112 protein-coding genes and 2 riboswitches (2 of these 114 running past the window's edge) are annotated in these 113,033 nt (G+C 60.5%); of the genes, 58 read left to right on the top strand and 54 right to left on the bottom strand.

The annotated features are described in order from the left end of the window. From GBK02_RS02755 to GBK02_RS02745, 3 genes are all read right to left on the bottom strand, one after another. Positions 1 to 658, bottom strand: the 5' portion of a protein-coding gene (locus tag GBK02_RS02755) for a branched-chain amino acid ABC transporter permease (protein ID WP_203468255.1). The gene continues 275 nt to the left of window position 1, outside the view; only the first 658 of its 933 coding nucleotides appear in the window; the start codon lies at positions 656 to 658; its stop codon lies off the left edge, out of view. Between the two features lie 2 nt (positions 659 to 660). Beyond that, entirely contained in the window at positions 661 to 1,536 is an 876-nt protein-coding gene (locus tag GBK02_RS02750) for a branched-chain amino acid ABC transporter permease (protein ID WP_203468254.1), read from the bottom strand. A 310-nt stretch (positions 1,537 to 1,846) separates the two neighbouring features. Further along, the gene (locus GBK02_RS02745; RefSeq protein WP_239003132.1) at positions 1,847 to 2,659 is read right to left on the bottom strand and encodes an IclR family transcriptional regulator; all 813 of its coding nucleotides are present in this window, start codon (positions 2,657 to 2,659) and stop codon (positions 1,847 to 1,849) included. Between the two features lie 54 nt (positions 2,660 to 2,713). Here GBK02_RS02745 and paaY point away from each other — a divergent pair, with 54 nt between their 5' ends. The 3 genes from paaY to GBK02_RS02730 all read left to right on the top strand — a co-directional run bounded on the left by paaY (position 2,714) and on the right by GBK02_RS02730 (position 4,854). Continuing rightward, the gene (gene paaY, locus GBK02_RS02740) at positions 2,714 to 3,334 is read left to right on the top strand and encodes a phenylacetic acid degradation protein PaaY (RefSeq protein WP_203468253.1); all 621 of its coding nucleotides are present in this window, start codon (positions 2,714 to 2,716) and stop codon (positions 3,332 to 3,334) included. Between the two features lie 87 nt (positions 3,335 to 3,421). Then, on the top strand, positions 3,422 to 3,961 hold the full coding sequence (locus GBK02_RS02735; protein WP_203468252.1) for a glutathione peroxidase: 540 nt from the start codon (positions 3,422 to 3,424) through the stop codon (positions 3,959 to 3,961). A gap of 359 nt (positions 3,962 to 4,320) precedes the next feature. Then, positions 4,321 to 4,854 carry a hypothetical protein gene (locus GBK02_RS02730; protein WP_203468251.1) on the top strand — a complete coding sequence of 178 codons (534 nt, stop codon included), beginning with the start codon at positions 4,321 to 4,323 and terminating at the stop codon, positions 4,852 to 4,854. 636 nt (positions 4,855 to 5,490) lie between these two features. On the opposite strand, the gene GBK02_RS02725 is transcribed toward GBK02_RS02730, so the two are convergent. Further along, the gene (locus GBK02_RS02725; protein WP_203466774.1) at positions 5,491 to 6,519 is read right to left on the bottom strand and encodes an IS110 family transposase; all 1,029 of its coding nucleotides are present in this window, start codon (positions 6,517 to 6,519) and stop codon (positions 5,491 to 5,493) included. A 57-nt stretch (positions 6,520 to 6,576) separates the two neighbouring features. Here GBK02_RS02725 and GBK02_RS02720 point away from each other — a divergent pair, with 57 nt between their 5' ends. Beyond that, positions 6,577 to 7,554 (top strand): tetratricopeptide repeat protein, encoded by a 978-nt coding sequence (locus GBK02_RS02720; RefSeq protein ID WP_203468250.1) that lies wholly within the window; start codon positions 6,577 to 6,579, stop codon positions 7,552 to 7,554. Positions 7,555 to 7,700: 146 nt separating this feature from the next. Here GBK02_RS02720 and GBK02_RS02715 read toward each other — a convergent pair whose 3' ends face one another. After that, entirely contained in the window at positions 7,701 to 8,258 is a 558-nt protein-coding gene (locus GBK02_RS02715; RefSeq protein WP_203468249.1) for a winged helix DNA-binding protein, read from the bottom strand. Positions 8,259 to 8,448: 190 nt separating this feature from the next. On the opposite strand from GBK02_RS02715, the gene GBK02_RS02710 reads away from it, so the two are divergent. The 6 genes from GBK02_RS02710 to GBK02_RS02685 are packed head-to-tail and all read left to right on the top strand — an operon-like array spanning position 8,449 to position 13,922. Next, the gene (locus GBK02_RS02710; RefSeq protein WP_239003131.1) at positions 8,449 to 9,423 is read left to right on the top strand and encodes a TRAP transporter substrate-binding protein; all 975 of its coding nucleotides are present in this window, start codon (positions 8,449 to 8,451) and stop codon (positions 9,421 to 9,423) included. Between the two features lie 54 nt (positions 9,424 to 9,477). Continuing rightward, positions 9,478 to 9,996, top strand: a complete 519-nt coding sequence (locus GBK02_RS02705) for a TRAP transporter small permease (protein ID WP_203468247.1) — start codon at positions 9,478 to 9,480, stop codon at positions 9,994 to 9,996. A gap of 15 nt (positions 9,997 to 10,011) precedes the next feature. Further along, entirely contained in the window at positions 10,012 to 11,310 is a 1,299-nt protein-coding gene (locus GBK02_RS02700; RefSeq protein WP_203468246.1) for a TRAP transporter large permease, read from the top strand. A 10-nt stretch (positions 11,311 to 11,320) separates the two neighbouring features. Further along, positions 11,321 to 12,106, top strand: a complete 786-nt coding sequence (gene pxpB, locus GBK02_RS02695) for a 5-oxoprolinase subunit PxpB (protein WP_203468245.1) — start codon at positions 11,321 to 11,323, stop codon at positions 12,104 to 12,106. Beyond that, a complete protein-coding gene (locus tag GBK02_RS02690; protein WP_203468244.1) occupies positions 12,094 to 13,128 on the top strand; it encodes a biotin-dependent carboxyltransferase family protein in 1,035 nt (344 codons plus the stop codon). Before pxpB ends, GBK02_RS02690 begins: the two co-directional genes overlap by 13 nt. A 20-nt stretch (positions 13,129 to 13,148) precedes the next feature. Continuing rightward, positions 13,149 to 13,922 (top strand): LamB/YcsF family protein, encoded by a 774-nt coding sequence (locus tag GBK02_RS02685; protein WP_203468243.1) that lies wholly within the window; start codon positions 13,149 to 13,151, stop codon positions 13,920 to 13,922. Positions 13,923 to 13,933: 11 nt separating this feature from the next. Here GBK02_RS02685 and GBK02_RS02680 read toward each other — a convergent pair whose 3' ends face one another. The 8 genes from GBK02_RS02680 to GBK02_RS02645 all read right to left on the bottom strand — a co-directional run bounded on the left by GBK02_RS02680 (position 13,934) and on the right by GBK02_RS02645 (position 22,868). After that, positions 13,934 to 14,299, bottom strand: a complete 366-nt coding sequence (locus tag GBK02_RS02680) for a response regulator (RefSeq protein WP_203468242.1) — start codon at positions 14,297 to 14,299, stop codon at positions 13,934 to 13,936. Between the two features lie 30 nt (positions 14,300 to 14,329). Then, entirely contained in the window at positions 14,330 to 15,271 is a 942-nt protein-coding gene (locus tag GBK02_RS02675) for a chemotaxis protein CheX (RefSeq protein ID WP_203468241.1), read from the bottom strand. Between the two features lie 34 nt (positions 15,272 to 15,305). Continuing rightward, entirely contained in the window at positions 15,306 to 15,845 is a 540-nt protein-coding gene (locus GBK02_RS02670; protein WP_203468240.1) for a hypothetical protein, read from the bottom strand. After that, complete coding sequence (locus tag GBK02_RS17010; RefSeq protein WP_305852115.1) at positions 15,845 to 16,609, bottom strand: methyl-accepting chemotaxis protein; 765 nt, start codon at positions 16,607 to 16,609, stop codon at positions 15,845 to 15,847. The genes GBK02_RS02670 and GBK02_RS17010 overlap by 1 nt, the downstream gene beginning before the upstream one ends. Before the next feature lie 2 nt (positions 16,610 to 16,611). After that, on the bottom strand, positions 16,612 to 19,419 hold the full coding sequence (locus tag GBK02_RS02660; RefSeq protein ID WP_203468239.1) for a HAMP domain-containing protein: 2,808 nt from the start codon (positions 19,417 to 19,419) through the stop codon (positions 16,612 to 16,614). Positions 19,420 to 19,610: 191 nt separating this feature from the next. After that, a complete protein-coding gene (gene paaX, locus GBK02_RS02655) occupies positions 19,611 to 20,606 on the bottom strand; it encodes a phenylacetic acid degradation operon negative regulatory protein PaaX (protein WP_203468238.1) in 996 nt (331 codons plus the stop codon). 41 nt (positions 20,607 to 20,647) lie between these two features. After that, complete coding sequence (locus tag GBK02_RS02650) at positions 20,648 to 21,697, bottom strand: 2Fe-2S iron-sulfur cluster-binding protein (protein ID WP_203468237.1); 1,050 nt, start codon at positions 21,695 to 21,697, stop codon at positions 20,648 to 20,650. A gap of 145 nt (positions 21,698 to 21,842) precedes the next feature. After that, positions 21,843 to 22,868, bottom strand: coding sequence for a hypothetical protein (locus GBK02_RS02645; protein WP_203468236.1), 1,026 nt, complete (start codon positions 22,866 to 22,868; stop codon positions 21,843 to 21,845). Between the two features lie 372 nt (positions 22,869 to 23,240). On the opposite strand from GBK02_RS02645, the gene paaN reads away from it, so the two are divergent. The 11 genes from paaN to GBK02_RS02590 all read left to right on the top strand — a co-directional run bounded on the left by paaN (position 23,241) and on the right by GBK02_RS02590 (position 38,117). Further along, the gene (gene paaN, locus GBK02_RS02640; protein ID WP_203468235.1) at positions 23,241 to 24,920 is read left to right on the top strand and encodes a phenylacetic acid degradation protein PaaN; all 1,680 of its coding nucleotides are present in this window, start codon (positions 23,241 to 23,243) and stop codon (positions 24,918 to 24,920) included. Next, entirely contained in the window at positions 24,921 to 25,715 is a 795-nt protein-coding gene (gene paaG / locus GBK02_RS02635) for a 2-(1,2-epoxy-1,2-dihydrophenyl)acetyl-CoA isomerase PaaG (protein ID WP_203468234.1), read from the top strand. 4 nt (positions 25,716 to 25,719) lie between these two features. Further along, positions 25,720 to 27,249, top strand: coding sequence for a 3-hydroxyacyl-CoA dehydrogenase PaaH (paaH, locus tag GBK02_RS02630; protein WP_256435913.1), 1,530 nt, complete (start codon positions 25,720 to 25,722; stop codon positions 27,247 to 27,249). Further along, positions 27,242 to 27,709, top strand: a complete 468-nt coding sequence (gene paaI, locus GBK02_RS02625; RefSeq protein WP_203468232.1) for a hydroxyphenylacetyl-CoA thioesterase PaaI — start codon at positions 27,242 to 27,244, stop codon at positions 27,707 to 27,709. The genes paaH and paaI overlap by 8 nt, the downstream gene beginning before the upstream one ends. Before the next feature lie 23 nt (positions 27,710 to 27,732). Further along, positions 27,733 to 29,058 (top strand): phenylacetate--CoA ligase PaaK, encoded by a 1,326-nt coding sequence (gene paaK / locus GBK02_RS02620; RefSeq protein ID WP_203468231.1) that lies wholly within the window; start codon positions 27,733 to 27,735, stop codon positions 29,056 to 29,058. Positions 29,059 to 29,068: 10 nt separating this feature from the next. Further along, the gene (pcaF, locus tag GBK02_RS02615; RefSeq protein WP_203468230.1) at positions 29,069 to 30,274 is read left to right on the top strand and encodes a 3-oxoadipyl-CoA thiolase; all 1,206 of its coding nucleotides are present in this window, start codon (positions 29,069 to 29,071) and stop codon (positions 30,272 to 30,274) included. Between the two features lie 70 nt (positions 30,275 to 30,344). Beyond that, a complete protein-coding gene (locus GBK02_RS02610; protein WP_203468229.1) occupies positions 30,345 to 31,490 on the top strand; it encodes an ABC transporter substrate-binding protein in 1,146 nt (381 codons plus the stop codon). A 72-nt stretch (positions 31,491 to 31,562) separates the two neighbouring features. Continuing rightward, the gene (locus tag GBK02_RS02605) at positions 31,563 to 32,336 is read left to right on the top strand and encodes an enoyl-CoA hydratase (RefSeq protein WP_203468228.1); all 774 of its coding nucleotides are present in this window, start codon (positions 31,563 to 31,565) and stop codon (positions 32,334 to 32,336) included. Positions 32,337 to 32,424: 88 nt separating this feature from the next. After that, a complete protein-coding gene (locus GBK02_RS02600; protein ID WP_203468227.1) occupies positions 32,425 to 33,474 on the top strand; it encodes a hypothetical protein in 1,050 nt (349 codons plus the stop codon). Positions 33,475 to 33,536: 62 nt separating this feature from the next. After that, entirely contained in the window at positions 33,537 to 37,529 is a 3,993-nt protein-coding gene (locus GBK02_RS02595; RefSeq protein WP_203468226.1) for a Pls/PosA family non-ribosomal peptide synthetase, read from the top strand. A 9-nt stretch (positions 37,530 to 37,538) separates the two neighbouring features. After that, positions 37,539 to 38,117 (top strand): 4'-phosphopantetheinyl transferase superfamily protein, encoded by a 579-nt coding sequence (locus GBK02_RS02590; RefSeq protein WP_203468225.1) that lies wholly within the window; start codon positions 37,539 to 37,541, stop codon positions 38,115 to 38,117. Between the two features lie 33 nt (positions 38,118 to 38,150). Here GBK02_RS02590 and GBK02_RS02585 read toward each other — a convergent pair whose 3' ends face one another. The 9 genes from GBK02_RS02585 to GBK02_RS02545 are packed head-to-tail and all read right to left on the bottom strand — an operon-like array spanning position 38,151 to position 43,786. Beyond that, complete coding sequence (locus GBK02_RS02585; protein ID WP_203469273.1) at positions 38,151 to 38,756, bottom strand: nucleoside triphosphate pyrophosphatase; 606 nt, start codon at positions 38,754 to 38,756, stop codon at positions 38,151 to 38,153. Next, the gene (rlmH, locus tag GBK02_RS02580) at positions 38,756 to 39,226 is read right to left on the bottom strand and encodes a 23S rRNA (pseudouridine(1915)-N(3))-methyltransferase RlmH (protein WP_203468224.1); all 471 of its coding nucleotides are present in this window, start codon (positions 39,224 to 39,226) and stop codon (positions 38,756 to 38,758) included. The genes GBK02_RS02585 and rlmH overlap by 1 nt, the downstream gene beginning before the upstream one ends. Next, entirely contained in the window at positions 39,223 to 39,588 is a 366-nt protein-coding gene (rsfS, locus tag GBK02_RS02575; RefSeq protein ID WP_203468223.1) for a ribosome silencing factor, read from the bottom strand. Before rsfS ends, rlmH begins: the two co-directional genes overlap by 4 nt. Then, positions 39,588 to 40,241: a nicotinate-nucleotide adenylyltransferase gene (nadD, locus tag GBK02_RS02570; RefSeq protein ID WP_203468222.1), complete on the bottom strand. Its 654-nt coding sequence runs from the start codon at positions 40,239 to 40,241 to the stop codon at positions 39,588 to 39,590. Before nadD ends, rsfS begins: the two co-directional genes overlap by 1 nt. After that, entirely contained in the window at positions 40,234 to 41,007 is a 774-nt protein-coding gene (locus GBK02_RS02565; protein WP_203468221.1) for a BPSS1780 family membrane protein, read from the bottom strand. Before GBK02_RS02565 ends, nadD begins: the two co-directional genes overlap by 8 nt. 1 nt (position 41,008) lies before the next feature. Then, positions 41,009 to 41,755 carry a BPSS1780 family membrane protein gene (locus tag GBK02_RS02560; RefSeq protein WP_203468220.1) on the bottom strand — a complete coding sequence of 249 codons (747 nt, stop codon included), beginning with the start codon at positions 41,753 to 41,755 and terminating at the stop codon, positions 41,009 to 41,011. Between the two features lie 9 nt (positions 41,756 to 41,764). After that, positions 41,765 to 42,691 (bottom strand): homoserine kinase, encoded by a 927-nt coding sequence (locus GBK02_RS02555; protein ID WP_203468219.1) that lies wholly within the window; start codon positions 42,689 to 42,691, stop codon positions 41,765 to 41,767. Between the two features lie 3 nt (positions 42,692 to 42,694). Then, positions 42,695 to 43,024: a DUF2782 domain-containing protein gene (locus tag GBK02_RS02550; RefSeq protein WP_203468218.1), complete on the bottom strand. Its 330-nt coding sequence runs from the start codon at positions 43,022 to 43,024 to the stop codon at positions 42,695 to 42,697. A 33-nt stretch (positions 43,025 to 43,057) separates the two neighbouring features. Beyond that, positions 43,058 to 43,786: a TIGR00730 family Rossman fold protein gene (locus GBK02_RS02545; RefSeq protein ID WP_371810504.1), complete on the bottom strand. Its 729-nt coding sequence runs from the start codon at positions 43,784 to 43,786 to the stop codon at positions 43,058 to 43,060. Between the two features lie 5 nt (positions 43,787 to 43,791). On the opposite strand from GBK02_RS02545, the gene polA reads away from it, so the two are divergent. Beyond that, a complete protein-coding gene (gene polA / locus GBK02_RS02540; protein WP_203468217.1) occupies positions 43,792 to 46,518 on the top strand; it encodes a DNA polymerase I in 2,727 nt (908 codons plus the stop codon). Positions 46,519 to 46,554: 36 nt separating this feature from the next. On the opposite strand, the gene GBK02_RS02535 is transcribed toward polA, so the two are convergent. From GBK02_RS02535 to cobT, 16 genes are all read right to left on the bottom strand, one after another. Next, on the bottom strand, positions 46,555 to 47,268 hold the full coding sequence (locus GBK02_RS02535; protein ID WP_203468216.1) for a hypothetical protein: 714 nt from the start codon (positions 47,266 to 47,268) through the stop codon (positions 46,555 to 46,557). Positions 47,269 to 47,278: 10 nt separating this feature from the next. Beyond that, complete coding sequence (locus GBK02_RS02530; protein WP_203468215.1) at positions 47,279 to 48,340, bottom strand: glycosyltransferase family 9 protein; 1,062 nt, start codon at positions 48,338 to 48,340, stop codon at positions 47,279 to 47,281. Further along, a complete protein-coding gene (locus tag GBK02_RS02525; RefSeq protein WP_203468214.1) occupies positions 48,333 to 49,664 on the bottom strand; it encodes an O-antigen ligase in 1,332 nt (443 codons plus the stop codon). The genes GBK02_RS02530 and GBK02_RS02525 overlap by 8 nt, the downstream gene beginning before the upstream one ends. Beyond that, complete coding sequence (locus GBK02_RS02520; protein WP_203468213.1) at positions 49,661 to 50,419, bottom strand: hypothetical protein; 759 nt, start codon at positions 50,417 to 50,419, stop codon at positions 49,661 to 49,663. Before GBK02_RS02520 ends, GBK02_RS02525 begins: the two co-directional genes overlap by 4 nt. Before the next feature lie 8 nt (positions 50,420 to 50,427). After that, on the bottom strand, positions 50,428 to 51,543 hold the full coding sequence (locus GBK02_RS02515; protein ID WP_203468212.1) for a glycosyltransferase family 9 protein: 1,116 nt from the start codon (positions 51,541 to 51,543) through the stop codon (positions 50,428 to 50,430). Next, positions 51,540 to 52,736 carry a glycosyltransferase family 4 protein gene (locus GBK02_RS02510; protein WP_203468211.1) on the bottom strand — a complete coding sequence of 399 codons (1,197 nt, stop codon included), beginning with the start codon at positions 52,734 to 52,736 and terminating at the stop codon, positions 51,540 to 51,542. Before GBK02_RS02510 ends, GBK02_RS02515 begins: the two co-directional genes overlap by 4 nt. Beyond that, positions 52,733 to 53,881 (bottom strand): glycosyltransferase family 9 protein, encoded by a 1,149-nt coding sequence (locus GBK02_RS02505; protein ID WP_203468210.1) that lies wholly within the window; start codon positions 53,879 to 53,881, stop codon positions 52,733 to 52,735. Before GBK02_RS02505 ends, GBK02_RS02510 begins: the two co-directional genes overlap by 4 nt. Then, positions 53,881 to 54,711 (bottom strand): polysaccharide deacetylase family protein, encoded by an 831-nt coding sequence (locus tag GBK02_RS02500; protein ID WP_203468209.1) that lies wholly within the window; start codon positions 54,709 to 54,711, stop codon positions 53,881 to 53,883. The genes GBK02_RS02505 and GBK02_RS02500 overlap by 1 nt, the downstream gene beginning before the upstream one ends. Continuing rightward, on the bottom strand, positions 54,708 to 55,793 hold the full coding sequence (locus GBK02_RS02495) for a glycosyltransferase (RefSeq protein WP_203468208.1): 1,086 nt from the start codon (positions 55,791 to 55,793) through the stop codon (positions 54,708 to 54,710). The genes GBK02_RS02500 and GBK02_RS02495 overlap by 4 nt, the downstream gene beginning before the upstream one ends. Beyond that, positions 55,793 to 57,550, bottom strand: a complete 1,758-nt coding sequence (gene msbA, locus GBK02_RS02490) for a lipid A export permease/ATP-binding protein MsbA (protein ID WP_203468207.1) — start codon at positions 57,548 to 57,550, stop codon at positions 55,793 to 55,795. The genes GBK02_RS02495 and msbA overlap by 1 nt, the downstream gene beginning before the upstream one ends. A 33-nt stretch (positions 57,551 to 57,583) precedes the next feature. After that, a complete protein-coding gene (locus GBK02_RS02485; RefSeq protein WP_203468206.1) occupies positions 57,584 to 58,744 on the bottom strand; it encodes a glycosyltransferase family 4 protein in 1,161 nt (386 codons plus the stop codon). Next, complete coding sequence (gene rfaQ / locus GBK02_RS02480; RefSeq protein WP_203468205.1) at positions 58,741 to 59,838, bottom strand: putative lipopolysaccharide heptosyltransferase III; 1,098 nt, start codon at positions 59,836 to 59,838, stop codon at positions 58,741 to 58,743. Before rfaQ ends, GBK02_RS02485 begins: the two co-directional genes overlap by 4 nt. A gap of 9 nt (positions 59,839 to 59,847) precedes the next feature. After that, positions 59,848 to 60,360 (bottom strand): alpha-ribazole phosphatase family protein, encoded by a 513-nt coding sequence (cobC, locus tag GBK02_RS02475; RefSeq protein ID WP_203468204.1) that lies wholly within the window; start codon positions 60,358 to 60,360, stop codon positions 59,848 to 59,850. Between the two features lie 23 nt (positions 60,361 to 60,383). Continuing rightward, positions 60,384 to 60,776: a bacteriohemerythrin gene (locus tag GBK02_RS02470; protein ID WP_203468203.1), complete on the bottom strand. Its 393-nt coding sequence runs from the start codon at positions 60,774 to 60,776 to the stop codon at positions 60,384 to 60,386. Positions 60,777 to 60,928: 152 nt separating this feature from the next. Continuing rightward, a complete protein-coding gene (locus tag GBK02_RS02465) occupies positions 60,929 to 61,690 on the bottom strand; it encodes an adenosylcobinamide-GDP ribazoletransferase (RefSeq protein WP_203468202.1) in 762 nt (253 codons plus the stop codon). A gap of 6 nt (positions 61,691 to 61,696) precedes the next feature. Continuing rightward, positions 61,697 to 62,746, bottom strand: a complete 1,050-nt coding sequence (gene cobT, locus GBK02_RS02460; protein WP_203468201.1) for a nicotinate-nucleotide--dimethylbenzimidazole phosphoribosyltransferase — start codon at positions 62,744 to 62,746, stop codon at positions 61,697 to 61,699. Between the two features lie 82 nt (positions 62,747 to 62,828). Then, a riboswitch (cobalamin riboswitch) is annotated at positions 62,829 to 63,007 on the bottom strand. A 41-nt stretch (positions 63,008 to 63,048) separates the two neighbouring features. On the opposite strand from cobT, the gene cobU reads away from it, so the two are divergent. The 3 genes from cobU to GBK02_RS02445 are packed head-to-tail and all read left to right on the top strand — an operon-like array spanning position 63,049 to position 65,591. Continuing rightward, entirely contained in the window at positions 63,049 to 63,594 is a 546-nt protein-coding gene (gene cobU / locus GBK02_RS02455; RefSeq protein WP_203468200.1) for a bifunctional adenosylcobinamide kinase/adenosylcobinamide-phosphate guanylyltransferase, read from the top strand. Positions 63,595 to 63,629: 35 nt separating this feature from the next. After that, a complete protein-coding gene (locus GBK02_RS02450) occupies positions 63,630 to 64,238 on the top strand; it encodes a sensor histidine kinase (RefSeq protein WP_203468199.1) in 609 nt (202 codons plus the stop codon). After that, a complete protein-coding gene (locus tag GBK02_RS02445) occupies positions 64,239 to 65,591 on the top strand; it encodes a response regulator (RefSeq protein ID WP_203468198.1) in 1,353 nt (450 codons plus the stop codon). A 22-nt stretch (positions 65,592 to 65,613) separates the two neighbouring features. Here the strand turns inward: GBK02_RS02445 and GBK02_RS02440 are convergent, their stop codons facing one another. Further along, positions 65,614 to 67,077 (bottom strand): cobyric acid synthase, encoded by a 1,464-nt coding sequence (locus tag GBK02_RS02440; RefSeq protein ID WP_203468197.1) that lies wholly within the window; start codon positions 67,075 to 67,077, stop codon positions 65,614 to 65,616. A 56-nt stretch (positions 67,078 to 67,133) separates the two neighbouring features. Continuing rightward, positions 67,134 to 67,329: riboswitch (cobalamin riboswitch) on the top strand. Positions 67,330 to 67,370: 41 nt separating this feature from the next. On the opposite strand from GBK02_RS02440, the gene bluB reads away from it, so the two are divergent. Genes bluB through GBK02_RS02395 form a run of 9 tightly spaced genes read left to right on the top strand, consistent with a single transcriptional unit; the run spans position 67,371 to position 75,721 of the window. Next, positions 67,371 to 68,126, top strand: coding sequence for a 5,6-dimethylbenzimidazole synthase (gene bluB, locus GBK02_RS02435; protein WP_203468196.1), 756 nt, complete (start codon positions 67,371 to 67,373; stop codon positions 68,124 to 68,126). Then, positions 68,123 to 69,037 (top strand): adenosylcobinamide-phosphate synthase CbiB, encoded by a 915-nt coding sequence (gene cbiB, locus GBK02_RS02430; protein WP_203468195.1) that lies wholly within the window; start codon positions 68,123 to 68,125, stop codon positions 69,035 to 69,037. The genes bluB and cbiB overlap by 4 nt, the downstream gene beginning before the upstream one ends. After that, positions 69,030 to 70,022 carry a threonine-phosphate decarboxylase CobD gene (gene cobD / locus GBK02_RS02425; protein ID WP_203468194.1) on the top strand — a complete coding sequence of 331 codons (993 nt, stop codon included), beginning with the start codon at positions 69,030 to 69,032 and terminating at the stop codon, positions 70,020 to 70,022. Before cbiB ends, cobD begins: the two co-directional genes overlap by 8 nt. Beyond that, positions 70,019 to 70,909 carry a cobalamin-binding protein gene (locus GBK02_RS02420; protein WP_203468193.1) on the top strand — a complete coding sequence of 297 codons (891 nt, stop codon included), beginning with the start codon at positions 70,019 to 70,021 and terminating at the stop codon, positions 70,907 to 70,909. Before cobD ends, GBK02_RS02420 begins: the two co-directional genes overlap by 4 nt. A gap of 4 nt (positions 70,910 to 70,913) precedes the next feature. Further along, entirely contained in the window at positions 70,914 to 71,705 is a 792-nt protein-coding gene (locus tag GBK02_RS02415; protein ID WP_203469271.1) for a cobalamin-binding protein, read from the top strand. 56 nt (positions 71,706 to 71,761) lie between these two features. Further along, complete coding sequence (locus GBK02_RS02410) at positions 71,762 to 72,094, top strand: hypothetical protein (RefSeq protein WP_203468192.1); 333 nt, start codon at positions 71,762 to 71,764, stop codon at positions 72,092 to 72,094. Next, positions 72,091 to 72,678 carry an SCO family protein gene (locus GBK02_RS02405; RefSeq protein WP_203468191.1) on the top strand — a complete coding sequence of 196 codons (588 nt, stop codon included), beginning with the start codon at positions 72,091 to 72,093 and terminating at the stop codon, positions 72,676 to 72,678. Before GBK02_RS02410 ends, GBK02_RS02405 begins: the two co-directional genes overlap by 4 nt. A 53-nt stretch (positions 72,679 to 72,731) precedes the next feature. Continuing rightward, on the top strand, positions 72,732 to 73,637 hold the full coding sequence (locus tag GBK02_RS02400; RefSeq protein ID WP_203468190.1) for an ABC transporter substrate-binding protein: 906 nt from the start codon (positions 72,732 to 72,734) through the stop codon (positions 73,635 to 73,637). After that, positions 73,634 to 75,721 carry a diguanylate cyclase gene (locus GBK02_RS02395; RefSeq protein WP_203468189.1) on the top strand — a complete coding sequence of 696 codons (2,088 nt, stop codon included), beginning with the start codon at positions 73,634 to 73,636 and terminating at the stop codon, positions 75,719 to 75,721. Before GBK02_RS02400 ends, GBK02_RS02395 begins: the two co-directional genes overlap by 4 nt. Before the next feature lie 21 nt (positions 75,722 to 75,742). On the opposite strand, the gene GBK02_RS02390 is transcribed toward GBK02_RS02395, so the two are convergent. Together GBK02_RS02390 and GBK02_RS02385 are read right to left on the bottom strand one after the other, a co-directional pair. Beyond that, positions 75,743 to 77,791, bottom strand: a complete 2,049-nt coding sequence (locus GBK02_RS02390) for a TonB-dependent siderophore receptor (protein WP_203468188.1) — start codon at positions 77,789 to 77,791, stop codon at positions 75,743 to 75,745. After that, a complete protein-coding gene (locus GBK02_RS02385) occupies positions 77,788 to 78,408 on the bottom strand; it encodes a PilZ domain-containing protein (protein WP_239003233.1) in 621 nt (206 codons plus the stop codon). The genes GBK02_RS02390 and GBK02_RS02385 overlap by 4 nt, the downstream gene beginning before the upstream one ends. Before the next feature lie 254 nt (positions 78,409 to 78,662). Here GBK02_RS02385 and GBK02_RS02380 point away from each other — a divergent pair, with 254 nt between their 5' ends. From GBK02_RS02380 to GBK02_RS02370, 3 genes are read left to right on the top strand one after another with little or no spacing between them, the layout of a single operon-like run. Next, a complete protein-coding gene (locus GBK02_RS02380; protein ID WP_203468186.1) occupies positions 78,663 to 79,787 on the top strand; it encodes a homoserine O-acetyltransferase in 1,125 nt (374 codons plus the stop codon). Next, entirely contained in the window at positions 79,784 to 80,383 is a 600-nt protein-coding gene (gene metW, locus GBK02_RS02375; RefSeq protein ID WP_203468185.1) for a methionine biosynthesis protein MetW, read from the top strand. Before GBK02_RS02380 ends, metW begins: the two co-directional genes overlap by 4 nt. After that, positions 80,383 to 81,654, top strand: a complete 1,272-nt coding sequence (locus GBK02_RS02370) for an AmpG family muropeptide MFS transporter (RefSeq protein WP_203468184.1) — start codon at positions 80,383 to 80,385, stop codon at positions 81,652 to 81,654. Before metW ends, GBK02_RS02370 begins: the two co-directional genes overlap by 1 nt. Here GBK02_RS02370 and GBK02_RS02365 read toward each other — a convergent pair. From GBK02_RS02365 to GBK02_RS02345, 5 genes are all read right to left on the bottom strand, one after another. Then, the gene (locus tag GBK02_RS02365) at positions 81,635 to 81,946 is read right to left on the bottom strand and encodes a hypothetical protein (protein ID WP_226407152.1); all 312 of its coding nucleotides are present in this window, start codon (positions 81,944 to 81,946) and stop codon (positions 81,635 to 81,637) included. The genes GBK02_RS02370 and GBK02_RS02365 overlap by 20 nt on opposite strands. 2 nt (positions 81,947 to 81,948) lie before the next feature. After that, positions 81,949 to 82,242 carry a YqjK family protein gene (locus GBK02_RS02360; protein WP_203468183.1) on the bottom strand — a complete coding sequence of 98 codons (294 nt, stop codon included), beginning with the start codon at positions 82,240 to 82,242 and terminating at the stop codon, positions 81,949 to 81,951. Next, positions 82,242 to 82,649 carry a phage holin family protein gene (locus GBK02_RS02355; RefSeq protein WP_203468182.1) on the bottom strand — a complete coding sequence of 136 codons (408 nt, stop codon included), beginning with the start codon at positions 82,647 to 82,649 and terminating at the stop codon, positions 82,242 to 82,244. Before GBK02_RS02355 ends, GBK02_RS02360 begins: the two co-directional genes overlap by 1 nt. Positions 82,650 to 82,652: 3 nt before the next feature. Beyond that, positions 82,653 to 82,967 (bottom strand): YqjD family protein, encoded by a 315-nt coding sequence (locus GBK02_RS02350; RefSeq protein ID WP_203468181.1) that lies wholly within the window; start codon positions 82,965 to 82,967, stop codon positions 82,653 to 82,655. Positions 82,968 to 83,028: 61 nt separating this feature from the next. Further along, positions 83,029 to 83,826: an exodeoxyribonuclease III gene (locus GBK02_RS02345; RefSeq protein WP_203468180.1), complete on the bottom strand. Its 798-nt coding sequence runs from the start codon at positions 83,824 to 83,826 to the stop codon at positions 83,029 to 83,031. Positions 83,827 to 83,872: 46 nt separating this feature from the next. Here GBK02_RS02345 and pyrE point away from each other — a divergent pair, with 46 nt between their 5' ends. Beyond that, the gene (gene pyrE, locus GBK02_RS02340; RefSeq protein WP_203468179.1) at positions 83,873 to 84,514 is read left to right on the top strand and encodes an orotate phosphoribosyltransferase; all 642 of its coding nucleotides are present in this window, start codon (positions 83,873 to 83,875) and stop codon (positions 84,512 to 84,514) included. Further along, complete coding sequence (locus GBK02_RS02335) at positions 84,507 to 85,157, top strand: hypothetical protein (protein WP_203468178.1); 651 nt, start codon at positions 84,507 to 84,509, stop codon at positions 85,155 to 85,157. The genes pyrE and GBK02_RS02335 overlap by 8 nt, the downstream gene beginning before the upstream one ends. Here the strand turns inward: GBK02_RS02335 and gatB are convergent, their stop codons facing one another. From gatB to gatC, 4 genes are read right to left on the bottom strand one after another with little or no spacing between them, the layout of a single operon-like run. Next, positions 85,158 to 86,612, bottom strand: coding sequence for an Asp-tRNA(Asn)/Glu-tRNA(Gln) amidotransferase subunit GatB (gene gatB, locus GBK02_RS02330; protein ID WP_203468177.1), 1,455 nt, complete (start codon positions 86,610 to 86,612; stop codon positions 85,158 to 85,160). A gap of 12 nt (positions 86,613 to 86,624) precedes the next feature. Beyond that, the gene (locus GBK02_RS02325) at positions 86,625 to 87,161 is read right to left on the bottom strand and encodes a hypothetical protein (RefSeq protein ID WP_203468176.1); all 537 of its coding nucleotides are present in this window, start codon (positions 87,159 to 87,161) and stop codon (positions 86,625 to 86,627) included. 2 nt (positions 87,162 to 87,163) lie between these two features. After that, complete coding sequence (gene gatA, locus GBK02_RS02320) at positions 87,164 to 88,621, bottom strand: Asp-tRNA(Asn)/Glu-tRNA(Gln) amidotransferase subunit GatA (protein WP_203468175.1); 1,458 nt, start codon at positions 88,619 to 88,621, stop codon at positions 87,164 to 87,166. Further along, positions 88,618 to 88,905, bottom strand: coding sequence for an Asp-tRNA(Asn)/Glu-tRNA(Gln) amidotransferase subunit GatC (gatC, locus tag GBK02_RS02315; protein ID WP_203468174.1), 288 nt, complete (start codon positions 88,903 to 88,905; stop codon positions 88,618 to 88,620). The genes gatA and gatC overlap by 4 nt, the downstream gene beginning before the upstream one ends. Before the next feature lie 108 nt (positions 88,906 to 89,013). Between gatC and GBK02_RS02310 the strand changes: the two genes are divergently transcribed. Genes GBK02_RS02310 through GBK02_RS02285 form a run of 6 tightly spaced genes read left to right on the top strand, consistent with a single transcriptional unit; the run spans position 89,014 to position 95,532 of the window. Next, the gene (locus GBK02_RS02310) at positions 89,014 to 90,057 is read left to right on the top strand and encodes a rod shape-determining protein (RefSeq protein ID WP_203468173.1); all 1,044 of its coding nucleotides are present in this window, start codon (positions 89,014 to 89,016) and stop codon (positions 90,055 to 90,057) included. Between the two features lie 33 nt (positions 90,058 to 90,090). Next, positions 90,091 to 91,026: a rod shape-determining protein MreC gene (gene mreC / locus GBK02_RS02305; protein WP_203468172.1), complete on the top strand. Its 936-nt coding sequence runs from the start codon at positions 90,091 to 90,093 to the stop codon at positions 91,024 to 91,026. Beyond that, positions 91,026 to 91,547, top strand: coding sequence for a rod shape-determining protein MreD (mreD, locus tag GBK02_RS02300; RefSeq protein ID WP_203468171.1), 522 nt, complete (start codon positions 91,026 to 91,028; stop codon positions 91,545 to 91,547). Before mreC ends, mreD begins: the two co-directional genes overlap by 1 nt. Positions 91,548 to 91,559: 12 nt before the next feature. Next, positions 91,560 to 93,470: a penicillin-binding protein 2 gene (mrdA, locus tag GBK02_RS02295; protein WP_203468170.1), complete on the top strand. Its 1,911-nt coding sequence runs from the start codon at positions 91,560 to 91,562 to the stop codon at positions 93,468 to 93,470. Further along, positions 93,467 to 94,579, top strand: coding sequence for a rod shape-determining protein RodA (gene rodA, locus GBK02_RS02290; protein WP_203468169.1), 1,113 nt, complete (start codon positions 93,467 to 93,469; stop codon positions 94,577 to 94,579). Before mrdA ends, rodA begins: the two co-directional genes overlap by 4 nt. Further along, on the top strand, positions 94,576 to 95,532 hold the full coding sequence (locus GBK02_RS02285; RefSeq protein ID WP_203468168.1) for a septal ring lytic transglycosylase RlpA family protein: 957 nt from the start codon (positions 94,576 to 94,578) through the stop codon (positions 95,530 to 95,532). The genes rodA and GBK02_RS02285 overlap by 4 nt, the downstream gene beginning before the upstream one ends. Here the strand turns inward: GBK02_RS02285 and GBK02_RS02280 are convergent, their stop codons facing one another. Next, the gene (locus GBK02_RS02280) at positions 95,533 to 96,429 is read right to left on the bottom strand and encodes a response regulator (protein ID WP_203468167.1); all 897 of its coding nucleotides are present in this window, start codon (positions 96,427 to 96,429) and stop codon (positions 95,533 to 95,535) included. It lies immediately after the preceding gene. A 1-nt stretch (position 96,430) separates the two neighbouring features. Further along, a complete protein-coding gene (locus GBK02_RS02275) occupies positions 96,431 to 98,455 on the bottom strand; it encodes an ATP-binding protein (RefSeq protein WP_239003130.1) in 2,025 nt (674 codons plus the stop codon). Between GBK02_RS02275 and GBK02_RS02270 the strand changes: the two genes are divergently transcribed. From GBK02_RS02270 to GBK02_RS02260, 3 genes are read left to right on the top strand one after another with little or no spacing between them, the layout of a single operon-like run. Next, entirely contained in the window at positions 98,429 to 99,286 is an 858-nt protein-coding gene (locus tag GBK02_RS02270; RefSeq protein ID WP_239003129.1) for a peptidase U32 family protein, read from the top strand. The genes GBK02_RS02275 and GBK02_RS02270 overlap by 27 nt on opposite strands. Before the next feature lie 10 nt (positions 99,287 to 99,296). Next, positions 99,297 to 100,205, top strand: coding sequence for a U32 family peptidase (locus GBK02_RS02265; protein WP_203468164.1), 909 nt, complete (start codon positions 99,297 to 99,299; stop codon positions 100,203 to 100,205). Next, the gene (locus GBK02_RS02260) at positions 100,202 to 100,654 is read left to right on the top strand and encodes an SCP2 domain-containing protein (protein WP_203468163.1); all 453 of its coding nucleotides are present in this window, start codon (positions 100,202 to 100,204) and stop codon (positions 100,652 to 100,654) included. Before GBK02_RS02265 ends, GBK02_RS02260 begins: the two co-directional genes overlap by 4 nt. Positions 100,655 to 100,762: 108 nt before the next feature. Here GBK02_RS02260 and GBK02_RS02255 read toward each other — a convergent pair whose 3' ends face one another. Further along, on the bottom strand, positions 100,763 to 102,595 hold the full coding sequence (locus GBK02_RS02255) for an alpha/beta hydrolase (protein ID WP_203468162.1): 1,833 nt from the start codon (positions 102,593 to 102,595) through the stop codon (positions 100,763 to 100,765). A gap of 31 nt (positions 102,596 to 102,626) precedes the next feature. After that, on the bottom strand, positions 102,627 to 103,652 hold the full coding sequence (locus GBK02_RS02250; RefSeq protein ID WP_203468161.1) for an MBL fold metallo-hydrolase: 1,026 nt from the start codon (positions 103,650 to 103,652) through the stop codon (positions 102,627 to 102,629). Positions 103,653 to 103,754: 102 nt separating this feature from the next. Here GBK02_RS02250 and GBK02_RS02245 point away from each other — a divergent pair, with 102 nt between their 5' ends. The 10 genes from GBK02_RS02245 to GBK02_RS02200 form a co-directional block, all read left to right on the top strand. Then, entirely contained in the window at positions 103,755 to 104,150 is a 396-nt protein-coding gene (locus tag GBK02_RS02245; RefSeq protein ID WP_203468160.1) for a MerR family DNA-binding transcriptional regulator, read from the top strand. 63 nt (positions 104,151 to 104,213) lie between these two features. Further along, positions 104,214 to 104,663: a PaaI family thioesterase gene (locus GBK02_RS02240; protein ID WP_203468159.1), complete on the top strand. Its 450-nt coding sequence runs from the start codon at positions 104,214 to 104,216 to the stop codon at positions 104,661 to 104,663. A gap of 15 nt (positions 104,664 to 104,678) precedes the next feature. After that, positions 104,679 to 105,851 carry an isovaleryl-CoA dehydrogenase gene (locus GBK02_RS02235; protein ID WP_203468158.1) on the top strand — a complete coding sequence of 391 codons (1,173 nt, stop codon included), beginning with the start codon at positions 104,679 to 104,681 and terminating at the stop codon, positions 105,849 to 105,851. Positions 105,852 to 105,903: 52 nt separating this feature from the next. After that, positions 105,904 to 107,052, top strand: coding sequence for a carbonate dehydratase (gene can, locus GBK02_RS02230; RefSeq protein WP_203468157.1), 1,149 nt, complete (start codon positions 105,904 to 105,906; stop codon positions 107,050 to 107,052). 33 nt (positions 107,053 to 107,085) lie between these two features. After that, positions 107,086 to 108,276, top strand: a complete 1,191-nt coding sequence (locus GBK02_RS02225; protein WP_203468156.1) for an acetyl-CoA C-acyltransferase — start codon at positions 107,086 to 107,088, stop codon at positions 108,274 to 108,276. Then, on the top strand, positions 108,277 to 109,182 hold the full coding sequence (locus GBK02_RS02220) for a DMT family transporter (RefSeq protein WP_203468155.1): 906 nt from the start codon (positions 108,277 to 108,279) through the stop codon (positions 109,180 to 109,182). After that, a complete protein-coding gene (locus tag GBK02_RS02215) occupies positions 109,179 to 110,315 on the top strand; it encodes an acyl-CoA dehydrogenase (protein WP_203468154.1) in 1,137 nt (378 codons plus the stop codon). Before GBK02_RS02220 ends, GBK02_RS02215 begins: the two co-directional genes overlap by 4 nt. A gap of 72 nt (positions 110,316 to 110,387) precedes the next feature. Then, positions 110,388 to 111,005 carry a 2-hydroxychromene-2-carboxylate isomerase gene (locus tag GBK02_RS02210; protein WP_203468153.1) on the top strand — a complete coding sequence of 206 codons (618 nt, stop codon included), beginning with the start codon at positions 110,388 to 110,390 and terminating at the stop codon, positions 111,003 to 111,005. 8 nt (positions 111,006 to 111,013) lie between these two features. After that, entirely contained in the window at positions 111,014 to 111,613 is a 600-nt protein-coding gene (locus GBK02_RS02205; protein WP_203468152.1) for a TIGR00730 family Rossman fold protein, read from the top strand. 50 nt (positions 111,614 to 111,663) lie between these two features. Further along, positions 111,664 to 113,033, top strand: partial view of a carboxyl transferase domain-containing protein gene (locus GBK02_RS02200; protein ID WP_203468151.1) — the 5' portion only. The gene runs 238 nt beyond the window's last position; only the first 1,370 of its 1,608 coding nucleotides appear in the window; it begins with the start codon at positions 111,664 to 111,666; the stop codon falls past the right edge of the window.

Genomic DNA, 113,033 nt, shown 5'->3' with positions numbered 1-113,033 from the left:
CCATCAGGCTGGCGAACACCGCCGACATGACAAAAATCGCAACCTTGTAGCGCACCACATCGACACCGACCACCTGCGAGGCCACTTCGGAACCATGCAGGGCGCGCAGCGCACGGCCGAACGGTGAATCGATCAGGTTGAGCGAAGCCCAGACACTGACCGAGAGCAGCAGCGCAACCACCCAGTACCACTGCTTGTCGGAAGAAAGCTCGAAACCGAACAGGGCCATCGCCGGCACCGGCATGCCGTCCGGCCCACCCGTCCAGGCAGCCTCGTTGCGCAAGGCAATGCTCAGAATGATGCCGAGACCGAGCGTCGCCATTGCCAGATAGTGGCCTTTCAACTTAAAGATCGGCCGGGCGACCAGCGCGGCCAGAATGCCGGTTGCAACAGCTCCCGCCGCCATGGCGAGCACCGGATGCCAGCCGAAATGCGTCGGCAGCACGGCTGAGGCATAGGCGCCGATACCCAGAAAACCGGCATGACCGAGACTGATCTGGCCGGCAAAGCCGATCAGCAGATTCAGCCCGAGCACGATCACGGCATTGATCGCCATGCGGATCACCAGATCCATGTAGAAGCTGTTGGGCAGCACGAAAGGCAGCACGGCAAGGATGGCCATGACGATGTACAGGCCAAAATAGGCATTCTTTTTCATGCTTACACCCGATCCGTCGATTTGCCGCCAAACAGGCCGCGCGGCATGAAGAAGAGAATGAGCAGGATGAGCACGAAGGGAATGGCATCCTTGTAGGCCGACGAAATGTAGCCCGCCCCCATGGCTTCCAGAATACCGACCAGCAAGCCGCCGAGCACTGCGCCTAGACCATTGCCCAGACCGCCGACCACTGCAGCGACGAAGCCCTTGAGGCCGAGCATGATCCCGACATCGTAGGAAGTCAGCGTGATCGGCGTGACCAAGATACCGCCCAGCGCGCCGAGCGCGGCCGACATGGCAAAGCTCATGAACAGCACCCAGCTGGTGTTGATCCCGACCAGTTCAGCCGCCAGACGGTTGAACGAGGTGGCCAGCATGGCCTTGCCCTGCAGCGTGCGGTTGAAGAAGTACCACAGCGCGACGACGACCAGCGCCGTAACGCCGAGCACCCACAGGCTCTGCGGCATCAGCGTCGCACCGAGAATCTCGATCGGCGTGTCACCCGAGAAGGCCGGCAGGCTGTGCGTGCCTTTGCCGAGCCAGACCTGGACCAGACCGCGAATGACCAGCGAAGCGCCGATGGTGATGATGATCAGCGTGACCGTTTCGGCACCCTTGACCGGTTCGATCGCCAGTTTTTCAACGACCACGCCGACAATCGCCGGAATCAGGATAGCCAGCACCAGCGCAACCGGCAAAGGCAGGCCGGCCTGGGTAAAGAACACCGCCAGCATGCCGCCGAGCATGATGAACTCACCCTGGGCGAAGTTGATTACGTTGCTGGCGTTGTAGATCAGCGTGAAGCCGAGCGCGGCCAGCGCGTAAGTCGCACCGACCGTGACACCGGAAAATAGGAATTGCAGGAACTGGGCAAGCATCAGACACCCACCTTCCCTGTCGGCGCAGCCGCCGTGCGCACCGCTGCTCTCTCGTTCATCTCGCCTCCTGTTGTTATCGGCCGCAGCCGTATGGAAGTATTACTTCACATTAGTGGAATTGATTCTGAAATACAGAACAACTTCTGTCAATGGAAAATGATACAAATAATGAAATTTCCTGCGCCTTATGTATCAATAATTATCCAGCTGATTTATCGACATTTTTTGCCAAAAACCAGCGTCGACCGCGGCAAATGCAAAGACCCGCCAGGTGGCGGGTCTTGTCATGGCAAACGTGAGCCGATACTGGCTAGTTGCTGCCGGTGTATCCCAGGCGAACCGACAATTCGGCGGCGGCCTCCTTGAGCGGCCCGACCACCGGCCCGGCCGGGTCCATGTCGAACATACCCTTGACGCCAACCACCAGCATGGCGATGGTAATTTCATTCTTGAAATTGAAGACCGGCGCCGCCAGTGCCTCCACACCCGGCACCAGGTGGTAGCCGGAAACGCTGGCGTAACCATCGGCCCGCACCTGGGCCAGCATGGCTTCGACCTCGGCGCGCGTCTGCAACTCCGGCGGCAGGTCCGGCCCCTTGAGACGACGTTCGATCAGGCGGCCAACAGTTTCCTTGGGCAACCAGGCGGAAAAAACCCGACCGCTGGCCGAAGTCAGCGGATCAAGCGCCGTACCGGTCACGACATTGACGGTGATCGGGCGGCGCGGACGCTCCCAGCGCACGATGACCGGCCCGGTATCGCCCCACACGGCAAGCGCGGTCGTTTCGTTGATCTTGTCGCGCAACTCGGCAATGGCCGCCAGGCCGAGGCGCACCCGGTCAAGCCGGTCAATCGCCACCAGACCGATGTTCAAGGCGAACGGCCCAAGGTCGTAACGGGAAGTCAGCGGGTCCTGCCCAACCAACCCGGCACGAATCAGGCTGACCAGATAGCGATGCGCCTTGGAGGCCGGCATGTCCGCCGCCGCCGCAATGTCCTTGAGCATCATCGAGCGCTGCCCCTTGACCATGGCGCGCAGGATGCTCATCCCGATTTCCAGCGACTGGACGCCGTGTTTGCCTTCCATTTCGTCACTCATGACCGCCCCTTGAAGATTCTGCATTACGAAATCGCTTTTATTTTATAGAATTCCAGATCGTTTTGTCAGGAGCAAATCATGAATTCACTGCGCGTGTACGCCATCGACGGCATTGTACCGGTCGTCGATCCCACCGCCTTCGTCCATCCCAGCGCCGTGCTGATCGGCGACGTCATCGTCGGACCGGGCTGTTACGTCGGCCCCTGCGCCAGCCTGCGCGGCGATTTCGGCCGCCTGATCCTGGAACGTGGCGCCAACCTGCAGGACACCTGCGTGATGCACGGCTTTCCCGGCACCGACACCGTGGTCGAGGAAAACGGCCACATCGGCCATGGCGCGGTATTGCACGGCTGCCGCATCGGCAAGAACGCCCTGATCGGCATGAATGCCGTGATCATGGACAATGCCGTGATCGGCGAATCGGCCATTGTCGCCGCCAGTGCCTTCGTCAAGGCCGGCGCCGAGATTCCGGCCCGCAGCCTGGTCGCCGGCATGCCAGCCAAGGTCATCCGCACGCTCTCCGACGAAGAAATCGCCTGGAAAAGCGAAGGCACCAAAACCTATCAAGACCTGACCCGGCGCTGCCTGGCGACCATGGTTGAAACCAACCCGCTGAGCGAAGTCGAGGCCGACCGCAAACGCATCCATATTCCCGACGTGATTCCGCTCGTTGAACTGAAGAAATCCGGCAAAAGCTGAAACGCGGCTGCCTGAAAATGGTCTGATTGCTGCGGTCGACCGCAGCAGAGGCCCGAAAATCAACGCTCAACACGCCAAGGACAATTCATGAACGACGCACTCTACGACATCCCGCTCCAGCAGATCGACGGCACCGCCACCAACCTGCGCCCGCACCAGGGCAAGGTGATGCTGATCGTCAACGTCGCCTCGAAATGCGGCCTGACACCGCAATACGCCGGACTGGAAGCCCTGCACGAACGTTACGCCGAACGCGGCTTCACCGTCCTCGGCTTTCCGGCCAACGATTTCGCCGGGCAGGAACCGGGCAGCAACGCCGAAATCGCCAGCTTCTGCACAAGCAATTTCGGCATCCGCTTCCCGCTCTACAGCAAGATTGTCGTTACTGGTGAAGAGCGCCACCCGCTCTACAGCCACCTGATCGCCGCCCACCCGGACACCGAGGCACGCCCCGTCATGGAAGAACAACTACGCGGCTACGGCATCGAACCGACCCCGCGCCCGGAAGTGCTCTGGAATTTCGAAAAAATCCTCGTCGACCGCAACGGCCAGGTCGTCCGGCGCTTTGCGCCCGATACCAAGCCGGATGCGGAAGCACTGATTGCGACGATTGAGGGGCTGCTTTAACGCACCATGTTTTAGGGTGAATAAAGACACCGGCCGAGCCTGTGATTGTTGTTTCGCAGGTGGTAGAAGCTGGTTTATTGTTAGTTGGACTGCTTGTCGGCCTGATGTGGAGCTCCACATCAGGCCGAACATCTGCTGTGTAGTGATAACCCTCTTTATCGCTAGTCGCACGCATTCGGCATACGAATCCCTTCCTGCGCTACAAACGGCAACAGCTCAGTCAAACGGCGAGTATTAAATTATCATTCAAATGATTGCTGCGCCGTTTGTTACTGTCATCCGAAATGCCTTTGCACGCCCCAAGTTGTGGTGGAATTAAACGACAAAGAAGCCGTAAGCAACATAAACGAGACACCGCCATGACAAATACCCTTCCGTTGCATTCAAACAGTGAAATGCCTAATCTTGACTCGCTTACTAATGCTTGGCTCACAGATTTTTTGGCGGCCGCGACACTAGCCGGACTTCAGCTTACACACGCTGATTTTCATATTGAGAAACTGTGTGCGTCACACACGCCAACAAGGTTGCTAAAGGGGCATGCGGCTGTTTATGTATTTCTCTTTGGAGATCGATGCTTAAAGGTTGGGCGTGCCGGAGAAAATAGTAATGCGCGTTATAGGTCACAGCATTACACGGGATCCGCAAAAAGCACACTGGCCGGTTCGCTCCTCAAGCATGAGATCCCTTGGTTACCTACGGTACAGGCTAATCAAACGAGAGAATGGATATGCAAAAACACATCCCGGATTAACTTTCTGCTCAAGGCAAGCCATGGGCCTTTTCCGATTGGTTTGCTTGAAGCATTTTTGCATTGCAAGCTCCAGCCCGTATTCGAAGGGTTCGCAAGTCAGCGACTGGCCGGTGAATGTACAAAATACACCCATGTTTGAACGATAGGCTGCTCAACGCAGTAAAGCAGACATCTGAACTACTCCGATATCCCGGCACTGAGGTTGGCCCACCCAATGAGCCCATAAAGGTCTAAGCTTTGCTCGTGTCGTAATTCAGCCCTTGTTAGGCTTTACACAATATTGCAGCGACCATTTATGCGGTGACGCCAGAATAGCTATCGACCGCATCAGGACCAAGAAATGACCGCTTATTGTTCTCGAGTGATTGGTGATTCCGAGGCGCTAAATAGAGTTCGGATGGTGCTCTATTCAAGGCCTGACGCCTGCTCTACATAGATGGTCGCCCCCGGTTTGCCAAGCCCTCAATCGATGATGGTAAGTAAGGTGGAGATTGCAGCCATAGATCCGGACTTTGATCGAGGCCACAGCCTCCGTCCCTGATGGAATACGCTGGTTGGAGCCTTAACAGATGGTCGCGCTGTGAGGCGCCTTGTAAAGTTCAGGCTTGTCCAACCCCGGTCTGACCTATCTCGCCATCACGTCATGATTGCCTGTGCAATCGGTGGTTCTCCTTGAAGTGTGCTGCTGTCTTGCTCAGTGGCAGGGTTATCCACGGGGCCGTGGGCCGAAGGTCCCTTTAGACCGTAGGCCTGCGGCACGGGGGATAACCCGTGTTTATGCCGTCAATCCGTAATCCGCTTTGTAGTCCCGATCCTGGGCCAGGAGCGCCCAGACAATCCGGGCATTCTTGTTCGCCAGGGCCACAGCAGCCACATTCTTGTTGCGTCGCCCCATCACTCCTGCCAGCCAGCTCCCGGCGTGGGCTGCCTTGCGTTCGGCTACCCGAATGACGGCGCGCGCTCCGTGGATCAAGAGTGTCCGCATATAGGTATCGCCCCGTTTGCTGATCCCCAGCAGGGTCTGCTTGCCGCCGCTGGAGTTCTGCCGTGGCACCAACCCGAGCCAGGCTGCCAGTTGTCGGCCATTTTCGAAGTTCCGGGCATTGCCGATGGATGCCACCAGCGCACTGGCTGTAATCGGACCAATCCCTGGTATCTGCGCGAGCTTTCGACTGGCGGCATTCTCGCTATGCCAGACCTGGATTTGACCTTCCAGCTCCTGGGCCTGCCGATCCAGTTCCTTGAGGTGGTCTCCCAGACGGGCAATTAGCTGACGAAAGACGCCGGGCAAGCCATTCTCGCCGTCTTCGAGGATCTCCGGCAGACGCTTGCCGATGTGCGCAATGCCCTGGGGAATGATGATGCCGTACTCGGCCAGCAGGCCGCGAATCTGATTTGCCTGGGCTGTCCTCGCTTTGACGAAGCCTTGGCGAGCCCGATGCAGCGCCAGTACAGCCTGCTGCTCGGCCTGCTTGATCGGCACAAAACGCATGTTTGGCCGGCTCACCGCTTCACAGATCGCCTCCGCATCCGCTGCATCATTTTTGTTCGTCTTGACGTAGGGCTTCACAAATTGCGGCGCCATCAATTTGACGGTATGCCCCATCGCTTGCAGCTTGTTCGCCCAAAAATGTGCGCTGCCGCAGGCTTCCATGCCGATCAGGCACGGCGCCAGGTTGGCGAAGAACGCTGCCATCTGCTCCCGCTTCAGTTGTTTCTTCAGGACGGCTTTGCCCCGTTCATCCACGCCATGAACCTGGAATACGTTTTTTGCCAGATCGATGCCAATCGTCGTAAGCTTCATTTCGGTCGCCTCTCTTGCTGGGTGGGAATTTCCATTCGCCACACTTTGGCACTTCTGATGCCGTTTCAAGTAGGGGCGACCATCCCATTAGATGAGTTAGAAGGCGCCCTCACGGCGCTTCGTAGTATGGCGGAAAATAACGATCCGGCAGCCATGCACTTGTTAGGTCAGGTTTTGTGGGATGGCCTGTTGGTAGAAAGAGATGTGCTTGGGGCGCTCCTGCTGTTTGAAAGTGCGATTGCACTAAATCATCCTCCAGCACTTGTCTCTATAGGTGCGTATTACCACGCCAACGCTAAGTCGGAGGCTGACTTTGAGCGCGCAGCGAACTATTACAAAGCGTATTTTGACTGGCGGCAAGAAGAGGAGACTCGCTTAGGGGGCGAGGCTGTTATTTATGCGCAAAATCAAGTGCGTCTCGGGGAGGTCGGACTGACTGAGCGGGAATTTTTCCGTAGCTTTGCAATATCGATGAACGGGGTTTCCTACACTGCTACCACGACTGTTCTGAAACAAATCAACGACTGGCGCTTGGCGGCTAAGCGTAAGGTCATAGAAATCCAGAAAAAGCTATACAAACGAAATCCGGGAAAATCAAGCTTTAACCCAAGGACACTGCCGCTAGCCCCGATGAACGGATTCTGTGCCACTGGCGCATTGGTAGGCGATCAATGCATTACTCATCTGGAGCTTTCGCTGGGCTGGGAGGGGCAATTGCATCGGGCATGTATACCTCTGACCGATTTTGGTGTCCCTAAAAATGGGCTACCGAACCTTCGAACACTCAAAGAGTTTGCTTGCCCCATTGGTTGCGTACCGGCGAACTGCGCAGACGAGATACGAGTAGCGATCGATGCACCTCCCTCATTCTCGCTGAGGGATGCGGTCATCAATCGGTGGCATGGATTTTTTAATCGCCGGCCGGAGGTGACTGCTGACTACAAGCAGAAAATATCAATGTGCATAGCTGTCGAAGGGGCTGGTTGCAGGGCATTTATAGATGGCCGCGAGATATTTTCCGATTGGCGAGAGTAGGCCCAAAAGATGTGCTGATAATTTATGTCTATTTTCGTCTTGGAACCATGAAAATCTTGCTCAGTACATCGCATTAGTAGACAGCAGCCGGACTCTTACGTGAAGGTGAAAGTCAGCTAAGGCCGAAAAACCATCCTCCCCCCAACTCAATACGAAGTCGCAGCCCTCGCTGCCTGGTCGTAACGACCGGAAACGGTGCGCAACAGGCGGGCGACTTCGCCGAGGCGCTGGTTTTCCTCTTCTGCGCCGGAGAAGCCGGGCATCAGGCAGGCTTCGCGCACTTCACGGTATTGCATGCACAGTTCGGCGCCTTCTTCGGTCGTCGAGAAGAAGGCTTCCTTTCCACGCTTGGTGCTGCTGACCAGCCCCATACCGACCAGTTTCTTGACCGAGTAGGTAACGACGTGGGTGTCTTCGATATTCAGCACGAAGCAGATGTCGGCCAGGCGTTTTTCACTGCGTCGGTGGTTGATGTGATGCAGCACCAGCACGTCGACCGGCGCCATGTCCTTGACCCCGGCGGCGCCCATGCAGCGGATCAGCCAGCGGTTGAAGGCGTGCGCAGCGATGATCAGACCAAACTCGAATTCCGACAGCTCCGGGGATTTTTCCGAAACCAGGTGTGACGAGGAAACGATGCGCTGCCCCGGCTGGGCAAGCGCCGGACGGGGTTCGACAGCGGGTGTTTTTGCCTTGGACTTCATGACTTTTCCACTAAACGGAAGAATTTCATTATAGCAAAATCACGTTGACTTTTTATCGACGTTTTCTTAACGTTACATTGTCGTTACCGTTTCGATTCAAACTGGAGAAGTTCGGGCTTCAAGCCAGCCCCTGAAACGGAAGTCGATTCAAGCCGGCCCGCCGGACCCAGCTACCTACCAGGAGATGTACATGTTGAAGACTCTCGCCGCCATCGGCGCCACCTCGGCCCTGTGCTTCATCGGGTCCGCCGCTCAGGCCCAGCAGAAATGGGACATGCCGACCGGCTACCCGGCTTCGAACTTTCACACCGAAAACATCCAGCAGTTCGCTGGCGACATCGATAAAGCCACCGCCGGCAAACTGAAGATCACCGTGCATGACGGCGGTTCGCTGTTCAAGGCCAACGAAGTCAAACGTGCCGTGCAAGGCGGCCAGGCGCAGTTAGGCGAAATCATCATCTCCGGTTATTCCAATGAAGATCCGGTCTATGGCGTTGATTCGATTCCTTTCCTGGCGACCAGCTATCAGGAATCGCAAAAACTCTGGCAAGCCTCCCGCCCGGCGACCGAAGCGCGTCTCGCCAAGCAGGGCATGAAGGTGCTGTACTCGGTGCCATGGCCACCGCAAGGCATTTTCAGCAGCAAGCCGATCAATAGCGCGGCTGATCTGAAGGGTGCCAAGTGGCGCGCCTACAACCCGAACACCAGCCGCATCGCCCAACTGGTCGGTGCCCAGCCGGTCACCGTGCAGGCCGCCGAACTGACGCAGGCGCTGGCCACCGGCGCGGTCAACACCTTCATGACCTCCGGCGCCACCGGCTACGACAGCAAGGTCTGGGAACAGGTCAAGTATTACTACGACGTCAGCGCCTGGCTGCCGAAAAATCTGGTCATCGTTTCCCAGAAAGCTTTCGACGGCCTCGACAAGCCGAGCCAGGAAGCCGTGCTGAAGGCTGCCGCGGCTGCCGAAACACGCGGTTGGAAGGTCAGCCAGGAGAAAAACACCTGGTACATCGAGCAACTGAAGAAGAATGGCATGACGGTAGACGCTGGTTCGGCCCAGTTGCGCGCCGATCTCAAGAAAGTGGGCGAAACGATGGTCGCCGACTGGACCAAGCAGGCCGGCGCAGACGGCCAGGCCATTCTCGACGCCTACCGCAAGTAATTTCATCATCACGGGCTGCTGCGGCAGCCCGTTTTCTGACTAGAAGGAACGCCCATGCGCACCATGCTGGATCGTCTTTTTACCGGCGCAGGCTATCTCGCCGGCCTGTTCATGGTGGGCACCCTGCTCGCTGTATTAGCCAGCATCTTTGGCCGCCTGATCCCGGCCATCGACTTGCCCGGCGCCGATGCCTATGCCGGTTACTGCATGGCGACTGCCGCCTTCCTGGCGCTGGCCCCGACGCTGCGTCGCGGTGAACACATCCGCGTCACGCTGATCCTCAATCAACTACCCACCGCAGCCCACCGCTGGCTGGATATTTTCTGCCACCTCGTCGCCTTGATCATGTCCGGCGCGCTGGCCTGGTTCTCGATTCGACTGGTCATGCAATCGCGCGAGTTTGTCGATATTTCAACCGGCCTCGACGCGACGCCGCTGTGGATTCCCCAGCTCGGCATGGCCGTCGGTACCAGCCTGTTTGTCCTGGCTTTCGCCATGGATCTCGTCCTGCTTCTCGCCGGCAAGCAATTGCGCGAAGAGTCGCTCGACGGCGAACCCGCCCACATCGAATAAGCCGGAAGCGACATCATGGATATCTACATCACCCTGCTGCTCATCGTCACGCTGTTCATCATTCTCGGCAGCGGCGTCTGGATCGGCCTTTCACTGGCCGGCGTCGCCTGGATCGGGATGGAACTGTTCACCAGCCGCCCGGTTGGCGACAGCATGGCCGTCACCATCTGGGGATCGGCCTCTTCCTGGACGTTGACCGCGCTGCCGCTGTTTATCTGGATGGGCGAAATTCTCTTCCGCACCAAGCTCTCCGAAGACATGTTCAAGGGCCTCGCCCCATGGCTCGAAAAGCTGCCGGGTCGCCTGCTCCACACCAACATCATCGGCTGCACCATCTTCGCCGCCGTCTCCGGCTCCTCGGCAGCCACCTGCGCCACGATCGGCAAGATGACCTTGCCCGAACTGAAACGCCGCGGCTATCCGGAACACATCGCGATTGGCACGCTGGCCGGCGCCGGCACGCTCGGCCTGCTGATTCCACCGTCGATCATCATGATCGTCTACGGCGTCACGGCCAATGTCTCGATTGCCCAGCTGTTCATCGCCGGCGTCATTCCCGGCCTGCTGCTGGCCGGCTTGTTCATGGCTTACACCATCGTCTGGGCGCTGATTCATCCGGACCAGATTCCGCCGGCCGACCAGAACATGAGCTTCCTCGAAAAGCTCAACGCCTCGCGCAACCTGATTCCCGTTGTCTCGCTGATCGCCGCCGTGCTTGGCTCGATTTACACCGGGCTGGCCACCGCCACCGAGGCGGCCGGGCTGGGCGTTGTCGGATCGCTGATCATCGCCGCATTGCAGGGCGAGTTGTCGTGGAAGAATTTCAGCGACAGCCTGATCGGTGCCACCCGCCTGTACTGCATGATCGCGTTGATTCTGGCCGGCGCCGCTTTCCTGACGCTGGCCATGGGCTATATCGGCCTGCCGCGCCACCTGGCCGAGTGGATCAGCTCGCTGCACCTCTCGCCGTTCGCCCTGGTCCTGGCGTTGATGGTCTTCTTCATCGTGCTCGGCTGCTTCCTCGACGGCATTTCCATCGTCGTGCTGACCATGGGCGTCCTGCTGCCGACCATCGAAAAAGCCGGCATTGACCTGGTCTGGTTCGGTATTTTTGTCGTGCTCGTCGTCGAAATGGCACAAATCACACCGCCAGTCGGCTTCAACCTGTTCGTGCTGCAAGGCATGACCAAGAAAGAAATCACCTGGCTGGCCAAGCACTCGATGCCGATGTTCTTCCTGATGGTTGCCGCCGTGCTGCTGATTTACTTCTTCCCCGGCATCATCACCTGGCTGCCGCAGCAGATGGCCGGCTAAATCTCCACGCATGAACCACGACGCTCACCACCCATCGCCCCGGCTGCTGCCGCTGGGCGATGCGGCCTGGACAATCGAGTTCGGTACCAGCATCGACCCGGCCCTGCATGGCCGGGTGATGGGGCTGGCCGAACAACTGCGCCACGCCCGGACAGCCGGCAACAACCCGCTGCTGGCCAGCATTGTCGACGTCGTGCCGACTTTCCGCTCACTGACCGTGCACTACGACCCCTTGCAGGGCACCGGCGAAACACTCGGCAAGCAGTTACTCGAACTGGCCGAAAAAGCCGGACAAGCCGCCGCCAGCGGCCGGCGCTGGCAACTGCCGGTCTGTTTCGATGCCGACCTGGCGCCCGATCTCGACGCGCTGGCCGCCAGCAAAGGGCTGAGCCGGGAAACAGTCATCGAACGCCTGACCGGCACCACCTTCCACGTTTACATGATTGGTTTCATGCCCGGTTTTCCGTACATGGGCGGCTTGCCGGACGAACTCAACACGCCGCGCCTGGCCTCGCCGCGCAAGGCGGTGCCAGCCCGCTCGCTGGCCATCGCCGGCGAAATGTGCGCGGTCTACCCTTGGGAAAGTCCGGGCGGCTGGCATTTGCTCGGCCGCACGCCAATTTCACTGTTTGACACCGTCGACCGCGACAACCCTGCCCTGCTCGCCTCCGGCGACGAAGTCCGCTGGCTGGCCGTCGACCGCAACACGTACCAGGCGCAGGAAGCCGCCCTGGCCAGCCGGACACTGGCCCGCGACAGCTTCCTGCTCGCCCCGGAGGCCGCATGGACGGCCTGATCGAACTGATCGACGGTGGCCTGGGCAACAGCATCCAGGACCCCGGTCGCCGCGGTTATCGGCACATCGGCGTCGCCGTTTCCGGCACACTGGATCGCCCGATGGCCGCTTGCGCCAACCTGCTGGCCGGCAATCATCCCGATGCCGCCAGCCTCGAAATGCGCGGCATCGGCCCAACCCTCAAGGTGCAGCACGGGCCTGTGCGCATCGCGATTGCCGGGCAAACCCGCGCCACCTTGATCCGGGCCAATGGCAACACCCAGCCACTGACCGCATGGTGCAGCACGACGCTGGATGACGGCGATGTCGTCAAGATCGGCGCCATTGCCGATGGCGTGGCCTATCTGGCAGTTTCCGGCGGGATTCGCGTTGCGCCCGAGTTGGGCAGCCGCGCCACCTACCAACGGGCAGCCATCGGCGGCATCAACGGCCGGGCCGTGCAAACCGGCGACACATTGCCGTGCAGCCAGCCGATGCAACGCGATTTGCGTGAATGGCGGGCCGAACCATTACGCCATGACGAAGGGCCGATCCGCGTCATCCCCGGCCCGCAGGACCAGCATTTCAGCACGACAGCGTGGTTCGACTTCCTGAACGGCCGCTTCGTCGCCACCCCGGAAATGGACCGCATGGGCATGCGCCTGAGCGGCCCGAAACTCGGCCACATCACGCCGGAAGCCGCCGATATCGTTTCCGACGGCGTGACACCCGGCGCCATCCAGGTGCCGGCCAACGGCCAGCCGATCATCCTGCTGGCCGATTGCCAAACGGTTGGCGGCTACCCCAAGATCGCCACGGTGATCACCGCCGACCTGCCGCGCCTGGCGCACTGGCAGCCGGGGCAGGAAGTCCGCTTTGCTGCGGTCGACCTGCCGCAAGCCAGCAAATTGCTCGCCGCGCAAATGCAGCAACTGGCGGCCTGGCAAAATAGCCTGCAAGCCTTCCTGCCGCCGGGCAGCCTCGACGAATCCGCTTTGTACAACCTCAACCTGGTCAGCGGCATGGTCCGCGCCGAACCTTGATTGCCGACAGGAGCCGTGCCATGGCCAATTTGATCAACCTGAATGCCGATCTCGGCGAAAGCTTCGGCGCCTGGCAGATGGGGGCCGACGCCGCCTTGCTCGACATCGTCAGCAGCGCCAACATTGCCTGCGGCTTTCACGCTGGCGACCCGCTGGTCATGCGCCGAACCATCCGCGCTGCGCTGCAACGCGGCGTCAGCTTGGGCGCCCACCCGGCCTTTCCCGATCTGCAGGGTTTCGGTCGCCGGCGCATGGACATTCCGCCGGCCGAGCTCGAAGCCGGCATCATTTACCAGATCGGAGCGCTGCAGGCGCTGGCCGTGGCCGAAGGCGGCCACGTCAGCCACGTCAAGCCGCACGGTGCGCTCAACAACATCGCCTGCGCCAACCGCGAGGTGGCCGAAACGATAGTCCGCGCCATGCTGGCCGTCAATCCCGAGCTGATCCTGCTCGCCCCGGCCCATTCGGTACTCGCCGCCACCGGCCGACAGCACGGCCTGACCGTGATTCTCGAAGTCTTTGCCGACCGGGCTTATCAGGACGACGGCCAACTGGTCCCGCGCAGCCAGCCGGGTGCGCTGATCCACGGGGCCGACGCCTCACTGGAACACGTCCGACGCATGCTCGATGCCCAGGCGATCATCAGCCAGTCCGGCAAGCAGCTGCCAACCAAGATTGAAAGCATCTGCGTGCACGGCGACAATCCAGAAGCCGTCGCCACCGCCCGCCATATCCGGCAAGGCATCGAAGCCGCCGGCTACAGCGTCGTCAGCTTCGACCACTACCCTTACTGAGACGCCCAGACTCAGGCCGCCAGCTTCTTGAAAGTTTCGAGCACGGCGGCGCCGTTGAAGGGTTTGACGATCCAGCCCTTGATCCCGGCCGCCTTGCCGCGTTCCTTCATGCTTGGGCTGCTTTCGGTAGTCAGCATGATGATGTTCACGCTGGCGTTGCCCAGCTCGCCGCGGATCTTTTCAGCCATCGTCAGGCCGTCCATGTTCGGCATGTTGACGTCGGTGACAACCAGGCGGATGGCCGGATCGGCCTTCATCTTGGCCAGGCCGTCCTTGCCGTCTACCGCGGTCGACACGTCCAGGCCGGCCTTTTTCAGAAAACCGCCGACTTCGTCGCGCACGGTGCTTGAATCGTCTACCACGAGAATTTTTGCCATGTTGATGTCCTTCCAGAACAGGATGGTGAATCAGAAAAGTTCAAGCTCGCCGGATTCGACGAGTTCTGCCGTGTCATGGACGATTTCGCTGAAATCCTCGGGTGACCAGCTGAGATTGAAAATGAAGCGCTGGTAAAGGCGGATGGTCTTCTCACCGCTTTCATCGCTCAAGGTGTAGAGAAAGCACAACTGTGGGTTTTCCGTGCCGAACGAAATGAACTTGTGCTTGTGATTGATCACCAGCGGCACCTGGATGCTGCTGCCGGCGGCGGCATCGCCGATATAGCGATTCTTGAAGGCACCCCAGATCAGGTTGGTGATTTCGCTGAGCAGGTTATTGACCTGACGGAAATTACGCTCCGCCTCGGCGCCCCCCAGCAGATCGAGCAGCGGCCCCTCCTCGGTCTGCAACATCATGTAGCCGCGGCACCAGTTGCTTTCAAGCGGAATCAGGCTGAACACTTCGCCGAAAATCACCTTGTCGCGCACGATGCAGGGCGTATCCCAGCGCGTCGTCAATTCCTTGAACTGGGCCGACAGGATGTTCTCGGTGATCTCGGAAATGCCGCGTACCAGCGCACAGGGGAAATACAGGCTGAAAATGTATTCATCGACGATGTCCTTCAGTCGGCCGATCTCTTCGGCATTCCAGGCAGCGCAGAAAACATGGCGCAGCGCTTCGCCAATACCGTCCAGACTGGCCCCGGATTCGCGCCGCAGGATGATCGGCAGCTCCGGACGAATGGTGTGGATGCGCAGCGCGATTTCGGCATTCTCTTCCGGCGAAGTGCCGTAATTGTCGGCATAGAGAATGGCCCCGAGATCGATATTCGAGCGCAACACCGACATCAGGCGGTTTTTGCGCACCTTCAGGGCAACGAGACTGTTTTCGTCGCAAAACTGTTTGATGCGTTCGGAATGGGCCGGGCTGTTGTCGAGCACCAGCACCTTGCTGACCAGCTTTTGCGTCATGTTTGCTCCATGGATTTTGAGACCGGGCCGCCGTTCAGAACAGTTCGATCGTTCCCGTTTCCTCAACCGGCGCGCCGGCATCGATCCGGAAATCGATCGGCGCGTAAGCCTTGAGAAAAAGAGTGGCATCGATGGCGATGGCGTGATTGATGCTGATCCGCTGACGGGCGATGTAATTGGCCTTCAGCTCGTCGAAAAAGGGGACGCAGGCGCTGTCCAGCACATTCGGAGTCGACATGCCGAGATGCATGAAATGGTGGCCGAGTTCGCGATTCATCGCGCCGCAGCACATATTGGCCATTTCACCGAAAACCTCGGTCAGGCTGCCCGCTTCGCCCTGGCGGGTGAAATAGGCACTGACCGCCGGGTCTTGCGGCAGATGAAAGACCGTCGTCAGACGAAACAGGTAGGAAGCGATGGTCAGCACGTGCAGGCAGGTGCCGGGCCGGTCGGCGCTGGCCGAGTAATTGACCGAGACATCAATCACATCCGTCTCGCGGTCGACCGCGAGATTGGCCCGAACCGCCTTGCCGAACAGTGTCTCGATGCTGCGCCGGGCTTGCTCGCTGACCATCAGACTGCTGCCTGCAACAGGTTGATGCGCGACTCCAGGCTGCTGATCGCGGCTGAAATCATTTTCCCGTCGGCCTGGATTTCCTGGAAGGTCGCCGTCGTTGTCAGGTCGTTCTTGTGCAGGCTCTTGCTGAAATCCTTCGACAACATTTCGGAACGGGCCGCCAGATTGCGCACCTCGTCGGCCACGACAGCGAAGCCGCGGCCCGAATCGCCGGCCCGCGCCGCCTCGATCGCAGCGTTCAGCGACAGGATGATGACGTGCTTGACGATGTCGCCGAACTCGCGATTCTGCCGGTGCATTTCCTGGTTCTGCGCCATCAGCGCATCCATCTGCTCATGCCAGTGCTCGAAAGTCACCGCCACATTGCGCAGCTCGGCCACCTCACGGGCCAGCGCCGCTGCATCGCGCAACACATCGTCCTTGAAGCGGGCGTGCGCTGCATTCAACGCGGCCTGCATGTCGCGGTCGACCGCCTGGGCAGCCTCAAAATCGGCCGAGCATCGAGCCAGCTCGGCTTGCAAGACCTCACGGTCCGCATGGGCGGCAAGCAATCCGCCCTGGCTGACGGCCAGTTCGCCCTGGATCGATGCCAGTTGATCGGCAAGCCGCGCCTGCTCACTTTCGACGCTCTGAACCAGGCCCGCCTGGCGGACATGCTGGCTGAGCAGGACAGCCTGATAGTGACGGCGGACCCACCAGGCGGCCAGCAGCCCGCACGACAGCGCCAGGACCAATGCAACGACGATCTGATCGAGACTCAAGATCACGCCTCGGCCAGACGGACTGGCAACAATGGCGACAGCCCCTGTACGGCAGACGGTTTCGGGACCGATGTGTCGGGTGCCAGCGCACTGAGGACAGCAAACCTGGCCGGCAATTCGATCACCGTTTCAAACGCCCGGAAATCCTCGCCGATCCGCTGATCGACAAAGTGCAAGGCGATCTTGCCGCCTTCGCGCTTGATGAAGTCCTGCACCGCATCCATGCCGACCCCACGCCCGGAAACTTCGGTGACGGCTGCGGCGGTCGAGAAACCGGCGGCAAAAATCAGGTTGGCGACGGTTTCATCGGCCACCTCAACCCCTTCGGCAATCAGTCCCTGAGCGATTGCCTTGCGCCGAATGTGACCGAGCGCCAGGCCCTTGCCATCGTCGCCGAGATGGAATTTGAGTAATCCACCATTCATGCTCAGGCGCAAGCCGATCGTGCCGCTGGCCGTTTTGCCTTTGGCCAGCCGGTCGACCGCGACTTCGACACCGTGATCCATCGCATTGCGGTAGAGGTGCATGAAAACGTTGCGCAGCAGGTCGGACACCTGGTTGCGCAGGCGGATGCCATGATCGCTGACGACCAGCCGAGGCGCTTCCTTGCCCAGTTCGGCGGCCAGCGAAGGCAGCGAATCGAACACTGGGGCGAGAATCGTGTTGATCGACTCCGTCCCGATCAAATCGAGATCCAGCTTGATCTGGCGAACCAGCGCGACCAGCGTATCGTGGTGGCAAGCCGACAGATCGTAGGCATCGAGTGCCGCACGCATGCTGGCCAGATGGCCGTGTTCGACCATGGCGTACTTCTCGGCACTACCGCGCCGGCCCGGCCCCTTGCGGCCCAGCGTCACATCGTTGAGGTGGGCGTATTCCTCCAGGCTGCAGCGCACCGCATCCAGCTCGACGAGCAGGACATCCGGCACAAAGGCCGCGCGCCCCTGACGCAAGGCTTCGTAGGATTGTTCGGCCAGATGCACGACATTGGTCATGTGCAACAGCCCGTATGTGCGCGCGTTGCCCTTGATCGTATGCATGTTGCGGAACAACTGCGTCACCAGATCGGGCGACAGACTGACCGCCGACTGGAGCAAGGCTTCGTTATCAACAATGAAGCGGCGCGAACTGTCGATGAAGTCGTGGAATTTCTCGTGCGTCACCTTGAGAATCTGGCCGATCATGTCCAGCTCGCGCTTCTGATGCTCTGCCTCGGCGACCAGCTGACGCAGCTCGGTGACATCGCGGACGCAAACCATCAGTTTCTCGACCACATCATTTTCATCGCAAATCGGCGACCAGACCAGATCGAGATATTTCTCGCGGCCGTCCGGCCAGGTCTGGCGCACTTCGTTGACCAGCAGATGGGCGTTGAAATCGAAATTCATCCGTTCTTCGCCGATGCAGGAAGCCACCGTTGCCTCGATCTGCGACAGGGCATCCGCCCCGACATCGCTGCTGGAAAACAGGAAATCCAGTGCCGGACGCCGGGCGATCTCGCGGGTTTCGAAAATTGTTTCGAGATAAGCCGAGTACTCGTGGTGCACCTTGCCGTCGGCCATGATCGTCAGGATGCCCTGCGTCATGTTCTGCAGCATGCCGTGAATATCCTTGGTCTTTTCACGCAACTGCGAGGTCCGCTCGGCCAGGCTTTCCGCCATGTTGTTGAACTGCGTGCCGACCGCCCCGATTTCGTCGCGGCTGGTGACATCGACACGCGCTTCGAGATTGCCCTCGGCCATGGTGTTGACCGCGTCAGCCAGGCCGTTCAGGCCGCGCATGATCGAAATGTAGGCAGCGATGAAGCCGGCCGCGACAATCGCCAGGATGATCGCCATCACGGCAACCACGATATTGCGCTGGGTCTGCAGCACACTCAACCGCTCATTCAGCAGCACATCGGCCTGGGCAATCAGGATGCCGGCGACGGCCAGCGTTTCATCCATCGCCTTGGCCGTCAGATCAAGGTAGGCCGCCGGCGTCATGTCGTAATCGGTCGTATCCAGCATCTTGATCGTGATCGCTTCCTGGACGGCCAGGTACGCGGTGTTCATCTGCGCACCGGCCTGATTCAGTGCAGCCGAACGTTCCGGATGCTCGCTGGCCACCTTCTGCAGGCCATCCATGCTCCACAGCACCAGCGCGTCGAAATTGCCGCGCTGCAAGGTCAGATCGGTCCGCCGACTGCCGCGCACGCTTTTCTTGAGCAGCACATTCGTCCCCAGCCGTGCAGCCTGCCCATTGGTTTCGATCAGGCCCGGCAAATGGGCCGTGATGATATCGAGCAGACGGCTGCTCGCCGTATCGCCGTCGATCAGCAAACCGGCTTTTTCGTTCATCCGTTCAAGTTCGCTGCGCAGCAAGGGAATCAGCGCGGCAATATCGTCGGCACCGGCGTGTTCGATCTGTTCGGCCAGCGCGGCGCGACGCGACAACCATGCCGGATTGCCGTCGGCCCCGGCCACCGCTTGCAGCTTCGTTGCAGAAAACCCGGCATCCAGCGTATCCAGGGCATTCCTGGCTTGTTTCCGGCTATTGGCCAGCAGGGCCTCGCTTGATACGTCGCCCTCCTGCAAGGCCTGCCCGGCCGCGACGATCTGGTGCAGATGACCGAGCAAGGCCAGCGCCGGCACTTGCAGGCTCAGTTCTGCCCGCTCATTTTGCAAGGTGGCAACGCGGGCCTGCAATTCGTACACCAGCAAACCGGCGGCCAGCAGGAGCGGCAGGCCGAAGACGATGGCGGTGGCACGCAGCTTGTTGCGAAAGGAGAGATGTCCGACCAGGCGAACCGCAGGTTCGAAAAGTTTCATGGCAACCAGGAAGAGCACGAGTGGGCGCTCATCTTATGAAGCCATTGTTGCGGTTCAATGACAGAAAAACGGCAGCTTCGCTGGCTTCATGTCGCTTGGATCAAGGGCCGTATTTTTGCCGGATGCTGCGGTCGACCGCGAAAATCGGGGGAAATCGGGATGCGCCGAAACTGGCCGGCGCGGCCTTCGGCTTACAGCACCATCGAGTTGAGCGGGTCGTCGAGCGGGAAACGTTCGGCATAGGCCGGATCGCTGGCCGGTGCACTGCCATCCGCCAGCGTCAGGAACTTGTCGAGGTGCCGCTCGGAAGCCAGCGCCAGGCGACGATAGAGTTCCTTGCACAACAGCCGCGCCTTCTGGCCCGGCCAGTCGGCCGTCAGCAGCACGTCGGGCAGTTCCGGGTCGCGCAGCAGCAGGCGACGATAGTCGTGAATCAGCAAGGTGCGCAGCAGAAAGGCATCTTCCGGATCGACCTCGACCTGCCGGTCGCGGCGCAGTTCGGCCAGGATAGGCAGGTAGGTACTGACAAACCCGGCATAAGCCGTACCGAGTTCATCAAGATTCCAGGCCCGGCGCACCAGATCGGCGTCATTGGCCGACAGGCCGGAACGCGAATCCGCAGCAAGCAGCGGCATCAGCCGGTCGAGCAAATCGGACAGGCCTTCGGCCACCAGGGCGTCGAAAGCCGCCGTCAGATCGGCTGAGGGATGCACGAAGCAGTCGGCCCCGAGCACGCCGAAGCCTTGCCAGAACAGCGCTCGACGCAGGCGTTCGCGCTCTTTCGGGTCAAAATCGCCGACTGCCAGAATCAGGCGCCAGCGGCGATCCCAGAGCGGTGCGTGGGCCGCGTAGATGTGCCGCGAAGCCTCTTCGAAACGTCGCCGTCCGGAGTTGGTCAGGACATAGTCGGCACGCCGACCGACCGTTTCGGTGCGCAGCCACTCTTCCTTGGCCAGCCGAAAAACGGAGGTGCGAATCAAGCGTTCGTTGAGTTCGAGCGGTTCGAGCAGGCGGATCAGGCTGCCGAGCCAGATACGGCCGCCGCGTGGCAGGACGGCGTCGCCGAAGACGGAAATGATGAGCGAGCCGGCCTGCACCCGGCGTTGCTGCCGAAAGTCTTCGAGACGACTGTGGATCGGTTGAATCACGGAAATGACCTGAACGGGCGGGGCGGATAACTTGCGCATGTTAACGGCTCCGCACCCGCCTGAACAGGATAATCAGGTAATCACAGCGGCAGCAGGTGGTCGGCATCCGCCACGACGGGTTGCTGCTGGGCGAAGAAACCTTCGGTGTGGATCAGTTCTTCGCGGGCACCGAGCGCCTTGACGGTCGCGACGCAGGTCTCGACAAATTCAGGGCTGCCGGCGGCAAAGATGGTGTGTTTGGAGAGATCGGGGAAGAGTTTCGGCAACACGGCATCGACCCGGCCATTGAGATAACCCTCGGTTTCTTCGCGGGTCAGCGTCACCTTGTAGTCGAAATTGCGGTGCTTGGTGCGCCACCAGGCCATCATCCCCTGGCTGTAAACGTCTTCCTTGGTGCGGGCCGAGAAAACCATCGTCACCGGCTTCTTGAAGCCACGGCGCAGCGCCGCTTCGGCCAGTGCCAGCACCGGAGCCAGGCCGGTTCCTGCCGCCAGGCAGAGCACCGGCGTATCGACCGACGGATCGCCGATGAAAGTCCCGTAGGCACCGGAAATCTTCACGTTTTCGCCGATGTTCAGGCTGTCGTGAATCCAGTTGCTGGTCACGCCGCCTTCGGCCCGGGCAACCTGCAGCACCAGTTCGCCGTCCGGACGCGGAGCATTCGAGATCGAATAGGCACGCGACGGCACTTCGGCGCGGGGATTGCCGACGGTCACGTACTGGCCCGGCCAGTAGCGGATCGGCTGGCCGACCGGACGCAAGCGCAGTTCAACGACACGGGCGGCAATCGGCCGCTTGTCGGTGACCACGAACAGCGCATCTTCGCGCGGCGGGAAGAGTTTCGGCTTGGCATCTTCGGTACCCCACTCGATCACCAGTTCTTCGGAAATCGGCTTGGCCATACACATCAGGCCGTAGCCTTGCTTGCGCTCATCCTGCGACAGCGCCATGTCGAGCACCATGCCCTGATCGAACTGGCCGGTCGTGACCTTGACCTTGCATTCGCCGCAAGCACCGGCGCGGCAGTTGTTGGGCAGCGCGTAGCCAGCCTTTTCAAGGGCCATCAGCACGGTGTCGCCATAAGCGCATTCGACCGACTTGCCCGAGGGTTGCATGATGATGCGAGCCATTTTTCTTCCCCTAGTTTTATTGGTTTCTCTGTTGCGGCAAGGCCGGCACCCTTTTCAGGGCACCGGCCGGAGCAAATACTGCGGTCTACCGCCCGTTCCAGGTGAAATTCATCACCGGAACGAGTGATTGACTGAACGGCGTCGATCAGAAGACCGGAATGATGTCGTCCAGATCCACATCGCTGACTTCCTGGCCGGTGATGCCGACTTCCGGGATGGCCGGGAATGGAATGTTGTAGCGATCCAGAACACCCTTCAGGTTGATCATCGCATTCTTCCAGTTTTCCTTCTTGGCCTCGTAGGTCGGGATACCGAAGCCGGCGCCACGCGCCACTTCTTCACCTTCACGCTGGTTGGCGATGAAGTCGGCCGGCAGGTCCCAGAATTCCATCGGCGGCTCGAACAGCACGGCCGACAGGAACAGGTAACCGGCGCGGATCTGCTTGGTGACGACGGCCTTGGTCTCTTCCTTGAGGCCCGGGTAATCACGCTCCATCACCGCCATGCAGATCGCCATGTGACGGCCTTCGTCGCGACCGATGTTCTTGAAACCTTCCTTGAAGACGGCTTCGCGGGAGTTGTCGAACATCTGCTTGAAGATGGTGGCGGCAGCGATTTCGCCCATCAGGAAAGAGCTGAACAGCACGGCCAGGTCGTACTTCGGCACGGCTTGCTTGTAGCCGTTCCAGTAACGCGCACCGTTGAAGTACAGCCACTGCACGTTCTTCTGCAGGCGGCGGCCGAGGTCGGTCTTCGGCACGTAGGTGATCGGGTCCGGATGGCCGAGCAGCTTGGTGATCGCCAGGCCGCACATGATTTCGTGGTTCTGCTCGTCACGGGTGACCGAGAAGAAGCACTTGCGAACCGGATCTTCCTCGTGCACTTCGTAGGTCTTGATCAGGGCTTCGGCAAACACCGGCGGGGCCGATGCGTCGAACACGGAAAGCAGGCTCCACCAGTAGGCGATGGATTCGCGCTCTTCCCAAGTGTAGCTATCGACGTCCAGCGTATCCCAAGGCAGCTTTTCCGGATCCCAGTCTTCACGACGGGCGGCTTCCCAGACTTCCTGCAACTTCTTGGTCTTGCTGTTCCAGGACAGCGGATAGATGTTCGGCTGCTCGATTGCCGGCGGGAATTCCATTTTGTCCGCGAATTTTTCTTTACTTGCCATATCTCCTCCTAATTCATGTCTTCAGGTTGGGGGCCGGGCCAATCACTGGCTGCCGTGGAAACATCATGTTACACAGCAAACCATCTTGTCAACGCTTTTTGTATCACGTTCAGGAAATTATTTATAGAACCAATCCAAAAAGCCGCAATTCAACACCTAAAAATCCTTTCAAAAACAAGAAACATTTGTTGTTTTAATTATTATTTTTAGAATGCAGTGGAACCAATTACGTTATTCAAAACTGGTTTACATTGCCCTCCAATGTGATACATTGCATCAACAACAGATCGATACATTGGTAACGCAACAGCCATTTCAGCCATCGATAAAGTGCTGTGCCTGACCAGAAAACGCTCATCCCAGGAGAAAAAGATGTCCCATCCCATGTTCGAGAAGCACCGCGCCACCATCGACAGCGCCCTGAATGCCATCGCCACGCGCGGCTACTGGGCAGCCTTCAACGAAATGCCAAGCCCGCGCGCTTACGGCGAAACCGCCCCGGAAGACGGCAAGAAGGCTTTCGAAGCCCATCTCGGCCAGCAATTCGAACTGGGCCAGCCCGGCCAGAGCGGCTGGACCGGCGGCGAAAAGTCGCCCTACGGCGTCGAACTGAATGTGCAATACCCGGTGTGCGATCACGCCGCGTTGATTGCTGCCGGCGAAAAGGCCATGGACGGCTGGCAGAAGGTCGGTGCCGAAGGCCGCACCGGCATCTGCGTCGAAATCCTCGACCGCCTGAACAAGCAAAGTTTCGAACTGGCCCATGCCGTGATGCTGACCACCGGCCAGGGCTGGATGATGGCCTTCCAGGCCGGCGCCCCGCATGCTCAGGATCGCGGCCTCGAAGCCGTCGCCTACGCCTGGCGCGAACAGTCTTTCGTCCCGGCTGAAACCATCTGGGAAAAGCCGCAGGGCAAGAATCCCTCGCTGATTCTGAAGAAGCATTTTGAAATCGTCGGCCGCGGCGTCGGCGTCGTGGTCGGCTGCGGCACCTTCCCGACCTGGAATACCTACCCCGGCGTTTTCGCTGCGCTGGCCACCGGCAACGCCGTCATCGTCAAGCCGCACAGCCAGGCCATCCTGCCGGCCGCCATCACCGTGCGCACGATCCGCGCCGTGCTCGCCGAAAACGGTATCGATCCGAATCTCGTCACGCTATGCGTCACCGACCAGCGCGAAACGACGCAAAAGCTGGTGACCGATCCGGCCGTCAAGTCGATCGACTTCACCGGCGGCAACGTTTTCGGCCAGTGGCTGATCGACCACTGCCGCCAGGCTCAGGTCTATGCCGAGCTGGCTGGCGTGAACAACATCGTCATCGACTCGACCGACGCCTACAAGCCGATGCTGCGCAACCTGGCCTTCACGCTGTCGCTCTATTCCGGCCAGATGTGCACCACCTCGCAGGCGCTGTTCGTGCCGGCCGGCGGCATCGAAACCGAAGATGGCCACAAGTCCTACGACGACGTCTGCGCCGATCTGGCCAAGGCTGTCTCCGGCTTCCTGTCCAAGCCGGAAGTGGCGCACGCCGTGCTCGGCGCCATGCAATCGGCCGACACCATCAAGCGCGTTGCCGAAGCCGACAGCGGTTCGCTCGGCAAGGTCATCCTCGCCTCGCAGAAGCTGGAAAACCCGGAATTCCCGAAGGCCGAAGTCCGCACCCCGGTGCTGCTCGCCTGCGATGCCGCCGACGAAAAGGCTTATATGGAAGAGCGTTTCGGCCCGATCAGCTTCATTGTCAAGGTGGCCGACACGGCAGCCGCCATCGCCCTGTCCGAACGCATCGTCAGCACCCACGGCGCCCTGACCGCCGGCGTCTATTCGACCAAGGCGGAAGTCATCGACGCGATGACCGCCGCCACGATGCGTTCCAAGGTCGCCCTGTCGATCAACCTGACCGGCGGCGTCTTCGTCAATCAGTCGGCCGCTTTCTCCGACTACCATGGGACCGGCGGCAACCCGGCAGCCAATGCGTCCTACGCCGATTCGGCCTTCGTCGCCAATCGTTTCCGGGTCGTCCAGCGCCGCTATCACGTTGCCCAGGAGAACTAAATGAATTTCGAGAACATCAAGTTTGAAGTCCAGGACGGCATCGCCCGCCTGACCCTGAACCGTCCGGACAAGCTCAACAGCTTCACCGACGACATGCATGCCGAACTGCGCGTCGCGCTCGACCAGGTTCAGGCCGACACCTCGATCCGCGTGCTGGTGCTGACCGGCGCCGGTCGCGGCTTCTCGGCCGGGCAGGATCTCGGCGACCGTGCGATGCAGATCCAGGCCGGCAAGATGCCGGACATCGGCAACACCGTCGAACGCAATTACAAGCCGCTCGTGCTGCGCCTGCAGAACCTGCGCGTGCCGACCATTGCCGCGGTCAACGGCATCGCCGCCGGCGCCGGCGCTTCGGTGGCGCTGGCCTGCGATCTGGTGATCGCCACCAAGTCTGCCTCTTTCCTGCAGGCCTTCAGCAAGATCGGCCTGATTCCGGATACCGGCGGCACCTGGTTCCTGCCGCAGCGCGTTGGCATGGCCCGCGCCATGGGCCTCGCCCTGCTGGCTGAAAAGATGCCGGCTGAAAAGGCTGCCGAATGGGGCCTGATCTGGGAATGTGTCGAGGATGCCGAGTTTGCCGCACGCATCGATTCGCTGGCCAAACAACTGTCGACCGCGCCAACCAAGGCCCTGGTCCGCACCCGTCAGGCGATGCACGCCGCACCCGGCCACACGCTCGAACAACAGCTGTCCTTCGAAGGCGGCATGATGCGCGAACTCGGCTGGTCGCCGGACTACGCCGAGGGCGTCAAGGCCTTCACCGAAAAGCGTGCGCCGAATTTCACCGGAGAGTGAAAGCGTGAGCCACACACCCCTGCCCCAGCAGACCATCATTGCCGTTGTCGGCACCGGCGCGATGGGCGCCGGCATTGCCCAGGTGGCGGCCGCGGCCGGCCACCCGGTCAAGCTGCTCGACAACCGGCCGGATGCCGCCGCCCGTGCGGTTGAAGGCATTCGCGCCCAATTCGCCAAAATGGCCGAAAAAGGCAAGTTGACCGCGGAAGCCGCAGCCGCCGCCAGCGCCCGACTGAGTGCCGTGCATGAACTGGCCGACCTGGCCGATGCCGGCCTGATCGTCGAAGCGATTGTCGAAAGCCTTGAAGCCAAGCAGACGCTGTACCGCGATCTCGAAGCCATCGTCGGCCCTGACTGCATTTTCGGGACCAACACCTCGTCGATTTCGGTCACCGCCATCGGCGCGGCACTGAAACACCCGGAACGTCTGGCCGGCCTGCATTTCTTCAACCCGGCACCGCTGATGGCGCTGGTTGAGATCGTTTCCGGCCTGGCCACCGACAAGGCCGTCGCCGACACCTTGTTCGCCAGCGCCGCCGCCTGGGGAAAGACGCCGGTGCATGCCAAATCGACGCCCGGTTTCATCGTCAATCGCGTCGCCCGTCCCTACTACGCCGAGGCTCTGCGCCTGGCCCAGGAAGGCGCGGCCGATTACGCAACGATCGACGCCTGCTGCCGTGAGGCCGGCGGTTTCCGCATGGGACCGTTCGAGCTGATGGACATGATCGGCCACGACGTCAATTTCGCAGTGACCAACTCGGTCTGGCGCGCCTTCTACAACGACCAGCGTTTCCTGCCTTCACTGATCCAGCAGGAACTGGTCGACGCCGGCTTCTTCGGCAAGAAGACCGGCCGCGGTTTCTACGACTACCGCGACGGCGCCAGCCACCCGGCGGCACAAACCGAGGCAGCCCAGGTGCCAGCCGGGATGATCGTCATTTGTGGCGAATCGATCGCCGCCGAAGCGCTGGCCGATCGCCTGACCCACTCCGGCCTGTCGTTCAGCCGCGCCCCCGACAGTGACGGCCGGATCGCCGAAATCGGCCGCGCCGTGATCTACGTCACCGACGGCCGCAGCGCCACCCAGCGCGCCGCCGAATCCGGCGTAGACAACACCGTGCTGATCGATCTGGCGCTCGACTACGACAAGGCCACCCGACTGGCGATGGCCGCTGCCGAACAATGCGAGCCATCGGCAATCGCCGCCGCCACCGGGCTGCTGCAAGCTGCCGGTTTCGCCATCAGCCGCTTTCTCGACATTCCCGGCCTGGCTGTCATGCGCACCGTCGCCATGCTGGCCAACGAAGCGGCTGACGCGGTCAACCAGGGCGTTTGCTCGGAAACCGCCGCCGATGCCGCGATGCGACTCGGAGTCAATTATCCGCAAGGGCCGCTCGCCTGGGCCGATCAGGTCGGCGTTGAAACGATCCGCGACGTGCTGGCCTACCTCGGCACCAGCTACGGCGAGGACCGCTATCGCATTTCGCCGCTGATCCAGCGCGCCGTTTTTGCCGGAAGGAAGATTCATGGCTGATCCACACGACAACGCTGCCCAGGTGCTGGCCGAACAAGTCACGCAGGCCATGTGGTCGCGCGACCGCGCCAGCCAGGGCATGGGCATGGAAATCCGCGAAGTGCGACCGGGTTACGCCCGGATTGCGATGAAAGTCCGCGGCGACATGGTCAACGGGCACCACATCTGTCACGGCGGCTTCATCTTCACGCTGGCCGACAGCACCTTCGCCTTCGCTTGCAACAGCTACAACCGCAACACCGTCGCCTCGGCCTGCCACATCGACTTTCTCGCCCCCGGCAAGGAAGGCGAAACGCTGGAAGCCGAAGCCGTCGAACGTTCGCTGGCCGGCCGGACCGGTGTGTACGACATCACCGTGCGCGGTGAAAACGGCCAGACCATCGCCCTGTTCCGGGGCAAGAGCTACCGCATCGCCGGCGAAGTCATCGCCGGATTACAACAGGCCGACCAGGCCGCCTGACCAAAACAACGGAGAGAGACATCATGACTGCAAAAAAACCGCTGCCCGGCGAGCTTGAGCCGATTGAAACCGCCAGCCGCGAAGAAATCTCGGCGCTCCAGCTCGAACGCCTGAAATGGTCGGTGCGCCACACCTACGACAACGTCGAGGCTTATCGCAAGAAGTGCCTGGACAAGGGCGTGCATCCGGATGAACTGCAAACGTTGGCCGATATCGCCAAGTTCCCGTTCATGACCAAGACCGACCTGCGCGACAACTATCCCTTCGGCCTGTTCGCCGTACCGCGCGAAAAAGTCGCCCGTCTGCACGCCTCGAGCGGCACGACCGGCAAATCGGTCGTCGTCGGCTACACCAAGAACGACCTCGACAACTGGGCCAACCTGGTGGCGCGCTCTATCCGTGCGGCCGGTGGCCGGGCTGGCGACATGCTGCACAACGCCTACGGCTACGGCATGTTCACCGGCGGCCTGGGCGCCCACGCCGGCGCCGAGCGCCTCGGCTGTACCGTCGTCCCGATGTCGGGCGGCCAGACCGAGAAACAGGTTCAGCAGATCGTCGATTTCCAGCCAGACATCATCATGGTCACGCCGTCCTACTCGCTGGTCATCGCCGAGGAATTCGAGCGTCAGGGCATCAAGCCGGAAGACATTTCGCTCAAGGTCGGCATATTCGGCGCCGAGCCGTGGGGTGAAGGCATGCGCGCCGAAATCGAGCGCAAACTGGGCATCGACGCGATCGATATTTACGGCCTGACCGAAGTCATGGGCCCCGGCGTGGCCTGCGAATGTATTGAAACCAAGGATGGTCCGGTGATCTGGGAAGACCATTTCTATCCCGAAATCATCAACCCGGAAACCGGCGAGCCGGTGGCCGATGGCGAAGAAGGCGAACTCGTCTTCACCTCGCTGACCAAGGAAGCCTTCCCGGTCATCCGCTACCGCACCCGCGACCTGACCCGCCTGCTGCCGCCGACCGCCCGCTCCTTCCGCCGGATCGGCAAGATCACCGGCCGTTCGGACGACATGCTGATCATCCGCGGCGTCAATGTCTTCCCGACCCAGATCGAGGAACAGATCCTGCGCGACCAGCGCCTGTCCGGCAATTACCAGGTTGTGGTGACCCGCGACGGCCACCTCGACAATGTCGAAGTGCGCTGCGAAACCCAGCACGAACTGGCCGGCAAGCTGAGTACGGCCGACATCCAGACCATGACCAAGGAACTGCAGCACCGGATCAAGACCATCATCGGCATCTCGACCAAGGTCACGGTCATGGAATTCGACTCCATTCCACGCACCCAGGTCGGCAAGGCCCGCCGCGTGCTCGACGAACGCCCGAAGCAGAACTGAGGACATGACGATGAACGAAGCCTTTATCTGCGACGCCATCCGCACCCCGATCGGCCGCTACGGCGGCGCCCTCTCCGGCGTGCGCGCCGACGACCTCGGCGCCATCCCGCTCAAGGCGCTGATGGAACGCAATCCGCAAGTCGACTGGACAGCCGTCGAGGACATCATCTACGGCTGCGCCAACCAGGCCGGCGAAGACAACCGCAACGTCGCCCGCATGTCCGGCCTGCTCGCCGGCCTGCCGGTCGAGGTGCCGGGTACCACGGTCAACCGCCTGTGCGGCTCAGGCATGGATGCCATCGGCCTGGCGGCCCGTTCGATCAAGTCGGGTGAAACCGAGTTGATGATCGCCGGCGGCGTCGAAAGCATGTCGCGCGCCCCCTTCGTCATGGGCAAGGCCGAATCGGCTTTTTCACGCAACGCGGCGATCTACGATACGACCATCGGCTGGCGCTTCGCCAATCCGTTGATGAAGAAGCTGTACGACACGCATTCGATGCCACAGACGGCCGACAACGTCGCCGCCGACTTTGCCATCAACCGCGCCGACCAGGATGCCTTCGCCGTCCGTTCGCAGCAGCGCTGGGCCGCCGCCCAGGCAGCCGGACGCTTCGCCGACGAAATCGTCCCGGTCAGCATCCCGAAGAAAAAGGGCGACCCGGTGATTGTCGCGGTCGACGAACATCCACGGCCCGAAACAACGCTGGAAATGCTGGCCAAGCTGAAGGGCGTCAATGGTCCTGAGCTGTCGGTTACGGCCGGCAACGCTTCCGGCGTCAATGACGGTGCCTGCGCCCTGCTGCTCGCTTCCGGCGCTGCCGCCAGCCAGTACGGTCTGACGCCGCTGGTTCGCGTCGTCGGCATGGCGACGGCCGGCCTGCTGCCGCGCATCATGGGTTTCGGCCCGGCGCCGGCGGTGCGCAAGGTGCTCGCCAAGACCGGCCTGCGCCTCGACCAGATGGATGTCATCGAACTCAACGAAGCTTTCGCCGCCCAGGGGCTGGCCGTTCTGCGCGACCTCGGCCTGGCCGACGATGCGGCGCATGTCAATCCGAACGGCGGGGCAATTGCCCTCGGCCACCCGCTCGGCATGAGCGGCGCCCGGCTGGTCACCACCGCCGCCTATGAACTTAAACGCCGTGGCGGCCGCTACGCCCTGTGCACCATGTGTATCGGTGTCGGGCAAGGCATCGCGATGGTGATCGAGCGCGTCTGATCTTTGCTGTGTTTTCTTTTAGTAGAATGTATTCCATAATTCGTAACGATTAAAACAGAGGAGACAAACCATGAAACAAACCATCAAGAAGCTGGTTGCCGGTGCTGCGCTGGTCCTCGGTGCCTTTGGCGCCATCGCCGCCGAACCGATCAAGATCGGCTCGGTACTCTCGGTCACCGGCCCGGCCGCCTTCCTCGGCGATCCGGAACTGAAAACGATCCAGATGTACGTCGAAGACATCAACAAGAAGGGCGGCGTGCTCGGTCGTCCGCTCCAGCTGGTACATTACGACGACGGCAGCGATGCCAACAAGGCCAACGGCTTTGCCAAGCGCCTGATCGACGACGACAAGGTCGACATCCTGGTCGGCGGCACAACCACCGGCGCCACCATGTCGATGGCCCCACTGGTTGAAAAAGCCGGTATTCCTTTCATTTCGCTGGCCGGTGCCGTGGTCATTGTCGAGCCGGTCAAGAAATGGATTTTCAAAACCCCGCACACCGACCGCATGGCGGCTGAAAAGGTCTTCGAGGACATGAAGAAGCGCGGCCTGACCAAGGTTGCCCTGCTCTCCGAAACCAGCGGCTTCGGTAATTCCGGCAAGAAGGAAACCGAAGGCGTTGCCGCCAAATACGGCGTCACCCTGGTGGCCAACGAGACCTACGGTCCGAAAGACACCGACATGAGCCCGCAGCTGACCAAGATCAAGAACACCGCCGGCGTCCAGGCCGTGTTTGTCTTCGGTCTCGGCCAGGGTCCGGCCATCGTCACCAAGAACTACAAGCAACTGGGCATCAGCCTGCCGCTCTATCACGCTCACGGCGTCGCTTCCGAAGAGTTCATCAAGCTCGCCGGACCGGCGGCCGAAGGGGTTCGTTTGCCGGCAGCGGCACTGCTCGTTGCCGACAAGCTCGATGCCAAGGACCCGCAAAAGCCGGTGGTCACGGCCTACACCAAGGCTTACAACGACAAGTGGAAGAACGACGTTTCCTCCTTCGGCGGTCACGCCTATGACGGTCTGATGATTGCGGTCGACGCCATCAAACGGGCCAAATCGACCGACAAGGCCGCCGTACGCGATGCCATCGAAGCGACCAAGGGCTATGTCGGAACCGGCGGCGTGGTTAATATGTCTGCGACCGACCACATGGGCCTCGATCTCTCGGCTTTCCGCCTGCTTGAGATCAAGAACGGCGACTGGTCGCTCGTTCAATAACAAGATTCATTCGACTTGGGCCGCCCGGGGCATGCCCTTGGCGGCCATTTTTTTGCACTCTGGAGAGCAGCAATGACACAAGTAGTTCTGACCGAAATCCACGGCAAAGTGGGTCTGATCCGCATCAACCGCCCGGAGGCGATGAATGCGCTGAACAATGACGTGGTCGACGGCATCGGTGCCGCGGTCGACGCCTTCGAAGCCGACGAAAACATCGGCTGTATCGTCATCACCGGTAATGAGAAAGCCTTCGCCGCTGGAGCCGACATCGGCTTCATGAAGGACTTCGATTACATGCACGCCTACAAGACTGATTTCATCACCCGCAACTGGGAGCGCGTCAAAACCGCCCGCAAGCCGGTGATCGCCGCAGTGGCGGGCTTCGCGCTGGGCGGCGGCTGCGAAATGGCGATGATGTGCGACATGATCTATGCCGCCGACACCGCCAAGTTCGGCCAGCCGGAAATCAAGCTCGGCACCATGCCCGGCGCTGGCGGCACGCAGCGCCTGCCGCGCGCCATCGGCAAGGCCAAAGCCATGGACATGTGCCTGACCGGGCGCATGATGGACGCCGCCGAAGCCGAAAAGGCCGGTCTGGTCGCCCGCATCATCCCGGCCGAACAGTTGCTCGAAGAAACCCTGAAAGCCGCCCAGACCATCGCCGGCTTCTCGCTGCCGGTGGCGATGATGATCAAGGAAACGGTCAACCGCGCCTACGAAAGCTCGCTCAACGAAGGCCTGCTGTTCGAACGCCGCGTCTTCCACTCGGCCTTCGCGCTGGAAGACCAGAAGGAAGGCATGGCCGCCTTCGTCGAGAAACGCAAGCCGGTGTTCAAGAACCGCTAAGCCGCACGACAGGGTTGGATCAGAAAGGCAGCTTCGTGCTGCCTTTTTCAATGGCCGGTGCGGCAGCCGTCTCGCGCTAAAATGCGCCATGCATTTATTTGTCGACATTTCAAGCCACGGCTTCGGCCATCTGGCGATTACCGCACCGGTCCTCAACGCGCTGGGCAAAATGCAGCCCGATTTACAGTTGACCGTGCGCAGCGGCTTGCCGGCCCGCAAACTGGCGCAACGCATCCAGTCGCCTTACCGTCTGATCGAAGGAAGCAGCGATTTCGGCTACGTCATGCTCGACTCGACCCGCGTCGATCTGAAGGCCAGTGCCGCGGCCTATCGCCAGGCACATGCCGACTGGCCGGGACGCATCGCAGCCGAAAGCGAATTTCTGGCGAAGCTCAAACCCGATCTGGTCCTGACCAACGTCAGCTATCTGCCGCTAGCAGCGGCAGCCAATGCCGGAATTCCCTCAGCCAGCCTGTGTTCGCTCAACTGGGCCGATCTTTTTGCCCATTTTTTCAGCGATCAAAGTTGGGCTGGGCCGATACACCGCGAGATGCTGGCTGCCTACAACGCCGCACAGGTCTTTTTGCGCGTCACCCCCGGCATGCCGATGCCGACATTGAACAATCTTCAGCCCGTTGCGCCGATTGCCGCCCGCGGTCACGCCCATGATCTCGGCCTGGGGGCAGACAAAGGCGTACTCGTGGCCATGGGCGGCATTGCCCATCATCTGCCCGTCGAACAGTGGCCGCGCCTGCCCGGCGTGCGCTGGCTGGTACCGGGAAACTGGCAATGCCGGCACCCGGATGCGATCGTCATCGAACATTTCAAGCTGTCGTTTACCGATTTGCTCTGTTCCGTCGATGCGGTGATCACCAAGCCCGGCTATGGCACATTCACCGAGGCCGCCTGCAACGGCACGCCGGTGCTCTACCAGCGGCGCGATGACTGGCCCGAACAGGACTGCCTGATTGCCTGGCTGGCCAGCCATGGTCGCTGCCATGAAATCGACGCCCGGCAACTCGTTGACGGCGATCTGGCGGCCGCACTCGAACAAGTCGACCGCCAGGCGATGCCGGGCTTGCCTTTGCCCGATGGCATCGAGCAAGCTGCCCGGCAACTGGCCATGCTCATCCGATAATAATTTTTACCCGATCCACCCCCTTCGCCCCCGCTTGGGCGCAGGATTTGGCACAATCCGGCATGCTCGAAAATTGCTCCGTTCCCGACCAGCCCGGCCGTCTTGCCGGCCCCGATGCCCCAGACCTGATCCGCCATGAAGTACTGGCCGATCTTTTTGAAGCAACGGCAGCGCGTCTGGCGGACAAAACGGCCCTGATCTTTGCCGGTCGCCAACTCAGCTACGGCGAGTTGAATGCGGCGGCCGACCGGGTTGCCTCGCGCCTGATCGCCGATGGCGTTCGTCCTGGCCAGATTGTCGGGCTGTGGCTGCCGCGCGGCATCGACCTGCTTGTCATGCAACTGGGCATTGCCAAGACCGGTGCCGCCTGGCTGCCTTTTGATGCCGATACGCCGGTCGACCGCATCAATGTCTGTCTCGATGATGCCTGCGCTGCCGGCTTGGTCAGCCACACACCGGTCAGCCCGCTGGCTTGCCGCAGCTGGCTGAGCAGCGAACTGCAGGCAGCTCACCCGGGGCCGCTCAATCATCGCCATGATGCCCGGCCGGAAGATCCGGCTTACGTCATCTATACCTCCGGCTCGACCGGCAAACCGAAAGGCATCCTGATCAACCAGGGCGCCATCTGCCATTTCCTGCGCAGCGAGAATGCCATTCTCGGCATCCGGGAAAGCGACCGAGTCTATCAGGGCTTTTCGGTCGCCTTCGACATGTCTTTCGAGGAAATCTGGATCAGTTACCTGGTCGGTGCGACGCTCTGGCTCGCCCCGAAGGAAGTGGCGACCGATCCCGAAGCCCTGCCGCTGGCGCTGATCAAAAACCAGGTCAGCGTCCTGCATGCCGTCCCGACCTTGCTGGCGCTGTTCAATTGCGACGTACCCGGCCTGCGGCTGATCAACCTGGGCGGCGAAGCCTGTCCGCAAGCCATCGTCGAACGCTGGGCCAACGCCGGTCGCCAGGTATTCAACACCTACGGCCCGACCGAGGCGACCGTCTCGGCCAGTCTGGCCGAACTGCATCCCGGCCAGCCGGTGACCATCGGCCGGCCTTTGCCGAATTACGGCCTGCTGATCGTCGATGCCGCGGTCGACCAGCCTTTGCGCCTGCTTTCCCAAGGCGAAACCGGGGAACTATGTATCACCGGGCCGGGGGTCGCGGCAGGCTATCTCGGCCGCCCCGATCTGACCGCCGAGAAATTCCTCGCCAATCCGTGGGCCGGCACGCCGCACGAAAGCCGGCTCTACCGCACCGGCGATCTGGCACGCATTGATGAGAATGGCCAGATCCACTGCCTCGGGCGAACCGATGATCAGGTCAAGATTCGTGGTTTCCGTGTCGAACTTGGTGAAATCGAAGCCACCCTGACCCGCCAGGCCGGTGTCGGCACGGCGGCGGTCATCCTGCGCCAGGACGAGGAGATCGAGCGCCTGGTCGCCTACCTCGTGCTTGAGGAAAACAGTACGGCCAGCGCCGGCACGTTGCGCAGCGCACTGAGCGAGACCTTGCCGCCCTACATGGTGCCGGCCCATTTCGAAATGCTCGACAGCATGCCGCGCCTGACTTCCGGCAAGATCGACCGCAAGGCCCTGCGCGCCCGACCGCTCGACATGCCAGCCGGACTGACCGGCGAGTCGGATGAGCCACAAACGCCGACCGAGGAAATCCTGTTCGCCGCCCTCGCCCGTTTGTTTCCCGGCCAGCCGATCCAGCGGGCCGCCGATTTTTTCAGCGATCTCGGCGGCCATTCGCTGCTCGCCGCCCGTCTGGCCTCCAGTCTGCGGACAGAAACGCGCTTCGCCGGATTTTCGGTCCGCGACATTTACCTCAACCGACAAATCGGCAGGATTGTCGAAGCACTCGACGCCACCACGGAGCTGACCAGCGACAGCAGTGCGGCAAGCTGGGTCACCCCGTCACCGCTGAAACGCTGGCTATGCGGCATTGCCCAGGCCTGCATCCTGCCCTTGCTGGTCGGCCTGCGCATGGGCCAGTGGCTGGCCCCGTTCTTCACCTACCATTTCTTCACTGGCGACCCCGGCGACTCGATTGCCCGCGCTGTCGCAGTTTCGGTCGGGGTTTTCCTGTTCGCAACCCTGCTCGGTTTCGCCCTGGCCATTGCTGGCAAGTGGCTGATCGCCGGCCGTCTAAAAGCCGGCAGTTACCCACTCTGGGGAATGACCTATTTCCGCTGGTGGCTGGCCGACCGGATGATAGAAGGCGCACCGGCCTACATGCTCAGCGGCTCTCCCCTGATGGTCTGGTGGCTGCGCGCCCTGGGCGCCCGGATCGGCCGCGAGGCCGTGATCGGCAACATCACGCTGCGCGCCCACGACCTGCTTGAAATCGGCCACGGCGTGAGCATCGGCAATGCCGTGAATCTGGAAAATGCACGGGTCGAGCGCGGCCAGCTGCACCTTGGCCGCATCACTCTGGAAGATGATGCCAACATCGGCTCCTATTCCGTCCTGGAAGGCAATACCTGCATTCGTCAGGCAGGTCATCTCGAAGGACAATCTGCCCTGAGCGATGGCCAGGAAATACCGGCTCGCCGTATCTGGAGCGGCTCACCGGCTCGTGACATCGGCCCCTTCGAGGCAGATACGTTGCCTCCCCGGCCACAGGTTTCCGGCTGGCGAATTACCGGGGAAGCCATTTTTTATGTCTGCGGCGTGTTGACCACGGCAATCCTGTTTTTCATGCCGGTGTTCCCCAGCTTCATGTTGGTCGACTGGCTGGACAGCGACCCGGGACAGCCGGTGCCGGGCATCCCCTGGCAACTGATCAAATATTTCGGCTTCGCCTTTCCGGGCACCGCCGTCCTGATCATCGGCACCCTCCTCGGTTCGGCACTTTTCCGCTGGACGCTGCTCCCCCGCCTGAAAGCCGGGCGCTGGGCAATTCACAGCCGGGTCTATTGCAGCCGCTGGCTGGTCAACCAGATCCAGGAGTCCAGCCTGAATATCCTGCACGGCATCTATGCCACGGTCTACGCCCCATTCTGGTACAGATTGCTCGGCGCCAAGGTCGGGCGCGATGCCGAAATCTCGACCGCTCAAGGTCTGGTACCCGACCTGCTGACGCTCGGCGACGAAACCTTCATCGCCGATGCCGTCATGCTCGGCGATGAAGATATTGATGGCGGCTGGATGTCGATCCAGCCCACCGTGGTTTCCCGGCGCAGTTTCGTCGGCAACGGTGCCTTCATTCCGGACGGCACCATCCTGCCGGAAAACGTGCTGATCGGCGTTCATTCACGCGCACCAGACAACGCCCGGATGCAACCAGGCGATACCTGGCTCGGCTCACCACCGATCAACCTGCCGGCCCGCGAACAAACCGCCGGCTTCCCCGAAGCCCTGACTTTCCGCCCGTCACGCGCCCGCCGCCTGGGGCGCGCCCTGGTCGAAGCTTTCCGCATCATCTCGCCACACGCGCTGGTCATTGCCGTCGGCTACACCGTCGTACTCAACGTCATGCCGCTGGCCGAAACCGGTGAGTGGCGCGCGGCCTTTACGGCCCTGACCCTGGCCGGGCTACTGTTCGGGATCGGCGCATTTTTCTTTGTCGTCCTTTTCAAGTGGCTGTTCATCGGCAATTACCGCAAAGCTTCGGCCCCGATGTGGACGCCGTTTGTCTGGCTGTCGGAAGCCGTCACCAGCCTGTACGAAGGCATCGCTGTCCCCAACTTCATGCGCTACCTGCGCGGGACGCCGTGGTTGCCGATCGCACTCAACATGCTGGGTTGCCGTATCGGACGCGGGGTTTATATCGACACCACCGATGTCACCGAATTCGATTGCGTCCGCATTGGCGAACACAGCGAGATCAACGCCCTGGCCTGCCCGCAAACCCATTTGTTTGAAGATCGCGTCATGAAAATCGACGAAGTGGTCATCGGCAAACGGGTTTACATGGGGCCGCGCAGCACCGTGCTCTACGGTGCGGCGGTCGCCGACAATGTTCGCCTCGGACCGCTGACGCTGGTCATGAAGGGTGAAAGCCTGCCGGCCGGATCAAGCTGGCGCGGTTGTCCTGCGGCACCGGCCCGCAACTGATCGCCGCGGGTGCGCGCTCCGCCCATCCATCACTGGCCGGCATGCGCCGGGCAGGCAATTCGGCACGAGGGCCTGATCGTTATCGCGGTCGACACGCCCGAAACGCCGATTCGCGATACGGCTCGCCAACGGCTGCGACAGGCCCTGAGCGAAGTTCTGGCCGAACAAGGCATCGACCATCGTCTGATCGCGGAAGCAGGCCGCCCCCTGCGCCTCGAACGGCATCCTGAAATCGGCCTGTCGTGCACGCACGAGCCCGGACTTTCGCTGGTTGCCATTCATTTCAACGGACCGGTCGGCATCGATCTGATGCGGCTTGATGCCGGCTTGCCCGACACGACGGAAATCCGGCAATTGGCCAGCGACTATCTGGGTCCCGGCATGGCGCAACGGCTGCTGGCCGATCCGCAGGCTTTTGCAGCCACCTGGACGGCGCATGAGGCCAGCCTGAAATGCCTGGGTCTGGCGTTAGAAGAATGGACCCCGGCGCTGGCGGAAAGGCTCGCTCAATGTCACTGCATGCAGCTGGCGTTGCCGGCCAGCCACGTCGGTACGCTGTGCGTCAGGCCAGCCTGGATGCGGGCTTGAGTACTGCGCCGGATCGCGACGGGCGCAGACCGTTCAGTCAGGCTTGAGCCCGACTCGCTTGAGCAATTCGCCGGTCGCACAAAGCGGCAGGCCCATGACGCCGGTGTAGCTGCCGGAAAGATGCTCGACAAACATCCCGGCACGGCCCTGGATGCCGTAGGCACCGGCCTTGTCCATCGGCTCGCCGCTACGCACGTAATGCTGGATTTCAGCCTCTTCGATGACCCGGAAAGTCACTTCGCTGCGCGACAAAACATAGTCGACACGCCCGTCAAAAGCCACGGCGACACCGGTCAGCACGCGATGCGTCTGGCCGGACAAGCGACGCAGGATGGCCACTGCATCGTGTTCATCGAGCGGTTTGCCGATAATCTGCCCTTCGAACTCCAGCGTCGTATCGGCCGACAAAACCGGACGCAACGGCAACTTGCGCCAGGCAAGCAGACGGGCACCATGTTCGGCCTTGGCGCGTGCAACACGCTCGACATAGTCGAGCGCAGCCTCACCCGGCAAGGGGGTTTCATCGGTCTGCGGATCGCTGCGCTCGCCGGTGCGGAAAATCACGGTATCGAAATCGACGCCGATCTGGGTCAGCAATTCACGACGGCGTGGACTGCGCGAAGCGAGATAAATACGCATCATCCCTCCCGGTGGTAAGGGTGGTTTTTCAGGACGCTGACCGCGCGATAAAGCTGTTCGCAGAGCAGCAGCCGGGCCATGCCATGCGGTAAGGTCAGGCTGGAAAGGCGCAGACGATCGTCGGCCTGTTGCTTGAACTCTTCATCGAGACCATCGGCCCCGCCGATCAGCAGCACCACGTCGCGCCCGTCGAGCATCCAGGCTTCAAGGCGTTTGGCCAGCTTGAGCGTGGTCAGGTCGTCACCCTTTTCATCAAGCACGACAATGCGGCTGCCGCTGGCCAGGGCTTCGCGGATGCGGCCCTTTTCAGCTGACAGCAATTGCTCGCGGGTCTTGGAGCCGCGCGGTTCAGGCTTGATTTCGGTGACGCTGGCCGGCAGTTCGCGCGGCATGCGCTTGAGGTACTCGGCACAACCGGCGCTCACCCAGTCGGGCTGGCGATGGCCGACGGCGAGTACGCTCAGCTTCATTCGCCGGCAGCCGGCTCCGCTGCCTTGCGGCGCTGGGCAGGCGTGGCCTTCCACAGTTCCTCAAGGTTGTAATAGGTGCGGATGGTCGGTTGCATGACGTGCACGACGATGTCGCCGAGGTCGACCAGCACCCATTCACCGGTGTCTTCACCTTCCATCGAGAGCACTTCGCCACCGGCTTCACGCACTTTTTCGGAAACATTGCGAGCCAGTGCCTTGACTTGGCGATTCGAGTCACCGGTCGCGATGACCAGACGATCGAACATCGAGGTCAGCTTGCTGGTGTTGAGAACTTCGATATCCTTGCCTTTGATGTCTTCAAGGGCGGCGACGACGATTTTTTGCAGCTTTGGGATGTCCATTAGGCGTTTCTGTAGAGAGAATGGGTCCGAATATAGTCGAGAACGGTATCCGGCAGCAAATAGCGCGCCGATTTTCCGTTGCTCAGCAAGGTACGGATCTGGGTTGCCGAAATCGCCAGCTGGGTCATCGCAAAAGTCACGATTCCGCCGGCTGGTCTGGCTTTCAGTGCAGCAGCATCGAGCAATCGGCGAGTGCTGAATTCGGCCGCCAGTTCTTCCGGCAAACTGGCAACTTCGACCGGAAAACCAGGCCGGTGCGAGACGGCTACATGCGCCAGCGAAAATATGTCGCGCCAGCGATGCCAGGTGGCCAGACCGGCAAAAGCATCGGCCCCGACCAGCAGGACGAGCGACTGTTCGCTGCCCAGTTCGCGGCGCAAACGTTCGAGCGTCAGCACGGTGTAACTGGGCGCGGTCGCTTCGACTTCGCCGGGATCGACTGAAAATTGCTCATTTCCGGCCGTCGAGCGCAGCACCATCTCAAGCCGCTGGGCCGGCGTAACCTGCGGTGTACCCCGATGCGGCGGATGCCCGGCCGGAATCCAGCGCACGCCGGCCAGGCCAAGATGGGCGATGGATTCTTCAGCCAGACGAAGATGGCCGAAATGGACGGGATCAAAAGTCCCGCCGAACAGGCCTAGCGGTTCAGACAATTTCCGAAATGCCGAAGATGTCGCGATAGCAGGCGTAGAAGCTGGCAAAGACAGCCGGCGCGATGATCAGGGCCATCGGTACGGTGACCAGCGCCGTCATGAACGACTGCCCTTCCGGAAAAATCACCAGCAGCAAGCCGAGCAACACACCCGGCGCAACGCCGCAGACCAGCAACAGGCCAAGACCGTAGGTCAGGAAGGGGCGCCAGTTCATCCAGCAGGCAACGAAGCTGAAGAACAGCGACTTGGCGAGCGACAGACGATGCCAGGCAGCGAGTACCGGGGCAAACCACCAGGCCATCATGACCGGCAGCAGCAAGAGAACGACGACCAGCGACGGCAGCAGAAAATCAGCCTCTTCAAGTGCCGCACGCTCTGCCTTGCTACCCGAGAGCATGTAACGCAGCAGGTCGCCGCCATCGAACAGCGCAGAAATACCGAGCACGCCGAGCGTGCAACAAAGGTACAGAGCGCCGAGCAAGACCAGCGTCCGGGCGTTTTCACGAAAACCGCCGAACAACGTCTGGATACCAACCGGCTGACCACGTTCCAGATTGCGCGCCGCCTGCATCAGGCCGACCGAGAGGCCGGGAATGGCCATCGAAGCCGCCAGCGCACCGATCAGCGGCACGATGTTGAGGAAGATCATGACGAACCAGTAGGTCATCACCAGCATCGACAACATCGGCGGATTGCGCCGGAAAATGGCGAACCCGGCGGCGATCCAGCGCCAGCCGGCATTGGCCGGAAGAGTCAGGGCGCGCATTTCAGACGCCCTCGAAAATATCGCGGTAGGAGGCGTAGACCGCGCCGGAGAAGACCGGCAGGAACAGCAGCAGGCCCAGACCGAGCGGCAACATCGCGAAAAACAGCGCGACAACGAGGAAGACCCCGAAGATGGTCATCGCCAGCCAGTTTTTCGCACCTGCGGCAAAGCTCGCCTTCATCGCATCGAGCGGCTTCATGTCGTGGAAGAAAACCAGTGCCGGGGCAAACCATGTGGCCATGATGACCGGTATCGACAGCACCATGACCAGCAGGCCGGCCAGCATGACGCCGCCCAGCGCGATTCCGAAACCACCGACGCGGCCGGTCACGACGCCGCCGAGAATGCCGCCGCTGACGAGCAGGAAGGCAAGGAAGGCGATGCCGAAGATACCGGCGGCAAAGAACACGCCGACCATGACCAGTTCTCCGGCGCCATGGCGAAAACCGGCGAACAGATCGGCGATTTCGGCCGGCTTTTCTTCCGCCAGATGGCGGCAGATCTGCACCATACCGGCACCAAACAGCGGCACCAGCAAGTGGGCAGCAATCTGGCCGAAAAATGGCACGATGGAAATCGCCATCAGCATGATGAGCAGCAAGACGGCACTGCCGATCCACAAGCCGGGATTCGCCAGGAACATGGCCCAGCCCTGGCGCAGCCAGTCAAAGCAGGCACCGGGATCGACTTCGCGGCTGGCGCCGGTAAACGGGGCCGGGGCCATCGGGAATGCAGTGGATTCGTTCATGCGCGGATGCTAACGGGACAGCGCTTCGGGAGCAAGGCGAAAACCTTGCAACATGCGCCGAAAATGGTCCGGGTCCTTGATTGTCACCACATCGCCATGGCGCGGTTGATGACGGACTTCAAGCCGCAGCAGCCAGAAACGCAAGGCCGCAGCCCGCCGGATGGCCGGCCAGGCAGCCACTTCGGCATCGGACAGACGACGCCGGCTGGTATAGCCCTCGATCAGGGCGGCCAGGGCTGGGGCATCAAAGCACCAGTCGTTGGCAACCACCGCCAGATCGAAGAGCAGGACATCTTCGCCGGCAAAATAGAAATCGAGCACCCCACCGAGTTGACCGTGGGAATCCCACAATACGTTGTCGCGGAACAGATCGGCATGGATGATGCCGCGCGGCAAGGCCGAGTAATCCTGCGCCTGCTGGAAAGCCAGTTCATCAGCCAGCAAGCTTTGCTCGTCGCGATCCAGCAGAGGCAGCAAAGCCGTACCGACCGCCTGGCGCCAGGCAGCGCCGCAGGGGTTGGGCAGCGGATTCGGTAGATCGGCGCCGGCTGCATGCATGTCGGCCAGGGTTGCACCGAGCAGCCGGCAACGCGCCGGCGTCGGCGCTTCATCGGCCGTTCCGGGCAGACAGCTGAGCAGCGCGGCCGGCTTGCCGGACAGCGGCCGCCACAATTGACCCGCCGCATCGGCCAATGGCTGCGGGCACGGAATGCCGCGCCCGGACAGCCGGGCCATCAGCATCAGGTAGAAGTCGAGCGCCTGCGGCTCGATGCGTTCGAACAGCGTCAGCACATAGCGACCGCTGGCCGTCGTCACGAAATAGTTGGAATTCTGCATGCCGGCAGCGATGCCGGCATGGCTGATCAACTCACCCAGCCCGAGCGGCTGGAGCCAGGCGGAAAGTTCGTCGCGCCCAACGGTGGTATAGACGGACAAGTTTTACCAGGAATGCAGAATCCACATCGGCGGCTTGACGTTCGGCCCGAAGGTGTCGGATTCGATGAAATTACCGTCGCCCTGACGGTCGACCAGGTAGTAGGTCTTGCCGATCGACGGCGTGACCTTGACCATGTAAAGCTTGCCCTTAATGCGGAACTCTTCGCGCGTTTCCTTCTCGGTCTTGACGATATTGACCTGCGGCTCAAGCGCGGCGTCGAAAGCCTCCATGCCGGGAGGCGGCGGCGGAACGGCCGGCAACGGCTGGAGATCGCCTTGCTGGGCCCAGACCGGCAAGGCAGCAAGCATGAGAAGGGGAATAATGCGGCGCATGAAAATTTCCTCGGTTGTCTGAAGCCGATTTTATTACAGGTTGAGCATCATCTCGCGTTCGCTTGGCAAGGGAGCGAAGGGACGAGCCTCGTAATGCTTGAAGATGGCCTCGACCACCTGCGACGGTTCATCGATCAGCTGGATCAAGTCGATGTCTTCCGGATCGACCATTTTTTCCTCGACCAGACGCTGCTTGAACCAGTCGATCAGCCCTTTCCAGAAATCGGAGCAGACCAGGATCAATGGAATCTTGCGCGCCTTGCCGGTCTGGATCAGGGTCAGCGCCTCCATCAACTCGTCGAGCGTGCCGAAACCACCCGGCATCACGACATAAGCACTGGCAAAGCGGACGAACATGTACTTCCGGGCAAAGAAGTGTCGGAAGGTCTGTGAAATGTCCTGATACGGGTTCGACGATTGCTCATGCGGCAACTGAATATTGAGGCCGACCGAGGGCGACTTGCCGAAGTACGCCCCTTTGTTGGCCGCTTCCATGATCCCCGGTCCACCGCCGGAAATGACCGAAAAGCCCGAATCGGACAGCAAACGGGCAATGTTTTCGGTCAGTTCGTAATACGGCGAACCCGGCTTGACGCGGGCGCTGCCGAAAATCGTCACGGCTGGACGAATGGCGGCCAGCCGCTCCGTCGCTTCGACGAACTCTGACATAATGCCGAAAATCCGCCAGGACTCGCGGGCCGATGCAGAATTCATCAAGGCCTCGGATTCCACCCCCATCACCAGCTTATCGCTCTCAGTCACGTCTCATGCCTCTCTTATTGTTGGTGGACGGTTCGTCCTATCTCTATCGTGCTTTTCACGCCCTGCCCGACCTGCGCAACAAGGCAGGCGAGCCGACGGGTGCCATCTACGGCGTCCTGAACATGCTACGCCGGCTGGAAAGCGACCACAAGGCAGACTACAAGGCCGTTGTCTTCGATGCCAAGGGCAAGACTTTCCGCGACGACTGGTATCCGGAATACAAGGCGCACCGCCCGCCGATGCCGCCCGAGATGGTCAGCCAGATCGAACCGCTGCACGCGGCGATCCGCGCTGCCGGCTGGCCGCTGCTGATGGTCGATGGCGTCGAAGCCGATGACGTGATCGGCACGCTGGCGACGCATGCTGCGGTCGACGGCATCGAAACACTGATTTCGACCGGCGACAAGGATTTGACCCAACTGGTCAATCCGCTGACCCGCTGGTACAACACGATGAGCAACGAATTGCTCGACGAAGCCGGCGTCGAAGCCAAGTTTGGCGTGCCACCGGGCAAGATCGTCGATTATCTGGCGCTGGTCGGCGATACCGTCGATGGCGTACCGGGCGTCGCCAAATGCGGCCCGAAGACGGCGCTGAAATGGCTCAACCAGTACGGCTCGCTCGATGAAATTGTTGCCCACGCCGACGAAATCGGCGGCGTGGTCGGCCAGAACCTGCGCGATCACCTCGGCTTTCTGCCGCTCGGCAAGAAGTTGGTGACCGTCGCCTGCGATCTATCCAATTTACCGGCCCCCGGCACGTTGACCACGACAGCCCGTGACAGCGACACGCTGCGCACGCTTTACGAGCGTTACGAATTCCGCACCTGGCGGCGAGAGCTCGATACACCGGGCAATGGCCAACCGGCGGCCGATTCACCAGCCAATGCCCTGGCAGAGACCCCCGCCCCGGCTGCGGCACCGGTCGAAGTCAGTTACGAAACCGTCTTTGGCTGGCCGCAACTCGAAACCTGGCTGAGCAAGATCGAAGCAGCCGAACTGACCGCACTCGATACCGAAACGACCAGCCTCGATTCCTTCGCCGCCCGCATTGTCGGCATTTCGCTCTCGGTCACACCGGGCGAGGCCTGCTACATTCCGCTCGGCCACACCGCCCCCGGTGTCGCCGACCAGTTGCCGCTCGACGCCGTGCTGGCCCGCTTGAAACCGTGGCTGGAAGCAGTCGACCGCAAGAAAGTGCTGCAGAACGCCAAGTACGACCAGCATGTCTTTGCCAATCACGGCATTGCGCTGGCCGGCATCGCCCACGACACGATGCTGCAAAGCTACGTCATCGAATCCGACAAGGGCCACGACCTCGGGCAACTGTGCAGCCGCCATCTCGGCCTCGCCACCATCGCCTACGAAGACCTGTGCGGCAAGGGCGCCAAGCAGATCGGCTTCGATCAGGTCGATATCGAGCGTGCCGCCACCTACGCCGCCGAAGATGCCGATGTCACCTTGCGCGTCCATCAGATGCTGCATCCACAGTTCAGCGGCGAAAAAGGCCTCGATTACATCTACCGCGCGATCGAAATGCCGGCCCGCCAGGTCATCTGGCAGATGGAGCGAACCGGCATCCTGATCGACGCCGGCACCCTGTCGCGCCAGAGCCACGAAATCGGCCAGAAGATCATGGCTCTTGAGGCCCAGGCTTACGAACTGGCCGGCCAGCCATTCAACCTCGCATCGCCCAAGCAACTGGCCGAGATCCTGTTCGAAAAGCAGGGTTTGCCGATCAAGAAAAAAACACCGTCGGGCGGCCCGTCGACCGACGAAGAAGTGCTCTCCGAACTGGCGCTCGATTACCCCTTGCCCAAGTTGCTGCTCGAACACCGCAGCCTGGCCAAGCTCAAGGGGACTTACACCGACAAGCTGCCACGCATGATCAATCCGGCGACCGGCCGCGTCCATACACACTTTTCGCAGGCTTCGGTGGTCACCGGCCGACTCGCTTCAAGCGACCCCAATCTGCAGAACATTCCGGTTCGCACCGAGGAAGGCCGACGCATCCGCACCGCCTTCGTTGCACCGGCCGGCCATCACATCGTTTCGGCCGACTATTCGCAGATCGAACTGCGCATCATGGCGCACCTGTCGGGCGACGAACGTCTGCTTGAAGCATTCTCGCTGGGCGAGGATGTACACCGCGCCACCGCCGGCGAGATTTTCGGCGTCACGCCACTCGAAGTCGGCCCCGACCAGCGCCGCGTCGCCAAGAGCATCAACTTCGGCCTGATCTACGGCATGAGCGCCTTCGGGCTGGCTCGTCAGCTCGGACTGGAGCGCAGTGCGGCGCAGACCTATATCGACCGCTACTTCAACCGCTATCCGGGCGTCGCCCGTTACATGGAAGAAGCCCGCGAAGCTGCCCGCCAGACCGGCTACGTCGAAACCGCTTTCGGCCGTCGACTGTGGTTCCCGGACATTCGCTCAAGCAACGGCAATCGTCGTCAGGGCGCGGAACGCGCCGCGATCAACGCGCCGATGCAAGGCACGGCGGCCGACCTGATCAAACTGTCGATGATCGCCGTTCAGGACTGGCTGGAAAAATCGGCGCGCAAGTCGCGTCTTGTCCTGCAGGTGCACGATGAACTGGTGCTCGAAGTGCCAGACGAGGAACTGGCCGAAATCCGCCTCCAGCTACCGCGTCTGATGGGCCAGGTGGCTGAACTGAAGGTGCCGCTGATCGTTGAAGTGGGTGTCGGCCCGAACTGGGAAGCCGCGCACTAGGAGGTTTTCAGCCGGAGCACAGTCCGGCTGAAAATATCACACCGAAAAATGTCCCGAACCGACCAGCGGCACAGTCAACGGCCCGGTCTTGCAGGCGGTGGTTTGCGGGTCGCGCACGGCCACGGTAAAGATGTAGGCGTAATGCCACGGATTGTCGTTTGACGACTGGTAGACCGTGGTAAAGCCGTTGGTTTCGAGAATCCGGCTGAGACACATCGGCGTCGGCCGCCAGTAATCACCAAACGCACCTTCCTCGAAATGCACCGACTGGAGGAAAGGCGTCACCAGGATCACCGTGTCCTGGCTCAAGGCACAGATATTCTCGATCGCCTTGTGGATTTCAAAAACGTGTTCGAGCGTCGTGTGGTTGTAGGCCACCTGGTACTTGCCGCGCAATTCGGTCGGCAGGTCGTCCTCAAGATCGATGAATACCGCATCACCCGACTGGTCTTCCATGCCCTTGGTGCCCTTGAAATTGGACACCGCATAGCTCGAGGCACGCGAAAAATAATCACGATAATGACCGCCACGCTGGTCTTCATCGCGCCAACCGCTGACATTGATCACCGCCCCCTCAAACTGACCGGCAATCTTGGCCAGCTCGCGATTCGACCATTCACGTGGCCGCACCTCATGACGCCTGGCCCGCCGCATGGCGGCAGCAACCAAGCGATATTGCCAGGCACACAGTGCATTGACGACGGGGCCGATGACCGGCAACTTGAGCAGGCCGACAAGCAAGGTTTCCATGAATTTCTTTCTATTTATGAGTGGCGACGGCTGGCAGCAGTCGTTCAAAAGCCATCAGCGCCTCATCCGGCGTAATCGTCCGCACATCGCGTGACTCGTTTTGCAGCAGTTGGTAAGGCACACCCCAGGGATGCCAGCGAGCGGCCGGCGAATTGCCGAAGAAGCAGACCAGCGGTTTGCCCAGGCCGGCGGCGACATGCATCCCGCCGCCATCGGAAAGAACGGCAGCATCGCACAGGGATAAACCGGCAATCAGCTCGGAAAGATGGGCTGTATGTACGGGCGCCACCGGCAAGTCGGCCAGCGCGGCCAACAGTTTGGCCGCCTTGCCATCATCGCCGGGGTGAAAGGGATTGTTTTCGTCACCCGGCGACCAGAAAACCAGAAACCGTGCTGCATGCCGGGCATGCAGCTGACGCGCCAACTCGACAAAATGTTCGACCGGCCAACGCTGTTTTTCCTTGCGTGCGCTGATATGCAGGGCAAGCAGCGGCCCACTCCCCTGGCGCACCGCCTCCGGCAACTGCTCGCGCAGATGGTTGGCGAGCCGGGGATCGGGCACCACGGTCAACCCGGGAATTTCACCCGAAATGCCGACCGGCGCCAGCAGGCGGAACATGTCCTGGGTTTCATGCAATTGCGCACCATCGGCATGTGCAATGGCCTGATCAATCGAGTCGGAAGACGCCTGTTCGGTGACGAAACCGACGATATGCTTCGGCGCCAGCATCCGGGCCAGTTTCAGCGCCCGTACGGCAAACCCGCTGGTTGCCAGCACGACGTAATCGAACTTCATCCGGCGCAGTTGCCAGAGCAGTTTGGCGCGCCGGAAATAAGCCTGCCAGACCGATTCGCCGGCTGCGTGCTTGCCCTTGGTGTAGGCAAAGATGGCATCGAGGTGGGGATTGCCCTCGATCGCCGGTGCGTTGTAGCTATTGACCAGGGCGGCAATGTAAGCCTGCGGGTACTGCCGGCGAATGGCTTCGAACAACGGCGTCGTGCAAATCAGGTCGCCGATGTTGTCGCGCCGGATGACGAGAATCTTCATCGCCGCCTTCGGCCCTTCATTCATTCACTTTTCCTTTTGGGTCATTGTCTGACAGGACAGGCAACAGGGTACCAAGCAGCAGGAAGAACATCACCAGCATGTGATCTCGATTGATGCTGTCGAGCAACATGCGACCGAGAAAGCCGGCTGTCACGAAAAACAGGATCAGGCCGCGCGGGTCGCGCTGATCCCGGTAGCGTCGCCATCCTGTACGCAAACAGATCCCGATGAATGCCAGCCAGAGAATCAATCCTGGAATCCCGGCGGCGATGGTCAGATCGACAATACCGCTATGCGCATGTCCAAGCGGGGTTTCGGCATGTTGCCGGAGAGCGTGGCCGAAAGCATTGCGCCCATAACCAACGCCGAGCGGATTTTCCATCGCCAGCCGCAAGCCGGCATGCATCCAGGCGATACGAACATAGGCGGAAGGATCTATCGGCTCGCCATTCTGCAACACCGGATACTCGTGCTTTGTTCTGTCCAGCCAGGCCTTGCTGCCATCGATATCCCAGCCAACGGCAGCGGTTTCAGCCAGCTTTTGCCAGCGCATATCAGAGCGGTAGCTGATCCAGCCGATCACCCCGACCAGTGCAACGCAAATCAGTATGCCAGCCGTAACCCGGCGCGAACACAAACAGCGACGCTCACGCCAGAAAACCACCAAAGACAGGGAAACAAGCATCAAGACACTGCCGATGATCCCGTTGCGCGCACCAAATGCGAGGTTGGAAACAATGACCAGCGCAACACCGCTCAGCAAGAGCCAGAGCGGCAAGTGACTGACGGCACGTCGGTACAAGGCAAGAAAAACAAGCTCAACCGCCAGAAAAGCCAGCAACAGATTATTGGCATAGCTGATTTCGAGCTTCCCAGCGGTCCACCGGGTTGCCGCCTGAGGAAATTGGCCTTGTGCCAGAAAATCCGGGAAGCAGGCCAGCAGGGCAAAAATGGTTTGGGCCAGTAGTGCGAGGACCGAAAAAGCGACCAGCTTGCTCGCGCTGCGCACCGTGCAAGCCAGCACGATACCGCCGACAAAAGCCAGGATGGCCGGCCACCACTGGCTTTTCATTTCGCGCCAGGCCCAGGCTGTTTCGGGGGAGATGAAGAATGCCTGAATCAACAACCAGGCAGACAACGCGCCAAGCGCCAGCAGCGGAGCACTCGCCGAGCGGGCAGCCACAGGCCACTGGTCGCGGTAGCGCAGCGCCAGAACAAGCAGCAGAACGGCAAGCAGCGAATGACGTAAGGCGATCGTTCCCGGCACCGGCAGGACAAACAGCAAGAGCCCGAAAACCAGCAGGAGCAGACCTCCATGGCGCAGGGAAAAGACGGGTTGCTCAGTCATCGCGCGCCATCCTGGGCAGGCTCATCAAGCACACGCCTGAATTCTTCAACCCACAGAGGCGCCGTCATTGCCTGAGACTGGTGATGATCGAGTTTTTCATGAACCAGGAACTCATCGCGCACGACACCTTTTTCGGCATCGATCGTCTGCTGGCTGATATCCATGTAGGACAGGCCGCGCTGCCCGGCCAGCTGCCGGACGGCTTGGTTGAACGCCAGGACCAGTTCGCTCCGCTCACGCTGGGTAGCCCGGACACTGCGCCGCAATTCATAGTATTGCAGATCGATTTCATCATCCTTGATGGTCGGGAGAATGGTGCCGGCCAGGACAAAGCGACGTTGTGGATAATGTTCTCCGGCCCAGTCGAGCAAACGCACGATGCCCTGCATGGCGCGAGGGATTTGCTCGAACACCGATTCATTCCGTTGCTTGGCACGATTCCACAACGCAAAACTGCAATCGACTTCACCCAGCATGAGCACCACGACATCGTACTCAGCGAAGCGCCGCAGGGATTGCTGATATTTGGCAAAGGCTGCCGTGACCGAATGGTCGTTGTTCAGGCCGCCCGCCGTGGCGCCACCGACGATTTCGCAGTTGAGCAGATGCGGCGTCAGCAGATCGTGATCGAAGACATATTCGAACACGCCAGCATGCGAATCTCCCAGGATCAATATCCGGTGGCCGCCGAGCAATGAACAACGCAGGCGGCGATAAATTTTCAGCAGGGATTTCTTGTATTTATGCCAGCTCATGACACCGGTCACCGCAGGGTTTTGACAACGGCCGCTATGATAGCGGCAAGCGGTGCATTGACGATACAGGCCCGGCTACCCAGCCGGCAGCGATACGGCGCATCAAAGGCATGCGAACAGGGGGCGCAGGCTTCGCCGCTCAAAATAACAATGGCGCGAGCACCGATCGGACGTTGATCATCGGCATCGGCCGGCCCCATGAAATCGACCACCGGTACGCCCAGGGCATCAGCCATGTAAGTTGCCCCCGAATCGACCCCGGCAAAGCAATCCAGTCCGGCCAACAGCGCCGGAAGTTCGGCCAGATTCCATTGCCCGGTCGTATCGATGATCCGGCCGGCCGGCAATGCCGCAGTCAATTCAGCGGCAATCGGCTGGTCGACCGCAGTACCGATTAAAACAAGGCTGGCTGACGTCTGCTCGACAATTCCCCGTGCCAATTCCAGCAACTGGGGCGCCTCAAGTGCCTTCATTCGGTTACCCGCCCCCAGCCCCAGACCGACCAGAGGCTGCTGCACCCCGGAGAACAACGCCTGCCGGCGTACTTCGCCAGCGGCCAAAACGGCCACACTATTTGGCAGATTGAGCAAAGGAGCATCGACGACCAGCCCGACACCGGACAACGCCCGCACTGCCGTCTCCCGAAACAGGGCGCCGGATCGATGAGCTTCGCCGTGCGTCAGGAATGGCCAGGCCAGACGAGCACTTCCCTGGCGCCGGTCGGCCAGCACCGCAACCCGACGCGGCACGCCAGCCCAGAAGGGGACCAGCAGGTTGGTCAGGTTGGGACTGAGCACCAGCACCGCATCGTAGCCTTCGCCCAGCACCCCCAACAGCCAGCGCTTGCCGGCCCAACCTTTGTAGCCGCCAGGCGGCAGGGTAACAATTCGATCGATGCTGTTCAGCCCTTCGGCCAGCGGCACATTGACCGAATGCAGCAAGGCGACGATTTCCGCCTGCGGCAGACGGCTGCGCAAGGCACTGAAAACCGGCGTCGTGGCGACAAAATCCCCAATCTTGGCGGTCTGGATGACCAGCACGCGCCGGATTTCATTTTTGTTCCGTCGCGAAGCACGCCACCACAGCCAGGGTGCAGCCAGCCAGGTGAGCAGCAGGTAAATCACCGGATCGCCTCGGTCAACACGCGGGTAACACCGGCCACGTAGGCTTCGATCGAAAAATGTTCGACGACACGTTGATATCCGGCCTGCCCCATCCGTTCGCGCAGGGCCGGATCGGACAGCAAGCGACGCAAGGCAGCGGTCAGCGCCGGTATGTCGCCGTAGCCATAAAGCAGCCCGGTTTGTTCATTGACCACCAGTTCGCGAGTCCCAGTGACATCGGAACCGACGACAGGCTTCCCGGAAAGCATCGCTTCGAGCACGACACGCGGCAGTCCCTCATTGCTCGAACACAGGACACAAACGTCCATGCGTTGCACCCAGGCCAGCGGCAAGGATTGGAAACCAACAAACCTGACCTGCCCGGCAACCTGCCGCTCGGCGGCCAAAGCTTGCAACGCGGCCTGCTGGGGCCCTTCCCCCAGAATCAGGCAAGTCACCTCCAGCCCCTCGGCCTTCAACTGGGCAACGGCTTCAATCAGATGCGGAATACTCTTCAGCGGGGTCAATCGACCCACCGTTCCGATCACCAGCCCGGTCCACGACGAATCCGGCTCGATCGGTGCGGGCATCGGCCGGCGATGATCGATCGCGTTGTGAACCACCGTAATATGCTTGCGTTCAACGCCGCAGGCCGCCATCACATCAGCCGACCCGTGCGAAACGCAAATGATGCGACTGACCAGACGATTGACCACCTCAGCCTCTTCGATCAGCAATTCCGGCTGTACCCGGCAGTGCTGAACAATCGGCAAGCCGATCGGCCCAGCCGCCAGGTAACCTTCAAGATTGGTGGACGGCTGGTTGTTCATGTAGAGCAGGTCGAAGCCACCCTCCAGCAAGATTTTTCGCAAGGCCGCACCGCGCGGCACCATGCGCCAGCGCCGGTCGATCGCCCGTACGCTGCGCTTTTTCAGCCGGGCCGACCAGGAAAACAAACCCCGCATCAGTTCCTTGCCCAACTTGGCCCACAGAGGCTGCGGGCGGGTGGGCAGGATGATCAACGGAATGCCGATATCCGCCAATTCCTCGGACAACAGCCGCCCTTCGCCACCTTTGCGGTAATCCTTGTAGAAACAGCAAGTCACGGCGAATTGCTCGCGGTCGAGACGCTTGAGCAGCTCGATCATGCTGTTGGTCCCGCCACCCCATTCGTTACCGGTATCAAGCAGAAGGATTTTTTTCGGATGGGTCATGCGGATTTCCGGCTCAGAATCGTGTCGACCGCGGCAATCACCTCATCGACCGAGATGTTGTCCATGCACAGCGGTTCGGCGTAAGGACAGTTCTTGGACTGACAGGGATCGCAAGTACGCCACTTGCGGATCACCAGATGCTTTTCCGGATCGTAGCCCGGACCGGAGCGGGCCGGATCGGACACGGCAAACAAGGCCACGACAGGCGTATCGACCGTCACCGCCAGATGCATCGGGCCGGTATCGCCAGTCACCAGCAGGCTGGCCCGTTTAAGCAGGGCCGGCAAGGCGATCAGCGGCAACTGTCCGGCTGAGGCCCAGGCACGTACGCCACCGGCCAAGGGCGCGGCTGCCTCGATGCCGGCTGCCACTTCCTGGCACAGTGCCGCTTCGGCCGGCGAGCCGGTCACGACAAAGCGCAATTCGGGATATTTCCGGCTCAGCGCCACCGCCGCAGCGATGAAACGCGAGCGCGGCCAGCGCCGGCTCATTGTCGATGCGCCAGGCTGCAAGGCAACGATGGTCGCCGCCTGCCAGCCACGTTCGGCCAAGGCATCGGCCAGGGCCAGATCGCCGGCCGGCGACAGCGGCACCGTCATGCGCGGGGAAAAATCGCCTTGCGCACCGGCCAGCCGGGCCACCGCCAGACGTTGTTCGATGCCATGCCCCAAATCATCCCAGCCAACGACCGGTTCGCGGTTGCTGAGCAGGAAATTCCAACGGTTATTGTTCGGCAGCTTGAAGATGTAACGGGCCCCCGACAGGTAGGCCAGCGGTGTCGCCTGCGGTTCGTTGCCGTGGAAAATGGCCGCCAGATCGTAATCCTTGAGCTGTCTTGCCACCCGGCCAAAACCACGCCATTTGCCATCGTAGGGAATCAGTTCATCAACCTCGGCCAAGCCGGCAAACAAGCCTTGAAGAGCGGGATGAATGAGCAATGTGATGTGGGCGTGCGGATAGCTCTGACGCAGGGCACGCAAGCCCGGCGTGGACAGCAGCGTATCGCCCAGCGCCGTGCACGAAATAGCCAGGATGCGCTTGATGACTGGCGTTCCCAGCGCCTCTGCCGGACGCGGCCGTCGATCCAGTGCGCGCTTGAGGCGCAGCCAGCGGTAAAGCAGGGGTTCGCGCAGACGCAGGCGCATCAGTGCCTCTTCTTGTCCGACTTGAGGCCGAGATACAGGGCCGAGAGCAGTGGATTGCCGTAGATCATCATGCGCCGGCCAAACCAGCCGGCCGGCTTGTCCTTGGCGACGAGACGGGGAATCCGGGCCGGATCGACGTCACGCCGCGCGACACCATGTTCGGTAGTGTACAAATGCGTAAAACCGGCCGCCCGGGCAATGCGCTGGTAGGCGGCATCGTAATAGCCCTGCGGCCAGCACAGCTGCGGGCTGGCCTCACCCAAGCGCGCCGCCAGCGTTTCACGTGAAACGGCAAGATCCGCGGCCAATGCAGCATCGCGCTCGGCCTGATCGGCAATCTTGCGATCCCAGCGGGTGTGACTATGGGTATGCGAGTGAAACTCGACTGTGCCGGCAGCACGCATGGCCTCGACTTCGGACCAGCGCAGGAAAGCCGTATCGAGCTTACCCTCGGCTGCCGCAGCCATCGCCTGCTTGTGGGTCGGCACATCGGGAATATTGGGGTGACCAGCGTGCGGACGTTGCGGCCCGTCGCCGATCCAGCCGGTGATCAGGAAGATCGTTGCCTGCAGGCCAAACTCCTGCAACACCGGATGGGCATAAACCCAATTGTCGAGATAGCCGTCGTCAAACGTCACCAACACGCTTTTCTTCGGCACCCGGCCGCTGGCCACGGCGTCGGCAAATGCTGCGGTCGACAGCGTCGTCCAGCCATTTTTCGCCAGCCACTGCATCTGCGCCCGGAAATTTTCCGGCGAGCAGGTGACCAGTCCGGGCTTCGGACTGATGTGGTGATACATCAGCACCGGCAACGGCTGGCTGAAACTCATCGGGCGTCCAGCAGGCGCTGGTACAGCGCTTCCATGCCTTCGGCCATTTTTTCGCGCGAGAATTGGCGACGGACGAATTCGCTGGCTGTCCGGCTCATCTCGGCGCGTCGCTCCGGCGCAGCGAGCAGACTGATGATCGCCTCGCCCAGCGCCTTGCCGTCATGCGGCGGGACGAGCAGGCCGGTCGAACCGTCCTGGACAATTTCCGGCACGCCGTCGATATTCGTGCCAATCGCCGGCACACCGAGCGCAGCGGCTTCGATGAAGGCCGTACCCAGCGCCTCCTGATGTGTCGGCAGAACGAAGAGATCGAGCGATTCGAGCACATTGGTCACATCGCGGCGCAGACCCAGCAAATGGACGCGCCCGGACAAGCCCTCGGCGGCAATGCGCGCCTTCAAATTATCAGTCTGCGGACCATCGCCGGCGAAAACGAAATGCGCCTCGGGAAAACGGGCAAGCACGGCCGGCGCGGCATCGAGAATCTCGGCATGCCCCTTCTTGGCGCGCAGGATGGCCACGGTGCCAACAAGCAAGGTCTCGGGCGGCAAGCCCAGCTCGGCCTTCAAGGTACCGCCTGCGGTCGACGGCTGGTAACGGCCGAAATCGACGCCGGTGGCGATGGTGCATACCTTGGCTTGCGGCACGCCGGCGCTGACCAGGTAACGCTCGACGAAGCGGCTAACGGTGACAACCTGGTCGGGCAGGATACTGTAGGTAAATTTCGAGGTAATTGGCAGCGCCAGATGCCGCGTACGCACAATGCGTGGGCGCCGACCCAGCGTTTTTGCCGCCATGCCAGCCAGTTGGGTATCGCGACCGCTGTGCGTATTGACCACATCGGCGCCGAATTCGCGGATCACCCGGCGCAGCTTGATGATCGCCGGCAAATCGATTGCGCCACGCATGTCGACCGTGAAAGTGGCGAATCCCGCCTCCTTCGCCCGATCCAGGATGCGTGCGCCCGGCCGGCCGACCACGGCCAGTTTGTGGCCACGCTCGCGCATCGTGACCAGCTCGTTCATCGTGCGGTTTTCCTGACCGCCCCAACCCTTCGACGACTCGGTATGAAGAATGCGCATCAGACGGCGCTCTCTTCCGCTTTCTGCATCCGGTACAGACGGGCATACAGGCCATCATGAGCCAGCAATTCGGCGTGCGAACCCTCTTCCTGCTTGTGGCCGTGGGCCAGCGCAACGATCCGGTCGGCCCGCTCGACGGTAGAAAGACGATGGGCGATGACCAGTGTGCTGCGCCCCCGCATCAGCTCGTCAAGGGCCGCCTGGACATGGCGCTCGGACTCGGTATCGAGCGCCGACGTCGCTTCATCGAGAATCAGGATCGGCGCATCTTTCAGGATGGCGCGGGCAATGGCCAGACGCTGGCGCTGACCGCCAGACAGCTTGACGCCGTTTTCGCCGATCATCGTCTCCAACCCCTCGGGCAGCGCGTCGATAAACTCCAGCGCATGCGCTGCCTTGGCTGCGGCGCGAATTTCCTCGACCGTCGCATCGTGCTTGCCGCCATAGGCGATATTGGCGCCGAGCGTGTCGTTGAACAGCACGACATCCTGGCTGACCAGCGCAATGTTGTCGCGCAAGCTATCGAGCTTGATGTCCTGGATGGCGTGGCCGTCAACGCGGATTTCACCGGCATCAATCTGGTAGAAACGCGGCAGCAGGTTGGCCGCTGTCGTCTTGCCGCTGCCCGAAGGCCCGACCAGCGCAACGCACTCGCCCGGCCGCACTGTCAGTGAAACGCCATCCAGCGCCGGACGCTCGGCCCCAGGATAGGTGAAGCTGACCTTGTCGAATTCGACCAGCCCCTGAGCCCGCCCGAGATCAATCTGCCCCTTGTCTTCCTCGGCCTCTTCGTCGATCAGCGAAAAGACGCTTTCGGCGGCGGCCAGGCCGCGCTGGATCGGTGCATTGACGTCGGTGATCCGGCGCAGCGGCGGCAGGATCATCAGCATCGCGGTAATGAAGGAAACGAAACTGCCGACCGTCGTCTGGTCGCCGGAAGCCTGCTTGAGCGCAACGCCCATGATGATTGCCACGCCGGATGCAGCGAAGAACTGGACGATCGGACTTTGTGCGGCAACCGCCATGGTCGCCCGCATGGCCAGCCGGCGCTGCTCACGGACCGATTTGTAGAAACGGGCTTCCTCGTAGGTCTGGCCGCCAAAAATCTTGACCACCTTGTGGCCTTCGATGGTTTCCTGCAGCACCTGGGTAATCTTGCCCATCGATTCCTGCTGGCCCTTGGCTACGCTGCGCAGGCGCTTGCTGAAGAAGCGCACGACGAAGGCAATGAACGGGACAACCGACAGCGTGATCAGCGTCAACTGCCAGTTCAGGTAGAGCAGCCAGGCCATCAGGCCAACGATGGCCAGCGAATCCTTGATCAGCGAGGTCAGCGCGTTGGTTGCCGCACCGGCCACACCAGCCACGTCATAGGCAATGCGCGACATCAGGCGGCCCGAGAGATTGTCGCTGTAATACTTGGTCGGCAGGCGGACCATGCGGGCGAACATCGCCTGGCGCAGTTCGGTGATGACATTGTTCGACACCCAGCTCATGGCGTATTCGCCGATGAAGCCGAAAACAGCGCGGGCCAGGAAAATGCCCATGATCGCCGCTGGAAAGAGCAGCCAGTCCCATGGCCCGGCGGCGGCGGAAAAACCGTCGTCGAGCAGCTTTTTCATCATCGCCGGGAACACCGGCTCGGCCAGGGCCGACAAACCCATCGCTACCAGCGCGGCGGCAAACGCCTTCCAGTAGGGGCGGACATAGGTCAACAGCCGGAGGTAAAGCTGACGACTGGTCATGTCACTGGCCATGCAAATCCCTGATGCGAAAAGTAGAACCCGTGATTATACCTGCCCGACCGGAGCGGGACTGAGCGAACGGTAAAGGGCGAGCAGCCGGTCGGCCATCGCCGGCAATGTCAGGGCCTCGACACTGGCTCGGGCCGCCGCACGCGCTGCCTGATCGCCGGCCAATGCGCACAGGTCGTCGAGTCGGGCAGCCAGTTCGGCCCGATCAACGGCATCGACCACCCAGCCATTCACGCCGGCCTGCACCCACTCCTGAGCGCCACAGGTTGTCGAGGTGACAATCGGCAAGCCGCAGGCCAGCGCCTCAAGCGCCGCATTCGGACAGGGGTCGTACAGCGTCGGCAGGACAAAACCGTCGGCTGCGCCGTACCACGGGCGAACATCCTTGAGCGGCCCGGTGAAGTGGGCCCGACCGCCCAGCCCGAGCGATGCGGCCAGCGCCCGCATGGCCTTGAGCTTGCGGTCGGCACCGACGATGACCAGATGCGCCGCCGGATTGCGCGTCGCGGCGAAGGCGCGCAGCAGTTGCGGCACACCCTTGCGTTCAAAACCGCTGCCGACAAAAAGCAGAACCGGTGCATCCGGCGGAATGCCGGCTGCGGCGCGGGTCGCGCTGCGGAATTCGTCAGCCAGCCCGGGATGGAAGACGGCGGTATCGACACCGTTGTAGATCACGGCGAGCTTGCTGCGGTCGATGCCGTAAAAACGGCTGATTTCATCGGCCACCATCTGCGAATTGCAGATCACGCTGCGCAAGGCCGGATGTTCGAACATCGCCCGTTCCGTCGCGCAAACATAACGGTGATACGGCGAAAAACGCTGTATCAGGCGCTGCAGTGGCCCGAGGATTCGCGCCCGATGAACCAGCCATGCGGCATGCACGCCATCGCCGGCCCGAAAGATCATGCAGCCGGGAACGCGCTCGTGCGACTGGGTGATATCGAATCCCCCCGCCGCCATCTCGCGCTGCGCCGCTGCTGCGAAACTGCGGTCGCGCGCCGCCCGTCCGCCCAGCAAGCGGGAATACGCCGGGTCGCAGGTCACCTGGCGAAATCCTTCGCGTGGTGCGCCATCCCAACTGCGCGTGATCAGCGTGACTTCCGCCCCTTCGGCCGCCAGCGCCGCCAAGGCCCGTTCGACAAAGCGCTCGGCCCCGCCAAACGGGTTGTAACGTTGACGAACGATGGCAATCTTCACAGCGCGAGCAATTCGTGAGCTGCCGCCAGCACTTCATCCGCCCCCAGGCTGACCAGGCAATCGCTGAGCTTGCCGCCGCCACAGCCATCGATACCGCATGGCCGACAGGGATGCTGGGTGCTGCTGACAACACGGAAGGGAATGCCCCACGGCCCCCACTGCTTGTCGCCGGAAGGACCAAACAGCGCGACGGTTGGTGTGCCCACGGCTGCGGCAATGTGCATCGGCGCCGAATCGACGCCGATGAACAGCTTCGCAGCCTGGGTCAGCGCCGCCAGCTCCTTGAGCGAAAGCACGCCGGACAGGCTGAAAGCCGGCTGCGCCAGCCCGGCCTGGATCGCATCGAGCATGGTCTGTTCATCCTTGCTCGGCGCTGCGGTCAACACCACCGCATGACCCTCGACCTGCAGACGGGTAATCAGTGCAACCATGCGGTCAACCGGCCAGCATTTGAAAAACCAGCGCGAGGCCGGGTGAATGTGGATGAAATCGCCACCCTTCAGGCCGAATCCCTGCAAATGCGCCGCCACACTGGCTTCAGCCGCCAGCCCCGGAATGAGGCACATGCGTCGTTCTTCAGGGGCTGGCTGAATGCCGATCCGGCGCAGGGCGTCGAGATTGGCCTCGACCATATGGCGAAAAGCATTGCGCGGTGCCGTCTGGAGATGGGTAAAACTCTGCTTCCAGCGCTTGCTGCGCCCGCCGACCGACGGCCCGACCGACCAGCGCGGCTTGAGCAGGCGGCACAGCCAGGCGCCGCGCCAATGTTCGGTCAGGTGGATGATCAGGTCGTAACCACGGGATTTGAGCGCGTTGTAGAGCGCCAGTTCGGCCTTGCTCTGACCGACGATGCCGAGTTTCTTCCATTTGCGGTCGATGGTGTGAACTCGCGCGATTGCCGGATGCAAGGTCACCATCTCGGCCGTATCGGCATAAACCAGCGCATCGATCTCGACCTGCGGCGCATGCGCCTTGAGCACCGAAAATACCGGCGAACTGACCAGCACATCGCCGTGATGGCGCAGCTTGATAACCAGTGCCCGACGAACTTCGCCGAGCGGCACGGCATCGCCCAGAGGATTGAATATTTGCATCCCGGTATTTTACCGGGGGACGTCGACCGTCGTCAGCGATCCGTAGTCAAAAACCAGTTCACTCCAGCGTTCCGGCGGCAAATTCCGCCAATACGCCAGCAACACCCGAATCACGCCGGCATGCGTGACAAGCACGGCCTCAGGCTCGCTCAGGCTGGCGACAAAGTCGAGCGCCCTGTCCTGCAGCGCCTGCGGCGACTCGCCGCCAGGCGGCGCATAGTGCGCCACATCACTCGCCCAGTCATCGATCTGCTGACGCGGGATGGCATCCCACGGTCGACCTTCCCAGGCACCGAAATTCATTTCGGCCAGCCGCGCATCAAGCCGGGGCGCGGGATGCAGTGCCTCGGCCAAATGCCGGCAACGCTGCAAGGGGCTACTCCAGACGGGCAAACCGGGCGGCAGGCGGGGACGCAAGGCGTCAGCGGCCGCCTCGACATTTTCGGCCACCAGATCGAGTTGACCGTAGCAAATGCCGGCCTCGACCCGTGGCCGCGGATGACGAACGAGGTGAAGAATCATCCCGGCAACGCAAACTTCACGGTTCAGGCGTAGCGGATCGGCTGCGAACGAAGACGAACGAACTCGGCCAGTTTGCGGTCCTCGACCAGCAGATGATGTTCGTAACCCTGCACGATGAAGTCGACCAGCATGCTGACGGCGCGCTGCTCGCCAAGAATGGTCAGTTCGAAAATATGCGTCAGCTGCTCGACCGTTTCATTGTGCAAACGGCGATGCTCCTCGGCGCCGGGATACGCAATATCGGTCATATAGCGTTCTTCCTCAACAAAATGAGCGCCTACATAGCGCATGAATTTGTCGAGAAAACCGGAGATGAATTCTGAATGAACGTCGGCATCGGCGTGCGCCATCATTTCATTGAAGAAACCGATGAACAGCTTGTGGTCGTAATCCAGACGCGGCTGCCCGACGCTCATGGCAGGGTCCCACACTACCGCATCGTAATTTTTATGCATGCCAAACCCGCCCTGTCCGAACATCACGATCGACTAACAAAACTTTCGTCATATTGTCGCACAACAGCAAAGCCGAACGACATAAGCCGATTGCATGAAACATCACCCTCCGCTCAGACCGGCAACAACGCCAGCAAGCCAAGATAGAACGCAATTTCACTTAATTGCTGGGTGGCACCGAGACAGTCACCGGTATAACCGCCCAGCCAGCGCATGAAAAGCCGTGACAGCCAAGCCGTCACCAGCGCGGCGAGCAAACACCCGGCCACCGCCTTGACCGGCGGCAGCCCGGCCAACGGCAGCAGGGCAAACCCCGCGGCCATCAACAAAATAGGCCAGGAAAGGCGATTTGCCAGCGGCCTGGCCTTGGAAAGCGCATCGTCGCGGACATAATCCATGCTTGCCAGCAGGGAAGTCGCGCAAAAGCGTGAAATGGCATGCCCGGCCAGCAAAGCCCAAGGCAGCAGGGCATCGTCCAGCGCGACAAGCAGGGTGAATTTGCCAGACAAGGCCAGAACCAGCGCCACCACGCCATAACTTCCGACCCGCGAATCCTTCATGATTTCAAGAATGCGCTGCTTTTCCCAACCGCCGCCCAGGCCATCGACCGTATCGGACAGGCCATCCTCATGAAAAGCCCCGGTCACATAAATCGTCGCCACCATCGACAGCAGGACAGCCACCGGTTTGGGCCAGAACAAGGCAGCCCCGAGATAAACCAGCACCCCGATGCCGCCGACCAGCAGGCCGACGGCAGGGAAATAGCGCGCTGCTGAATTCAGTGCTTCCGCCGAATGCCCGACCCAGCCGGGTACCGGCAGCCGGGTGAAAAAACGGATAGCCCCGAAAAAATATTCCAGCTCACGCTTCAACATCGGGGCTTATTCCTGCTCGGACACGCCGGCCGACTCGAAACTGGCCATTTCATTGAGGAAAGCCAGCGCCGCACGGACCAGCGGATAAGCCAGCGCCGCTCCGGTACCTTCGCCGAGCCGCAAGCCGAGATCAAGCAGAGGCTCGGCCTGCATTGCGCGCAGTTGGGCCTGATGCCCTGGCTCGGCCGAGCGATGGCAGAAAATGCAGTAATCGGTGAATGCCGGGAAAAGCTTTGCTGCGGTCAACGCGGCCGAACTGACAATAAAGCCGTCGATCAGCAACACCATTTTGGCTTCCGCCGCCGCCAGCATGGCGCCAACCATCATGGCGATCTCGAAACCCCCGAATTCGGCCAGCACGGCGAGCGCTTCGTCGCTGCCTCCGGTGGCCCGGTAACGACTCAGCGCCTTGTCCAGCAAAGCCTGTTTACGAACCAGGCCGGCATCGTCCAGCCCGGTGCCACGGCCAACCGCCTCGGCCAGCGAAACCCCGGTCAGACAATGTGTAATCAGCGACGCCGATGCCGTGTTGCCGATCCCCATTTCGCCGAAGCCAACAACATTGCAGCCGCCCGCCGCCAGACCGCGCACGATCTCGGCGCCGCTGGCAATCGCCACTTCGCATTGCGCCAGGGTCATTGCCGGCTCATCGATGTAGCTGGCCGTTCCGGCGGCGACCTTGGCGTCGATCAGACCCGGACGACGGCCGAATTCATGGGCCACCCCCGCGTCGACCACGGAAAGCGCCATACCGTTCTGGCGGGAAAAAACATTGATCGCCGCACCGCCGGCCAGGAAATTTTCGACCATCTGCCAGGTCACTTCCTGCGGGAAAGCCGACACACCGGCCTTGGCCGCACCATGGTCGCCGGCAAAAACCAGCATCTGCGGCTGCGTGAGCTGCGGCGTCAGACTGTGCTGGATCAGCCCGATTTTCCTGGCAAGCGTTTCAAGCTGGCCAAGCGCGCCAAGCGGCTTGGTTTTCTGGTCGATTTTGTGTTGCAGCGTAACGGCCAGCCCCTGGTCGGGGCGAGTGATATTGAATTTTGAATGCATCCGATTCTTTCTGTTCGAAAAAGCAAAAGGGCCTCGCGGCAACGCTCGCAAAAACGTCGCCACGAAGCCCTGTCCACAGGCTTCCAGCCCAAACTGACTCGATACGTCTTCTGGCTCTCGGATCAGCCGTTTGCCGCACCTTCCCGCCGGGTCTGTTTCCCCATAGGCAGTGGTTTGTCGCGACATCCGTCCCCGATTACAGCGGCGGGCCCGCCACGGAATTGCACCGTGTTCCGTTACATCGAATCGGGCGGAATTATCCGGCTTGCGGCGACCCGGCGCAATCACCTAAAGTGCCAACCATGAAAGAACTCATTCTTGGTGGCGCCCGTTCGGGCAAAAGCATTCTCGCCGAAAAACGGGCAGCCGAATCGGGCCTCAAGGTCGTCTACCTGGCCACGGCTGAACCCCGTGACGGTGAAATGTCGCGCCGCATCGCCCATCACCGCGCCCGTCGCCCGGCCGAATGGGGTTGTGCCGAAGAAACCCTTCACCTGGCAAGCCGTTTGCGCGAGCTGGCAGCACCGGATACCTGCATCCTGGTCGACTGCCTGACACTATGGCTTTCCAACCTGCTTTTTGCCGGCCAGGCTGGCACTCAGGCCGAAGCCGGCCAGGCCATCGACTGTCCGCTGTTCGATGGCGAAACAGCCAGCCTGATCGAATGCCTGCCGGACCTGCCCGGGCGCATCATTCTCGTCTCCAACGAAGTTGGCTGGGGCATCGTGCCGATGCATCCGGTTTCCCGACTGTTCGCCGATGAACAGGGACGCCTCAACCAACGCGTTGCCGCTGTTTGCGACCGCGTCACATTGGTTGCAGCCGGACTGCCACTATCACTAAAGTAGGGTTATTCTTCACTCTTTGATGCTTCGGAGGAACCATGCAGCGCTTGCTCGACATTCTGGCCTCCGGCATCCACGACACCAAAAATCAGCTGTTCGTCGCCGAAGCGCTGATTGCCGCCCGCGAAGCCGAACATCGCATCGACCTCGGCGAGGCGCGTTACGCCATCGAAGCGGCCGCCGAGCGCCTGTCGCGGACACTCGCCAGCTACCGGCTGCTCCGCCACGGTGCCCAACTGGCCATCGTACCGACCATCATCGGCGATCTTTGTGCCGAAGTCGGGCTGGCCCAGAAAGCCCACCTCGCCGCCAACGGCATCACCCTGAACATCGATTGCCAGGCACCAGACGCCTGGCCGCTGGACCGTGACCTGATCGCCGACATGCTCGGCAACGCAGTGCAAAATGCCGGCCGCTTTGCCCGCAGCCAAGTATGCCTGACCGCCAGCGAATGCAGCGATGGCCTGCGCTTTTCGGTCGAAGACGACGGCCCCGGCTTTGCCCATTTCCCACCTTCCAGCGGTACCGGCCTGCTGCTGGCCGAACGGCTGGCCCGGCTGCATGCCCGGCAGGAGCGGCATGGCAGCTTGCGCCTGAGCAACGACAGCAGGCTGGGCGGCGCACGTTTTGAGTTGCTCATTCCGTAGATGAGCGATTACAGCAAAAAGCGTTTTCTCGTCATCGACGACCAGCCGCTGGCCCGCGATGCGCTGCGCAGCATCGCCCAGACGGTCGGTGCCTTTGCCGTCGAATTCGCCTCGAATTACCAGGATGCGATCTACCGCATCCGCAACAACGTACCGGACATCATCCTCTGCGACTACATCCTCGGCGAAGGACGCTCCGGCCAGCAATTGCTCGAAGAATTGCGCCGCTTCAACCTGTTGCCGGACGAAACCATTTTCATGATGGTGACCGGCGAACAATCCTACGAGCAGGTGGTTTCTGCGGTTGAACTGGTTCCCGACGACTACATCATCAAACCTTTTTCGCCCGACAAACTGCTCTTGCGGCTCAATCGAATTGTTCAGAAAAAGGATTTTTTCGCCGCGTATTACCGGGAAAAACGCCAGCAGGAATACCAAAAAGCACTGGCTATCCTGGCTGCGCAGCGCGATAGCGAAGCTGGCCGCCCCTACCGTTTCGAAATTCTTCGCCAGCAAGCCGAAGTGCTGCTCGCCACCGGTGATTCAAGCTCGGCCGAAACGGCTTATCGCCGTATTCTGGAAAATTACGATTTCCCCTGGGCCAGAGCTGGCGTGGCGCGCTCGCTGCACCAACAGAATCGGCTGACCGAAGCGCGCGAGGAAATTGATCGCGTCGTCGCCGGTACACCGCATTTTTTCGATGCCTCGGACATCAAGGCCAGCATCTGCATGGCCCAGGGCGAACACGAGGAAGCCCAGAAGGTGCTCGATGAGGTGGCCAAAAAAACCCCGCGCAACTATGTCCGCAAGCGCCTGCTGGCCGAGGCGGCAACGCTCAACGGCGACAGCGAGGCGGCTCGGGCGGCGATGGCCGATGTCATCGCCAACGACACCATGCCCGGCGCCGTTTCAGCCGACGACCAACTGACCCTGGCGCGCAGCTATGTCGATGCCGGCGACCTGATCACCGCCGAGAAAGTGCTGGTTGGCATTCGCGAATCGGAATTGCAGAACCTGAGCCTCAACGAACAGGGCAGCTATGCTTCACTGCTCGCGCTGGCTTCGCCGGATCGCGGCAAGAAGCGTTTTGCCGGTCTGCGCCCGGCTTTGCTCGCCACCGAACTCACCGCCACGGTACGACTCGATGTGATGCGTGCGGCGCTCTCGGTCGGCGATCGAGAACTGGCCGACCGCCATACCGAAGAGCTGATGAGCAGCCCGGATGCCAAGAAGGTGTTCGGCAGCATCCGCAAACATTACGCACTGCACGGCCGGGAAATGGATTTCCGCGAGATCCAGCGCCAGGTCGCGCTCAAGCGGATTCACCACGAAGAGCCCAAGCCGGCCGGCTGAGGCAAAGCCCGGCCATCGCGCCTTACAGCGGCAGGAAAGTCGCCATTTTTTCCCAGTCGAGCGCGGTTTCGACCGAATCGGCCAGTCGGTCGAGGTCGGCTTCACGCCGGGCGGCAAAATCGACCTGCCCACTTTCCTGCAAGCCGGCCCAGGCGAGTAGCGCGGTCAACGCCTCGGGATGATCGAAAACGCCATGACAATAAGTGGCAAAGACCTGGTTGTCGGCTGAAACCGCCCCGTCCGTCCGGCCATCGGCCAGTTGTACCGCTGCCTGCCCCAGACCATCGCCGCGTGTCACACCCAGGTGAATTTCGTAACCGGTCATCGCCGGATTGCCCGGCAAGGCAAGATGGCCGCTGACATTGCGCAACTGTTTCTCGGTTTCCAGCGTCGTTTCCAGATCGAGCGCCGCCAGCCCCGGTGTGCTGCCCGGCTGGCCTTCCAGACCCAGCGGATCGTGAATCATCCGCCCGAGCATCTGGTAGCCGCCGCACAGGCCGACGACCTTGCCACCGTAACGCAGATGTTTCTGGATCGCCGTCGCCCAGCCTTGCTGGCGCAGCCAATCGATGTCGGCCCGCACGGCCTTGGAGCCGGGCAGGACGATCAGGTCGGCGGCCGGCGGCGTTTCGCCTGGGCCGATCCATTGGAAATCGACCTCCGGATGCAGGCGCAGCGGATCGAGATCGTTGTGATTGGAAACGCGCGGATAAGCCGGGGCGACCACTTTCAATCGGGCCGTTTTTTTACCGTCGACCGCAGCGGTGGCAATCGCATCTTCAGCATCGAGCATCAGGCCGTGCAGGTAGGGCAGCACGCCGAGCACCGGCTTGCCGGTGCGTTCTTCGAGCCAGGTCAGGCCGGATTCAAGCAACGAAATATCGCCGCGAAAACGGTTGATCACGAAACCCTTGACCCGGTTCTGCTCGGACGGCGAAAGCAATTCGAGCGTACCGACCAGATGCGCGAAAACGCCGCCCCGGTCAATGTCGGCAACGATGATCACCGGACAATCGACCGCCTCGGCAAAGCCCATGTTGGCAATGTCGCGCGCCCGCAGGTTGATTTCGGCCGGCGATCCGGCCCCTTCGACCATCACTGCGTCGTATTGCGCGGTCAACCGCCCCCAGGAGGCCAAAACGGCCTGCATCGCCCGTGGCTTGTATTCCTGGTAGTCGCGCGCATTGAGGTCCATCGCCACTTTGCCGTGGATGATGACCTGCGACTTCTTGTCGGTCGTCGGCTTGAGCAGCACCGGGTTGAAATCGGTATGCGGCAACAGGCCACAGGCCAGTGCCTGCAGCGCCTGGGCCCGGCCGATTTCACCACCGTCGACGGTGACCGCCGAATTGAGCGCCATGTTCTGCGGCTTGAACGGCGCGACATTGATCCCGCGGCGCTTGAGAATCCGGCACAAAGCCGCGACCAGCGTGGATTTACCGGCATCCGACGTGGTCCCCTGGACCATCAGTGAAAAGCAGGACATAGCGACCAAATGTGAAAAAAGTCCGTAATTATGGCACCATCGGCCCCGCCCATTTGTTTGGGCAAGTGTCTCCGGGTGTCGTTCAGCCAACGCTGGACGGAGAATCGGGAAGGCGGTGCAAATCCGCCACGTGCCCAACGCTGTAAGGATGACGGGCGATGCATCAGGCCACTGGACGGGAATACCGGCCGGGAAGGCGCATCGCCAGGCTGAATCCAAGTCAGAAGACCGGCCGGGAGACGAATTGCAGGCTGTCAGGCCCGGCAGCTGTTTCATTTCCAGAAGGGGAATCCATGGAAAACCAAGCCACACCGATGGCACCCGCCTTTTCCGACGCCGATCGGGCCGCAGTCTATCAAGCCATTTTCAACCGCCGTGACGTGCGCGGCCAGTTCCTGCCGACGCCGGTGCCGGACGATGTGCTCAGCCGCGTGCTGATGGCAGCGCACCACGCACCCTCGGTCGGTTTCATGCAACCGTGGAACTTTCTGCTCGTGCGCTCCGACGAGGTCAAGCAACGCGTGCATGGCATCTTCGACCAAGCCAACCAGGAAGCGGCCCAGATGTTCCCGGATGGCAAGCGCGAGATCTACAGCAAGCTCAAGCTGCAGGGCATTCTCGAAGCGCCGATCAGCCTGTGCATTACTTGCGACCGAACGCGTACCGGCCCGGTTGTCATCGGCCGCACGCACATTCCGACGATGGACCTCTACAGCAGCGTCTGCGCCGTCCAGAATCTCTGGCTGGCGGCCCGCGCCGAGGGCCTGGGCGTCGGCTGGGTGAGCATTTTCAATGAAACCGAACTGCAGGACGCGCTCGGCATTCCGCACCATATCGTGCCGATTGCCTACCTGTGCATTGGTTATGTCAGCCATTTCCACGACAAACCCGAACTTGAAAAAGCCGGCTGGCTGCCGCGTTTGCCGATCGAGAACCTGGTTTATTTCGAGCAATGGGGTGCCACGGATTCCGGCCAGAACGAGCCGTTGACCACAGCATTGCGCGACATGCAGGCCGACATTCAGGGACCGGGCATTTTCCCGAAATGAATCTCAGCATCGACGCCTTTGCCATGCCGCTGGCTGCTCTTGCCGCCGTCCTGCTCGACCGTGTACTCGGTGAGCCACGGTGCTGGCATCCGCTGGTCGGCTTCGGCAATTTGGCGTCGATGCTGGAAAAGAAACTCAACAATCGACACATTTCCAGCGGCTTGCTCGCCTGGCTGCTGGTCGTCGGTCCCTGGGTCGGGCTGGCCTTCTGGCTGCGCCCGTACGCCCCCTTCGCCATCGATATCGCCCTGCTCTACTTCGCCCTCGGTGCGCAAAGCCTGGCCGAACACGCCGAAGCGGTCGCCCGGCCATTGCGCGAAGGCCGGCTGGACGAGGCGCGGACGCGAGTCAGCTGGATGGTTTCCCGTGAAACATCGCAACTCGATGAATCCGGTATCGCCAAAGCGGGCGTCGAATCGGTCCTTGAAAACGGCAACGATGCAATATTCGGCACGCTGTTCTGGTTCGCCCTACTCGGCGGCCCCGGCGCGCTGCTCTTCCGGCTGGCCAACACGCTCGATGCGATGTGGGGCTACCGGACCGAACGCTACAACCTGTTCGGCCGCTTTGCGGCGCGTTTCGATGATCTGCTCAACTGGCTGCCGGCCCGCCTGACGGCGCTGACCTACGCCCTGCTTGGCCGGACGTGCAACGCGCTGGCCTGCTGGAAAACCCAGGCGCCGGGCTGGGAAAGCCCGAACGCCGGGCCGGTCATGTCAGCCGGCGCCGGCAGCCTCGGCGTACTGCTCGGCGGTTCGGCGATGTATCACGGCCAGGAAGAAATCCGCCCGCCGCTCGGCACCGGGACGGCCCCTCTGGCCGCCGATCTTGGCCGGGCGATCACCCTGATCCAACGCAGCCTGTGGCTGTGGCTGGCCGTCTTTTTCATGATTGGAATCCTGCATGCTTGAGCATGGCGGACGCCTGCGCCAAGCCGCAGCCCGATACGACATCCCACTCGACAACTGGCTCGACCTGTCGACCGGGATCAACCCGAATTGTTGGCCGGTGCCTGAATTGCCGGCCGATTGCTGGCTCCGCCTGCCGGAGAACGACGATGGCCTGGAAGCGGCAGCCGCTGCCTATTACGGCAACAGCAATCTGCTGCCGGTCGCCGGCTCGCAAGCCGCCATCCAGTTGCTGCCGCACTTGCTGCCGCGCGCCGTTGTCGCCTGCATCAGCCCCCTGTACGCCGAACATCCGCACGCCTGGCAACGCGCCGGCCATCGCCTGCGTTTCCTGCAGAACGCCACATTGCCGCGCGCCCTGACCACAGCCACACCGTATGTGCTGATGTGCAATCCGAACAATCCGACCGCCGGCCGTCACCCGCGCGATGTCGCGGTCGACGCGGCCATCCAGCTCAAAAAGCGCGGCGGCTGGCTGATTGTCGATGAAGCTTTCATGGACCCGACGCCGGAAGACAGCCTGACCGCACTGGCCGGCACAGCAGAAGCGCCGAACCTGATCGTGCTGCGCTCGATCGGCAAGTTTTTCGGCTTGGCCGGGGCGCGGGTCGGCTTCGTTTTCGCCGCCCCCGACCTGCTGGCCAAGCTGGCCGAACTGATCGGCCCGTGGTCGGTCGCCGGGCCATCGCGCGTTGCCGCCCGGCTGGCCTTGTCGGACACCGCTTGGCAGGCCAACGCCCGGATCGAATTGCAAGCCGCCGCCGCCCGCCTGCATGCTTTGCTGGCACCGCTGGGCGACGTCAGCAGCACAGCCTTGTTCGCTACGCTGAACGCGGCAGAAACCGGCGAACTGCATGAGTTCCTCGCCCGGCGCGGCATTTTGACCCGCCATTTCGACCAGCAGCCACTGCTCCGCTTCGGCCTGCCAGCCAATGAAGCCGAGTGGCTGCGCCTGGCCGCCGCCCTGAACGACTGGAAAGCCGCATGAAAAACCACCTTTTTGCCCTGTTGACCGCAGCACTCGCCTGCAGCCCGGCCAGTGCTGCCGATCTGGTCTTCAAGGACGATACCGGGCAGGAAGTGCGTCTCAAGGGGCCTGCCAAACGCATCGTGACGCTCGCGCCGCATGCCGCTGAAAGCCTCTTCGCGGCAGGCGCCGGCAGCAAGCTGGTCGGCACCGTCGATTACAGCGACTACCCGCCGGAAGCGAAAAAAGTCGCCCGCGTCGGCGGCTATTCGCGCATCGACCTCGAAGCGGTGGCGGCGCTCAAGCCAGATCTGGTGCTGGCCTGGCAAAGCGGCAACAACCTGACGCAGGTCGACAAACTCCGGGCGCTCGGCCTGACGGTCTACGTCTCGCAACCGAACAAAATGGAAAATGTCGCCGACCAACTGATCCGCATGGGCCAGCTGGCCGGCACCGAAGTCGCCGCCAATGCAGCCGCAGAGCAGTTCCGCAAGCGTCTCGAAGGCTTGCGCAAGGCCAATGCCGGCAAGCCGAAAATCCGCGTTTTCTATCAGATCTGGAAATCGCCGCTGATGACTGTCGGCGGCCCGCAGATCATCAGCGATGCGATCACGCTGTGCGGTGGCGAAAACGTTTTCGGCCAGCTGCCGCAGATGGCGCCGACGGTCAGCGTCGAAGCCGTGCTGGCGGCCGATCCGGAAGCCATCGTCGCAACCGGCATGGGCGATGCCAAGCCGGAATGGCTGCACGACTGGGATAAATGGACGCGGATGACCGCCGTCAAGCGCGACAACCTGTTCCATATCAATCCGGACATCATGCAACGCCACACGCCGCGCATTCTCGATGGTGCAGAGAAACTTTGCGCTCATCTCGATGTCGCACGCAGCCATCGTCCAGCCAAGTAAAACCATGCCCCGTCTGCCGCAACGCATCGTCTGCCTGACCACCGAAACCGTCGAAGTCCTCTATGCCCTCGGCGAACAGGACCGCATCGTCGGCATTTCCGGTTACACCGTCCGTCCGCCCGAAGCGCGCAAGGAGAAGCCCAAGGTCTTCGCCTTCACGACCGGCGACATCGACAAGATCCTCGCCACCCAGCCTGATCTCGTTCTCACCTTCTCCGACCTGCAAAGCGAAATTTCGCGTGACCTGATCAAGGCCGGCGTGCCGGTCTACGCCTTCAACATGCGCAGCGTCGACGACATTCTCGGGATGATCGAAACGATCGGCCGGCTGGTTGGCGCGCAAGATAAGGCGCTGGCCATCGTCGCCGGGCTGGAAGCTCAAATCGCCCAAGCCAGAGCGATCGCGGCCGAACGCTTGGCCAAAACCGGCAAGAAGCCGCGCGTTTATTTCGAGGAGTGGGACGAGCCGCTGATCAGCGGTATCCGCTGGGCTTCCGAGCTGATCGAAATCGCCGGCGGCGAAGATGTTTTTGCCGAACAAGCCCGCTCGCCGCTGGCCAAGGACCGCCGCCCTTCTGCCGAAGACGTGATTGCCGCCGCGCCGGACATCATCATCGGCTCATGGTGCGGCAAGCACTTCCGCCCCGAACGGGTCGCCGCCCGACCCGGCTGGCAGGAGATTCCCGCGGTCAACAACGGAAAAATGCATGAAATCAAATCAGCCGTCATCCTGACGCCAGGGCCGGTGGCAATCAGCGAAGGACTGCCTCAACTGCTCGAAATATTTGATCTGTAAGAAAGCAGCTCGAAACCCGCTGACTATAATCAGCCTCTCCGCCAAGGATCCAGACCATGAAAATCGCCGTATCGACCCTCTTGCTCAGCCTGCTCTGTGCCGCCACTCCGACTTTTGCCGCCGATGAAGGCACGGCCGCGCTGGAAGCCATCGGCCAGATCAACGGTACGGCACTGGCCTGCAAGCAGCCGGCACTGGTCAGCCGGGCGCGCAACTCGGTCGCCACCACGGCCCCCAAGACACGCGCCAATGGCGAAACGTTTGAAAACGCGACCAATGCCGCCTTCCTGGCTCAAGGCAAAGCCAAGTGCCCGGATGCCGCAACACTCGCCAACCAGCTCGGTGCCGCCGAACAACGCCTGCAAGCGGCCTTCAAGTCGACTCAATGATCCGTTTCTGCGCACTGCTGCTGATTGGCTTGTGGCTGGCTCCCCCCGCTCTGGCTGAATCATGGGAAGCCCTGCGCAGCAACAGCAGTGCCGGCATTATTCCGCGCTATCTCCTGCAAGACCCGAATGGTCGCTCGGTCAACAGTGAGGATTTTCGCGGACGCTACCAGCTGATTTCCTTTGGCTACACCTATTGCCCCGATATCTGCCCAACCACCCTGGTTGAAATGGCCGAAATTCTGAAGCAGTTGGGCGACAAGGCGGCACGCGTCCAGGCAATCTTCATTACGGTCGACCCGGAACGCGACACCGGCAAGGTGCTCAAGACCTATACCGAATTTTTCGACCCCCGCATTCTCGGCCTGACCGGCCCGGTCGCACTCGTCCGCCGCTCGGCAGACAATTTCAAGATCCGCTACAGCAAGGTTTTTGAGCCGGACACCCCGGCCGACCGTTATGCGGTCGACCATTCGGCAGGGATGATTTTGCTCGGCCCCGATGGCCAATTCATCAAAAAATTCCCCTTCGCCATGCCGGTTGGCGAAATCTCGCGCCAGCTCGAGGCTTACATCAACACGCCTTAACTGCAGGAAAACACTCATTGCATTGGCATAGGGGCTGAGGCTATAGTCTGCCGATGTACCGAGCGTTCCTGCGCGCCCTCGTATTACTGTTCCTGCTTGCCCCGATTGCCCGGGCAGGCGGTATTGCGCTCGTACTCAGCCAGCAGGGCGGACCTTACGCCGAGTTTTCAACTGCCCTGCAAAAAACACTGGAGGGCAGCAACTGGAACGTGGTCACTTCCGGCACACCGGAAACCATCGAACTGTCGGTCATCCGGACCGATCTGATCATCACCGCCGGCGCCGAAGCCCTGCGCCAGACCCTAGGCCGAAATAGTGCACAACCTGTACTGGCCACCCTCCTGCCCCGGCAAACCTACGAAAAAATCCTTGCCGATGCCGGCAAATTGCGCGGCCGAACCTCTGCAATCTACCTCGATCAGCCGCCAGTTCGACTCGCCACTTTTCTGCGTTACTTGCTGCCTGAACACAAACGGGTTGGAATGCTTCTGAGCAACGAAACACGCAATCTCTACAATCAGTACAAACAGGTCTTTTCAAACGCAAAACTGGTACTGAGCGGCGAGGACAGCGATACCGACAGCAGCCTGGTCACGGCGCTCGGCACCCTCCTGCCCCGGGTCGATGTCCTGCTTGCGATTCCCGACAGCTCAATCTACAAGCGTGACAACATCAAGTCGATTCTGGTCACCAGCTACCGCTACCAACGTCCGGTTGTCGCCTTTTCTGCTGCATTTGCCAGTGCCGGCGCCTTGGCTGCGATTTACTCGACACCGACCCAGATCGGCAACCAGACTGCCGAACTGATCAAGGCCAGCGGCGCCAATCTGCCACTGCCGCAAAGCCCGGACATGTTTGCCGTCAGCATCAATCGCAATGTTGCCGATGCGCTCAATCTTTCCGTCCCGGATGAAGCCACCATCCGGCGCGCCATGCTCGCCGAACGGGAACAACGATGAACCAGATCACCCTGCGCCAACGCCTGCTGCTCCTGACGCTGCTACCCAGCACGCTGATTGCAATTGCACTGGTCGCCTATTTCACTTACAGCGGCATCAATACGCTGGAAGCCGAGCTGCGTACCAAGGGGCTGTCCACAGTCCGCTACCTGGCACCAATCAGCGAATACAGCATCATTTCAGGACAGATCGAAAGCCTGCATTCACTTGCCCAGGCAACGGTTCAGGACTCCGGCGTCAAGGCAGCCATCATCGTCAATCAAAAAGGACGGGCCATGGCCGTCAGCGGCCGCGTATCGTTGTCGGGCGAAATTCTGCGCCAGACCCCGGACGGCCCGCGCCAGGTTGCCGAAAATGATCGCTGGGTCGCCTTCGGAGCACCGGTCGTTCGCTCACTCAATGAAGCAGACAGTCTGTTCGAGCCCCTCAATCCTGAACAAAAAGGAAGCCCGCCCGAGGTGATCGGGCATGTCTTCGTCGAGTTCGACAAGACAGAACTGAATGCCCGCCAGGCCGATCTCTTCCAGCGAGGACTGATCATTGTGCTGGTTGGCCTGATCTTGCTTGCGGCACTCGCCATTGCCATTGCCGACACACTCGCCAAGCCGCTGCACCAATTGGCGCTGGCTGTTCGCCAGATGTCATCCGGGCACTTTGGAACACGCGTCAATGCCACGTCCAGCGGCGAGCTTGGCATTCTTGAACATGGCTTCAATGAAATGGCCAATCACATTGAAGAAGTTCATCGCTCGATGCAGTCACGCATCGAGGAAGCCACCGCGCAACTCGCCTTCCAGGCCCGCCACGACCCACTCACCGGTCTTTTCAATCGCCGCGAATTCGAACATCGACTGGACCGCGCCCTGAGCAGCGTCCAGGCGGGTGGCGATGAATTCAGCGTGCTGTTCATCGACCTCGACCGCTTCAAACCGGTCAACGATACCTGTGGTCACCTGGCCGGAGACGAACTGCTCCGCCAGATATCCCAGCTCTTTCAGGGACGCTTGCGGGAAGAGGATTCGCTGGCCCGCCTGGGCGGTGACGAGTTTGGTGTACTGCTGGCAAACTGCAGCGGCCAGCGGGCACGACAAGTGGCTGACGACATTTGTGGACTGGCCGCCGCCTATCGCTTTATCTGGCAGGACAAGGTTTTTGCCATCGGCGCCAGTATCGGACTGGCCTCGGTCAATCGGCGCGTACGCAACATCACCGAAATTCTGGCGGCAGGTGATGCGGCTTGTTATCGCGCCAAGGAAAGCGGCCGGAACCAGGTTTGCGAACAAGAGACGCTGAATACCCAGGAGCGCCGCCAGGAGCCCGGCAACTGGGCCAGCCGGATTTCGATCGCGCTGGCCGATGATCGTTTGATCCTTGAAGCCTTGCCACTGGCGGCTTTGCAGGATGATGTCGTGACAGGACACCTGGTTGAAATCGGGGCCCGCCTGAATGAGCCGGGACAGCCGCCCATCGCCCTTTCCGCCTTGATGGATGCCGCCGAGCGCTATGATCTGGCACCCACCATCGACCTGCGCTTCATCGACTGCGCAATCGCTGCGCTGGCCAGAGCCAAACAGGCCCAGCGGACGCTGCACTGCCTCGTTCCGATTTCACGAGCATCGCTCGGCCAAAGCAAGGTGGTCGAGCACATTGCCCGTGGCCTGGCCAGCCATAACCTGCCGGGCAGTGGCTTGTGCCTTCTCTTCTCCGAAGATGTTTCAACACATCAGAGTAGCCAGATCCCCGAATTCCTTCGCCAGATCCGCATTCTGGGCTGCCAGGTCGGACTTTCCGATTTTGGTGGCGGACTTTCATCCTTCAGCCATTTGCACACGATTTCACCCAGCTATATCAAGCTGAGTACCAGCCTGACCCGCGATTTGGGTGGAAATCGGGCGTCGACCGCGCTATTGCGTGCCGTTCAAGAAATCACGGCTGACCTCGGCATTTATTCGATTGCCGAAAACATCGACGAAACCCCGGCTATCGAACAGCTCAAGGCACTCGGTATCAGCTATGCCCAAGGAAAGGCTATCGCACCATGCGAGCCTTTCGAGGTCTGGCTCGAAGGCGCGGTGATGCGCTAAGGATTCAAGTTCCCGACCAGACTAGAAGTCCAGACGCAACGTCAGCCAGTGCATTTCCGTCGCCAGGCGCGTTTCGCGCCGGCCTTCCATCGTATGGTTGGCCATCTGTGCCATATAGGCCAGTTCAGCCTTGGTGCTACCCAAACGGAAAGGCATGGCCAGACGCCAGTCCACTCGCTCGTAAGGGCTCGTATAGGAATTCCGGCGCCAGCGCATCCAGCCACTCTTGTAATACATGGCGGAAGCTTCAAGATCGTACGGCAGTTTTTGTATGATCATTGCCGATTGCGAATTACGCGGCGCCGACTCTTCCGTCTGACGGGAAATTTTCGGAATGTTCGACGGTGCATCAACGATGACCGCCTCACTGCTCAGAAACGCATACGTTCGAATATATGCGTGGTTATAAAGCAGGCGAGTCTTTTCGAACGGCTGCCAGCGCAATTGGTACTCGTAACCCTGCGCCACGACCCGCTCAAGATTCAGGGCCGTATCGTTGCGACCATACGGCAACCCGGCCTCAGGCCGGCTGTCAGCGGCCCATGGCGGCAGTGCCGAGGGAACAATCGTGATCCGGTTGGGAATCCGCTCATGAAACGCCCGGACATCCAGACTGGCGCGCCACGGCTTGACTTCACCCAGATAGCCTAGCTCCAGCGTATCGATTCGCTCGGCATTGATCCCCGGTGTCGCATAGTAAGTACGATCAACCGGCGTAACCGTCCCGGCAGCAGCTTTGGATGTATTGCCGTAGGCTTCGTAAAGGCTTGGCGTACGGTGAGCCCGCGAGGCAACAAGACGCAGCGTGTGGTCTTTGAACAGGTGATAGCTGACACTGGCGCGGGGATCGAACAACTCACCGACCACCGTATCATGTTCGTAACTGGCCCCCAGATTGAACAGCCAATCCTTGGCCGGCCGCCATTCAAGATTGCCGAACAGGCGATATGCGTTGCGTTGCTGCCAGTCGTAGTTTGAAAACTGCTGGAATGACGTAACCTGGGTCCGGCGCATTCCCAGCCCCCAGACCGCCCGTGTTTTGCTCGAAGGAGCCAGCATATGCTGGAACTCCAGCTCATCGGTCCGTGATTCGCCGCCAGGATTGGCCGGATAAAAATACGTATTGCCGGAATAGGACAAACGCTCGAGATAGCGACCGGAAGCCCAGTCTTCAACGTGCGAGTAACGCAGCTTCAATTCTTCGCCTGGTGCCACAATATGACGCCACTCTGCGCTCAGGGCCGTGCTGTTCTGGCTCAAATCCCGATAAGGATCGGTCAGGCTGGACGGACGTCCGTACTGGGAAACCTCTTCGGCATGGCTGATTGTCAGTTGCAGTTCGTCCCGGTCCGTCAGCGGGGCATCGACACGCAAATCAAAAACCTGGTTATGCCGGCTATCGTGAGGGTCAAACCAGTTTCCGGCATCGAACATCTTTTCCATGCCGGAATCATTGAGCTGCCGGTAGGTCATCCGGACATCGGCCGTACCTGCTTTGCCGCCCCAGCGTAGGGTCTGGTCGCGCACATTGGCATTGCCGTAATTGGTCGACATCATCCAGCCACGCGTTTGCGAAGCATCGAGCGTGATGATGTTAACCACGCCGAGAAAGGCGTTTGAGCCATAGGAAACCGTATTCGAACCGCGCATGACTTCGATGCGGTCGATGTTCTCAAGCACCACGGGCAGCAAATTCCAGTTCACCCCGGAATTGAACAGCGGCGAATACTGCGAACGACCATCGATCAGCACCTGAACGCGCGGTGTGTATTCTTCATTGCTCAGCCCATGATAGGCCACCACGGCACCGTCCTGATTCGGTGGCGTCACCTGGAAGCCGGGGACCAGACGCAGGAGATCGGCAAAATTACGCGCACCGGAAGCACGAATCATGTCGCGATCAATGACCGTCACAGCCCCCGGAGCTTCTGAAAGCTGCTGCGGCAAACGACTGACCGAAGCTACCAAAGGCAATTCAGCAAAAAAGAGTTCTTCGTCAGCGAAAACGGCATCGGCTGACAGCGCGATGCCGCCGAGCAAGAGACGACCGATTAGCTGATGCCTGTTCATTGCCCCGTCCTCGCGAGTGCTTCAGTCGTATTCACACCACTGCCGGCAACCAGAAGGGCGCTCTCCCAAGCCTCGGAAAAGCACGCAGAACGGGCACCGATCGTGACACCATGACGGTGGAGCGCAACCATGCAAAGTGCCAGCCCGGCAGGGTCGACCGCAGTAATTCCTTCGGCGTCGATTTCATCGACCCCGACTCGGGTCAGGGCATGCATGAAATCGTTGCGCATCGCTCCGTTCAAACCGCCAGATAGACGCATGACCTTGCGCCCGCCAAGCTCATGCATCGACAGGATGGATGCCTGTCCACAAGCCAGCGCATGAGTGATTGCATCGTCGATCATGACCTGATTGATCGGCCCGGTTTGAAAACGGGCACCGAATAAATCACCCACCTGACTGACGATCGTTGCCGGCACATCAATCAGTGGCGACCCAAAGAGTGAAAACTCGCAACCTGCCACATGGCCGATGGTCAGCGCCATATCAGTACGCAGCATCAAGCCGGACATCGAAATATTTTCGATCCCCCCCTGGCTGATAGCCCCCCCGTACCCGATTTTCACTGTCGGCGGATGACCGAAACGTATCCGCTGATGACGACGCTGTTCCTGCATCAAGAACCAGATCTTTCCTGTTACCGCATGTTTTGCGCCATATTAACAAATCTTTAGGCACGGCCGTTTGCAGTGTATCAAACCTCGCACAATTGACTTTTGACGGCCTGCTCGGTATTGTCCGAAACACGCTGCGAGCATCGCAGCGGCGCCGATTTGAGCTCTGATTGCGGGCGCTGAATAAATACTGCTAAAACGGGAACCACCCAGTTCGCGTTTATGGCCAACTGGGTTTTTTTGTTTTCAGGAATAGCATGCCAGGACAATCTGTCGGCGCCGTCGAGTCGCAGCGCGCCCACTTCGACCAGCCACTGCATTTGCGTAGCGGCGGGATATTGCCCGCCTACGATCTGGTTTACGAAACCTACGGCACGCTGAATGCCGCCAAATCAAATGCGATTCTGGTTTGCCACGCACTCTCCGGCCACCACCATGTCGCCGGCCACTACGCCGACCAGCCCGACAATATCGGTTGGTGGGACAACATCGTCGGCCCAGGCCGACCGCTCGATACCGACAAATTCTTCATCGTCGGCCTGAATAATCTGGGCGGTTGCCACGGCTCCACCGGACCTTCGTCGATCAACCCGGCCACCGGCAAGCAGTGGGGCTCGGAATTTCCGATTGTCGCGGTCAACGACTGGGTACATGCACAATCCAGACTGGCCGACCGACTCGGCATCGATAGCTGGGCAGCCGTTATCGGCGGCAGCCTCGGCGGCATGCAGGCGCTGCGCTGGAGCATCACTTTCCCGGAGCGCGTCCGCAACGCCATCGTGATTGCCTCGGCGCCCAAGCTTTCCGCCCAGAACATTGCCTTCAACGATGTGGCCCGTCAGGCCATCCTGACCGACCCGGACTTCCACGGCGGCAATTACTACGAACACAATACGCGACCGGTCCGCGGCCTGCGCCTAGCGCGCATGCTCGGCCACATCACCTATCTATCGGATGATCAGATGGGCGAGAAATTCGGCCGGGAACTACGCAATAGCGCCTTTTCCTTCGGCTTCGACGTCGAATTCGAAGTTGAGTCGTACCTGCGCTATCAAGGCGACAAATTTGCCGGCTACTTCGACGCCAACACCTATTTGTTGATGACCAAGGCGCTCGACTATTTCGATCCTTCACGCGAAGACAACGGCGATCTCAACGCTACGCTGGCGCGCACCCAAGCCAATTTCCTGATCGCCTCGTTCACCACCGACTGGCGTTTCTCGCCGGCCCGCTCGAAAGAAATCGTCGCCGCACTGCTGGCCAACGGACGCAATGTCTCCTATGCCGAAATCGACCTCAATTTCGGCCATGACTCCTTCCTGATGGATGACGCTCACTACCATGGCGTGGTCGACGCCTACCTGCGGAACATCAAGCTATGACGCACACGCTGGGCAGACCCGATTTTGAACTGATCGCCGACTGGATCGAACCGGGCCATCGCGTCCTCGACCTAGGTTGCGGCGATGGCACCTTGCTCAAACACCTGATCGAAACGCGCGGTGTACGCGGCGTCGGGGTTGAAATTGACGATGCCAACATCCTTGCTGCCATCCGCAACGGGATCAACGTCATCCAGGGTAACCTGGAAAAAGGCCTGGACGAATTTGCCGATCAGGCGTTCGACCATGTAGTGCTGTCGCGCACGCTGCAGACTGTGCGCCACACCGAAGGCATCCTGCGCGAAATGCTACGTGTCGGCCGCGAAGCCGTCATTTCCTTCCCGAATTTTGCCTACTGGAAAAACCTGCGTTCAGTCCTCGACGGCCAGATGCCAGTTTCGGAAGACCTGCCTTACCAGTGGTACGACTCGCCGAATGTCCGCTTTTTCACGCTGCTCGACTTCGAAGCCTTGTGCGACAAAATGGGCCTGATCATCCGCGAACGCCATGTGCTCGATGAACAAGGAAACATCGTCGAAAACGAAGCCAACTTCCTTGGCAGTCTGGCGGTCTATCGCCTGACCTGCAAACGCTGATGCCGGCCTGGCTGAGCGCCTTGCTCACCCGGAGGATGCTGATCTGCATCTTCACCGGCTTCAGTTCTGGCCTGCCGCTCTACCTGCTGCTCAACCTCTTGCCGGCCTGGCTACGCAGCGAAGGCGTCGATCTCAAGACGATCGGCTTCTTTGCGCTGATCCAGTTTCCCTACACCTGGAAATTTGTCTGGGCACCGCTGCTCGACCGTTTCAACCTGCCCGGCTTCGGTCGCCGTCGTGGCTGGATGCTGATCACTCAGATCGGCCTGTTGTTCACCATCGGCGCACTCGGCGGGCTCAGTCCAAAAGACAATATCTGGCCGATCCTCTGGCTGGCCACCCTGCTCTCGCTGCTCTCGGCCACCCAGGATATCGCGGTCGACGCCTTCAGAAGAGAAATTTTGAGCGACCACGAACTCGGCCTGGGCAATGCCGTACACGTCAATGCCTACCGGATCGCCGGCCTGATTCCCGGCTCGCTCTCGCTGATTCTGGCGGACCGTCTGCCATGGGATCAGGTTTTCTGGATCACCGGCGCCTTCATGCTGCCCGGCATGGCCATGGCCTGGCTGGTCAGCGAACCCAAAGTCACCGGACAACCCAAAACCCTGCGCCAGGCGATCACCGAACCGTTCCAGGAATTCATCGGGCGGCAGGGCTGGCGTGGCGCAGCGATGATCCTCGGCTTCATCTTCCTCTACAAGTTGGGCGACAGCCTGTGCACAGCATTGGCCACCCCCTTCTACATCGACATGGGCTTCACCAAGACCGACATCGGTCTGATCGCCAAACATGCCGGTCTCTGGCCGGCCGTTATCGGCGCCCTATTCGGCGGACTGTGGATGGTCAGGCTGGGCATCAACCGGGCGCTGTGGCTATTTGGCGTCGTACAGCTTGTTTCGATTTTCGGCTTTGCCTGGCTGTCGGCACAAGGACACTACGACAGCATCGGTGCCAGCGAGCGTATTGCGCTGGCCTTCGTAATAGGCCTTGAAGCCTTTGGCGTCGGGCTCGGTACAGCAGCCTTCGTTGCCTTCATTGCACGCACCACCCATCCAGCTTATACGGCCACACAAATGGCCTTGTTTACCAGCCTGGCCGCAGTACCACGCACATTCATCAATGCATCGGCCGGATGGCTGGTTGAAAATCTCGGGTGGCTGAATTTCTTCTGGCTATGCGCCGTACTGGCAATTCCCGGCATGTTGCTGCTGCTTCGAGTCGCGCCATGGAATACGCGTGCCGAGGATGTTACTCATCATCCCGCTTGAGGCGTCGCCGGTCCAGCCACCAGGCATAAACCGGCAAGAACAGCATTGAACCGGGCATGATCATCACGACAAGGTAAGGCGAGAGATGCACCATGCGGCGCATATGGCCGAGAATCTCGTCCTTTTCCTCCGGCGTCCACTGACCGCCGTTCCGGACTTTCATCAGCAACGGCATCATGCCGCGCGTCGACAACAACTCGGATAAAACCCGCCTGACTTCACGCCGCTGAGCCGACAGCATTTGCTGCCACCAGCCAGGCAAAACGGCCTCGATGCGCTCCCCCTCTGTCACGGTCAACGCCCGCCAACGAGAGAATTTCGCAACGCCTGCCAACCCCGCCAGACAAACAAGCCACGCTTGGCCCAACGCCATGCCCGTGCGGGACGGGCAACAACAACTGCAGCTACCGCGGCACCAACAGCGGCCGGATGATGCTTCAGCCAGTCAACACCACGCAGGACGCTATCCCCCCGCGCCAGCGCAGCCTCCAGCGGTGCGGCATGCGCGGCAAGCTGGTGACGCTGTTGCTCGATACGCGCGCGCAAGGCACCGTGTCGCGTCGCGAGGGTCAGGCGTTTTTCCTGCATCAGGACTGGTCTTTCCCGCGACGACGCAACTGGGCCATGTCGGCCTCAAGTTCGGCCAGACTGGCCCGAAACAGTTTGCTCGGCTGGGCCGCCTGACTCTTCAGCGAAAAAATCAGCAGCAAGCCACCGATAATGAAGAGCACGGCAAAGATACCGAAAACAGCAACACGGTGCTCCCAGAGCGCCAGTGCCAGGCAGAAAACGGCCATGATCACGCCAACGGCAAGCAGAAACGCGGCACCGATTGCCTTCGACCAAAGCGACATGAGGCGATACTTCTCTTCCTCAAGCTCATTGACCAGCAATTCAGCGCGCGTCTTGCCGATCGCCAGCAAAGTCGCGATCAGGTTCTTCAAGGCAGGGAAGAGGCCCTCGCGCGCCCCTTCGCTACCTGTCGGTTGCGTCATGAATTAACGACGACCGATCAGTACGCCGAGCGCCAGCCCGAGTGCAGCAGCAACACCAACGGCCTTCCATGGCTCTTCGTGGACGAAATCATCGGTCGCACGGGCAGCCGCCTTGGTCTTGTCGACGAGGGCAACTTCCAGGTCGATCACGCGTTCCTTGGCATCGCGCAAACGCACACCAAGGCGCTCACGCAGTTCGCCAACCTTTTCACCGGCAGCACCCGCCGTGGCACGCAGCAACTCTTCGGTATCGGAAATCACGACCTTCAGATCGGAGACAAGCTTTTCCTTGTTGGCCAGGGTCATATCATCAGACATATTCAACCTCGTTGTGAGCAGTTAAACAAAGAACACAGGGTAGCCCGTCCGTGCAGCGAAATCAATTCGCATCACCGGGCAGCAAGTATTCGTAATCGATAATCAGGGGAGCATGGTCGGAAAAGCGTTCCGCCTTATAGACCGATGCCTCTTTCGCCGCCGCGGCAATACCCGGTGTTGCAATCTGGTAGTCGATCCGCCAACCAACATTCTTGGCCCAGGCCTGCCCGCGATTGCTCCACCACGTATAAGACGCCTCGCCGACATCCGGGTACAAGCGACGGTAAACATCGACCCAGCCCAGTTCATCAAACACACGACTCAACCAGGCGCGTTCTTCGGGCAGGAAACCGCTATTTTTGCGATTGCCCTTCCAGTTTTTCAGATCAATCTCGTGATGCGCAATATTCCAGTCGCCGCAAAGAACAACTTCGCGCCCCTCGGCACGCAGAGCCTGCATTTTCGGGAAGAAGACATCAAGAAAGCGGAACTTGGCTTCCTGACGCTCGGGTGACGAGGAGCCGGAAGGCAGGTACAGCGAGATCACCGACAAATTACCGAAATCAGCCTGAATGTAGCGCCCCTCGGTGTCGAACTCACCACCATCAAAACCTTCGATCACCCGATCCGGCTTGTTCTTGCTCCAGATGCCCACGCCGCTATAGCCTTTTTTCTCGGCGCAGTGATAAACCGCGTACATGCCATTCGGCGCAAGCATTTCGCTCGACAAATCGGGAATCTGCGCCTTCAATTCCTGCAAACAAATGATGTCGGCTTGCTGGAGCACAGACCAGGGAAGCACATTTTTGCTCCATGCGGAGCGGATGCCATTGAGATTCAGGGAGATGATGCGTAACATTGGCTTCTAACTGGCCTGAATTCACGGCCATGGAGAATGGAAGATTATGGATTTTCGTCAGGATTTCATCAAATTCGCCCTCGGCTGCAAGGTGCTACGCTTTGGGGAATTCAAAACCAAGGCAGGGCGGATGTCGCCCTACTTCTTTAATGCCGGCTTGTTCAACGACGGCAATTCGCTCGGGCAACTGGCCGAATTTTACGCCAAAGCGGCCGAGGTCGGCGGGGTCAGTTTCGACATGTTGTTCGGCCCGGCCTATAAGGGCATCCCGCTGGTTGCGGCGATTTCGATTGGCCTGGCCCAGCGCGGTCAAAACTATTCGTTCGCCTTCAACCGCAAGGAAGCCAAGGATCACGGCGAAGGCGGGAACATCGTCGGCGCACCGCTGCAGGGGCGCGTCCTGATCGTCGACGACGTCATTTCGGCAGGCACCTCGGTACGTGAATCGGTTGAACTGATCCGCGCTGCCGGCGCCACCCCGGCGGGTGTACTGATCGCACTTGACCGCCAGGAACGTGGCCAAGGCGATTTGTCGGCAGTCCAGGAGGTCCAGCGCGACTACGGCATTCCAGTCATTGCCGTAGCCGGCCTGGCCGACTTGATGGCCTACCTGGAGCACAATGCGGAATTTGGCGCACACCGCGCCGCTGTCGCTCATTACCGGGAGCAATACGGCGTCGATGTCTAAGCTGCTGATCGGCCCTCTGCTCTTGCTGCTGGCAGGGTCCGTCCAGGCTGCCGGAGAATCCTATTGCTGTCAGGACCCGGCCACTGGCCGGCGGATTTGTGCCGACACCCTGCCCGATCAGTGTCGCGGCCGGGGTTACAAGATTTTCGATGCCGGCGGCAACGTCCTGAAGGAAGTCGGGCCGCCGCTGACGGCCGAGCAAAAAGCCGAGCAGATTGCTGAGAAACGCCAGCAAGCCAAGCTTGAGGAAGCCAACCGCGAACAGCGCCGCAAGGATCAAGCCCTGCTTGACACTTACGCCACCCCTCAGGACATCGATATTTCCCAGCGCAATGCTGAAGCCGATATCAATCAGGCGATTGCAGCAGCGCAGGCCCAGATCGATATCGCACGCAAAAAGCGCAAAAAGGCCGAGGCTGAAGCCGAGTTCTACAAAAAGAAAGCCTTGCCACCAGAACTGGACAAGGAACTGCGCACGCTGGACAACGAAATCAAGGTCCAGCAAGAGTTGCTCAACGTCAAGAAGCAGGATTTCACGACCGTTCGCAACAAATACGATGCCGACCGCAAACGCTATCAGGAATTGACTGGAAAAACCTCGTCGACCGCGCCAAACAACGGCGCGGCCCCACGTCGCCCCTGATCAGGCCGTCAGTTTCTGGCGCAACAGGTCGTTGACCTGTTGTGGATTGGCCTTGCCCTTGGCAGCCTTCATCACCTGACCGACCAGTGCATTGAAGGCTTTTTCCTTGCCCGCCTTGAATTCGGCGACATTGGCTGGATTCGCCGCCAGCACCTGATCGACAATCGCCTCGATAGCGCCGCTATCGGTAATCTGCTTCAGCCCTTGCTTGTCGATGATCTCGTCAGCTGTGTCGCCCTCGCCGGTCCACAACGCATCGAAGACTTTCTTGGCGATGTTGTTGGAAATGGTGTTGTCGGCGATGCGCAGGATCAGACCGCCCAGTTGCTGAGCGGTAACCGGCGAAGTACCGATTTCCTGGCCTTCCTTGTTGAGGCGTGCGGCCAGATCGACCATCACCCAGTTGGCACAGGGCTTGGCACTGGCTTTGCCGGCCACTGCCACGGTCGACTCAAAATACGCGGCCATTTCCTGGCTCGCCGTCAGCGTTGCGGCGTCGTAGGCTGACAAGCCCAGCTCGTTGATGAAACGGTCACGCATCTGGCCGGGCAATTCCGGCATTTCGCTGCGTACGCGGTCGATCCAGTCGGCCGAAATGATCAGCGGCAGCAGGTCGGGATCGGGGAAGTAACGGTAATCGTGCGCGTCTTCCTTGCTGCGCATCATCCGCGTCTCGCCACTATCCGGATCGAACAGCACCGTCGCCTGCTGGATCTTGCGGCCTTCTTCGATTTCGTTAATTTGCCACTGGACTTCGAAATCGATCGCTTCCTTGAGGAAACGGAAGGAGTTCAGGTTCTTGATCTCGCGGCGCGTACCGAATTCGGCCTGGCCTTTCGGGCGAACCGAAACGTTGGCATCGCAGCGGAAAGAGCCTTCCTGCATGTTGCCATCGCAGATACCGATCCACTGAACCAGCGCATGCAGCGACTTGGCATAGGCCACGGCTTCATCGGACGAGCGCATGTCGGGCTCGGAAACGATCTCCAGTAGCGGTGTGCCAGCCCGGTTCAGATCGATCCCGGACTTGCCCTGGAAATCTTCGTGCAGCGATTTGCCGGCATCCTCTTCGAGGTGGGCGCGGGTCAGGCTGACGACCTTTTCGTAAGCCTTGTCGCCCTGGCCAACCTGCAATGTGATCTTGCCGCCAACCACGACCGGCAGATCCATCTGGCTGATCTGGTAGCCCTTGGGCAGATCGGGGTAGAAGTAGTTCTTGCGGGCGAAGACCGATTTTTTGGCGACTTCGGCATCAATCGCCAGGCCGAAGCGAATGGCGCACTCGACGGCCTTCTTGTTGAGCACCGGCAAAACGCCCGGCAAAGCGAGGTCGACCGCGCAAGCCTGGGTATTCGGCTCGGCGCCGAAGGCGGTCGATGCGCCGGAGAAAATTTTGGAAACGGTCGCCAGTTGCGCGTGCGTTTCGATGCCAATTACGACTTCCCACTGGTTCATAGTTCTATCCGTTCAGAAACAACGCCCTGATTTCTGCTCGACCATGATCGGCCAGAGATAGCTGAAAGCATCCCCTTCGCAGGACTTCGGGCAACTGTTGAAAGCAATCGTTACTTTGGGCCCCTGCTCCCACATGCGGACCAGACAACCGTCGTCGCGCTTGTGCTTGAGCAGGGCCTGGGGCAATTTTTCGGTCTGCTCGAAATCAGCCAGATTGAAGCGGCAGGTGCCGTAACCCTTGATCGCCACCTGGGCGGCAAAGGTCTTGACCTGCGCCTCCTTGACCAGCAGATCAAGCTTCGTTGTCGTACCGATGGCATCGCGATGCGAGCATTTCGATTTGACGTTGAGCGGCCGGGTCGGCTGTGGCTTGAGCTTGCGGTTGGCCAGGTACTTGAGCGTCGAATTCTTGAATTTCGGCGTCTCTTCCGCGGTCGACACGCTGTCGACCGCCGTTTCTGCAGGCGCCCCGCTTTCCGGCTGCTTCTCGACCTCGGCACAAGCACCGACAAGCAAGAGCAGCGCGAGCGGCGCCCAGCTAAAACGCATGCTTACTCGAGGCCGACGGGGCGGCGCTGATGCCAGTCCGTCGCCTGCTGGTAGCGATGCGCCACATTGAGCAATTGCGCTTCGGCAAAGTAATTGCCGACCAGTTGCAAACCGACCGGCAAACCGCCAGCAAAACCGCAAGGCACCGACATGCCGGGCAAACCGGCCAGATTGACGGCGATGGTATAGATGTCGGAAAGGTACATCTGGACCGGATCAGCCGCCTTTTCGCCGAGCTTGAAGGCGGTCGACGGGGAGGTCGGCCCCATGATCACGTCGCATTGCTTGAAGGCTTCGACGAAGTCATTGGCGATCAGACGGCGAATCCGCTGGGCCTGCAGGTAATAGGCGTCGTAGTAGCCGTGCGACAGCACATAGGCACCGATCATGATGCGGCGCTTGACCTCGTCACCGAAGCCCTGGGCGCGGCTCTTCTGGTACATATCGTCGAGGTTGCCGTATTCCGGGGCGCGATAGCCGTAGCGCACGCCGTCGAAACGCGACAGGTTGGAACTGGCCTCGGCCGGGGCGATCACGTAATACGCCGGGACCGACAGATGCGAGTTGGGCAGCGAGACTTCGACCGTCGTTGCGCCGAGCTTCTCGTATTCGGCGATTGCGGTGCGCACAGCAGCCATCACGTCGGCATCGCAACCCTCACCGAAGAATTCCTTGGGCAGGCCGATACGCAGGCCGGCCAGCGGCTTGCCCAGGTCGCGGGCGTAATCTTCGGTCGGGCGTTCGAGCGAGGTCGAATCGCGCTCGTCAAAACCGACCATGGTGTTGAGCAGCAGGGCGCAATCCTCGGCGCTGGCGGCCATCGGGCCGGCCTGATCGAGCGAGGAGGCAAAGGCGATCATGCCGTAGCGCGACACGACGCCGTAAGTCGGCTTGAGGCCGGTCAGGTTGCACAGCGCGGCCGGCTGGCGGATCGAGCCGCCGGTATCGGTGCCGGTTGCCGCAGGAGCAAGACGCGCCGCGACGGCCGCTGCCGAACCGCCGGAAGAGCCGCCGGGAACGCGCTCAATGTCCCAGGGATTGCGCACCGAGCCAAAGAACGAGGTTTCGTTCGACGAGCCCATGGCAAATTCGTCCATATTGGTCTTGCCGAGCGAAACGAGGCCAGCTTCGGCCTCCATCTTGCGAATCACCGTCGCGTCGTAAGGCGAGACAAAATTGGCCAGCATCTTCGAGCCGCAGGTCGTACGCCAGCCTTCGGCACAGAAAATATCCTTCTGGGCAATCGGAATGCCGGTCAGCAGGCCGGCATTTCCGGCTGCGATACGGGCATCGGCGGCGCGAGCCGAATTCAGGCTTTTTTCGGGGTCGACCGTGACAAAGGCGTTGATCGTCGGGTTGTGACGATTGATCCGGTCGAGAAACAGCTGGGTCAGTTCAACGCTGGAAATCTGCTTGGCGGCGAGCGCCTGCGACAACTGCTTGAGGCTGGCGTTGATCATTCGATCACCTTCGGTACAAGATAAAGACCGGCTTCGGTTTCCGGCGCAACGGCGAGATAGGCGGCACGGCGATCAGCCTCGGTAACGGCATCTTCGCGCAGGCGCTGCGCCAGATCCTGAGCATGGGCCATCGGCTCGATGCCCGTCGTATCAACGGCCTGCATCTGCTCGATCAATTCGAAAATTCCGTTGAGGTGCCCTTGCGCAGCGAGGGCTTCGGATTCGCTGACCTCGATACGAGCGAGATGGGCGATGCGCTGGACCTGTTCCAATGTAAGCGACATGGTGTCAAAAGACTTTTTTGCAGTGCACAAAGTCTTAAAATGAAGAGCGTTATAAGGTATCATAAAAGCTTTCTCTACCGCACCCCCAGCGCCCCAGCGGAGTCCAAGATGTTCGGTTTTCTCAGCAAATATTTCTCCAACGACCTAGCCATCGACCTTGGCACGGCAAACACGCTCATTTACGTGCGTGACCGTGGCATCGTGCTCGATGAACCTTCGGTCGTCGCCATTCGCCTCGAAGGCGGCCCCAACGCCAAAAAAACCATCCAGGCCGTCGGCAAGGAAGCCAAGGAAATGCTTGGCAAGGCACCGGGCAGCATCACCGTCATCCGCCCGATGAAAGACGGCGTGATCGCCGACTTCACCGTCACCGAACAGATGCTCAAGCAGTTCATCAAGAAGGTGCATGACTCCAAGCTGTTCAGCCCGAGCCCGCGCATCATCATTTGCGTGCCTTCCGGCTCGACCCAGGTTGAACGCCGCGCGATCCGCGAATCGGCGATCGGCGCCGGTGCCAGCCAGGTCTACCTGATCGAGGAACCGATGGCCGCCGCAATCGGTGCCGGCCTGCCGGTTGCCGAAGCGACCGGCTCGATGGTCGTCGATATCGGTGGTGGCACGACGGAAGTTGGCGTCATCTCGCTCGGCGGCATGGTCTATGCCGGCTCGGTCCGCGTCGGCGGCGACAAGCTCGACGAGGCGATCATCAATTACATCAGCCGCAACTACGGCATGATGATCGGCGAGAACACTGCCGAAAATATCAAGAAGAACATCGGTTCCGCTTTCCCGGGCGCCGAGGTCAAGGAAATGGAAGTTTCCGGCATCAACAAGGCCGAAGGCATCCCGCGCAAGTTCACGATTTCTTCCAACGAAATCCTTGAGGCGCTGACCGACCCGCTCAACCAGATCGTTTCCGCCGTGAAATCCGCATTGGAAAAAACCCCGCCCGAACTCGGTGCCGACATTGCCGAAAAGGGCATGGTCCTGACCGGTGGCGGAGCCCTGCTGCGCGACCTCGACCGTCTGCTGATGGAAGAAACCGGCCTGCCGGTGATCGTTGCCGACGAGCCGCTGACCTGCGTTGCCCGCGGTTGCGGCATGGCGTTGGAGAAGATGGACAAGCTGGGCAGCATTTTTGCCTCGGATTAATCAGTCGACCGCAGCACACACGTACTGATCGCGATGGCCGGCATCGACCACGCTCCTCCACCGTTCTTCAAGCGAGGGCCAGCACCGCTGGCCCTCCTGACTTTCTACGTCGCCATCTCACTGGCGACGTTCGTGCTCGATTTGCGTTTCCGCAGCCTCGACCTGGTCCGCCAGAGCATTGCCCTGCTGGTCGATCCTGTTCAGCGCGTTGCCCAGACACCGGGCAGCCTGGTCGACTATGCAGCCAATTATCTGCAAGGCTTGCAAGCGCTGCAGAACGAGAATCTCGAACTCAAGCACGCGCAACTCAATACCGCGCCCAATCTACAACGACTGGTTCAACTTGAGGCTGAAAACGAGCGCCTGCGCAAACTGCTCACCGTCAAGGAACGCGAGAAAGCCAACGGACAGGTTGCCCAGATTCTCTACACTGCCCGCGATCCTTTTTCCCGCAAGGTGATCGTCGACAAGGGCCAGCAATCCGGCATCGTTTCCGGCCAGCCGGCTATCGATGAAACCGGCGTCGTCGGCCAGGTGACGCGCGTCTTTCCGTTCTCGGCTGAAATCACGCTAATTACCGACAAGGACCAGGCCGTGCCAGTCCAGATCGTGCGCAGCGGTCAACGCTCGGTCGTTTTCGGTCTTGGCAACGGCCAGCTCGAATTGCGCTACATGCCGGCCAATGCCGATGTACAGGTCGGTGATGTGCTCGTCACATCCGGCCTGGATGGCATTTTCCTACCGGGGTTTCCGGTGGCCAAGGTGATCAATATCGAACGCGATAGCGCCTATTCATTTGCCCGAATTTTCTGCGTACCGGTTGCCGGGGTCGAGAATTTCGGCGAAATGATGATTCTCGATCCACGTCAGCCACTGCCTCCTGCTCCACCCGAATCTCGCAGCCGGGGTGACAGCGGAGAAAAGGCCGGGCAACGCGTCAAGAAAAAACGCGGCATGAAGAGCAACTGATGCAACCAACCTTTTCTTCCTCACGCATTCTGCTCCCAGTCCGCCCATGGTTCATTTTTCTGAGCCTGATCGCTGCCTTGCTGCTCAATTTTCTGCCCACGGCCAACTGGCCCGGCATGCCGGACTGGGTCGCGCTGGTGTTGTGTTTCTGGAGCGTCCGTGAATTCCGCCGTGTCGGCATGGGCTGGGCCTTCATCATGGGTCTGTTGATGGATGTGGCCGATGGCGCCGTTCTCGGCCAGCACTGTTTTTCGTATGTCCTGCTGGCCTATGCCTCGGCTGCCCTGTCGCGCCGCCTGCTCTGGTTTCCACTGATCCAGCAGGCTTTGCAGGTCATGCCGCTACTGTTTGCCGCCCAACTCGTCCAGGCCCTGATGCGCTTGGCCGTGGGTGCGGATTTTCCGGGCTGGGGTTATTTCATTGCCCCATTCGTCGCGACCCTGCTCTGGATTCCCGCCACGTTCATCCTGCTTCTGCCACAGTACCAGCCGGTCGAGCAGGACCCCGACCGACCGATTTAACAGGATCAGCCCGTGGGCGATTTCCATAATCCCGAAGCCGATATCGACCGATTCCGCTTCCGCGTCGGTTTCGCAGCGGTTGCCGTTCTGCTCGCCTTCGGCATTTTGCTCGGTCGCTTCATCTGGCTGCAGGTCATCCATTATGACTTTTACCGAACCCGGGCCGAAGACAACCGCATTGCGCTAATTCCGATCGTTCCCAATCGCGGCGTGATCACCGACCGTAACGGCGTGGTTCTGGCACGCAATTACTCAGCCTTCACGCTCGAAATCACCCCGTCTCAGGTCGACAACCTTGAAACGGCGATCGATGAGTTGTCGGCCATCATCGATATCCAGCCGAAAGATCGCAAACGTTTCAAGCGCCTGCTCGATGAGGCCAAGAACTTTGAATCGATTCCCATCCGGACTCGCCTGACTGATGCCGAAGTCGCCAAATTTGCCGCCCAGCGTTACCGCTTCCCCGGCATCGAGGTCAAAGCCCGACTGTTCCGCCAATATCCGCTGGCCAATGTTGCATCACATGCCATCGGCTACATTGGCCGCATCACCGATCGCGATCTGAAATGGATCGAAGAGTCTGAAAAACAGGCCACCTACAAAGGAACCGACCACATCGGGAAAACCGGTCTGGAGCAGCATTACGAGTTTGAATTGCATGGTGAAACCGGCTACGAAGAAGTCGAAATCGATGCCGGAGGCCGCGCCCTGCGCAGTCTGAAACGAATTGCCCCGGTTTCCGGCAACAATCTGGCCCTGACGCTGGATGCCAAGCTCCAGCAAATTACCGAACAGGCCTTCGGTGATCGCAAAGGGGCGCTGGTTGCCATTGAACCCTCGACGGGCGGTATTCTGGCTCTGGTTTCAAATCCGACGTACGACCCCAATCTCTTTGTCGATGGCATTACCCCGGAAAACTGGCGGGAACTGAACGAACATCCAAGCAAACCGATGGTCAACCGCGCGATCAACGGCGCCTATCCTCCCGGCTCGACCTTCAAACCCTTCATGGCGCTTGCTGCTCTTGAAATGGGCAAGCGAACGCCGAATCAGGCCATCAATGATCCTGGCTACTTCAATTTCGGCAATCACCAGTTCCGCGACGACAAAAAAGGCGGACATGGCAGCGTGGATATGTACAAATCCATCGTCCATTCCTGCGATACGTATTACTACATCCTGGCCAATGACATGGGGATCGACAATATCGCCAAGTTCATGGGCCAGCTTGGTTTTGGCCAGCGTACCGGTATCGATATCGGCAAGGATGATTACGGCGAATCAAAAGGCGTGCTGCCTTCGCAGGAGTGGAAAAAGCAGCGTTTCAAAAAACCTGAGCAGCAGAAATGGTATGCCGGCGAGACGATTTCCATCGGGATCGGTCAGGGTTACAACGCCTACACCCCGATTCAACTTGCTCAAGCGACGGCAACCGTCGCCAATAACGGGGTCATGTTCCGCCCGCACCTTGTGCGCTACATCGTCGACACCAAAACAGGCGAAAAGCGCCCGGTCGAGCCGCAGCCCATCCGCGATCTCCAGCTCAAGCAGCAGAACGTCGATGTCATCCGTCGGGCAATGGTCGGTGTTAACAAGGAAGGAACAGGAACGCGGGCTTTCGCCGGCGCGCCTTATGAAACAGCCGGTAAAACCGGAACGGCTCAGGTTTTTTCCCTGAAGGGGGCTCAGTACAAGGAAGGGGCCGTTAAAAAGGAATTGCGCGACCACGCCTTGTTCATCGCCTACGCCCCGGCCGACAAACCGACGATTGCCCTCGCCGTGCTGGTTGAAAATGGCGGTTTTGGTGCTCAATCAGCAGCGCCAATTGCCCGGATGGTGCTCGATTACTACCTGCTGGGCAAGCTGCCGGCCGGCGCAGCGAAGGAAGACAGCGATGCGATCGAAGAGGACACCGAAGAATGATTGACGTCGTTGGTTCGCTCCGGCGCGGCTGGCAACAACTGATTGCCCACATCGACTTTCCACTGCTGTTCATCACCATGGCGATCATGGCGATTGGACTTGCCACGGTACATTCGGCAACCATTGACGGCAATCAGCGGATGTTTTCGCAAGCCGGCAACATGGGGGTCGCCATGGTCATCATGTGGTTCGTCTCCCGCCTGCCGCCCCAGAAGCTGATGAGCTTTGCCATCCCGCTCTACGTCATCGGCGTCATCCTGCTGGTTGCCGTGTTTCTTTTCGGGATCAAGGTCAATGGCGCAAAACGCTGGCTACCACTCGGCTTCACACGGATTCAACCCTCCGAAATCATGAAAATCGGCATGCCGTTGATGCTTGCCTGGTACTTCCAGAAATACGAAGCCACGCTGAAATTCAAGCATTACATCGTTGCCTCACTGCTCTTGCTCATCCCTTTCGCCCTGATTGCCAAACAGCCTGACCTCGGCACCGCCCTGCTCGTCGGCGCAGCTGGTTTTTACGTCATTTTCTTTGCCGGCCTGCCGTGGAAAGTGATTCTTGGCTTGATCACCGCCGGTGCGGCAGCCGCGCCTTTTCTCTGGCACATGCTGCACGACTATCAGCGCAAACGCATCATGACCTTGATAGACCCAACCACCGACCCGCTGGGTTCGGGCTATCACATCATTCAGTCGACCATTGCCATCGGTTCCGGTGGCCCAATCGGCAAAGGCTATCTGAATGGCACGCAGACTCACCTCGAATTCATCCCGGAAAAACACACTGATTTCATTTTCGCGGTCTACTCCGAAGAATGGGGATTATTGGGCAATGCCCTGCTGGTTTTTCTCTACGTCTTGCTGATCGGTCGTGGCCTGATGATCGCCTCGGCGGCACCGACACTGTTCTCCAGACTGCTGGCCGGTGCCATCACACTGGGCTTCTTCACCTATGCCTTCATCAACATGGGCATGGTCAGCGGCATTCTGCCCGTCGTCGGCGTACCACTTCCCTTCATGAGCTACGGCGGTACCGCACTGGTCACCCTGTTCCTGGGGATTGGCATTCTGATGTCGATCCACACCCACCGGATGCTGGTCAAGAAATGAGTTTCAGAACAGCACTCAGCCTGGTTTCGCTACTGCTGCTGGCAGCCTGTGGCAGCACCTCGCCCCACCTGCCAGACGGCACGGTCGACACCGCCAAAGGGCCGTTTTCGAAATCCCCGACACCGACGCGCAAACCGGGCGTGGTACTCAAACGGGGAGGCGGTTTCTACAAGGATGACGGCCCGGCCGATGACATTCCGGATGGACTGGACGACATCCCCGACGCCGAACCCAAGTGGGAGCCGCTACACAAGCCGGCAACCAAACCCTACGTTGTACTAGGCAAGGAATACGTTCCGAACAACAGTGTTCGTCCCTACAAAACGCGCGGCATTGCCAGCTGGTACGGCAAAAAATTCCACGGTCAGAAAACATCGATCGGCGAACCGTACGACATGTTTGCGATGACCGCCGCTCACCCCACGCTGGCCCTGCCGTCATACGTTCGGGTCACCAACATCCAAAGCGGCAAATCGGTCGTTGTGCGGATTACCGACCGCGGTCCTTTCCACGCCGACCGGGTGATCGATCTTTCCTACACCGCCGCCTACAAGCTGGGTTTGATCAACGGCGGCAGCGGGCAAGTCGAAGTCGAAGCAATCATCCCGGGAGAATATGCCGGGACGGCCTACAACCAGGTCTCACCGCCCGCCAAAGTAGCCCGGCCGGATGAAATCGGTGAGATGGCACAAAAACCGCTGCTCGATGACAAGCCGGCACCGAAAGGCATTTATCTGCAGCTTGGCGCGTTCGCCAACGTGGACAATGCCGAGAATCTGAAAAATCATCTCGCACGCGAACTGGAGTGGATCAACGAACGCATGTTCATCCAGCCCGGCAACGGCATGCACCGACTGCAACTCGGACCTTATGCCAGCCGGAGCGATGCCGATCGTACTGCCGAGAAAATACAGGCCGCCCTGGGCTACAGGCCGACGATCATCAGCCGCTGATCAACCGTCGAGGCTGACGGTTGCAACGACGACGTTACCCTTGCCTTGATATTCGAGCCGTGAAAAGCTCATCATCTTGGCCATGGCAATACCGCGTCCGTTCGGATCGAATGCGCGGTCCGGATCGAAGGCCAGATATTTGCTCCAATCGAAACCATCGCCCTGATCCGTGATGGTAAACACCACGCCGCGCGGCAAACGCTCCGCCCTGACCGTGGCATAGCGTTGTGCAAACTGCGGCAGGACAAGGCGCCGTTCAATCTCCGCCTCCCAGTCGCCCTCCCAGCGCAAAAGGGATTTTTCCTGGTAAGTCACCCCGAGATTGCCGTGTTCAACTGCGTTGACCATGAGATCGGACAAACCCGGTGCAGCAACATCCGGCACCGGACACAGGCCGGCCAGAATCGGCACCAGGCTGCTCACATCGGCCAGCGTGACAAACCGGTATTCAACCGTTGAAATCAGTCTTTGCGCGTCTTCCAGGCGAGCTGCGCGCGTGCGCAACTGGCTACGCCCGCGACGATCATCGAGCGCTGCCCGAACGATGGAAATCAGTGCTTCCGGTTCATAAGGCTTGGTCAGGTAGTAATAAGCCCCAGCCTCCAGCCCCTCGCGTACCTGATCCGGCGAAGAAGCCGCCGTCTGCATGATCACCGGAATATCGGCAAAGCGCGGCTCACGCTTCATGCGACGGAGCAGTTCCATGCCATCAAGCCCCGGCATCATCCGGTCGAGCACCACCAGCGAAAAATCGCTGCCGGGCGCCTGCAGGCTTTCCCAGGCCTGCAATGGATCGGTATGAGACTCAAGCTCAAGCTCTTCCTGTTCGAGAAACTCATCGATGATGAATAGATTGAGTTGCTCGTCATCGACAACCAGTACGCGCTCTTTGGACATATCAGTGATTGATTTCGTAGGAATCGAGGTTTTGTGCGGGAAGCAGGGCCGTCAAGCAGGCACCGCCAGCTGCGCGATTTTCTGCATAGATCATACCGCAATGTTGCAGGACGATTTCGTGGCAGATGGCCAGCCCCAATCCCGTTCCGCCAGCACCGGTCGTTGTTTGTGAGCTTTGGACAAATTTTTCGAAAATACTTTCCAGTTCACCTTCGGGAATTCCCGGTCCTTCATCCTCGACACGCAGCCGTACGGCAGACACAGCATCTACGCCAAGACTGGCCTTATCAAGCGAAATCGTGATCGTGCCACCTTGCGGTGAATACTTGCTGGCATTGGACAAAAGGTTGCGCACAACCTGCCCGATTCGTTCAGGATCGCCATTGATCTGCATGTCAGCATCTGCCTGAATCAGCAATTGCAGATTGCGCATTTCAAAGACGGCATGCAATTCAAGGGCAATGCGATGGACAAGAGCCTCCAGGTCCATTGCCTGACGATGCATCACCATCCGCCCAGCTTCCAGTTTGGAGAGATCGAGCAAGTCGTTAAGCAAGATCAGCAGACGAGAACCGCTGTCGTGGATGATTCGGAAATATTCACGCAAACGCACCTCGTCGGCCTTGCCTACTTTGTCGCCCCCTAATCGGGCACCGGAAAGAATGCCGTGCAGTGGCGTCCGGAGCTCATGCGACATGTTCGAGAGAAATTCGGATTTCGCCCGACTGGCCCGTTCCGCCGTTTCCTTGGCATGAACAAGATCAGCCGTCCGGGCATCGACCAATTCCTGAAGATGGTCACGATGTTCTCGCAATTCGGCTTCAGCCGCCTTGGCCCGCGTAATGTCACGCCCGGTTCCACGATAACCGGTGAAGTTTCCAGCGGCATCGAAGGTGGGTGCGCCTGAAATGCTGAACCAGTGAATAGTCCCTTCTTCAGTTTTGATTGGATATTCGAGATCTGAAAATGGGCGGTGAGCATTGAGATCGGCCTTATGTGCCACCCAGTCGTTTTCAGCGAACAAAATGGGCAGCTCCCAGCGGGTTTTACCCAGGGTCGACGTATTGATCAATCCGGCACGCATCAGCCCGGAAGACATGTCCGTAAAACGAAAATCGGCATCCTGCTCCCACACCCAGTCAGAAGAAATCATGGCCAGCACGCGGAAACGTTCTTCGCTGAGAGCCAATGCCGAACCGGCCTTGCGCAGACTGGCCAGATGCAAACGGTAAAAGGGGAAGAAAATCAGCAGACCAAGCAAACCGCTGCCGAGTGAAATCAACAGGGCTTCACCAATTTCGCGCCGAATCGAGGCGTTGACCGTGACTACGCCCACCGCCGTGCCACGGGAAAGGAAATCCGCCGTGGCCGCAACGCTGGGCCAGGGTTGCGGGCTGCCTGTCGTCAGAATCAATGCACCGTCCACCGACTCGACCTGACTTTGATGTGCCGGATGGCGAACATCCACCAAGGCTTCGAACAGACTATCGGCCGCCACCGTCCAGCCAGCCGGATTCCGCGCCACGACTCGGGAAGCCAGATTCGCCTGGGCCCGTGCCTCGGTGGCAACCTGCTCGGTTACCCGGCCATATTCGATCAAAAAATAAATGGCCGGTGGAAAGAGGGCAAGAAACAGCGCAACCGTCAAACCAACACGAAATGCAGGTTTGGCGAACCCCTCAAGCGGTGCTTTGAGCATGGGTCTGGCAGGCGGATCGGTCATTTCCGACATTGCGCGCGATGTTGAATAACGATCTACGATCCTAGCACGAACCAGGCATTTGACCAGGATCAATGGCCTGACCGGATGGCTGGCTATACTTCCATGCTTGACCTTCAGGATGCCCCCATGAGCTCCCTGCCCGACCTTATTTGCCCGGCCGGCAGCCTGCCGGCACTCAAGGCTGCCGTTGATAATGGCGCCAATGCCGTCTACCTCGGCTTCAAGAACGATACCAACGCACGCAACTTTGCCGGCTTGAACTTCGACCAGAAAACCATGAGCGAAGGTATTCGTTACGCTCATGCCAAAGGTTGCGAAGTGCTGCTGGCGATCAATACCTTTGCCCAGGCTGGCCGTGTTGCCGACTGGTACAAAGCCGTCGATGCTGCGGTCGACCAGGGTGTCGATGCAATTATCCTGGCCGACGTCGGTTTGCTCGATTACGCCCGCCAACGCCATCCACAGCAGCGTTTGCACCTTTCTGTGCAAGGCTCGGCGACCAGTTACGAGGCGATCAATTTCTGCCAGCGCGAGTTCGGTATTCGCCGTGCCGTGTTGCCGCGCGTTTTGACGCTGGCCCAGGTTGAACACGTGATCAAGCACACCACCGTTGAAATCGAGGTTTTCGGCTTTGGCAGCCTTTGCGTGATGAACGAAGGCCGCTGCTGGCTTTCTTCCTATGCCTGCGGCGAATCGCCCAATACGGTCGGCGCCTGCTCGCCCGCCAAGTACGTCAAGTGGGACAAACAGCCCGGCACGATGGAAACCCGCCTCAACGGCATTCTCATCGATCGTTTCGGCGACGACGAACCGGCCGGCTACCCGACACTCTGCAAAGGTCGCTTCGAGGTTCAGGGCGAAACCTATTACGCACTGGAAGAACCGACCAGCCTGAACGTCGTTTCCATCCTGCCGGAAATCATCAAGATCGGCGTCAAGGCGATCAAGGTCGAAGGACGCCAGCGCAGCCCGGCTTATGTCACCCAGGTTACACGCACCCTGCGTGCGGCGCTCGATTCGCTGCGCGACGGCAGCGAACGGTTTCACGTGAAACCGGCCTGGCAGGCCGAGTTGGCCAAAGTATCAGAAGGCAGCCAGGCCACGCTCGGCGCCTACAACCGTCCGTGGCGCTGAAGGAGTTCGCATGAAATTATCGCTTGGTCCCCTGCTCTACTTCTGGCCCAAGGCCGAAGTCATGGAGTTCTACGCCCAAATGGCACAGAACCCGGCCATCGACATCATCTACGTCGGCGAAGTCGTCTGTTCCCGCCGCCAACAACTGCGGACGGCCGACTGGGTCGGACTGGCCCGCGACCTGACCGATGCCGGCAAGCAGGTTGTGGTTTCGGCCCAGGCATTGCTCGAATCGGAAAGCGACCTGAAAGCGTTGCGCCGGCTGATCGACGACGCGGGTTGCATGCTCGAAGCCAATGACCTTGGCGCGGTCAACCTCGTGCACGGCAGCAATTTTGTCGCCGGACCGCACCTGAATATTTACAACGAAGCGACCCTGGCGACCTACGCCCGCTACGGCCTGAAACGCTGGGTGCCGCCCCTGGAGGCAACACGGACGCTGGTCGACACGCTGCATGCCAGCAAACCGGCCGGCATCGAAACCGAGGTTTTCGTCTATGGCCGGATTCCGCTGGCGTTCTCGGCACGCTGTTTCACGGCGCGCCATTACGACCTGAACAAGGATGACTGCCAGTTCAAATGCCTCGACCACAGCGAGGGATTGACCCTGAAGACCCGTGAAGGACAAGCGTTCCTGAACATCAACGGGATTCAGACCATGTCGGCACAGAGCTACAACCTGCTGCACGAAATTCCCGACATGTTGCAGATGGGTATCGATATCGCCCGGATCAGCCCACAAAAGCAGCACATGGATGAAATCATCGCGGCGTTTGATCAGGCACGACAAGGTCAGGCTGTCAGCATCACTACCGTGCACTGGGATAATTGCGGTCTGGTCGATGGATACTGGTTCGGTGATGCCGGCATCGTCCAACGCCACACACAAGCCCTTGCCCAACTGGGAGCCAGCGCATGAACACCGATTTCACCATTCCGAAGTTCCGCTTGCCCGCTTTTGTCGCCAGCCTCGGCCAGAAACTCCCGCAATGGCCGCACGCCCTGGTTCTGGTCGCCGGCCTGAATGCTGCACTGAAAATGAAATTGCTGCCGGAAGACGGGTTGACCGCGCTGGAAGACAAGATTTTCCGGGTCCGAGTGCTCGATACTGGCGGCGAAGCCTCGTACACTTTCCGCGAAGGTCTTTTCCGGCCAGTTTTCCGCCCGGAACGTGAGCCCGACCTGGCATTTGCCGCCAATCTCTCCGCTTACCTGCAGCTGATTGCCCGGCAAGAAGACCCGGACACCCTGTTTTTCAGCCGTGAACTGGAAATCACCGGCGATACGGAACTGGGCCTGATCGTCAAAAACATGCTCGATGCCATCGAATGGCCGAGCCTGCCACAACTGCCGAGATTCGGCCGCTAGACTGAAATCCTGCGGTCGACTGCGATACGCAGCCCTATTTCAGCGACAAGCGGACAATAAAAAACGGGAGGCCGAGGCCTCCCGTTTTGCTGTCAGCCCATCAGGGCATCAAGCCTTTTTCTGCGTATCCAGACGGAACTTGACGTAGCTGCCCGGTGCATCTTCGATCACCTTGAGCGCGCCGGCTTCCGGCTTGCGGGCCGGCACCTTGGCCGAACCACCTGGCAAGGCGTTGACCCATGCATTCCAGTGCGTCCACCACGAACCGGCGTTCTGCGTGGCACCGGCCAGGAAATCATCCGGGCTTTCCGGCAGGTTGCCGTCGGTCGCATCATTGGTCCAGAAGCCATACTTGTTGGCTGCCGGCGGATTGACGATACCGGCGATGTGGCCGGAGCCGCCGAGCACGAACTTGGTATTGCCGGACGGCAGGCGAGCGCCCATGTAGGTGCTCTTCCACGGTGCGATGTGGTCTTCGATCGTCGAGATGAAGTAGCACGGGGTCTTGACCTTGCTGATGTCGATCTTGACGCCGCCGAGCGTAATGCCACCCGGTTCGCGCAGCAGGTTGGCCAGGTACATGTTGCGCAGGTAGAAGCTGTGCATCGCGGCCGGCATACGGGTCGAATCGGAGTTCCAGTACAGCAGGTCGAACGGGAACGGATCCTTGCCCATCAGGTAGTTGTTGACCACGAAGGACCAGATCAGGTCGTTGGCGCGCAGCATGTTGAAGGTGCCGGCCATTTCCGAACCTTCCAGGAAACCGCGTTCGGCCATCTTCTTTTCGAGGCCGGAAACGGCGCCTTCATCGAGGAAGATACCCAGTTCGCCCGGCTCGGAGAAATCGAGCATGGTCGTGAAGAAGGTGGCGGAATTGGCGCGCTTGTCCTTCTTGGCGGCCATGTAGGCCAGCGTGGTCATGGTCAGCGTGCCGCCCAGGCAGTAGCCGGCCAGATTGACGCTGTCTTCGCCGGTGTGGGCACAGACCTGGTTAATCGCTTCGAGCGAACCTTCGAGCAGGTAATTTTCGAAGGACTTGGCAGCCAGCTTCTCGTCCGGGTTGGTCCACGACATGATGAAGGTGGTGTGCCCCTGGTCGGTCGCCCACTTGACCATGGAGTTCTTCTCGCGCAGGTCGAGGATGTAGTACTTGTTGATCCACGGCGGAACGATCAGGAAAGGCTTCTTGTTCTGTTCCGGGGTGGTCGGGTTGTACTGGATGAGCTGGAACAGTTCGTTCTGGAAAACCACCTTGCCCGGCGTCGTGGCAACGTTCTTGCCCATTTCGAAGGCCGAGGTATCGGTCATCCGGATGCGCAGCTGGCCATCACCGGATTCAACGTCGTGCAGCAGGTTGTTCAGACCCTTGATCAGGTTCTGGCCGTGCGATTTGACGGTTTCGCGGAAGACTTCCGGATTGGTCATCGCGAAGTTGGACGGCGACAGTGCATCGATGTACTGGCGGGTGAAGAAGTTGACCTTCTGTTGCGTCTGCTCGTCGAGACCTTCGGTGCCGGCCACGGTGTCATGCAGGTGACGGGCGGTGATCAGATAGGATTGCTTGACGAAGTCGAACAGGAAATGCTCTTCCCATTCCTGGTCCTTGAAGCGGTTGTCACCCTTTTTCGGTGCGGCAACGGCGTTGACCGGGACACCCATCATCTTCATCGTGGTGTTCTGCCACAGCGAGAAGTAGTCCCACATCATGTTCATCTGGGTCTGGGCCATCTTGTACGGATTGGCCATCAGACGCGAGGACAGGTCCATGAAGGCTTTGGCTACGCCCAACTCATCGGACGGTGCATTGACACCGTCCTTGGCTTTCTTTTCCATGAACTGGGTGATCAGGCGCGAGGCGCGCTGGGCGACTTCAGCGTAGGTCTTGGCGATTTCTGCCGGGTTGGGCAGGTTCATGCCCTGGTCTTCGGTTTGCTGCGACATCTTCAAACTCCCTCTGTCAGTGCGCGGCGGGTTATTGCTGCAACCGCAAGAATCGAATTACACCATCGGTATCGGTCACTCGTGACATCCGACCAGCTTGTTCAAGGTAATTGAGATGAGCGATTGCCTCGCCCATCGCAAACATTGTTTGATGCGTATCGAGTGCCCGCTGAAACAGCACATCGAGCAATTCGGCTGCGCTCTTCGGCGCTTCATCACAGCTATTCTCCAGGGCACGCAACCGTTCTTCATGGTGCGCGTGCAAATCCGCCACCCGGGGTTGAACGCCATAAAACGGCAACCCGTGCGACGGCAACACAAGAGTCTTCTCCGGAATCAGACGAGCCATTTCATCCAGCGACGTCAGATACCAGCCCAAGGCATCGGCATCCGGCGTTGCAGCAAAAACGCTGACATTCGTCGAAATTCTCGGCAAAAGCATGTCGCCGGAAATTACCACGTCAAGTTCCGCGCAGTAAAGCGCCATATGCTCAGGCGCATGTCCATGGCCAATGATTATTTGCCATTTTTTGCCGTCGACCGTGACGACGTCCCCCGCCTTGATCCGCTGGTAGTAGTCCGGCAAAGCCGGCACTGCCTTGCGATAACCCGAACCGCGCTTTTCGAATTTAGCCAGATGCTCGGCATCCAGTCCGTGCTGGCGGAACTGGTCGACCATGAAACGCGCACCATGGCCCGCCACTTCATGCCAGACAACATGCGCCGTCAGGAACTCGCCGCTGGTCATCAATAAGGGAGCGCCCGTCTTTTCCATCAGCCAGGTCGCCAGACCCAGATGGTCGGGATGGAAATGCGTGACGATCAGCCGCGTTACCGGGCCATCCAGCGAATCGATGATCCGCGACCAGGTTTCGCGTACGGCATCATCGGGAAAACCGGTATCGACAATGACCCACCCATCACCATCGCGCAGCAGCCAGAGATTGATGTGATCAAGCTGAAAAGGGAGCGGCATGCGCAACCAGAAAACACCCGGAGCAACTTCGGTCAATTCGCCGGCGGCGGGCGGTTGGGCGTGAGGATAATGCAAAGACATGATGAGTCCAGAAGACGTGGCCGGACAAATTACCATACGGTAGCGGATTGAAAAAACACCTTTCTTCTGATTTACTTGCCCGAATTATTCAAGGATCACATTGTGAACGCCTCCTCCACGACCTTCGCCATTTCGGATCTGGCCCGCGAATTCGGCATCACCCCGCGCACCATCCGCTTCTGGGAAGATCAGGGCATTCTCGCCCCGCAACGCGAAGGACGAACCCGCGTATTCACCCGGCGCGATCGGGCCCGCCTGAAAATGGCCTTGCGCGGCAAGCGGCTCGGCCTGTCGCTGGCCGAGATCAAGGACCTGATCGGCATGTACTCGAATACCGAGGACGAAACGCCACAGCTGATCGAATGTCTGCGCATCATGGAAAAACGCCGTGCGGCGCTTGAGCAGCAGCGCGAAGACATTGAAGCCATGTTGAGCGAAATCGGCCAGTTCGAGCAGCAGTGCAGCGAAGAACTGGTACGCAGGAGCAAGGCTGGATGAACCGCCGGCAAAAAACTTTGTTCAACCAGTTGACGTTAACGTCAACGTAAATACAATCATGCCATGACGCATATTTCCGATCCGCACTTTTCCGACCGCGTCCGCGACAGTTTTGCGCGGCAAAACGCCATGACCTTGATTCAGGCAACCCTGCCGGTTGTCGAACACGGGCTGACGGAAATCCACCTGCCCCACTGGTCGGGTGTCGAGCAGCAACACGGTTTCGTCCATGGCGGCGTGGTCGGCATGATCGCCGACTCGGCAGCCGGCTATGCGGCAATGACCATGGTTTCTCCTTCCGCTTCGGTGTTGACCGTGGAATACAAGATGAATCTGGTCGCCCCGGCCGATGGAGAAAAACTGATTGCCCGCGGCAAGGTTGTCCGCCCCGGAAGAACACTGATCGTGACCCAGGCTGAAGTCTTCGCCGTGAAAGACGGCCGGGAAACACTCTGTGCGCTGATGCAGCAAACCATCATGGTGATGCACGGCAAAACTGAAAAACAAACTTAAAAACGGAGACAAACCATGAACATCCCTAGCCTCGACTTCGGTCTCGGTGAAGACATTAACATGCTGCGCGATGCGGTCAAGGCCTTTGCCGATGCCGAAATCGCCCCGCGTGCCGCAGAAATCGATCGCGTTAACGAATTCCCGGCCGACCTGTGGAAAAAATTCGGCGACATGGGCCTGCTCGGCATGACCGCCGGCGAGGAATATGGTGGCACCAACATGGGCTATCTCGCCCATATCGTCGCGCTGGAAGAAATTTCGCGTGCGTCCGCTTCGGTCGGCCTCTCCTACGGTGCACACTCGAATCTGTGCGTAAACCAGATTCGCCGCAACGGTACTGAAGCGCAGCGCCAGAAATACCTGCCCAAACTGATCTCCGGCGAGCATGTTGGCGCGCTGGCCATGTCCGAACCGAATGCCGGCTCGGACGTCGTTTCGATGAAACTGAAAGCCGACAAAAAGGGCGACCGCTACGTCCTGAACGGCGCCAAGATGTGGATCACCAACGGCGGCGATGCCGATACGCTGGTCGTCTACGCCAAGACCGACATCAATGCCGGCGCCAAGGGCATGACCGCCTTCATCGTCGAAAAGGGCATGAAGGGTTTTACCCACGGCACCCACCTCGACAAGCTGGGCATGCGCGGCTCCAACACCTTCCCGCTGTTTTTCGACGACTGCGAAGTCCCGGAAGAGAACGTGCTCGGCGGCGTCGGCAACGGTACCAAGGTACTGATGTCCGGCCTCGACTATGAACGCGCCGTGCTCTGCGGCGGTCCGCTCGGCATCATGGCTGCCTGCATGGACGTCGTCGTCCCTTACCTGCACGAACGCAAGCAGTTCGGCCAGGCAATTGGCGAATTCCAGTTGATGCAAGGCAAGGTCGCCGACATGTATTCGACCTGGATGGCCAACCGCGCCTACGTCTATGCGCTGGGCCGCGCCTGCGACAACACCGACCACGCCCGTACGCTGCGCAAGGATGCCGCTGGCGCCATTCTCTATTCCGCCGAAAAAGCCACCTGGATGGCCGGTGAAGCAATCCAGACGCTGGGGGGGGTTGGTTACACCAATGAATATTCGACCGGTCGTCTCTGGCGCGATGCCAAGCTCTACGAGATCGGGGCAGGTACCTCCGAAATCCGTAGAATGCTGATCGGTCGCGAACTCTTCGCGGAAACCGCATAAACATGCTCCCGCCGGGCTCCCGACGGGGGCTCGGCAACAGGAGCACTCACTTATGACCGTTACTCTTCGCACCCTCACCGCCAACGATACCGAAGCACTGGAGCAGGTACGCCAGTACTTCCGCAATTACGCAGCCTGGCTCGGCGTCGATCTGTCGTATCAAAATTTCGATCAGGAAATGGCCTCGCTGCCCGGCGCTTATTCGGCACCGGAAGGACGCTTGTTTTTTGCCGAAATTGACGGTCGACCGGCGGGTTGCGTCGGTGTCCGCTCACTGGCCGGCAGCGAAGGCGTGTGCGAAATGAAGCGCCTCTACGTCGAGCCGGAAGAACGCGGCCACGGCGTCGGCAATGCGCTGGCCATGGCGGCGATCAAGGCAGCCAAGGAAATTGGTTATCGCAAACTGATGATCGACACCCTGCCCAACATGCGCATGGCCGTGAAGCTCTACCGCGAACTGGGTTTTACCGAAGCACCGAATTATTACCAGACACCGATCGAAGGCACGATGTTCCTCGCGCTCGATCTCGACAACTGGTCGGAAGAGGAAATCCGCAGCGAAAACCTGTCGCACCTGTTCGACTTCAATCGTGCCTGGGCCAACCAGATGCAGGAAGTCGATCCGACCTATTTCGACAAGCTGTCACAGCTGCAAACCCCCGAGTTCCTCTGGATCGGCTGCTCGGACTCACGCGTGCCGGCCAACCAGATCGTCGGCCTGCTGCCGGGCGAGGTTTTCGTTCATCGCAACGTCGCCAACGTCGTCGTCCATACCGACCTGAACTGCCTGTCGGTCATCCAGTACGCCGTCGATGTGCTCAAGGTCAAGCACATCATGGTTGTCGGCCACTATGGCTGTGGCGGCGTCGGTGCCGCACTGCGTCGTGACCGGGTCGGCATCGTCGATCTCTGGCTGCGCCACGTCCATGACGTGCACAACAAGCACCTGGCCAACGTCGACAGCCTGCCCGAAGCACAGCGCCATGATCGCCTGTGCGAGCTGAACGTACTCGAACAGGTGGCCAATGTCTGCCACAACCCGGTGGTCCAGGATGCCTGGCAACGCGGCCAGCAACTCACCGTCCACGGCTGGATCTATGGCCTCAAGGATGGCCATATCCACGACCTCGGCATCACTGTCGATTGCCTGTCCGACTTGCCGGCACGCTACGACGCCGCTTTGAAGGCGCTTGACGCCTGAACCCAATAACAAACCGCTAAGGAGAAACTCAGCATGAATGACCCGATCGTTATCGTTTCCGCCGCCCGTACCCCGATGGGCGGCTTTCAGGGTGCCTTTGCCGGCCTGACCGGTCCGCAACTCGCTGCCGTCGCCATCAAGGCTGCTGTCGAGCGTGCCGGCATCGACGCCAATCTGGTTGAAGAAGTGCTGATGGGCTGCGTCCTGCCGGCCGGCGTCGGCCAGGCACCGGTGCGCCAGGCGGCACTGCTCGCCGGTCTGCCGCTGTCGGCGGGTTGCGCGATGGTCAGCAAGGTTTGCGGCTCCGGCATGAAAGCCACGATGGTTGGCCACGACGGCATTCTCGCTGGTTCGAGCGGCGTTACCGTGGTCGGCGGCATGGAGTCGATGACCAATGCCCCGTACCTGCTGCCCAAGGCACGTAGTGGCTACCGCCTCGGCCACGGCCAGATGCTCGACCACATGTTCATGGACGGTCTGGAAGATGCCTACGCCAAGGAAACCCGTGGTCGCCTGATGGGCACTTTTGCCGAAGAATGCGCCAGCAGCTACGGCTTCACCCGCGAAGCACAGGACGAATACGCCATCCGCTCGACCACCCGTGCCAAGGAAGCCAGCGACAACGGCTCCTTCAACTGGGAAATTGCCCCGGTCACCGTTGCCGGCCGCAAGGGCGATGTCGTGGTCGACAAGGATGAAGGTCCTTTCGCGGTCAACGTCGAAAAAATCCCGACTTTGAAGCCGGCATTCAAGAAAGACGGCACCGTAACCGCCGCCAACTCGTCGTCGATTTCCGATGGCGCAGCCGCCATGGTCCTGATGCGCGCATCCAAAGCCGCCGAACTCGGCCTCAAGCCGATCGCCAAAATCGTCGGCCACACGACCAACGCCGGCGTCCCGGCCCTCTTCCCGTCGGCTCCGGTCGGCGCGATGGAAAAGCTCTTGGCCAAGACCGGCTGGACGGCTGACAGCGTCGATCTGTGGGAAATCAACGAAGCCTTTGCCGTCGTCACGATGGCCGCCCTGCACGATCTCAAGCTGCCGGCCGAGAAGGTCAACATCCACGGTGGCGCCTGCGCACTGGGCCACCCGATCGGCGCTTCCGGCGCACGCATCATCGTGACCCTGCTTGGCGCCCTGAAGAAGACCGGCGGCAAGCGCGGTATCGCTTCGCTGTGCATCGGCGGCGGCGAAGCCACGGCACTGGCAGTGGAAATGCTCTAAGTGCCACAGCAGGCCGGTTCGATCACCTATCTCAAGCTTGTCGGGGCCATGTTCATGTGGGGCGGCACCTGGATTGCGGGACGCATCGTGGCGCAGGAGCTTCCTGCACCGCTGATGGCTGCCGCCTTCCGGTTTCTCCTTGCCGGACTGGTCCTTGCCGGCTATGCGCTGCTCAGCGAAGGCCGCATCCCGCGGCTCCAGAGCAGCGGCGAATGGGGGAGCGTCACCGGCCTGGCACTGACCGGCATCTTCATCTATGCCTTGTGTTTTTTTTACGGCCTGAAGCACATCCCGGCCGGACGCGGCGCTCTGGTCGTCGCACTCAATCCGGTCGTCGCCGCGCTGGCTGCCTGGTTTCTCGGCCAGGAACGGATGACGCCGGTCAAACTGGCTGGCATCGGCATCGCACTGGCCGGCTGCCTGACGGTGATCGGCAACGGCGATCCATTCGCGCTGCTGCATGGCGCGGTCGGACTGGGTGAGTGGCTGATTATCGGCTGCGTCCTGTGCTGGACGGTTTACACCTTCATCGGCCGACGGGCGACAAGAACCATCTCGCCGCTCGGCGCAACGCTGTACGCCAGCCTGATCGGTGCTGCACTACTCGGTACGACGGCAATGCTGCAAGGCGGCATCGAACTGAGCGAGTGGTCGTGGCGCGTCTGGAGCAGCATCGCCTTTTTGGCCATCGGCGGTACCGCACTCGGCTTCACCTGGTTTGCCGACGGCGTCAAACGCCTGGGCGCAGCCAAGGCCTCGGCTTTCGTCAACCTGGTCCCGGTCTTTGCCGTGCTGCAGGCTGCCCTGCTGCTTGACGAACGACTCGGCATCGCCGTCCTTGGCGGCGGCCTGCTGGTCATTGCCGGCGTCTGGCTGACAACAATTTTTTCGGAGAGAACAGCATGATCCTGACCCAAGAACAAGAAATGATCCGTGACTCGATGCGCGCTTTCGCGCAGGAGCGCCTCGCCCCCTTCGCCGCCGAATGGGACAAGAACCACACCTTCCCGGCCGAAGCCCTGAAAGAATTGGGCGAACTCGGTGCCATGGGCATGGTCGTCCCCGAGGAATGGGACGGTGCCGGCATGGATTACATGAGCCTGGTGCTGACCCTGGAAGAAATCGCCGCTGGCGATGGCGCCACCTCGACCATCGTCTCGGTGCAGAACTCGCTGGCCTGCGGCATCACCATGAAGTACGGTACCGACGCGCAGAAGGAAGAATGGCTCAAGCCGCTCGCCCGTGGCGAAAAGCTCGGCTGCTTCTGTCTGACCGAGCCGCACACCGGCTCCGATGCCGCTGCGATCACCACCCGCGCCGACAAGGATGGCGACCACTTCGTGCTGAACGGCGTCAAGCAGTTCATCACCACCGGCAAGCACGCCCACATGGCCATCGTTTTCGCGGTGACCGACAAGGCGGCCGGCAAGAAGGGGATTTCCTGCTTCCTGATCCCGACCAATACCCCGGGCTTCATCGTTGGCCGCACCGAAGACAAAATGGGCCAGCACGCTTCCGACACCGTGCAGATCATCCTGGAAAACTGCCGCGTGCCGGCCTCGGCGCTGCTCGGCAAGGAAGGCGAAGGCTACAAGATCGCCCTTTCCAACCTCGAAGCCGGCCGTATCGGCATCGCCGCCCAGAGCATTGGTATGGCCCGCGCCGCCTTTGAAGCCGCCATCCGCTACGCCAAGGAGCGTGTCACTTTCGGCGTGGCGATCATCGATCACCAAGCCGTCAACTTCAAACTGGCCGACATGAACACCCTGCTCGATGCTGCCCGCCTGATGGTCTGGCGTGCCGCCCAGCTCAAGGACGCCGGCAAGCCCTGCCTGAAGGAAGCCTCGATGGCCAAGATGTTCGCCTCGGAAGCCGCCGAGAAGATCGCTTCCGACGCCATCCAGATCCACGGTGGCGTTGGCTATACCAGCGACTTCCCGGTCGAGCGCATCTACCGCGACGTACGTATCTGCCAGATCTACGAAGGGGCCAACGACATTCAGCGCCTCGTTATCGGACGTAGCATCGCCAGCGAGTAAGCACACACAAACACCGCGGTCGACCGGTCAAAACAATAAAAACCGGCGACCGCATTAACGAGGAGACAACTCATGGCCGACTCAGCCAACACCCCGATCGATTTCTATTTTGATTTTTCCAGCCCCTACGGTTACCTGATGGCTGAAAAAATCGATGCCCTCGCCGCGCGTTACGGGCGCAGCGTCACCTGGCACCCTGTACTACTCGGCATCATTTTCCAGGCGACTGGCTCGCGTCCGCCCGTTGTCGGTGCAAGCAGCAAAGCCAGCTACATGTTTCATGATTTCGCACGCTCCGCGCGCCACATGGGCATTCCCTACAACATGCCGAGCCGCTTCCCGCTGCCGACACAAAACGCCGCTCGCGCCTTCTACTGGCTGGCTGGACAAGATATTGCGCTGGCCAAGCAATTTGCGCTGGCGGTCTATCGCGCCTTCTTCGTTGCTGACCGCGACATTTCCGCACCGGAAACCGTGCTCGAAATTGCTGCCGAATTCGGTGTCGACCGCGACAAACTGGGTGCCGCGCTGCAAAGCCCGGAAATCAAGGCCCGGCTCAAGGACGAAGTCGACGCCGCGCTACAGGCCGGCGTTTTTGGTTCTCCTCACCTGATCATCGACGGCGAAGCCTTCTTCGGCGCCGACCGCCTGCCGCAAATCGAACACTGGCTCGAATCCGGCGGCTTCTGAAAGCAAACATGCAAAGAATCTGCGTCTTCTGCGGGGCCAACTCCGGCCGCAATCCGCTCTACTGGGCCGAGGCTGAACGCGTCGGCCGCCTGTTAGCCGAACGAGGCATCGAACTGGTCTATGGTGGCGGCAATATCGGCCTGATGGGTGCCGTTGCCGATGGCTGCCTGGCCGCCGGCGGAAGCGTTATTGGCGTCATTCCGCAGGCGCTGATGGGCAAGGAGGTCGATGGTCGCAATGTCGAACATCGCGCCCTGACCCGGCTTGAAGTCGTCGATTCGATGCATACCCGCAAGGCACGGATGGCCGAACTGGCCGATGGTTTCATCGCCCTGCCCGGCGGCTTCGGCACCTTCGAGGAACTCTGCGAAATCCTCACCTGGGGCCAACTCGGGTTTCACGTGAAACCGATCGGGCTGCTCAATATCAACAAGTTCTACGACCCGCTGCTCGCCTTGTTTGACCATGCGGTCAGCGAAGGCTTCCTGCGCGAGCAAAACCGCGCCATGGCGCTGGCCGAAACGGATATCGAGCAGTTGCTTGAAGCCATGCAGAACTTTCAGCCAGAACCGGTCAGCAAATGGCTGAAGGACGAACGACAGTTGTAAGCCGGACAAAACAATCCCATCAGGACATATAAGCAAAAAAGCGAGGAGACATGACTACCCTGAAAACCCAACTCAATCCGCGTAGTGCCGATTTCCAGGCCAACGCGGCAGCCATGGAGACGGTCGTTGCCGATCTCCATGAAAAGGTCGAAAAGATCGCCCTCGGCGGCCCGGAAGCGGCCCGCCAGAAGCATCTGGCCCGTGGCAAGCTGCTCCCCCGCGAGCGGGTCAATGGCCTGCTCGACCCCGGCACGCCCTTCCTTGAAATCGGCCAGTTCGCGGCCTACGGCATGTACGGCGGTGACGTGCCGGCCGCCTCGGTGATTGCCGGCATCGGTCGCGTCGAAGGCGTCGAATGCATGATCGTGGCCAACGATGCGACGGTGAAAGGCGGCACTTATTACCCGTTGACCGTGAAAAAGCACCTGCGCGCCCAGGAAATCGCGCTGGAAAACCGCCTGCCCTGCGTCTACCTGGTCGATTCCGGCGGCGCCTTCCTGCCGATGCAGGATGAAGTTTTCCCGGACAAGGAACATTTTGGCCGCATTTTCTTCAATCAGGCCAACCTGTCGGCCCAGGGCATTCCGCAGATCGCCGCCGTGCTCGGCTCGTGTACTGCCGGCGGTGCCTATGTGCCGGCGATGTGCGACGAGTCGATCATCGTCAAGAATCAAGGCACCATCTTTCTCGGCGGCCCACCGCTGGTCAAGGCGGCGACCGGTGAAGTCGTCTCGGCCGAAGACCTCGGCGGGGCCGACGTGCATACGCGCATTTCCGGCGTCGTCGATCATCTGGCCGAGAACGACGCGCACGCACTGGCCATCGCCCGCCGGATCATCAAGGATCTGAACTGGAAAAAGGCCCCACCAGTCACGTTGACCGCGCCACTCGAACCGCGCTATCCGACGCAGGAGCTGTACGGCGTCATCCCGACCGATTCCAAGAAGCCGTTCGACGTGCGTGAAATCATCGCCCGCGTCGTCGACGACTCCGATTTCGACGAATTCAAGGCCCGCTACGGCACCACGCTGGTCTGCGGTTTTGCCCGCATCTGGGGTTATCCGGTCGGCATCGTCGCCAACAACGGCATCCTGTTCTCGGAATCGGCCCTGAAAGGTGCCCATTTCATCGAACTGTGCGCCCAGCGCGGCATTCCGCTCGTCTTTTTGCAGAACATCACCGGCTTCATGGTTGGTCGCAAGTACGAAAACGGCGGCATCGCCCGCGACGGCGCCAAGATGGTCACAGCCGTCGCCACCGCCAAGGTGCCGAAATTCACCGTCGTTATCGGTGGCTCGTTTGGGGCCGGCAACTACGGCATGTGCGGCCGGGCCTACTCACCGCGCTTTCTGTGGATGTGGCCAAACGCCCGCATCTCGGTCATGGGCGGCGAACAGGCAGCCGGCGTACTGGCCACCGT

The sequence above is a fragment of the Dechloromonas sp. TW-R-39-2 genome (genome assembly GCF_016864195.1).
Classification (GTDB): domain Bacteria; phylum Pseudomonadota; class Gammaproteobacteria; order Burkholderiales; family Rhodocyclaceae; genus Azonexus.
This window is presented reverse-complemented; position numbering and strand designations above follow the sequence as displayed.

Bases quoted from the DNA above. Each gene is read 5' to 3' on its own strand.
- GBK02_RS02750 (WP_203468254.1), bottom strand. From the start codon at position 1,536: ATGCTTGCCCAGTTCCTGCAATTCCTATTTTCCGGTGTCACGGTCGGT.
- GBK02_RS02745 (WP_239003132.1), bottom strand. From the start codon at position 2,659: ATGCAGAATCTTCAAGGGGCGGTCATGAGTGACGAAATGGAAGGCAAA.
- paaY (WP_203468253.1), top strand. From the start codon at position 2,714: ATGAATTCACTGCGCGTGTACGCCATCGACGGCATTGTACCGGTCGTC.
- GBK02_RS02735 (WP_203468252.1), top strand. From the start codon at position 3,422: ATGAACGACGCACTCTACGACATCCCGCTCCAGCAGATCGACGGCACC.
- GBK02_RS02730 (WP_203468251.1), top strand. From the start codon at position 4,321: ATGACAAATACCCTTCCGTTGCATTCAAACAGTGAAATGCCTAATCTT.
- GBK02_RS02725 (WP_203466774.1), bottom strand. From the start codon at position 6,519: ATGAAGCTTACGACGATTGGCATCGATCTGGCAAAAAACGTATTCCAG.
- GBK02_RS02720 (WP_203468250.1), top strand. From the start codon at position 6,577: ATGCCGTTTCAAGTAGGGGCGACCATCCCATTAGATGAGTTAGAAGGC.
- GBK02_RS02715 (WP_203468249.1), bottom strand. From the start codon at position 8,258: ATGAAGTCCAAGGCAAAAACACCCGCTGTCGAACCCCGTCCGGCGCTT.
- GBK02_RS02710 (WP_239003131.1), top strand. From the start codon at position 8,449: ATGTTGAAGACTCTCGCCGCCATCGGCGCCACCTCGGCCCTGTGCTTC.
- GBK02_RS02705 (WP_203468247.1), top strand. From the start codon at position 9,478: ATGCGCACCATGCTGGATCGTCTTTTTACCGGCGCAGGCTATCTCGCC.
- GBK02_RS02700 (WP_203468246.1), top strand. From the start codon at position 10,012: ATGGATATCTACATCACCCTGCTGCTCATCGTCACGCTGTTCATCATT.
- pxpB (WP_203468245.1), top strand. From the start codon at position 11,321: ATGAACCACGACGCTCACCACCCATCGCCCCGGCTGCTGCCGCTGGGC.
- GBK02_RS02690 (WP_203468244.1), top strand. From the start codon at position 12,094: ATGGACGGCCTGATCGAACTGATCGACGGTGGCCTGGGCAACAGCATC.
- GBK02_RS02685 (WP_203468243.1), top strand. From the start codon at position 13,149: ATGGCCAATTTGATCAACCTGAATGCCGATCTCGGCGAAAGCTTCGGC.
- GBK02_RS02680 (WP_203468242.1), bottom strand. From the start codon at position 14,299: ATGGCAAAAATTCTCGTGGTAGACGATTCAAGCACCGTGCGCGACGAA.
- GBK02_RS02675 (WP_203468241.1), bottom strand. From the start codon at position 15,271: ATGACGCAAAAGCTGGTCAGCAAGGTGCTGGTGCTCGACAACAGCCCG.
- GBK02_RS02670 (WP_203468240.1), bottom strand. From the start codon at position 15,845: ATGGTCAGCGAGCAAGCCCGGCGCAGCATCGAGACACTGTTCGGCAAG.
- GBK02_RS02660 (WP_203468239.1), bottom strand. From the start codon at position 19,419: ATGAAACTTTTCGAACCTGCGGTTCGCCTGGTCGGACATCTCTCCTTT.
- paaX (WP_203468238.1), bottom strand. From the start codon at position 20,606: ATGCGCAAGTTATCCGCCCCGCCCGTTCAGGTCATTTCCGTGATTCAA.
- GBK02_RS02650 (WP_203468237.1), bottom strand. From the start codon at position 21,697: ATGGCTCGCATCATCATGCAACCCTCGGGCAAGTCGGTCGAATGCGCT.
- GBK02_RS02645 (WP_203468236.1), bottom strand. From the start codon at position 22,868: ATGGCAAGTAAAGAAAAATTCGCGGACAAAATGGAATTCCCGCCGGCA.
- paaN (WP_203468235.1), top strand. From the start codon at position 23,241: ATGTCCCATCCCATGTTCGAGAAGCACCGCGCCACCATCGACAGCGCC.
- paaG (WP_203468234.1), top strand. From the start codon at position 24,921: ATGAATTTCGAGAACATCAAGTTTGAAGTCCAGGACGGCATCGCCCGC.
- paaI (WP_203468232.1), top strand. From the start codon at position 27,242: ATGGCTGATCCACACGACAACGCTGCCCAGGTGCTGGCCGAACAAGTC.
- paaK (WP_203468231.1), top strand. From the start codon at position 27,733: ATGACTGCAAAAAAACCGCTGCCCGGCGAGCTTGAGCCGATTGAAACC.
- pcaF (WP_203468230.1), top strand. From the start codon at position 29,069: ATGAACGAAGCCTTTATCTGCGACGCCATCCGCACCCCGATCGGCCGC.
- GBK02_RS02610 (WP_203468229.1), top strand. From the start codon at position 30,345: ATGAAACAAACCATCAAGAAGCTGGTTGCCGGTGCTGCGCTGGTCCTC.
- GBK02_RS02605 (WP_203468228.1), top strand. From the start codon at position 31,563: ATGACACAAGTAGTTCTGACCGAAATCCACGGCAAAGTGGGTCTGATC.
- GBK02_RS02600 (WP_203468227.1), top strand. From the start codon at position 32,425: ATGCATTTATTTGTCGACATTTCAAGCCACGGCTTCGGCCATCTGGCG.
- GBK02_RS02595 (WP_203468226.1), top strand. From the start codon at position 33,537: ATGCTCGAAAATTGCTCCGTTCCCGACCAGCCCGGCCGTCTTGCCGGC.
- GBK02_RS02585 (WP_203469273.1), bottom strand. From the start codon at position 38,756: ATGCGTATTTATCTCGCTTCGCGCAGTCCACGCCGTCGTGAATTGCTG.
- rlmH (WP_203468224.1), bottom strand. From the start codon at position 39,226: ATGAAGCTGAGCGTACTCGCCGTCGGCCATCGCCAGCCCGACTGGGTG.
- rsfS (WP_203468223.1), bottom strand. From the start codon at position 39,588: ATGGACATCCCAAAGCTGCAAAAAATCGTCGTCGCCGCCCTTGAAGAC.
- GBK02_RS02565 (WP_203468221.1), bottom strand. From the start codon at position 41,007: ATGCGCGCCCTGACTCTTCCGGCCAATGCCGGCTGGCGCTGGATCGCC.
- GBK02_RS02560 (WP_203468220.1), bottom strand. From the start codon at position 41,755: ATGAACGAATCCACTGCATTCCCGATGGCCCCGGCCCCGTTTACCGGC.
- GBK02_RS02550 (WP_203468218.1), bottom strand. From the start codon at position 43,024: ATGCGCCGCATTATTCCCCTTCTCATGCTTGCTGCCTTGCCGGTCTGG.
- polA (WP_203468217.1), top strand. From the start codon at position 43,792: ATGCCTCTCTTATTGTTGGTGGACGGTTCGTCCTATCTCTATCGTGCT.
- GBK02_RS02535 (WP_203468216.1), bottom strand. From the start codon at position 47,268: ATGGAAACCTTGCTTGTCGGCCTGCTCAAGTTGCCGGTCATCGGCCCC.
- GBK02_RS02530 (WP_203468215.1), bottom strand. From the start codon at position 48,340: ATGAATGAAGGGCCGAAGGCGGCGATGAAGATTCTCGTCATCCGGCGC.
- GBK02_RS02525 (WP_203468214.1), bottom strand. From the start codon at position 49,664: ATGACTGAGCAACCCGTCTTTTCCCTGCGCCATGGAGGTCTGCTCCTG.
- GBK02_RS02520 (WP_203468213.1), bottom strand. From the start codon at position 50,419: ATGAGCTGGCATAAATACAAGAAATCCCTGCTGAAAATTTATCGCCGC.
- GBK02_RS02510 (WP_203468211.1), bottom strand. From the start codon at position 52,736: ATGACCCATCCGAAAAAAATCCTTCTGCTTGATACCGGTAACGAATGG.
- GBK02_RS02505 (WP_203468210.1), bottom strand. From the start codon at position 53,881: ATGCGCCTGCGTCTGCGCGAACCCCTGCTTTACCGCTGGCTGCGCCTC.
- GBK02_RS02500 (WP_203468209.1), bottom strand. From the start codon at position 54,711: ATGAGTTTCAGCCAGCCGTTGCCGGTGCTGATGTATCACCACATCAGT.
- GBK02_RS02495 (WP_203468208.1), bottom strand. From the start codon at position 55,793: ATGCGCATTCTTCATACCGAGTCGTCGAAGGGTTGGGGCGGTCAGGAA.
- msbA (WP_203468207.1), bottom strand. From the start codon at position 57,550: ATGGCCAGTGACATGACCAGTCGTCAGCTTTACCTCCGGCTGTTGACC.
- rfaQ (WP_203468205.1), bottom strand. From the start codon at position 59,838: ATGCAAATATTCAATCCTCTGGGCGATGCCGTGCCGCTCGGCGAAGTT.
- cobC (WP_203468204.1), bottom strand. From the start codon at position 60,360: ATGATTCTTCACCTCGTTCGTCATCCGCGGCCACGGGTCGAGGCCGGC.
- GBK02_RS02470 (WP_203468203.1), bottom strand. From the start codon at position 60,776: ATGAGCGTCGGGCAGCCGCGTCTGGATTACGACCACAAGCTGTTCATC.
- GBK02_RS02465 (WP_203468202.1), bottom strand. From the start codon at position 61,690: ATGTTGAAGCGTGAGCTGGAATATTTTTTCGGGGCTATCCGTTTTTTC.
- cobT (WP_203468201.1), bottom strand. From the start codon at position 62,746: ATGCATTCAAAATTCAATATCACTCGCCCCGACCAGGGGCTGGCCGTT.
- cobU (WP_203468200.1), top strand. From the start codon at position 63,049: ATGAAAGAACTCATTCTTGGTGGCGCCCGTTCGGGCAAAAGCATTCTC.
- GBK02_RS02450 (WP_203468199.1), top strand. From the start codon at position 63,630: ATGCAGCGCTTGCTCGACATTCTGGCCTCCGGCATCCACGACACCAAA.
- GBK02_RS02445 (WP_203468198.1), top strand. From the start codon at position 64,239: ATGAGCGATTACAGCAAAAAGCGTTTTCTCGTCATCGACGACCAGCCG.
- GBK02_RS02440 (WP_203468197.1), bottom strand. From the start codon at position 67,077: ATGTCCTGCTTTTCACTGATGGTCCAGGGGACCACGTCGGATGCCGGT.
- bluB (WP_203468196.1), top strand. From the start codon at position 67,371: ATGGAAAACCAAGCCACACCGATGGCACCCGCCTTTTCCGACGCCGAT.
- cbiB (WP_203468195.1), top strand. From the start codon at position 68,123: ATGAATCTCAGCATCGACGCCTTTGCCATGCCGCTGGCTGCTCTTGCC.
- cobD (WP_203468194.1), top strand. From the start codon at position 69,030: ATGCTTGAGCATGGCGGACGCCTGCGCCAAGCCGCAGCCCGATACGAC.
- GBK02_RS02420 (WP_203468193.1), top strand. From the start codon at position 70,019: ATGAAAAACCACCTTTTTGCCCTGTTGACCGCAGCACTCGCCTGCAGC.
- GBK02_RS02415 (WP_203469271.1), top strand. From the start codon at position 70,914: ATGCCCCGTCTGCCGCAACGCATCGTCTGCCTGACCACCGAAACCGTC.
- GBK02_RS02410 (WP_203468192.1), top strand. From the start codon at position 71,762: ATGAAAATCGCCGTATCGACCCTCTTGCTCAGCCTGCTCTGTGCCGCC.
- GBK02_RS02405 (WP_203468191.1), top strand. From the start codon at position 72,091: ATGATCCGTTTCTGCGCACTGCTGCTGATTGGCTTGTGGCTGGCTCCC.
- GBK02_RS02400 (WP_203468190.1), top strand. From the start codon at position 72,732: ATGTACCGAGCGTTCCTGCGCGCCCTCGTATTACTGTTCCTGCTTGCC.
- GBK02_RS02395 (WP_203468189.1), top strand. From the start codon at position 73,634: ATGAACCAGATCACCCTGCGCCAACGCCTGCTGCTCCTGACGCTGCTA.
- GBK02_RS02390 (WP_203468188.1), bottom strand. From the start codon at position 77,791: ATGAACAGGCATCAGCTAATCGGTCGTCTCTTGCTCGGCGGCATCGCG.
- GBK02_RS02385 (WP_239003233.1), bottom strand. From the start codon at position 78,408: ATGCAGGAACAGCGTCGTCATCAGCGGATACGTTTCGGTCATCCGCCG.
- GBK02_RS02380 (WP_203468186.1), top strand. From the start codon at position 78,663: ATGCCAGGACAATCTGTCGGCGCCGTCGAGTCGCAGCGCGCCCACTTC.
- metW (WP_203468185.1), top strand. From the start codon at position 79,784: ATGACGCACACGCTGGGCAGACCCGATTTTGAACTGATCGCCGACTGG.
- GBK02_RS02370 (WP_203468184.1), top strand. From the start codon at position 80,383: ATGCCGGCCTGGCTGAGCGCCTTGCTCACCCGGAGGATGCTGATCTGC.
- GBK02_RS02360 (WP_203468183.1), bottom strand. From the start codon at position 82,242: ATGCAGGAAAAACGCCTGACCCTCGCGACGCGACACGGTGCCTTGCGC.
- GBK02_RS02355 (WP_203468182.1), bottom strand. From the start codon at position 82,649: ATGACGCAACCGACAGGTAGCGAAGGGGCGCGCGAGGGCCTCTTCCCT.
- GBK02_RS02350 (WP_203468181.1), bottom strand. From the start codon at position 82,967: ATGTCTGATGATATGACCCTGGCCAACAAGGAAAAGCTTGTCTCCGAT.
- GBK02_RS02345 (WP_203468180.1), bottom strand. From the start codon at position 83,826: ATGTTACGCATCATCTCCCTGAATCTCAATGGCATCCGCTCCGCATGG.
- pyrE (WP_203468179.1), top strand. From the start codon at position 83,873: ATGGATTTTCGTCAGGATTTCATCAAATTCGCCCTCGGCTGCAAGGTG.
- GBK02_RS02335 (WP_203468178.1), top strand. From the start codon at position 84,507: ATGTCTAAGCTGCTGATCGGCCCTCTGCTCTTGCTGCTGGCAGGGTCC.
- gatB (WP_203468177.1), bottom strand. From the start codon at position 86,612: ATGAACCAGTGGGAAGTCGTAATTGGCATCGAAACGCACGCGCAACTG.
- GBK02_RS02325 (WP_203468176.1), bottom strand. From the start codon at position 87,161: ATGCGTTTTAGCTGGGCGCCGCTCGCGCTGCTCTTGCTTGTCGGTGCT.
- gatA (WP_203468175.1), bottom strand. From the start codon at position 88,621: ATGATCAACGCCAGCCTCAAGCAGTTGTCGCAGGCGCTCGCCGCCAAG.
- gatC (WP_203468174.1), bottom strand. From the start codon at position 88,905: ATGTCGCTTACATTGGAACAGGTCCAGCGCATCGCCCATCTCGCTCGT.
- GBK02_RS02310 (WP_203468173.1), top strand. From the start codon at position 89,014: ATGTTCGGTTTTCTCAGCAAATATTTCTCCAACGACCTAGCCATCGAC.
- mreC (WP_203468172.1), top strand. From the start codon at position 90,091: ATGGCCGGCATCGACCACGCTCCTCCACCGTTCTTCAAGCGAGGGCCA.
- mreD (WP_203468171.1), top strand. From the start codon at position 91,026: ATGCAACCAACCTTTTCTTCCTCACGCATTCTGCTCCCAGTCCGCCCA.
- rodA (WP_203468169.1), top strand. From the start codon at position 93,467: ATGATTGACGTCGTTGGTTCGCTCCGGCGCGGCTGGCAACAACTGATT.
- GBK02_RS02285 (WP_203468168.1), top strand. From the start codon at position 94,576: ATGAGTTTCAGAACAGCACTCAGCCTGGTTTCGCTACTGCTGCTGGCA.
- GBK02_RS02280 (WP_203468167.1), bottom strand. From the start codon at position 96,429: ATGTCCAAAGAGCGCGTACTGGTTGTCGATGACGAGCAACTCAATCTA.
- GBK02_RS02270 (WP_239003129.1), top strand. From the start codon at position 98,429: ATGAGCGAAGGTATTCGTTACGCTCATGCCAAAGGTTGCGAAGTGCTG.
- GBK02_RS02275 (WP_239003130.1), bottom strand. From the start codon at position 98,455: ATGAGCGTAACGAATACCTTCGCTCATGGTTTTCTGGTCGAAGTTCAA.
- GBK02_RS02265 (WP_203468164.1), top strand. From the start codon at position 99,297: ATGAAATTATCGCTTGGTCCCCTGCTCTACTTCTGGCCCAAGGCCGAA.
- GBK02_RS02260 (WP_203468163.1), top strand. From the start codon at position 100,202: ATGAACACCGATTTCACCATTCCGAAGTTCCGCTTGCCCGCTTTTGTC.
- GBK02_RS02255 (WP_203468162.1), bottom strand. From the start codon at position 102,595: ATGTCGCAGCAAACCGAAGACCAGGGCATGAACCTGCCCAACCCGGCA.
- GBK02_RS02250 (WP_203468161.1), bottom strand. From the start codon at position 103,652: ATGTCTTTGCATTATCCTCACGCCCAACCGCCCGCCGCCGGCGAATTG.
- GBK02_RS02240 (WP_203468159.1), top strand. From the start codon at position 104,214: ATGACGCATATTTCCGATCCGCACTTTTCCGACCGCGTCCGCGACAGT.
- GBK02_RS02235 (WP_203468158.1), top strand. From the start codon at position 104,679: ATGAACATCCCTAGCCTCGACTTCGGTCTCGGTGAAGACATTAACATG.
- can (WP_203468157.1), top strand. From the start codon at position 105,904: ATGACCGTTACTCTTCGCACCCTCACCGCCAACGATACCGAAGCACTG.
- GBK02_RS02225 (WP_203468156.1), top strand. From the start codon at position 107,086: ATGAATGACCCGATCGTTATCGTTTCCGCCGCCCGTACCCCGATGGGC.
- GBK02_RS02215 (WP_203468154.1), top strand. From the start codon at position 109,179: ATGATCCTGACCCAAGAACAAGAAATGATCCGTGACTCGATGCGCGCT.
- GBK02_RS02210 (WP_203468153.1), top strand. From the start codon at position 110,388: ATGGCCGACTCAGCCAACACCCCGATCGATTTCTATTTTGATTTTTCC.
- GBK02_RS02205 (WP_203468152.1), top strand. From the start codon at position 111,014: ATGCAAAGAATCTGCGTCTTCTGCGGGGCCAACTCCGGCCGCAATCCG.